Annotated in this window: 105 protein-coding genes, 2 tRNA genes and 1 pseudogene (1 of these 108 only partly in view); 56 read left to right on the top strand and 52 right to left on the bottom strand. The window is 65.2% G+C overall.

Features of this window, described 5'->3' with window-relative positions:
- The first annotated feature begins 199 nt into the window (after positions 1-199).
- Both ACVIYL_RS09095 and fsrB read left to right on the top strand, forming a co-directional pair.
- The gene (locus tag ACVIYL_RS09095; RefSeq protein ID WP_456778328.1) at positions 200-2,362 is read left to right on the top strand and encodes a TonB-dependent siderophore receptor; all 2,163 of its coding nucleotides are present in this window, start codon (positions 200-202) and stop codon (positions 2,360-2,362) included.
- Positions 2,363-2,389: 27 nt separating this feature from the next.
- Entirely contained in the window at positions 2,390-3,679 is a 1,290-nt protein-coding gene (gene fsrB / locus ACVIYL_RS09090) for a siderophore utilization protein FsrB (RefSeq protein WP_456778327.1), read from the top strand.
- A 95-nt stretch (positions 3,680-3,774) separates the two neighbouring features.
- Here the strand turns inward: fsrB and ACVIYL_RS09085 are convergent, their stop codons facing one another.
- The 4 genes from ACVIYL_RS09085 to rsmI form a co-directional block, all read right to left on the bottom strand.
- Positions 3,775-4,746: an MBL fold metallo-hydrolase gene (locus ACVIYL_RS09085; protein WP_310880938.1), complete on the bottom strand. Its 972-nt coding sequence runs from the start codon at positions 4,744-4,746 to the stop codon at positions 3,775-3,777.
- 187 nt (positions 4,747-4,933) lie between these two features.
- Positions 4,934-5,881 carry a glutathione synthase gene (gene gshB, locus ACVIYL_RS09080; protein WP_456778326.1) on the bottom strand — a complete coding sequence of 316 codons (948 nt, stop codon included), beginning with the start codon at positions 5,879-5,881 and terminating at the stop codon, positions 4,934-4,936.
- A gap of 30 nt (positions 5,882-5,911) precedes the next feature.
- Entirely contained in the window at positions 5,912-6,295 is a 384-nt protein-coding gene (locus ACVIYL_RS09075) for a YraN family protein (RefSeq protein ID WP_028335783.1), read from the bottom strand.
- Positions 6,282-7,235 carry a 16S rRNA (cytidine(1402)-2'-O)-methyltransferase gene (gene rsmI, locus ACVIYL_RS09070; protein ID WP_456778325.1) on the bottom strand — a complete coding sequence of 318 codons (954 nt, stop codon included), beginning with the start codon at positions 7,233-7,235 and terminating at the stop codon, positions 6,282-6,284. Before rsmI ends, ACVIYL_RS09075 begins: the two co-directional genes overlap by 14 nt.
- A 220-nt stretch (positions 7,236-7,455) precedes the next feature.
- On the opposite strand from rsmI, the gene ACVIYL_RS09065 reads away from it, so the two are divergent.
- The gene (locus ACVIYL_RS09065; protein WP_456778324.1) at positions 7,456-8,661 is read left to right on the top strand and encodes a penicillin-binding protein activator; all 1,206 of its coding nucleotides are present in this window, start codon (positions 7,456-7,458) and stop codon (positions 8,659-8,661) included.
- A gap of 91 nt (positions 8,662-8,752) precedes the next feature.
- On the opposite strand, the gene hemW is transcribed toward ACVIYL_RS09065, so the two are convergent.
- Genes hemW through rph form a run of 3 tightly spaced genes read right to left on the bottom strand, consistent with a single transcriptional unit; the run spans position 8,753 to position 11,257 of the window.
- Entirely contained in the window at positions 8,753-9,910 is a 1,158-nt protein-coding gene (gene hemW / locus ACVIYL_RS09060; protein ID WP_304497961.1) for a radical SAM family heme chaperone HemW, read from the bottom strand.
- Entirely contained in the window at positions 9,897-10,532 is a 636-nt protein-coding gene (rdgB, locus tag ACVIYL_RS09055; protein ID WP_456778323.1) for an RdgB/HAM1 family non-canonical purine NTP pyrophosphatase, read from the bottom strand. Before rdgB ends, hemW begins: the two co-directional genes overlap by 14 nt.
- An 11-nt stretch (positions 10,533-10,543) precedes the next feature.
- Positions 10,544-11,257, bottom strand: coding sequence for a ribonuclease PH (rph, locus tag ACVIYL_RS09050; RefSeq protein ID WP_016841497.1), 714 nt, complete (start codon positions 11,255-11,257; stop codon positions 10,544-10,546).
- A 170-nt stretch (positions 11,258-11,427) separates the two neighbouring features.
- Here rph and hrcA point away from each other — a divergent pair, with 170 nt between their 5' ends.
- Positions 11,428-12,516: a heat-inducible transcriptional repressor HrcA gene (gene hrcA / locus ACVIYL_RS09045; protein ID WP_021078184.1), complete on the top strand. Its 1,089-nt coding sequence runs from the start codon at positions 11,428-11,430 to the stop codon at positions 12,514-12,516.
- Positions 12,517-12,681: 165 nt separating this feature from the next.
- Positions 12,682-13,287, top strand: a complete 606-nt coding sequence (grpE, locus tag ACVIYL_RS09040) for a nucleotide exchange factor GrpE (RefSeq protein WP_456778322.1) — start codon at positions 12,682-12,684, stop codon at positions 13,285-13,287.
- A gap of 49 nt (positions 13,288-13,336) precedes the next feature.
- Here grpE and ACVIYL_RS09035 read toward each other — a convergent pair whose 3' ends face one another.
- The 4 genes from ACVIYL_RS09035 to ACVIYL_RS09020 form a co-directional block, all read right to left on the bottom strand.
- A complete protein-coding gene (locus tag ACVIYL_RS09035; RefSeq protein WP_028341762.1) occupies positions 13,337-13,762 on the bottom strand; it encodes a VOC family protein in 426 nt (141 codons plus the stop codon).
- A gap of 68 nt (positions 13,763-13,830) precedes the next feature.
- On the bottom strand, positions 13,831-14,685 hold the full coding sequence (locus ACVIYL_RS09030) for a helix-turn-helix domain-containing protein (protein WP_456778321.1): 855 nt from the start codon (positions 14,683-14,685) through the stop codon (positions 13,831-13,833).
- 22 nt (positions 14,686-14,707) lie between these two features.
- Complete coding sequence (pncA, locus tag ACVIYL_RS09025) at positions 14,708-15,418, bottom strand: bifunctional nicotinamidase/pyrazinamidase (protein WP_456778320.1); 711 nt, start codon at positions 15,416-15,418, stop codon at positions 14,708-14,710.
- 84 nt (positions 15,419-15,502) lie between these two features.
- A complete protein-coding gene (locus ACVIYL_RS09020) occupies positions 15,503-16,438 on the bottom strand; it encodes a hypothetical protein (protein ID WP_028341759.1) in 936 nt (311 codons plus the stop codon).
- A 566-nt stretch (positions 16,439-17,004) separates the two neighbouring features.
- Between ACVIYL_RS09020 and dnaK the strand changes: the two genes are divergently transcribed.
- The 8 genes from dnaK (at position 17,005) to ACVIYL_RS08980 (ending at position 24,112) form a co-directional block, all read left to right on the top strand.
- Positions 17,005-18,906: a molecular chaperone DnaK gene (gene dnaK, locus ACVIYL_RS09015; protein ID WP_026192053.1), complete on the top strand. Its 1,902-nt coding sequence runs from the start codon at positions 17,005-17,007 to the stop codon at positions 18,904-18,906.
- A gap of 158 nt (positions 18,907-19,064) precedes the next feature.
- Positions 19,065-20,192, top strand: coding sequence for a molecular chaperone DnaJ (dnaJ, locus tag ACVIYL_RS09010; RefSeq protein WP_057020359.1), 1,128 nt, complete (start codon positions 19,065-19,067; stop codon positions 20,190-20,192).
- A 99-nt stretch (positions 20,193-20,291) separates the two neighbouring features.
- On the top strand, positions 20,292-20,894 hold the full coding sequence (locus ACVIYL_RS09005) for a class I SAM-dependent methyltransferase (protein WP_092081154.1): 603 nt from the start codon (positions 20,292-20,294) through the stop codon (positions 20,892-20,894).
- Positions 20,895-20,942: 48 nt separating this feature from the next.
- A complete protein-coding gene (locus tag ACVIYL_RS09000; RefSeq protein WP_456778319.1) occupies positions 20,943-21,521 on the top strand; it encodes an NADPH-dependent FMN reductase in 579 nt (192 codons plus the stop codon).
- 6 nt (positions 21,522-21,527) lie between these two features.
- Positions 21,528-22,238, top strand: coding sequence for an orotidine-5'-phosphate decarboxylase (gene pyrF / locus ACVIYL_RS08995; RefSeq protein ID WP_283066226.1), 711 nt, complete (start codon positions 21,528-21,530; stop codon positions 22,236-22,238).
- A 22-nt stretch (positions 22,239-22,260) separates the two neighbouring features.
- Positions 22,261-22,557: a DUF1330 domain-containing protein gene (locus ACVIYL_RS08990; protein WP_057020363.1), complete on the top strand. Its 297-nt coding sequence runs from the start codon at positions 22,261-22,263 to the stop codon at positions 22,555-22,557.
- 71 nt (positions 22,558-22,628) lie between these two features.
- A complete protein-coding gene (gene dapB, locus ACVIYL_RS08985; RefSeq protein ID WP_456778318.1) occupies positions 22,629-23,441 on the top strand; it encodes a 4-hydroxy-tetrahydrodipicolinate reductase in 813 nt (270 codons plus the stop codon).
- A gap of 47 nt (positions 23,442-23,488) precedes the next feature.
- A complete protein-coding gene (locus ACVIYL_RS08980; RefSeq protein WP_028341753.1) occupies positions 23,489-24,112 on the top strand; it encodes a 2,3-bisphosphoglycerate-dependent phosphoglycerate mutase in 624 nt (207 codons plus the stop codon).
- A 124-nt stretch (positions 24,113-24,236) separates the two neighbouring features.
- Here the strand turns inward: ACVIYL_RS08980 and ACVIYL_RS08975 are convergent, their stop codons facing one another.
- The gene (locus tag ACVIYL_RS08975; protein ID WP_456781799.1) at positions 24,237-25,133 is read right to left on the bottom strand and encodes a methylated-DNA--[protein]-cysteine S-methyltransferase; all 897 of its coding nucleotides are present in this window, start codon (positions 25,131-25,133) and stop codon (positions 24,237-24,239) included.
- Between the two features lie 277 nt (positions 25,134-25,410).
- Positions 25,411-25,971 carry a DUF2244 domain-containing protein gene (locus tag ACVIYL_RS08970; protein WP_456778317.1) on the bottom strand — a complete coding sequence of 187 codons (561 nt, stop codon included), beginning with the start codon at positions 25,969-25,971 and terminating at the stop codon, positions 25,411-25,413.
- 22 nt (positions 25,972-25,993) lie between these two features.
- Between ACVIYL_RS08970 and nth the strand changes: the two genes are divergently transcribed.
- The 6 genes from nth to ACVIYL_RS08940 all read left to right on the top strand — a co-directional run bounded on the left by nth (position 25,994) and on the right by ACVIYL_RS08940 (position 32,911).
- On the top strand, positions 25,994-26,779 hold the full coding sequence (nth, locus tag ACVIYL_RS08965; protein ID WP_456778316.1) for an endonuclease III: 786 nt from the start codon (positions 25,994-25,996) through the stop codon (positions 26,777-26,779).
- A gap of 107 nt (positions 26,780-26,886) precedes the next feature.
- Positions 26,887-28,032 carry an HlyD family secretion protein gene (locus tag ACVIYL_RS08960; protein WP_456778315.1) on the top strand — a complete coding sequence of 382 codons (1,146 nt, stop codon included), beginning with the start codon at positions 26,887-26,889 and terminating at the stop codon, positions 28,030-28,032.
- The gene (locus ACVIYL_RS08955; RefSeq protein ID WP_456778314.1) at positions 28,019-29,647 is read left to right on the top strand and encodes an MFS transporter; all 1,629 of its coding nucleotides are present in this window, start codon (positions 28,019-28,021) and stop codon (positions 29,645-29,647) included. The genes ACVIYL_RS08960 and ACVIYL_RS08955 overlap by 14 nt, the downstream gene beginning before the upstream one ends.
- Before the next feature lie 140 nt (positions 29,648-29,787).
- Positions 29,788-30,840 carry a type III polyketide synthase gene (locus ACVIYL_RS08950; protein WP_253609840.1) on the top strand — a complete coding sequence of 351 codons (1,053 nt, stop codon included), beginning with the start codon at positions 29,788-29,790 and terminating at the stop codon, positions 30,838-30,840.
- Positions 30,837-31,349, top strand: coding sequence for an isoprenylcysteine carboxyl methyltransferase family protein (locus tag ACVIYL_RS08945; RefSeq protein WP_456778313.1), 513 nt, complete (start codon positions 30,837-30,839; stop codon positions 31,347-31,349). Before ACVIYL_RS08950 ends, ACVIYL_RS08945 begins: the two co-directional genes overlap by 4 nt.
- Positions 31,346-32,911 carry a DHA2 family efflux MFS transporter permease subunit gene (locus ACVIYL_RS08940; RefSeq protein ID WP_456778312.1) on the top strand — a complete coding sequence of 522 codons (1,566 nt, stop codon included), beginning with the start codon at positions 31,346-31,348 and terminating at the stop codon, positions 32,909-32,911. Before ACVIYL_RS08945 ends, ACVIYL_RS08940 begins: the two co-directional genes overlap by 4 nt.
- Here ACVIYL_RS08940 and ACVIYL_RS08935 read toward each other — a convergent pair.
- The 4 genes from ACVIYL_RS08935 to ACVIYL_RS08920 all read right to left on the bottom strand — a co-directional run bounded on the left by ACVIYL_RS08935 (position 32,908) and on the right by ACVIYL_RS08920 (position 37,449).
- Positions 32,908-33,660, bottom strand: coding sequence for a sulfate transporter family protein (locus ACVIYL_RS08935; protein ID WP_456778311.1), 753 nt, complete (start codon positions 33,658-33,660; stop codon positions 32,908-32,910). The two genes, ACVIYL_RS08940 and ACVIYL_RS08935, sit on opposite strands and share 4 nt — an antisense overlap.
- A 104-nt stretch (positions 33,661-33,764) precedes the next feature.
- On the bottom strand, positions 33,765-35,177 hold the full coding sequence (locus ACVIYL_RS08930; protein WP_456778310.1) for an MFS transporter: 1,413 nt from the start codon (positions 35,175-35,177) through the stop codon (positions 33,765-33,767).
- 156 nt (positions 35,178-35,333) lie between these two features.
- Positions 35,334-36,401: a DDE-type integrase/transposase/recombinase gene (locus ACVIYL_RS08925; protein WP_456778309.1), complete on the bottom strand. Its 1,068-nt coding sequence runs from the start codon at positions 36,399-36,401 to the stop codon at positions 35,334-35,336.
- A gap of 124 nt (positions 36,402-36,525) precedes the next feature.
- Positions 36,526-37,449: a LysR family transcriptional regulator gene (locus ACVIYL_RS08920; protein WP_456778308.1), complete on the bottom strand. Its 924-nt coding sequence runs from the start codon at positions 37,447-37,449 to the stop codon at positions 36,526-36,528.
- A 169-nt stretch (positions 37,450-37,618) separates the two neighbouring features.
- On the opposite strand from ACVIYL_RS08920, the gene ACVIYL_RS08915 reads away from it, so the two are divergent.
- Together ACVIYL_RS08915 and ACVIYL_RS08910 are read left to right on the top strand one after the other, a co-directional pair.
- Positions 37,619-38,788 (top strand): CaiB/BaiF CoA transferase family protein, encoded by a 1,170-nt coding sequence (locus ACVIYL_RS08915; protein WP_456778307.1) that lies wholly within the window; start codon positions 37,619-37,621, stop codon positions 38,786-38,788.
- 7 nt (positions 38,789-38,795) lie between these two features.
- Positions 38,796-39,743, top strand: coding sequence for a hydroxymethylglutaryl-CoA lyase (locus tag ACVIYL_RS08910; RefSeq protein ID WP_456778306.1), 948 nt, complete (start codon positions 38,796-38,798; stop codon positions 39,741-39,743).
- A 110-nt stretch (positions 39,744-39,853) separates the two neighbouring features.
- Here ACVIYL_RS08910 and nikR read toward each other — a convergent pair whose 3' ends face one another.
- A complete protein-coding gene (gene nikR, locus ACVIYL_RS08905) occupies positions 39,854-40,291 on the bottom strand; it encodes a nickel-responsive transcriptional regulator NikR (RefSeq protein ID WP_456778305.1) in 438 nt (145 codons plus the stop codon).
- Positions 40,292-40,438: 147 nt separating this feature from the next.
- Between nikR and ACVIYL_RS08900 the strand changes: the two genes are divergently transcribed.
- Positions 40,439-42,643 carry a TonB-dependent receptor gene (locus tag ACVIYL_RS08900; protein WP_456778304.1) on the top strand — a complete coding sequence of 735 codons (2,205 nt, stop codon included), beginning with the start codon at positions 40,439-40,441 and terminating at the stop codon, positions 42,641-42,643.
- 3 nt (positions 42,644-42,646) lie between these two features.
- On the opposite strand, the gene ACVIYL_RS08895 is transcribed toward ACVIYL_RS08900, so the two are convergent.
- On the bottom strand, positions 42,647-43,528 hold the full coding sequence (locus tag ACVIYL_RS08895) for a YiiX/YebB-like N1pC/P60 family cysteine hydrolase (protein WP_057020373.1): 882 nt from the start codon (positions 43,526-43,528) through the stop codon (positions 42,647-42,649).
- 199 nt (positions 43,529-43,727) lie between these two features.
- Here ACVIYL_RS08895 and ACVIYL_RS08890 point away from each other — a divergent pair, with 199 nt between their 5' ends.
- Positions 43,728-45,137, top strand: a complete 1,410-nt coding sequence (locus ACVIYL_RS08890; RefSeq protein WP_456778303.1) for a flavin monoamine oxidase family protein — start codon at positions 43,728-43,730, stop codon at positions 45,135-45,137.
- Positions 45,138-45,405: 268 nt separating this feature from the next.
- Here ACVIYL_RS08890 and ACVIYL_RS08885 read toward each other — a convergent pair whose 3' ends face one another.
- The 4 genes and pseudogenes from ACVIYL_RS08885 to pheS all read right to left on the bottom strand — a co-directional run bounded on the left by ACVIYL_RS08885 (position 45,406) and on the right by pheS (position 50,955).
- On the bottom strand, positions 45,406-46,350 hold the full coding sequence (locus tag ACVIYL_RS08885; RefSeq protein WP_431016075.1) for an MBL fold metallo-hydrolase: 945 nt from the start codon (positions 46,348-46,350) through the stop codon (positions 45,406-45,408).
- A 35-nt stretch (positions 46,351-46,385) separates the two neighbouring features.
- Positions 46,386-47,163, bottom strand: a pseudogene (locus tag ACVIYL_RS08880) (sulfite exporter TauE/SafE family protein).
- Positions 47,164-47,378: 215 nt separating this feature from the next.
- On the bottom strand, positions 47,379-49,787 hold the full coding sequence (gene pheT / locus ACVIYL_RS08875) for a phenylalanine--tRNA ligase subunit beta (RefSeq protein ID WP_456778302.1): 2,409 nt from the start codon (positions 49,785-49,787) through the stop codon (positions 47,379-47,381).
- An 85-nt stretch (positions 49,788-49,872) separates the two neighbouring features.
- Positions 49,873-50,955, bottom strand: a complete 1,083-nt coding sequence (gene pheS / locus ACVIYL_RS08870; RefSeq protein ID WP_225161500.1) for a phenylalanine--tRNA ligase subunit alpha — start codon at positions 50,953-50,955, stop codon at positions 49,873-49,875.
- Between the two features lie 207 nt (positions 50,956-51,162).
- Between pheS and ACVIYL_RS08865 the strand changes: the two genes are divergently transcribed.
- Positions 51,163-51,573 (top strand): hypothetical protein, encoded by a 411-nt coding sequence (locus tag ACVIYL_RS08865; RefSeq protein WP_456778301.1) that lies wholly within the window; start codon positions 51,163-51,165, stop codon positions 51,571-51,573.
- 15 nt (positions 51,574-51,588) lie between these two features.
- Here the strand turns inward: ACVIYL_RS08865 and rplT are convergent, their stop codons facing one another.
- The 3 genes from rplT to infC form a co-directional block, all read right to left on the bottom strand.
- The gene (gene rplT, locus ACVIYL_RS08860; protein ID WP_018269297.1) at positions 51,589-51,948 is read right to left on the bottom strand and encodes a 50S ribosomal protein L20; all 360 of its coding nucleotides are present in this window, start codon (positions 51,946-51,948) and stop codon (positions 51,589-51,591) included.
- Positions 51,949-52,022: 74 nt separating this feature from the next.
- Positions 52,023-52,223: a 50S ribosomal protein L35 gene (gene rpmI / locus ACVIYL_RS08855; RefSeq protein WP_008539890.1), complete on the bottom strand. Its 201-nt coding sequence runs from the start codon at positions 52,221-52,223 to the stop codon at positions 52,023-52,025.
- A 378-nt stretch (positions 52,224-52,601) separates the two neighbouring features.
- A complete protein-coding gene (gene infC / locus ACVIYL_RS08850) occupies positions 52,602-53,141 on the bottom strand; it encodes a translation initiation factor IF-3 (RefSeq protein ID WP_026192043.1) in 540 nt (179 codons plus the stop codon).
- A gap of 229 nt (positions 53,142-53,370) precedes the next feature.
- On the opposite strand from infC, the gene ACVIYL_RS08845 reads away from it, so the two are divergent.
- Both ACVIYL_RS08845 and ACVIYL_RS08840 read left to right on the top strand, forming a co-directional pair.
- Positions 53,371-54,171: an alpha/beta hydrolase gene (locus tag ACVIYL_RS08845; RefSeq protein WP_456778300.1), complete on the top strand. Its 801-nt coding sequence runs from the start codon at positions 53,371-53,373 to the stop codon at positions 54,169-54,171.
- 154 nt (positions 54,172-54,325) lie between these two features.
- A complete protein-coding gene (locus tag ACVIYL_RS08840; protein WP_456778299.1) occupies positions 54,326-54,793 on the top strand; it encodes a nuclear transport factor 2 family protein in 468 nt (155 codons plus the stop codon).
- A 106-nt stretch (positions 54,794-54,899) separates the two neighbouring features.
- Here ACVIYL_RS08840 and ACVIYL_RS08835 read toward each other — a convergent pair whose 3' ends face one another.
- The 3 genes from ACVIYL_RS08835 to ACVIYL_RS08825 are packed head-to-tail and all read right to left on the bottom strand — an operon-like array spanning position 54,900 to position 57,563.
- Positions 54,900-55,697, bottom strand: a complete 798-nt coding sequence (locus ACVIYL_RS08835; protein WP_456778298.1) for an acyl-CoA thioesterase domain-containing protein — start codon at positions 55,695-55,697, stop codon at positions 54,900-54,902.
- A gap of 34 nt (positions 55,698-55,731) precedes the next feature.
- Positions 55,732-56,922: a tRNA epoxyqueuosine(34) reductase QueG gene (gene queG, locus ACVIYL_RS08830; RefSeq protein ID WP_456778297.1), complete on the bottom strand. Its 1,191-nt coding sequence runs from the start codon at positions 56,920-56,922 to the stop codon at positions 55,732-55,734.
- Positions 56,871-57,563, bottom strand: coding sequence for a glutathione S-transferase family protein (locus tag ACVIYL_RS08825; protein WP_016839974.1), 693 nt, complete (start codon positions 57,561-57,563; stop codon positions 56,871-56,873). Before ACVIYL_RS08825 ends, queG begins: the two co-directional genes overlap by 52 nt.
- 263 nt (positions 57,564-57,826) lie before the next feature.
- On the opposite strand from ACVIYL_RS08825, the gene ACVIYL_RS08820 reads away from it, so the two are divergent.
- The gene (locus ACVIYL_RS08820) at positions 57,827-58,633 is read left to right on the top strand and encodes an undecaprenyl-diphosphate phosphatase (protein WP_028341730.1); all 807 of its coding nucleotides are present in this window, start codon (positions 57,827-57,829) and stop codon (positions 58,631-58,633) included.
- A 299-nt stretch (positions 58,634-58,932) separates the two neighbouring features.
- Here the strand turns inward: ACVIYL_RS08820 and ACVIYL_RS08815 are convergent, their stop codons facing one another.
- Complete coding sequence (locus ACVIYL_RS08815) at positions 58,933-59,901, bottom strand: complex I NDUFA9 subunit family protein (protein ID WP_456778296.1); 969 nt, start codon at positions 59,899-59,901, stop codon at positions 58,933-58,935.
- Positions 59,902-60,047: 146 nt separating this feature from the next.
- Between ACVIYL_RS08815 and ACVIYL_RS08810 the strand changes: the two genes are divergently transcribed.
- A tRNA-Leu gene (locus ACVIYL_RS08810) sits at positions 60,048-60,134 on the top strand.
- Between the two features lie 451 nt (positions 60,135-60,585).
- Here the strand turns inward: ACVIYL_RS08810 and ACVIYL_RS08805 are convergent.
- The 3 genes from ACVIYL_RS08805 to styA form a co-directional block, all read right to left on the bottom strand.
- Complete coding sequence (locus ACVIYL_RS08805; protein WP_456778295.1) at positions 60,586-60,810, bottom strand: hypothetical protein; 225 nt, start codon at positions 60,808-60,810, stop codon at positions 60,586-60,588.
- Between the two features lie 47 nt (positions 60,811-60,857).
- Positions 60,858-61,385, bottom strand: coding sequence for a flavin reductase family protein (locus ACVIYL_RS08800; protein ID WP_456778294.1), 528 nt, complete (start codon positions 61,383-61,385; stop codon positions 60,858-60,860).
- 129 nt (positions 61,386-61,514) lie between these two features.
- Entirely contained in the window at positions 61,515-62,765 is a 1,251-nt protein-coding gene (styA, locus tag ACVIYL_RS08795; RefSeq protein ID WP_456778293.1) for a styrene monooxygenase subunit StyA, read from the bottom strand.
- Positions 62,766-62,858: 93 nt separating this feature from the next.
- Here styA and ACVIYL_RS08790 point away from each other — a divergent pair, with 93 nt between their 5' ends.
- Positions 62,859-63,755 (top strand): LysR family transcriptional regulator, encoded by an 897-nt coding sequence (locus ACVIYL_RS08790; RefSeq protein ID WP_456778292.1) that lies wholly within the window; start codon positions 62,859-62,861, stop codon positions 63,753-63,755.
- Positions 63,756-63,815: 60 nt separating this feature from the next.
- Here ACVIYL_RS08790 and ACVIYL_RS08785 read toward each other — a convergent pair whose 3' ends face one another.
- Positions 63,816-65,081: an MFS transporter gene (locus ACVIYL_RS08785; protein WP_253625216.1), complete on the bottom strand. Its 1,266-nt coding sequence runs from the start codon at positions 65,079-65,081 to the stop codon at positions 63,816-63,818.
- A gap of 451 nt (positions 65,082-65,532) precedes the next feature.
- On the opposite strand from ACVIYL_RS08785, the gene ACVIYL_RS08780 reads away from it, so the two are divergent.
- From ACVIYL_RS08780 to ACVIYL_RS08735, 10 genes are all read left to right on the top strand, one after another.
- A complete protein-coding gene (locus ACVIYL_RS08780; RefSeq protein ID WP_456778291.1) occupies positions 65,533-68,316 on the top strand; it encodes an autotransporter family protein in 2,784 nt (927 codons plus the stop codon).
- 232 nt (positions 68,317-68,548) lie between these two features.
- A complete protein-coding gene (locus ACVIYL_RS08775; RefSeq protein WP_092081105.1) occupies positions 68,549-69,163 on the top strand; it encodes a ribonuclease D in 615 nt (204 codons plus the stop codon).
- 154 nt (positions 69,164-69,317) lie between these two features.
- Positions 69,318-70,043, top strand: coding sequence for an LPS export ABC transporter periplasmic protein LptC (gene lptC, locus ACVIYL_RS08770; protein ID WP_456778290.1), 726 nt, complete (start codon positions 69,318-69,320; stop codon positions 70,041-70,043).
- 5 nt (positions 70,044-70,048) lie between these two features.
- Positions 70,049-70,774, top strand: coding sequence for an LptA/OstA family protein (locus ACVIYL_RS08765; RefSeq protein ID WP_456778289.1), 726 nt, complete (start codon positions 70,049-70,051; stop codon positions 70,772-70,774).
- Between the two features lie 341 nt (positions 70,775-71,115).
- A complete protein-coding gene (gene lptB / locus ACVIYL_RS08760) occupies positions 71,116-72,093 on the top strand; it encodes an LPS export ABC transporter ATP-binding protein (protein WP_456778288.1) in 978 nt (325 codons plus the stop codon).
- 90 nt (positions 72,094-72,183) lie between these two features.
- Positions 72,184-73,839, top strand: a complete 1,656-nt coding sequence (gene rpoN, locus ACVIYL_RS08755) for an RNA polymerase factor sigma-54 (RefSeq protein ID WP_456778287.1) — start codon at positions 72,184-72,186, stop codon at positions 73,837-73,839.
- Positions 73,840-74,024: 185 nt separating this feature from the next.
- A complete protein-coding gene (hpf, locus tag ACVIYL_RS08750; RefSeq protein ID WP_028337939.1) occupies positions 74,025-74,624 on the top strand; it encodes a ribosome hibernation-promoting factor, HPF/YfiA family in 600 nt (199 codons plus the stop codon).
- Between the two features lie 231 nt (positions 74,625-74,855).
- Positions 74,856-75,317 carry a PTS IIA-like nitrogen regulatory protein PtsN gene (gene ptsN, locus ACVIYL_RS08745; RefSeq protein ID WP_016843543.1) on the top strand — a complete coding sequence of 154 codons (462 nt, stop codon included), beginning with the start codon at positions 74,856-74,858 and terminating at the stop codon, positions 75,315-75,317.
- A gap of 55 nt (positions 75,318-75,372) precedes the next feature.
- Entirely contained in the window at positions 75,373-75,669 is a 297-nt protein-coding gene (locus tag ACVIYL_RS08740) for a nucleotidyltransferase family protein (protein ID WP_057020394.1), read from the top strand.
- Entirely contained in the window at positions 75,670-76,014 is a 345-nt protein-coding gene (locus ACVIYL_RS08735; protein WP_456778286.1) for a HepT-like ribonuclease domain-containing protein, read from the top strand.
- A 109-nt stretch (positions 76,015-76,123) separates the two neighbouring features.
- Here the strand turns inward: ACVIYL_RS08735 and ACVIYL_RS08730 are convergent, their stop codons facing one another.
- Complete coding sequence (locus ACVIYL_RS08730) at positions 76,124-76,729, bottom strand: TetR/AcrR family transcriptional regulator (RefSeq protein ID WP_026192040.1); 606 nt, start codon at positions 76,727-76,729, stop codon at positions 76,124-76,126.
- A 365-nt stretch (positions 76,730-77,094) separates the two neighbouring features.
- Here ACVIYL_RS08730 and ACVIYL_RS08725 point away from each other — a divergent pair, with 365 nt between their 5' ends.
- From ACVIYL_RS08725 to ACVIYL_RS08710, 4 genes are all read left to right on the top strand, one after another.
- Positions 77,095-77,898 (top strand): SDR family NAD(P)-dependent oxidoreductase, encoded by an 804-nt coding sequence (locus tag ACVIYL_RS08725; RefSeq protein WP_456778285.1) that lies wholly within the window; start codon positions 77,095-77,097, stop codon positions 77,896-77,898.
- A 36-nt stretch (positions 77,899-77,934) separates the two neighbouring features.
- Positions 77,935-79,065 (top strand): DUF5938 domain-containing protein, encoded by a 1,131-nt coding sequence (locus tag ACVIYL_RS08720; protein WP_456778284.1) that lies wholly within the window; start codon positions 77,935-77,937, stop codon positions 79,063-79,065.
- A gap of 124 nt (positions 79,066-79,189) precedes the next feature.
- On the top strand, positions 79,190-80,722 hold the full coding sequence (locus ACVIYL_RS08715; RefSeq protein ID WP_310880910.1) for an AMP-binding protein: 1,533 nt from the start codon (positions 79,190-79,192) through the stop codon (positions 80,720-80,722).
- Positions 80,723-80,828: 106 nt separating this feature from the next.
- Positions 80,829-81,176: a DUF6665 family protein gene (locus tag ACVIYL_RS08710; protein WP_456778283.1), complete on the top strand. Its 348-nt coding sequence runs from the start codon at positions 80,829-80,831 to the stop codon at positions 81,174-81,176.
- 72 nt (positions 81,177-81,248) lie between these two features.
- Here the strand turns inward: ACVIYL_RS08710 and ACVIYL_RS08705 are convergent, their stop codons facing one another.
- The 8 genes from ACVIYL_RS08705 to ACVIYL_RS08670 form a co-directional block, all read right to left on the bottom strand.
- The gene (locus ACVIYL_RS08705; RefSeq protein WP_016843536.1) at positions 81,249-81,518 is read right to left on the bottom strand and encodes a BQ00720 family protein; all 270 of its coding nucleotides are present in this window, start codon (positions 81,516-81,518) and stop codon (positions 81,249-81,251) included.
- 50 nt (positions 81,519-81,568) lie between these two features.
- Entirely contained in the window at positions 81,569-81,994 is a 426-nt protein-coding gene (locus ACVIYL_RS08700; RefSeq protein ID WP_021082592.1) for an Hsp20 family protein, read from the bottom strand.
- Between the two features lie 170 nt (positions 81,995-82,164).
- Positions 82,165-83,247, bottom strand: coding sequence for a sn-glycerol-3-phosphate import ATP-binding protein UgpC (locus ACVIYL_RS08695; RefSeq protein WP_456778282.1), 1,083 nt, complete (start codon positions 83,245-83,247; stop codon positions 82,165-82,167).
- Positions 83,247-84,095 carry a sn-glycerol-3-phosphate ABC transporter permease UgpE gene (gene ugpE, locus ACVIYL_RS08690; protein WP_456778281.1) on the bottom strand — a complete coding sequence of 283 codons (849 nt, stop codon included), beginning with the start codon at positions 84,093-84,095 and terminating at the stop codon, positions 83,247-83,249. Before ugpE ends, ACVIYL_RS08695 begins: the two co-directional genes overlap by 1 nt.
- Entirely contained in the window at positions 84,095-84,976 is an 882-nt protein-coding gene (gene ugpA, locus ACVIYL_RS08685) for a sn-glycerol-3-phosphate ABC transporter permease UgpA (protein ID WP_310880908.1), read from the bottom strand. The genes ugpE and ugpA overlap by 1 nt, the downstream gene beginning before the upstream one ends.
- A gap of 157 nt (positions 84,977-85,133) precedes the next feature.
- Complete coding sequence (ugpB, locus tag ACVIYL_RS08680) at positions 85,134-86,450, bottom strand: sn-glycerol-3-phosphate ABC transporter substrate-binding protein UgpB (protein WP_253605799.1); 1,317 nt, start codon at positions 86,448-86,450, stop codon at positions 85,134-85,136.
- Between the two features lie 290 nt (positions 86,451-86,740).
- Positions 86,741-87,946: a CaiB/BaiF CoA transferase family protein gene (locus ACVIYL_RS08675; RefSeq protein WP_456778280.1), complete on the bottom strand. Its 1,206-nt coding sequence runs from the start codon at positions 87,944-87,946 to the stop codon at positions 86,741-86,743.
- A 189-nt stretch (positions 87,947-88,135) separates the two neighbouring features.
- Positions 88,136-88,561, bottom strand: coding sequence for an organic hydroperoxide resistance protein (locus ACVIYL_RS08670; protein ID WP_026192038.1), 426 nt, complete (start codon positions 88,559-88,561; stop codon positions 88,136-88,138).
- Positions 88,562-88,729: 168 nt separating this feature from the next.
- Here ACVIYL_RS08670 and ACVIYL_RS08665 point away from each other — a divergent pair, with 168 nt between their 5' ends.
- On the top strand, positions 88,730-89,191 hold the full coding sequence (locus ACVIYL_RS08665) for a MarR family winged helix-turn-helix transcriptional regulator (RefSeq protein ID WP_456778279.1): 462 nt from the start codon (positions 88,730-88,732) through the stop codon (positions 89,189-89,191).
- A gap of 15 nt (positions 89,192-89,206) precedes the next feature.
- Here ACVIYL_RS08665 and ACVIYL_RS08660 read toward each other — a convergent pair whose 3' ends face one another.
- The 3 genes from ACVIYL_RS08660 to ACVIYL_RS08650 form a co-directional block, all read right to left on the bottom strand.
- Complete coding sequence (locus ACVIYL_RS08660; protein WP_456778278.1) at positions 89,207-89,440, bottom strand: GIY-YIG nuclease family protein; 234 nt, start codon at positions 89,438-89,440, stop codon at positions 89,207-89,209.
- A 163-nt stretch (positions 89,441-89,603) separates the two neighbouring features.
- Positions 89,604-89,679: transfer RNA gene (locus ACVIYL_RS08655), tRNA-Ala, on the bottom strand.
- A gap of 95 nt (positions 89,680-89,774) precedes the next feature.
- A complete protein-coding gene (locus ACVIYL_RS08650) occupies positions 89,775-90,182 on the bottom strand; it encodes a TIGR02300 family protein (RefSeq protein WP_456778277.1) in 408 nt (135 codons plus the stop codon).
- A 146-nt stretch (positions 90,183-90,328) separates the two neighbouring features.
- Between ACVIYL_RS08650 and aroA the strand changes: the two genes are divergently transcribed.
- From aroA to ACVIYL_RS08590, 12 genes are all read left to right on the top strand, one after another.
- The gene (aroA, locus tag ACVIYL_RS08645) at positions 90,329-91,666 is read left to right on the top strand and encodes a 3-phosphoshikimate 1-carboxyvinyltransferase (RefSeq protein WP_456778276.1); all 1,338 of its coding nucleotides are present in this window, start codon (positions 90,329-90,331) and stop codon (positions 91,664-91,666) included.
- On the top strand, positions 91,663-92,292 hold the full coding sequence (cmk, locus tag ACVIYL_RS08640; RefSeq protein WP_057020410.1) for a (d)CMP kinase: 630 nt from the start codon (positions 91,663-91,665) through the stop codon (positions 92,290-92,292). Before aroA ends, cmk begins: the two co-directional genes overlap by 4 nt.
- A 393-nt stretch (positions 92,293-92,685) precedes the next feature.
- Complete coding sequence (gene rpsA, locus ACVIYL_RS08635) at positions 92,686-94,395, top strand: 30S ribosomal protein S1 (RefSeq protein WP_028337539.1); 1,710 nt, start codon at positions 92,686-92,688, stop codon at positions 94,393-94,395.
- 466 nt (positions 94,396-94,861) lie between these two features.
- Positions 94,862-95,839 (top strand): signal peptide peptidase SppA, encoded by a 978-nt coding sequence (sppA, locus tag ACVIYL_RS08630; protein ID WP_456778275.1) that lies wholly within the window; start codon positions 94,862-94,864, stop codon positions 95,837-95,839.
- Positions 95,840-96,013: 174 nt separating this feature from the next.
- On the top strand, positions 96,014-96,343 hold the full coding sequence (locus tag ACVIYL_RS08625; protein ID WP_016847379.1) for an integration host factor subunit beta: 330 nt from the start codon (positions 96,014-96,016) through the stop codon (positions 96,341-96,343).
- Between the two features lie 71 nt (positions 96,344-96,414).
- Positions 96,415-96,801 (top strand): LapA family protein, encoded by a 387-nt coding sequence (locus ACVIYL_RS08620; protein ID WP_456778274.1) that lies wholly within the window; start codon positions 96,415-96,417, stop codon positions 96,799-96,801.
- Between the two features lie 75 nt (positions 96,802-96,876).
- Entirely contained in the window at positions 96,877-97,536 is a 660-nt protein-coding gene (locus ACVIYL_RS08615) for a phosphoribosylanthranilate isomerase (RefSeq protein ID WP_456778273.1), read from the top strand.
- Positions 97,533-98,750, top strand: a complete 1,218-nt coding sequence (gene trpB / locus ACVIYL_RS08610) for a tryptophan synthase subunit beta (RefSeq protein ID WP_456778272.1) — start codon at positions 97,533-97,535, stop codon at positions 98,748-98,750. Before ACVIYL_RS08615 ends, trpB begins: the two co-directional genes overlap by 4 nt.
- Positions 98,747-99,583, top strand: a complete 837-nt coding sequence (gene trpA, locus ACVIYL_RS08605; protein ID WP_253605802.1) for a tryptophan synthase subunit alpha — start codon at positions 98,747-98,749, stop codon at positions 99,581-99,583. The genes trpB and trpA overlap by 4 nt, the downstream gene beginning before the upstream one ends.
- Before the next feature lie 104 nt (positions 99,584-99,687).
- Positions 99,688-100,629 (top strand): acetyl-CoA carboxylase, carboxyltransferase subunit beta, encoded by a 942-nt coding sequence (accD, locus tag ACVIYL_RS08600; RefSeq protein ID WP_456778271.1) that lies wholly within the window; start codon positions 99,688-99,690, stop codon positions 100,627-100,629.
- 95 nt (positions 100,630-100,724) lie between these two features.
- A complete protein-coding gene (locus ACVIYL_RS08595; protein WP_456781798.1) occupies positions 100,725-101,969 on the top strand; it encodes a bifunctional folylpolyglutamate synthase/dihydrofolate synthase in 1,245 nt (414 codons plus the stop codon).
- A 114-nt stretch (positions 101,970-102,083) separates the two neighbouring features.
- Positions 102,084-102,824 carry a metallophosphoesterase family protein gene (locus ACVIYL_RS08590; protein WP_456778270.1) on the top strand — a complete coding sequence of 247 codons (741 nt, stop codon included), beginning with the start codon at positions 102,084-102,086 and terminating at the stop codon, positions 102,822-102,824.
- A 5-nt stretch (positions 102,825-102,829) separates the two neighbouring features.
- Here ACVIYL_RS08590 and ACVIYL_RS08585 read toward each other — a convergent pair whose 3' ends face one another.
- The 6 genes from ACVIYL_RS08585 to ACVIYL_RS08560 all read right to left on the bottom strand — a co-directional run.
- Positions 102,830-103,288: a DUF2231 domain-containing protein gene (locus tag ACVIYL_RS08585; protein WP_456778269.1), complete on the bottom strand. Its 459-nt coding sequence runs from the start codon at positions 103,286-103,288 to the stop codon at positions 102,830-102,832.
- An 83-nt stretch (positions 103,289-103,371) separates the two neighbouring features.
- Entirely contained in the window at positions 103,372-104,436 is a 1,065-nt protein-coding gene (locus ACVIYL_RS08580) for an ATP-dependent DNA ligase (protein WP_456778268.1), read from the bottom strand.
- 96 nt (positions 104,437-104,532) lie between these two features.
- The gene (gene trxA / locus ACVIYL_RS08575) at positions 104,533-104,853 is read right to left on the bottom strand and encodes a thioredoxin (protein WP_016847387.1); all 321 of its coding nucleotides are present in this window, start codon (positions 104,851-104,853) and stop codon (positions 104,533-104,535) included.
- A gap of 116 nt (positions 104,854-104,969) precedes the next feature.
- Positions 104,970-108,446: a double-strand break repair helicase AddA gene (addA, locus tag ACVIYL_RS08570; protein WP_456778267.1), complete on the bottom strand. Its 3,477-nt coding sequence runs from the start codon at positions 108,444-108,446 to the stop codon at positions 104,970-104,972.
- A complete protein-coding gene (gene addB / locus ACVIYL_RS08565) occupies positions 108,440-111,574 on the bottom strand; it encodes a double-strand break repair protein AddB (RefSeq protein WP_456778266.1) in 3,135 nt (1,044 codons plus the stop codon). Before addB ends, addA begins: the two co-directional genes overlap by 7 nt.
- Positions 111,575-111,654: 80 nt before the next feature.
- On the bottom strand, positions 111,655-112,347 hold the 3' portion of the coding sequence (locus tag ACVIYL_RS08560) for a LysR family transcriptional regulator (protein WP_456778265.1). The gene runs 264 nt beyond the window's last position; only the last 693 of its 957 coding nucleotides appear in the window; its start codon lies beyond the right edge, outside the window — the gene reads right to left on this strand; the stop codon is at positions 111,655-111,657.

Raw genomic sequence — 112,347 nt, 5'->3', positions numbered from 1 at the left:
CTCGCGAGCCCCGCGCTGTAGAGCCGGATCACAAATCCATCCAGGCTGATATCAGGGGCGCCTTCGCGTGATCGATCGACTTGCTTCGCATTCCACCCGTCAACATCCAGCGCTGCGAACGATCGGTCTGTGTACCGCCGCCGTCCTTGCCGCAGGAGTCACGACCGAACGCGCCGACGCGCAATCGGAACTGCCGCCGGTGAGCGTGGACGCGCCTCAGCAGCGCGCGATCACTGCGAATGCAAAACCGGTTCGTCGTCCGGTGGCCGCACGCGCGAGCCGCGCCAACCGCGTGGCTCGATCCCAGCAGGCGACGCCGCAAGCGGCGGCACGATCCGGTGCCGGCGCCGGCGAGCGAGCCGGCGGTCCGGTGGTCGGGTTCGTTGCCACGCGTTCGGGCACGGCGACCAAGACCGACACGCCGCTGATCGAAATCCCGCAATCGATCTCGGTCGTCACCACGGACCAGATCAGGAACCAGGGTGCGGAATCGGTGGGCGCGGCATTGCGCTACACCGCAGGGGTCAGCGGCGACGTGAATGGCGGCTCGGACACCCGCTTCGGCGGCCTGCAGATCCGCGGCTTCGACATGACGATGCCGGGCCTCTATCTCGACGGCCTGCGGCTGCCGAGCAGCAATTATGTGCACTTCCTCGGGCTCGATCCGTACGGAGCCGAGCGCCTCGAGGTCCTGAAAGGGCCATCCTCGGCGATGTTCGGCGGCAGCGGCACCGGCGGCATCCTCAACTATGTCAGCAAGCTGCCGACTGCACGCGAGTTCGGGGAAGTGTCGCTGTCGGGCGGCAGCTTCAACCGCTATCAGGGCGAGTTCGATATCGGCGGCCGCGCCAACAAGGAAGGAACGGTGCTGTGGCGCCTGACCGGCGTCGCGCGCGATGGCGAGACCCAGGTCGACTACACCAAGGACAATCGCGTCTTCATCGCGCCCGCCGTCACCGTGAAGCCGAATGAGGACACCACGATCACCTTCCTCGCGAACTACCAGAAGGAACGCACCGGCTGGGGCCTGCAATTCCTGCCGCCGTCCGGCACCGTCTGGGCCAACAATGGCCGCTACATTCCGAACACCCGCTTCGTCGGCGAGCCCGGCTTCAACCAGTTCGACACCGAGCAATCCTCGGTCGGCTACATGCTGTCGCACGACTTCAACGAGGCGCTGACGTTCCGCCAGAACCTGCGCTATTCGTGGATGCACAACGAGCAGAAGAGTTTCTACGGCACCGGCTATGCATCGGCGGCCGACGAGGCCGCGGGCCTGCTGTCGCGCGGCGGCGCCGGCGGCAGCTCGACGATCGATTCCTTCGCGGTCGACAACCAGCTGCAGGGCAAGTTCGTCACCGGCCTGCTGAGCCACACGACGCTGTTCGGCGTCGATTACCGCAACACCTCGTTCCGCGACATGGCCTCGAGCTACAGCACCGGCAAGCTCAACGTCTTCGCGCCGGTCTATACCAACAGCTGGACCAACAACGGACCGTATGACGACACCGGCATCAAGCAGTCGCAGGCCGGCCTCTATCTGCAGGACCAGATCAGGCTCGGCCGGCTGTCGTTCCTGCTTGGCGGGCGGCAGGATTTCGTCACTACCGACCTCGACAACAATCTCGCGAAAACGTCGACCTCGACCGACGCCTCGGCATTCACCGGCCGCGCCGCCGTGATGTACAATTTCGACAATGGCGTCGCGCCCTATTTCAGCTATTCGGAATCATTCCTGCCGGTGCTCAGCATTAACGCCGCCGGCGAGCTGCTGAAGCCGGAGTCCGGCGTGCAGTACGAAGTCGGCGTCAAGTACCAGCCGGTCGGCATCAATGCACTGATCACGCTGGCCGCCTTCGACCTGACCCGGTCCAACGTCGTCACCTACGCCCCGCCGTTCTATTTCGCCGAGCAGACCGGCGAAGTCAGGTCGCGCGGCGTCGAGCTCGAAGGCACCGCGACGCTGGTCGAGGGCGTCAACATCCGCGGCGGCTACGCCTATGTCGACGCGGTCGTCACCAAGGATCCCGTCAATGTCGGCAAGGCGCCGACCACGGTGCCGCTCAACCGCTTCTCGCTGTGGGGCGATTACACCATTCAGGGCGGTCCGCTCGCCGGGGTCCAGTTCGGGGCCGGCGTCCGCTATGTCGGATCGACGTTCGGCGACGACGCCAACACCTTCAAGGTGCCGGCGTCGACGGTCGTCGATGCGCTCGTCGCCTATACCAGGGACAATTATCGACTTTCGCTCAACGTCACCAACCTCGCCGACACGCGCTACGTGGCAGCCTGCTACGGCAACACCAGCTGCTTCTACGCGGAGGGCCGCAAGGCGATCGCGAAGCTGACCTATCGCTGGTGATCACCCAAACAACCTGCTGAAATCCCCATGAGACCAATCTTCGGACGACTGCATCGCTGGGCGGGTCTTCTCACCGCGGCCTTCCTGTTCTTCTCGGGCATCACCGGCGCGATCATCTCGTGGGACCACGAGATCGACGATTTGCTCAACAGGAAGCTGTTCGAGGTGACGAGCTCCGGACCCGCGATCCCGTCGGTCGAGCTCGCCCGGCTGATCGAGCAGCGCGATCATCGCGCCCGCGTCGTCCACATGTTCATGACGGCGGAGAAAGGCGAGTCACTGTGGTTCTTCGTGCTGCCGCGGATCGATCCGGCGACCGGCAAGCGCTACACGCTCGACTACAACCAGGTCTTCCTGGATCCCAACACCGGCGCCGAGCTCGGACGCCGCTATTGGGGCGCGGTCTGGCCGGTGACCCGCGAAAACTTCGTCTCGTTCCTCTACAAGCTGCACTACACGATGCATATCCCCGAATTCTGGGGTAGCGATCGCTGGGGCATGCGCTTCCTCGGCATCATTGCCGTCATCTGGACGATCGATTGTTTCGTCGGCTTCTACCTGACCCTGCCGTCGCGGCGGCGCGCAAGGGCGGAGCGGGCGTCGGCGATATCAGGCCCGCGCGGCAAGAGCTTCTGGACCCGCTGGGCACCGGCCTGGAAGATCAAGACCTCAGGCAGCGCCTATCGGATCAATTTCGACATTCATCGCGCCTTCAGCCTGTGGACCTGGGCCTTGCTGTTCGTGATCGCATTCACGGCATTCTCGCTGAACCTCTATTTCGAGGTGTTCTCGCCGTTGATGAAGACCGTGTCCAACTACACGCCGACACCTTACGAGCAGCGACCATACCGTCATCTCGACGATCCGATCGAGCCAAGGATGACCTATGCGGAGATCGCCACGCGGGCCGCGGCCGACGGCAAGGCGCGCGGCTGGACCACGCCGATCGGTTCGATCAATTATGGTCCGGCCCACGGCGTCTATGCGGTCGCATTCTTCGAGCCGGGCGACGAACATGGCGCGGCGGGCGTCGGGCCGGCGCAGCTTTACTACGACAGCGAGGACGGCCGTCCGCTTGGCGAGCGGCTGCCATGGGTCGGCACCGCAGCCGACGTGTTCGTGCAGATGCAGTTTCCGTTGCATTCCGGCCGGATCGCCGGCCTGCCCGGGCGCATCCTGATCTCGCTGATGGGATTGGTGGTCGCGGCGCTGTCAGTGACGGGCGTCGTGATCTGGTGGCGCAAACGTCGGGCGCGGATTGGCGCGCGAGGTATGATGCGCGCACACCCCGAGAGCCGCCTTGCGCCGGCGGAATAGGCCGGGCGCCCCGTGGGCTCCTTGCACCGGGCGGCAAATGCATTCGGGAGCGGCGGCGGCCGCTCCCGAGGCAGTCCGTCTTCGCAATCAGTCCGTTACAGGTTCATCTGCATCGGCTCTGGATAGTAGTGGAAGCCTTCGCCGACCTTGGCGACGTGGCCGTAGCCCGGCCAGGCGAAGTGATAGGACATCACGGCCGTCTTGTTCGCGGCCAGCATCTCCAGCAGCTTGACCCGCGACGCCGCCGCCTGCTTCGGATCGGTGTCGTAGGAGAATTCCATCCGCGGACGCTCCAGCAGCAGCACCGCGTGATGCGAGAGGTCACCGAGGAAGGCGAAGGATTTGCCGCCCGAGCTCACCATGAAGATGGTGTGGCCCACGGTGTGGCCGGGCGCTGCGATTGCCGTCACGCCGGGCAGGAATTCCTGGCCGTCCTTGAAGAACACGATGCGGTCGCGCACCGGCAGCAGGTTCTTGCGGGCATGCACGATGAAGTCCTTCAACGGACTGCCCATCTTGCCTTCGTCGGTCCAGAATTCGAGATCGCTCTGGGCGATGTAGTACTGCGCATTCGGAAACAGCGGCTTGTCGTCGGTGCCGACAATGCCGCCGATATGATCGATGTGCGCGTGCGACAGCACGACGGCGTCGATGTCCTCCGGCTTGATGCCGGCTTCCTTCATGCTCTTCTGCTGCCGGCCGGTGGTCGGACCGAAGGCCTTCGAGGTGCCCATGCCGGTATCGAACAGGATCAGCTTGTCGCCGGTATTGACGATCGGCGAATTCTGCTCGAGCACGACATTGTCGGGCGAGAGGAAGTTGTCGGAGAGCATCTTCTTCACCTCCTCCTTCGGCACACCGGTGAAAGTGCCGGAGGGATCGCCGAGCGGAAGCGGCCCGTCGGATACGACGGTCACTTCGGCTTCGCCGAGCATGAAGCGGTGCCAGTAGGGTGTCTGCGTGCCGAGCTTCGGCGCGCGTGCCTGTGCGGTGCCCCCGAGCAGGGTGCTGGCGCCGAGACCGGCACCGAGCGCGAGCAAGGATCGTCGTGAGACATTGAGCGTCATAACGTCTTCCTCCAGAATTTTTATAAGATTTTCGCGTTGTTGCCCGCGCGTTGACCCGCCGCTTGACCTGACGCAGGCGAGAGGATGCTGCCCTCGCCTGCGCAAGCTGGCAAGAAGAATAAGGAGAACGCATGCGTGATCGAACGCTGGCTAAATTTCAGCCAGCTGTGCGGCGCACAAGGGAGGATTATTTCGCGGCGCGCTTCTTCTCGATGGCATCCCAGATCATCGCCGCGACGTCGGGGCCATTGAGCCGCTGGATTGCGCGGATGCCGGTCGGCGAGGTGACGTTGATCTCGGTGAGGTTGCCGTCGATCACGTCGATGCCGACAAACAGCAGGCCGCGTTCGCGCAGCGCAGGTCCGAGCGTGGCGCAGATTTCGCGCTCGCGATCGGAGAGCTCGGTCGCCGTGGCCGCGCCGCCACGGACCATGTTGGAGCGCAGATCGTCCGCCGCCGGCACGCGGTTGACGGCGCCGGCGAACTCGCCGTCGACCAGGATGATGCGCTTGTCGCCGTGCTTCACCTCGGGGAGGAAGCGCTGGATCACCCAGGGCTCCTTGAACGTGACGGAGAACATGTCGAACAGCGAGCCGAAGTTCATATCCTGCGGCATTACGCGGAAGACGGCGGCGCCGCCATGGCCGTGCAACGGCTTCATGACGACGGCGCCATGCTGGTCGCGGAATGCGTTGATCTCGTCGAGATCGCGCGAGATCAGGGTCGGCGGCATCAGCTGCGGGAAATTCATCACGAACAGCTTTTCCGGCGCGTTGCGCACGCTGGCCGGGTCGTTGACGACCAAGGTCTTCGGATGGATGCGCTCGAGGAAATGGGTCGAGGTGATGTAGGCGAGGTCGAACGGCGGATCTTGCCGCAGCAGCACGACGTCGAAGCCGTTGAGCGGCTCGCGCTTCGGCTCGCCCAGCGTGAAGTGATTGCCGACCTCGTCGCGCACGGTGAGAGGCTGCACCGGCGCCACCAGCTCCTCGCCGCGCAGCGACAGCTTGTCGGGCGTGTAGTAGGAAATGCCGTGGCCGCGCTTTTGCGCCTCGAGCAGCAGCGCAAAGGTCGAATCGCCGCGAATATTGATGCGCGCGATGGGATCCATCTGGACGGCGATCTTCAATTTCATAGGCATGTTCCGCGAGGTCTGAGGATAACGTTAAGGGCTTGCATCGAATGCCGCTAACAAATGGCGCGGCAGGCTCTTCGGCGCAATCAGCACGGCGTCGAATCTGAGCTCGAATTCGGCATGTTCGGGATGCGCCATCAGCCAGGCCTGGGCGGCATTGATGATGCGCAGCTGCTGCCGCGGCGTCACCGCATAGGCGGCGTCGTCGAGGCTGGCCCGGGCCTTGACCTCGACGAAGGCCAGCAGATTGCGCCGGCGCACCACCAGGTCGATCTCGCCAAAGGGGGTGCGGAAGCGTCGTGCCAGGATGCGATAGCCCTTGGCGATCAGAAGCGCTGCGGCGCGGCTCTCCGCCGAGATGCCGGTCCGGAACGCCGCGACGCGCTCGGGCGAGGCGCTGTCAGTCTTCGCCATTGCCGTCCCCGATGGTCTTCGCAAGCTCGAGGGCACGGGCATAGACCTCGCGGCGCGGCCGGCCCGACAGTTCGACCGCATGGGCGACCGCATCCTTGACGCTGCCGCGGCCGAGTTGCGCCCGCAGCAGATCGTCGAGCGTATCCTGGTCCATCACCCCGGCATCATCGGCCGGCGGTCCGATGACCAGCACGAACTCGCCGCGTGTTTCCAGCGCGTCCGCGCCTGCCGCCAGCGCGGCGACCGGCGCGCGCGTGATCTCCTCGTGCAGCTTGGTCAGCTCGCGGCAGATCGCGGCATCGCGGCCGGCCATGATCGTGGCGAGATCGCGCAGCGTGTCCTGTACGCGATTGCCCGATTCGAACATCACGAGCGTCGAATCGACCCTCGCCAGCTCGTTGAGCCGGGCGCGGCGCGCGTGCTCCTTGGCGGGCAAAAATCCCTCGAAGAAAAACCGGTCGGTCGGCAATGCCGCGACCGACAGCGCCGTCAGCACCGATGATGGCCCCGGCACCGCGATGACGGCATGCCCGGCGGCGCAGACGTCGCGCACCAGCTTGAAGCCGGGATCGGAGATCAGTGGCGTGCCGGCGTCGGAAACCAGCGCGATCGCGGCGCCCTGCGCCAGCCGCTCTAGGATTTTTGGACGGGCCTGGGCCGCGTTGTGCTCGTGGTAGAGCGCAAGCTCCGCGGCGATCGCATAACGCTCGGTCAGCCGCCGGGTAATCCTCGTGTCCTCGCAGGCGATGACGTCGACACCGGCCAGCGTTTCCAGCGCGCGCAGGGTGATGTCGGCGAGATTTCCGATCGGGGTCGCGACCAGATGGAGCCCGGGTGCTGCCCTTGGCGCGGCCAATTGCTGGCCGCCGATCGAAAATGTTCTGGCCGCAGCGCCTGTCGTGGCATCCGAACTGTGGAGGGAACTGGCTTTTGCGCGCATAATGCCAATCTAGAGGGATGGCGGCGCTTGCGCCACATCCGCAAACGGCGGTGACGGAACGCTGGCTGACGGGGGAAATGGAGGCCGCGGCAAGGGCGCCGCGGGGCCATAATCCTTTTGTTTTAGTTAACTATTCGCCGAGAATATGCCTGAATCCACCCGCCTCATCAGAGCTGGATGGAGTCCTGGCTGATCACGGTCGGCCAAGAGAAGAGAGACGATGGAAGGCCCGCATCACCGCAAATCCCCGCCGTCGGGCGCCACCCGGCGGACCGCGCTCGGCCTCATCGTGGGCGCGCCGCTGCTGACGGCCTGCTCCGGCATCCAGCAGAGCTTGAGCCAATTTTCCAGCAGCAACCCGGAAGCTGGTCCTGCCGGGCCGCAGCAGCAGCCGCAGGCGGTCGGCACCGGGCAGGTCAAGATCGGGCTGATCCTGCCGCTGTCGGCGTCCGGCAATGCCGGGCTTGCCGCCCAGTCGATGCGGAACGCGGCCGAAATGGCGCTGGCAGAGTTTCAGAACCCGAACATCCAGCTCCTGATCAAGGACGATGGCGGCAGCCCGCAGGGCGCATCGCAGGGTGCCCAGCAGGCACTGTCCGAAGGCGCCGAGATCATTCTGGGACCGCTGTTCGCAGGCTCGGTGCCCGCCGTCGCGCAACTGACGCGGCCGCGCGGAACCTCGGTGATCGCGTTCTCCACCGATTCGAGTGTGGCCGGGCGCGGCGTCTATCTGCTGAGCTTCCTGCCGGAGTCCGACATCAATCGCATCGTCGACTACTCGGCGGGGATCGGAAAGCGCTCGTTCGCCGCGATGGTGCCGGACAACGCCTACGGCAACGTGGTCGAGGCCGCCTTCAAGCAGGCGGTCGGCCGCAAGAACGGCCGCGTCGTCGCATTCGAGAAATATGGCGCCGATCGCGCGACGCCGGCGCGAACTGTGGCGCAGGCGCTCGGCCAGGCCGATGCGCTGCTGATCGCCGACGATGGTGATTCGGTGGTCGCGACCGCCGATGCCTTGACCGCAGCCGGCGCCAATCTGCGCAACATCCAGCTGCTCGGCACCGGGCTGTGGGACAATCCGCGGGTGTTCGCGAGCCCCGCCTTGCAGGGCGGCCTCTACGCCGCGCCCGATCCGTCCGGCTTCCGCAGCTTCGCCGGCCGCTACCGCACCAAATATGGCGGCGAGCCGGTGCGCACCGCGACGCTTGCCTATGATGCGGTGGCGCTGATGGCGGCGCTCGCGCGCACGCAAGGGGCGCAACGCTTTGCGCCGGAGACGTTGACCAATCCGTCCGGCTTTGCCGGTATCGACGGTCTGTTCCGCTTCCGCTCCGACGGCACCAATGAACGCGGCCTTGCGGTCATGAAGGTGGCCTCAGGCGGCAGCACGCCGGTCGCAGGCTCGCCGAAGAGTTTTGGCGCTTGATTTTCGTCGGGCGGTCAAGCTGCCTCGTCGAGCGCCGGCACCCGCCAGCTCCTTTGCATGGGGTTGTTTTCGATATTTTGGCAGCGTGCACCTAGGCGGCGAGATCCGCAACGACCGCGTCGAGCACCGGGAATCCCGACTTGGTCACGCGGAGCCGTCCGTCGGCGTCGACGGCGATCGCGCCTTCCTCGCGCAGCATCGCGATCCGGTGCGGGTCGAGCTGGCGGCCGGAGAGCTTCGCATAGCGCTTGGGATCGATGCCCTCGGCGAGCCGCAGCCCCATCAGCAGAAACTCGTCGGCGCGTTCTTCGCTGTTGAGGCTGTCATCGCTGACGACGCCGTGACCGCGCTCCTCGACGTTCAACAGCCACGCCTCGGGGCGCCGCTCGGTTGCGGTCGCGTGCCTGACGCCATCGATGTCGAGCCTTCCATGTGCGCCGGGGCCGATGCCGGCATATTCCTCACCGCGCCAGTAGACGAGATTGTGCTTGCACTCCGCGCCGGCGCGGGCGTGATTGGAGATCTCATAGGCCGGCAATCCCTCGCGGGCGCAGACCTCCTGCGTCACGTCGTAGAGCGCGCGCGCGGTCGCCTCATCCGGCGTCTGCAATTTGCCGGCGGCATGCAGCCCGAAGAACGGCGTGCCTTCCTCGATCGTGAGCTGGTACAGCGACAGATGCTCGGCCGCTTCCGAGATCGCCTGCTTCAGTTCATCGGCCCACATCCGCGGCGTCTGGTCGGGGCGGGCATAGATCAGATCGAACGAGTAACGGTCGAACGCAGAGCGCGCGATCGCGACCGCGTCGAGCGCCTCGCGCGCGGTGTGCAGGCGGCCCAATGCCTTCAGCGAGGCGTCATCGAGCGCCTGCACGCCGAGCGAGACGCGGTTGACGCCGGCTGCGCGATAGCCGCGAAAGCGCGTCGCCTCGACGCTGGTCGGATTGGCCTCGAGCGTGACCTCGACGTCGCGCGAGACCTGCCAGTGCTTGCCGATCGCATCAAGCACGGCACCGACGGTCTGCGGCTGCATCAACGACGGCGTGCCGCCGCCGAGGAAGATCGACGACACCTGCCGCCCCGGCACGCGCGCGGCTGTCGTCTCGATCTCGCGGGCGAACGCGCGCACGAAACGCTCCTCGTCGACCGGCGCATGCCGCACGTGGCTGTTGAAATCACAATACGGGCATTTCGACAGGCAGAACGGCCAGTGCACGTAGACGCCGAAGGCTTCTCGGTCAGCGTGGCTCAAGGCAGATCTCCGCGAGCTTCACGAAGGCGCGGGCGCGATGCGACAGGCCGAGCCCGAGCGGCGGCAGGCCGTGCTTCTCGATGCTGGTCATCTCGCCGAAGGTCCGCGTGTAGCCGTCGGGCAGGAAGGCCGGATCGTAGCCGAAGCCGGCAGTGCCACGCGGCGGCCAGACCAGGGTCCCATCGACGCGCGCCTCGACCTCCTCGAGATGATCGTCGGGCCAGGCCACGCACAACGCCGACACGAAGTGTGCCTTGCGCCGGTCCGGTGCGGTGGCGCCGCGCTCCTGCAGCAGCCGCTCGATCCGCGTCATCGCCGCCATGAAATCCTTGCCCTCGCCGGCCCAGCGCGCCGAGTAGATCCCGGGCGCGCCGTCGAGCGCGTCGACCACGAGGCCGGAATCGTCGGCGAAGGCTGGCAGTCCGGCCGCCTTCGCTGCCGCGATCGCCTTGATCGCCGCGTTGGCGCGAAAATTGTCGCCGGTCTCCTCGGGCTCGGCGAGGTCGAGCTCGCCGGCCGACACCACCTCCACGCCATGCGGCGCCAGCAGTTCCCGCATCTCGGCAAGCTTGCCGGGATTATGGGTGGCGATGACGAGCCTTCCGGTGATTCGGCGGTGCATGACCAATCTGACTACGCCACCGCGATCTTTTGCAAGTCGACCAGACGCGCGACACCTTTGCGCGCCAGCGCCATCAGCGCCAGGAATTCACCTTCCGAGAACGGCGTCTTCTCGGCGGTGCCCTGCACCTCGATGATCCGGCCGTCCCCGGTCATGACGAAATTGGCGTCGGTGTCGGCTTCGGAATCCTCGGCATAGTCGAGATCGAGCACCGGCGTGCCCTGGTAGATGCCACAGGAGATCGCCGCCACATTGTCGCGCAACACATTGGTCTTCAGCATGTTGCGGGTCTTCATCCAGTTGATGCAGTCGGCCAGCGCCACCCAGGCACCGGTGATCGAGGCGGTGCGGGTGCCGCCGTCGGCCTGGATGACGTCGCAATCGACCGTGATCTGGCGCTCGCCGAGTGCCTCGAGATCGACGGCTGCGCGCAGCGAGCGGCCGATCAGCCGCTGAATCTCGACCGTCCGGCCGCCCTGCTTGCCGGCCGAGGCCTCGCGGCGGGTGCGTTCCAGGGTGGCACGCGGCAGCATGCCGTATTCGGCGGTGACCCAGCCGCGGCCCTGGCCCTTCAGCCACGGCGGCAACCGCTCTTCCAGCGTGGCGGTCACCAGCACATGGGTGTCGCCGAACTTCACCATGCAGGAACCCTCGGCATATTTGACGACGCCGCGTTCCAGCGACACGGGACGCAGTTCATCGGGTGCACGGCGGCTTGGCCGCATGAAATCCTCCAGAAATCCGAGAAAATTGGCTGGCCGTGCTTGTAGGAGCGGGAAGGGGCAGCGGCAAGGGTTTTCGGCCCCGGCAGGGTCCGGTACGAGGGGACCGAATGCATGCTTGTCATCGGCCTCCCGGATCGACAAATTATGCAGTAATTGTGAGGGACTAGAGTGTGACTCACCACGATCCGATTGGCCTGATCGCGCCGCATGCCGGGCTCGCCCAGCTCAACGAGCGTTCGCGCGACATTTTTCGTCAAATCGTCGAAAGCTATCTCGCGACCGGCGAGCCGGTCGGTTCGCGCAACATCTCGCGCCTGATCGCATTACCGCTGTCGCCGGCCTCGGTCCGCAATGTGATGTCGGATCTCGAGCAGCTCGGCCTGATCTATGCGCCGCATACCTCCGCCGGCCGGTTACCGACCGAACTCGGGCTGCGCTTCTTCGTCGATGCGCTGATGCAGGTCGGCGACCTCACCGAGGCCGAGCGTCAGTCGATCCAGACCCAGCTCGCTGCCGTCGGCCGCGCGCAATCCGTCGAGGCCGCGCTTGGCGAAGCCTTGACGCGGCTGTCGGGGCTGACCCGTGCCGCGGCGGTGGTGCTGACGCAAAAGTCGAATGCGCGGCTGAAGCACATCGAGTTCGTGCGGCTGGAGCCGGAGAAGGCGCTGGTCGTGCTGGTCGGCGAAGACGGCCAGGTCGAAAACCGCGTCCTGGCGCTGCCGCCGGGTGTTCCATCCTCGGCCCTGACCGAAGCGACCAACTTCCTCAATGCGCGGATCCGTGGCCGCACGCTGGCCGAAGCGCGGCTCGAGCTCGAGACGGCATTGACGCAAAACCGCGCCGAGCTCGATCAGCTCACGCAAAAGGTGGTCGCGGCGGGCATCGCGAGCTGGTCCGGCGGCGAGAGCGAGGACCGCCAGCTGATCGTGCGCGGTCACGCCAATCTGCTCGAGGATCTGCATGCGCTCGACGATCTCGAGCGCATCAAATCGCTGTTCGACGATCTCGAAACCAAGCGCGGCGTGATCGATCTGCTCGGCCGCGCCGAACGCGGCGAGGGCGTGCGGATCTTCATCGGCTCGGAGAACAAGCTGTTCTCGCTGTCGGGTTCCTCGACCATCATCGCGCCCTACGGCGACGCCCAGGGGCGGATCGTGGGCGTCCTCGGCGTGATCGGACCGACGCGGCTGAACTATGCGCGGGTGATCCCGACCGTCGATTATGCCGCGCGCATCGTCAGCAAGATGCTGGGCGGCTGACCGGAGGGCGATTTCGCTTTCATTTGACGGGTTTTCTTCACCCAAGCCGGAGATCCCAGTTCCCGAGACCGGTATGTTGCGCTTGATTTTCGCCGCCCAAAGCACGATATCCCGGCAAGCAATCCCCAAGATTTGAACCGACGCGAGTTTTCGAGAAGGCAAGCCATGACCGATCCGAACCGGGCCAATGACAACACCGAGAATTCGGCGCCGACGGGTGAGCCCGTGGTCTCGAAACCCTACATCATGCCTGACGAGCCCGAGGCCGGATCGGCGGAGGCGCTGACCAAGGAACTCGCCGAGGCGCGCGACCGGACGCTGCGCACGCTGGCCGAGATGGAGAATCTCCGCCAGCGCACCCGCCGCGAGGTCGCCGACGCCAAGGCCTACGGCATCACCGGCTTTGCCCGCGACGTGCTCGATATCGCCGACAACCTGCAGCGCGCGCTCGATGCGGTGCCAGCCGAGACCAAGGAAGCCGCCGATCCCGGCCTGAAGGCGCTGATCGAAGGCGTCGAGCTGACCGAACGTTCGCTGCTCAACGCGCTGGAGAAGAACGGCGTCAAGAAGTTCGACCCGATCGGCGAGAAGTTCGATCCGAACTTCCAGCAGGCGATGTTCGAGGTGCCTGATCCGTCGGTGCCGTCGGGCACCGTGGTGCAGGTCGTGCAGGCCGGTTACATGATCGGCGAGCGCATCCTGCGCCCGGCACTGGTCGGCGTCTCCAAGGGCGGCGCCAAGGCCGCCCCGACCGCCGACATCACCGCCTGATCCATCCCGATCCCGGCTGCGCGTTTGTGAGCTCGCGGATTGCGCGGGCTCACGGTCGCGGCTTCTCGTGTGCCTTCGGCCAATAGGTGCCGAAGCTCCAGAGATTTCCTTCCGGATCGCGGCAGGCGAAGTCGCGGCTGCCATAGTCGGTATCGCGCAGTTCCATCTCGATCTTGGCGCCGGCAGCCTTGACCTTCGCGTGCAGCGCGTCGGGATCGTCGACCGCGATATAGATCGAGTCGGTGCGGCGGTTGTCGAGGTCGCCGACCAGCCTGCCATATGCGTCGTCGCGGCTCTGGCCCAGCATCAGCATCGAGGAACCATAGGCGAGCTCGGCGTGATGGATCACGCCGCCATCGCGGTAGACGACGTGTTCGGTGAACCCAAGCACCGTCGTGAGCCAATTGGTCATCGCCTCGGCGTCCTTGCAGCGCAGGGTCGGGTAGATGCGGGGCGGTTCGATGTCGTGCGTCATGGTCGCTCACCTCCTTGGCTGACGGCGCCATCCTGCACGAGGCAACGCGGCGTCGGCTTGAAGGTTTGTTACCAGTCCGCCAGCCCATCGCCGGCGTGAACCAGCCGGCGGTCGGTCAGCGCCCGGCGGCGCGCCCAGGCGGTTGGCGGTTCGCCTGCGAATTCGACGAACTCGCGGGCGAGATGGGCCTGGTCGGCATAGCCGCTTTCCGCCGCGATCCCCGCCCAGCCAAGCGCTGCGCCGCTTTGCGCCAGCCGGCTCGCCCGGTGAAACCGCATCATGCGCGCCAGCGATTTGGGGGCGAGGCCGAGTTCGGACCGAAACCGGCCAGCCAGATGCTTGCGGCTCCAGCCGATCTCGTCGGCCAATGCCGTGATGCTGATAGCGCCGGCCGAACGCGCCAGTTTTCGATAGGCGAACGTGACTTCGGGAGACGGCATGTGGCCGGCGCGGCGCAGCACGAACGCCTCGATCAGGTCGAAGCGGCGCTGCCAGCAGGTCACGGCGCCGAGTTGCTCGCGCAGACGACGGCCGTCATGGCCGAGCACATCGTCGATATCGACCATGCGCCCGACCAGGTCGGTCACGGCGCCGCCGAAGAAGCCGTAGGCGCCGAGCGGGGTGAAATCGACCTGCACGCAGGCAGCGTGGCCGTCGGACTCGATGTAGACAGGCCCGGCATGCAGGCCGGCGGCGAAGCTGAGCTGACGGTCGGCCGCACCGGGCTCGCGCGACAGCGCGATCAGGAACGGCGAGCCGAAACTGATGATCAGCGGGACGATCACCGGCGCGGTCTGCCGCTGCGCGAACCGGCCCGTTGCGGTCTCGCGATAACCGGTGATCCGGACGATCAGGCCAGCCATGCGCGGCGACGGCAGGCGCTGCGCGAGATCGAATGCATGAGGTGACGCAGGCTCGGCCATGCGAATCTCGCGAGGCTGCGTCTTACGCGATATCCGAGGACTGGATGCGCTTGACGCCGGCCTTGGCCATGTCGTCCCAGGCCTTGGCGAGCGATCCCTGGGTGTCGATGCCGCGGCACGCATCTTCCACCACATAGGTCTCGAAGCCGGCCTTGCGCGCATCGAGCGCGGTCCATGCCACGCAGAAATCGGTGGCGAGCCCGGCCACGAAAACCCGCTCGACGTTTCGCGCCTTCAGATAGGCGGCGAGCCCGGTGGTGGTCTTGCCGTCGGCCTCGGTGAAGGCGGAGTAGCTGTCGACGTCCTTGTGAAAACCCTTGCGGATGATCAGCTCGGCCTGCGGGATCGCGAGTTCCTTCGACAGCGAGGCGCTGTCGGTACCCTGGACGCAGTGGTCGGGCCACAGCACCTGCTTGCCATAGGCAAGGTCGACGATCTCGAACGGCTTCTTGCCGGAATGGGTCGAGGCAAAGGAGATGTGTCCGGGCGTATGCCAGTCCTGCGTCATCACCACATTGGCAAAGCTCTTGGCGATCTTGTTGATCACCGGCACCACCTGCTCGCCGTCCTTCACGGCGAGGCTGCCGCCGGGCAGGAAGCAGTTCTGGACGTCGATCACGAGCAGCGCGGAGCCGTCGTCGGGCTTGATCGCAGCCGCCCAGAGGTGTTTTGGAACCAGCGCCGCGAGCGCCAGCGTACCGAGCCCTGCAACGACCTGTCGTCGACCCAACATCGCGCCCCTCATCGCTCTGATAACCGTGCGAGGAGGCTAGTTCCGTTCGTGGAGCTGCGAAAGTCCGATTTTTCGGCGGGCCTGTCAGCCGCGCGGCTGGATGCCGTCGCGCACCGCGCGGAAGCGCGGGAAGGCCTTCTCCCAATCGGTGCGCGGGGAGCTGCCGATGATGCGCATCGATGTCTGCGCGCCGAACCGCAGCCACTGCACGATGGTCACCGGGGTATTGTCCTTGCCGCTGACGGCGTCGATGCGCGTCTCGAAGCCGGGCTGGCCGTCGATCCGGATCGGTTCGGACATCGTGATCCGCCCGTCGCGCACGCCGGGGATCGTGGTGGCGATCTGCTGGGCGAAGCGGCCGCGATCATCCGGTGTGGCCGGGGCCGAGCCGATGATGCCAAGCAGCATGAAGGGCTTGGTCTCAAGGCCCTTGTCGTCGCCGTCGGCCATCAGCAGCGCCGCGCCCGGCGCTAGCATGCGGACATTCTTGAAGCTGCTGAGCTCGGTGACCTTGAACGGCATCATGCCGAGCTGCTCGTCGACCGGCACCTCGTTGCGGATCTGGGCGGTGGCGAACATCTGCCGCACGGCGTCGTCGGTGTAGATCTTGCTCGCGTTCTCCGGCACCTGCACCGCGACATAGCCGGAGAAGGTCGGTCCCGGCAGGATCATGGAATAGCGCCGCACATTGGTGGTGCCGTCACGCGCGCTCTCCACGGTGTAATAGGCGAGGCCCGCCGGCGTCTCGAGGCTCTCCGGCTTGATGTTTCCGCTACCGGCCGGGTTGGCCTTGAAGGCGCTCACGACCTCGTTGTAGGCGTCCGCGGGCAGATCGGCGATCAAGACCTTCACGCCCTGGTCCTCGGTCTCGAAGCCGATGAACGACTTGGCGCGGTTGAGGCCCACCAGCGGCTTCATCCCGACATGCGCGCCCGGCGGAAACACCACGTCGGCGGCAAAGCCACGACAGGTGGCGGCAAGCAGCAAGGCAACCGCAACGAGAAGTCGAAAAGGCGTCATGGGGGATCTACCGGTTTTGCTTGGTGGCCGCGCAACGGGGCCGGTGCAGGGCTGGATGGCCTCTTTCAGTCGGACCGCTTTTAGCGGTTTTGATGACCCTGCAACAGGCCGCCAAAGCCGCGCTCCGGGCCTGCAGGCCCGATTCCATGGGCTTTTCGTCCCGATTGGCTGGCACTTTCCAGTTTCCCGACGTTTCCGACGATCGGCCACCAGCGGCCAAACAGCGCGCCCTCGGCCTGCGCCCGCTTCCGCATACGACGTTTGTGAGTGTTCACTCAACAGCGCGGACGTCTCGTGGCGGATGTTCGCGGTCGACGGCGTGCCGCATCATTGCCGATTTGTTAACTTGGATCGGGCTTGAACCGGCGCTGCAGCCGGGCTGACACAATCTTTCAAACGTCAGTCTTTTCAGGCCTCAACGTTGCGTCCAGTCCTTGCGGGCAGGACCCTCTCTCCTATATCAGGCTCACCGTCGCAATATCGCGAGTATGTGAACGTCTGGGGGTTCGGTACGGAGCGCCGTCAGGGCCCAACCAACCTGCCGTAGCAAAGAGGATATCAAAACCATGGGTAAGGTCATTGGGATCGACCTCGGCACCACGAATTCGTGCGTCGCCGTAATGGATGGCAAGAACGCCAAGGTGATCGAGAATGCCGAGGGCATGCGAACGACGCCGTCGATCGTTGCTTTCACTGACGATGGCGAGCGCCTCGTCGGCCAGCCGGCGAAGCGCCAGGCGGTGACCAATCCCGAGCGTACGTTCTTTGCGGTGAAGCGCCTCATTGGCCGCCGCTATGACGACCCGATGGTCGAGAAGGACAAGAAGCTCGTTCCCTACAAGATCGTCAAGGCATCGAACGGCGACGCCTGGGTCGAAGCCGATGGCAAGACCTATTCGCCCTCGCAGGTCTCGGCCTTCATTCTGCAGAAGATGAAGGAGACCGCTGAGGCGCATCTCGGCCAGAAGGTCGAGCAGGCCGTCATCACGGTTCCCGCCTATTTCAACGACGCGCAGCGTCAGGCCACCAAGGACGCCGGCAAGATCGCCGGCCTCGAAGTGCTGCGCATCATCAACGAGCCGACGGCTGCCGCGCTCGCCTACGGTCTCGACAAGTCGAAGTCCGGCACGATCGCCGTGTACGACCTCGGCGGCGGCACCTTCGACGTCTCGATCCTCGAGATCGGCGACGGCGTGTTCGAGGTGAAGTCGACCAACGGCGACACCTTCCTCGGCGGTGAAGATTTCGACATGCGCCTGGTCGGCTATCTCGCCGACGAATTCCAGAAGGAGCAGGGCATCAACCTGCGCAACGACAAGCTCGCCCTGCAGCGCCTGAAGGAAGCTGCGGAGAAGGCCAAGATCGAGCTGTCGTCGACCACGCAGACCGAAATCAACCTGCCGTTCATCACGGCTGACCAGACCGGTCCGAAGCATCTGACGATGAAGCTGACCCGCGCCAAGTTCGAGGCGCTGGTGGCCGATCTCGTCGAGAAGACCATCGAGCCATGCCGCAAGGCGCTGAAGGATGCCGGCCTGACCGCCGGCGAGATCGGCGAAGTGGTGCTGGTCGGCGGCATGACCCGCATGCCGAAGATCCAGGAAGTCGTGAAGCAGTTCTTCGGCAAGGAGCCGCACAAGGGCGTCAATCCCGACGAGGTCGTCGCGATCGGCGCTGCGATCCAGGCCGGCGTGCTGCAGGGCGATGTCAAGGACGTGCTGCTGCTCGACGTGACCCCGCTGTCGCTGGGCATCGAGACGCTGGGCGGCGTGTTCACCCGCATCATCGACCGCAACACCACGATCCCGACCAAGAAGAGCCAGGTGTTCTCGACCGCCGAAGACAATCAGGGCGCCGTCACCATCCGGGTCTTCCAGGGCGAGCGTGAAATGGCGGCCGACAACAAGATGCTCGGCCAGTTCGACCTGATGGGTATTCCGCCGGCTCCGCGCGGCATGCCGCAGATCGAGGTGACCTTCGACATCGACGCCAACGGCATCGTCAACGTCTCGGCCAAGGACAAGGCGACCGGCAAGGAACAGCAGATCCGGATCCAGGCATCCGGCGGTCTGTCCGAGGCCGACATCGACAAGATGGTCAAGGACGCCGAGGTCAATGCCGCCGAGGACAAGAAGCGCCGCGAGGCTGTCGACGCCAAGAACCATGCCGACGGCCTGGTTCACTCGACCGAGAAGGCTCTGGCCGAACACGGTTCGAAGATCGCCGACACCGAGCGCCGCGCGATCGAAGACGCGGTCAGCGACCTCAAGGAAGCGCTGAAGGGCGACGACGCCGAGGCGATCAAGGCCAAGACCAACACGCTGGCGCAGGCTTCGATGAAGCTCGGCGAGGCCATGTACAAGCAGCAGGCCGAGGCCGATGCGGCCAAGGACGCTGCTAAGGATGACGTGGTCGACGCGGAGTTCACCGAGGTCGACGACGACAAGAACAGCAAGAAGTCTGCTTAAGCGGATTTGCGATCATGACCCTCACACCAATGAGCACGCGCCGCGTCTCGGAGGAGTGGGGGTCATTTTTCTTTAAGGCGATCGCTGCATCTTCCAGACAGGCGCAATCCTTTACGCAATCTTTGGCGATCGCGATGAACTTCGGACGGAATTGAAGGATGTCCACCAAGCGCTGCTACTACGAGACCCTCGAGGTTGAGCGGAACGCGGACGAGACTAAGCTGAAATCGGCTTTCCGCAAGCTCGCGATGAAATGGCATCCGGACAAGAATCCGGGCGACGCCACCAGCGAAGTCCGGTTCAAGGAAATCAACGAAGCCTATGAGGTGCTGAAGGACGGCGACAAGCGCGCCGCCTATGACCGCTTCGGCCATGCCGCTTTCGAGCAGGGCATGGGCGGTGGCGGCCCCGGCTTCGGCGCCGGCTTCGCCTCATCCTTCTCCGACATTTTCGAAGACCTGTTCGGCATGGCCGGGCAGCGCCGCGGCGGCGGCCGCGAGCGCGGCGCCGACCTGCGCTACAACATGGAGATCACGCTTGAGGAGGCCTTCCAGGGCAAGACCGCGCAGATCGAGATCCCGGTCTCGGTCACCTGCGAATCCTGCTCGGGCACCGGCGCCAAGGCCGGTACCAAGCCGAAGACCTGCTCGCATTGCGGCGGCGCCGGCCGTATCCGGCAGGCCCAGGGCTTCTTCACGCTGGAGCGGACCTGTCCCGGCTGTCAGGGCCGCGGCCAGATGATCGAGGATGCCTGCACCTCCTGCGCCGGTTCCGGCCGGGTGACGCGCGAGCGCACGCTGTCGGTCAACATTCCCCCGGGCGTCGAGGACGGCACCCGCATTCGTCTCGCCGGCGAAGGCGAGGCCGGTGTTCGCGGCGGACCGCCCGGCGACCTCTACATCTTCCTGTCGCTGACCACGCACCAGTTCTTCCAGCGCGACGGCGCCGACCTGCACTGCCGCGTGCCGATCTCGATGGTGACCGCAGCGCTCGGCGGCGAATTCGAGGTGCCGACCATCGACAAGGGCAAGACCAAGGTGAAGGTGCCGGCCGGCACCCAGTCCAGCCGGCGATTCCGCATCGCATCAAAGGGTATGCCGGTGCTCCGCTCGCGCCAGACCGGCGACATGTATGTCCAGGTCGTGGTCGAAACACCGCAGAATCTGACCAAGAAGCAGCAAGAACTGCTGATGGAGTTCGAAAAGCTGTCGTCCGGCGCAACCCAGCCGGAAGCAGCGGGTTTCTTCTCTAAGGTCAAGGACTTCTTTGGCAATCGCTCCGTCTAGCCGCAGTCGTTATGCTTGACCGTAACGACTTCGACCTATACGTCTTTGTGACTGTTTTCTGACAACCGCTCGATTGTGCGGTCCCCGCCTGGTAGCGACATGCCTTTGCAATCGTCCGTGCGTGCGTCGAAGAAGCCCCTCCGTCTCGACGACGAGGTTCGATTTCTCCGTTCATGGATGGAGAAGCCGCTGCATATGGGCGCGGTGATGCCGTCCGGACGGCTGCTCGCCCGCACCATGGCGCAATATGTCGATCCCGACGCCGAGGGGCCGGTCGTCGAACTTGGGCCCGGCACCGGGGCGATCACCAACGCGCTGATCGAGCACGGCGTCGACCAGAAGCGTCTCGTCCTGGTCGAATACAATCCCGGCTTCTGCGCCTTGCTGCGCGAACGCTATCCGCAGGCCAAGGTGGTCCAGGGCGACGCCTACAGGCTCCGCGACACGCTGTGGGATGTCATGAAATCTCCCGCCTCGGCCGTGGTCTCCGGCCTGCCGCTCGTCACCAAGCCGATGCTGACCCGCCTGAGGCTCGTCCGTGACGCTTTCCTGGCGCTCGCACCCGGCGCGCCGTTCATTCAGTTCACCTATTCGGTGGTGCCTCCGATCCCGAAGTCGCTGCCGGGCGTGTCCACAGAGGCCTCCGAGCGGATCTGGATGAACCTTCCGCCCGCGCGGGTCTGGGTGTATCGCAAGGGCTGACCACCCGGCGCCGTCGCGCCGGGCGTGCGCCTTACCTGCGATTTCAAAATGTCTGCGCTGAAAATCCTCGTGATCCCCGGATCGCTTCGGTCAGGCTCGCTCAATGCGAAGCTGGCTGCCGTGCTGGCGCACGAACTGGCGCAATCCGGCGCCGACGTCACCCGCATCTCGCTCGGCGATTTTCCGCTGCCGATCTATGACGGCGACCTGCAGGCGAAATCCGGCGTGCCGCAGCATGCCGTGAATCTGAAGCGGATGATCGGCGTCCATCATGGCGTGCTGATCGTGACGCCGGAATACAATTCCTCGGTGCCGGCGCTGGTGAAGAACACGATCGACTGGGTGAGCCGCGTGCAGGATCCGCATGAGGTGCGAGGTCAGGTGTTCCACGGCCGCGCGTTCGCGATTTCAGCCGCATCCGGCAACCGGCTCGGCGGCACCCGCGCGCTGGCTGCGCTTCGCCTGATCCTGACGGCGTGCCACGCCACCGTGATCCCGAACCAGCTCGCGCTGTCATTTGCCGAGCAGGCCTATGACGATATGGATCATCTGAAGCACCAGGCCGACATCGACGCGATGCAGGCGCTGGTGCGGCAGCTGATCGACCATTCCCAACGCATGATGTGAGGTGACATGCAGCCAGCCAGGATCGCTCCAAGAGACCGGTTGATCGTGGCGCTCGATCTGCCGTCCGTCGCCAGCGCCGAGGCGATGATCGACAGGCTAGGCGATGCCGTCACCTTCTACAAGATCGGCTATCAGCTCGGTTATGCCGGCGGCCTCATCCTGGCGAAGCAGCTTGCAGGCAGCGGCAAGAAGGTCTTCCTCGATCTGAAGCTGCACGACATCGGCAACACCGTCGCGCGCGGGGTCGAAAGCGTCGCCGGGCTTGGCGCGACCTTCCTCACCGTGCATGCCTACCCGCAGACCATGAAGGCGGCGGTCGAGGCACGCGCCGGCTCCGGCCTGAAGATCCTCGCGGTGACGGTGCTGACCTCCTACGACGACGCCGACCTGCATGCGGCGGGCTATCGCCTCAACGTCTCCGATCTCGTCGAAGCGCGCGCCAAACAGGCGCAGGCGCTTGGCGTTGACGGCCTCGTCAGCTCGCCCGAGGAGGCCGCCGCCTTGCGCAAGATCGTCGGCGACCAGATGAACCTGGTGACCCCTGGCATCCGCCCCGCAGGCTCGGCGACCGGCGACCAGAAGCGCATCATGACCCCGGCTCGCGCCATTGCCGCCGGCGCCGACTATCTCGTGGTCGGACGTCCGGTGATGGAAGCCGCCGACCCGAAGGCATCAGCCGAAGCCATTCACGCCGAAATCGCCCAGGCGCTCGCCTGAACCAACAAGAGGGAGAACAGAGATGGCGAAGGGATACTGGATTGGACGCGTCGACGTTCACAATGAGGAAGGCTACAAGCCCTACATGGCGGCCAACCCCGCCATCTTCCAGAAATTCGGCGGCAAGTTCATCGTTCGCGGTGGCAAGTTCACCGGCGTGGAGGGCCAGAGCCGCTCCCGCAATGTCGTGATCGAATTCCCCGATTACGCGACCGCGCTCGCTTGCTACCAATCGCCGGAATACCAAGCCAACATCAAGGTGCGGCAACCGCATTCGATCGCCGACCTCATCATCATCGAGGGGCACGACAGCCCATAGTCCGCACATCGGGTAGCCGGTTCGGTTGCCGGAACAGCCTTGGCTCGCTATATCGCGTGGAGAGGTGAGCCATGGCTGACATGCGTTTGATCGTTGCGGGAGCCGGCGGCCGGATGGGCCGCACGCTGACCCGGGTGATTTCCGAAACCCCGGGGGCGGTGCTGGTCGGCGCGCTGGAAGCGCCGGGCTCGGAACTGCTCGACAAGGACGCCGGCGTGCTCGCCGGCCTCCCCGCCAATGACGTCAAGCTGTCGGCCGATCTGTGGTCGATGTCGGCCGGCGCCGACGGCATCTTGGATTTCACCGTGCCGGCCGCGACCATCGCCAACGTCGCGATCGCGGCCGAGCGCGGCCTCGTTCACGTCATCGGCACCACCGGGATGTCGCCGTCCGACGATGCGGTGATCCGCAGCGTGACCAATCGCGCCATCGTGGTGAAGTCAGGCAATATGAGCCTCGGCGTCAATCTGCTCGCCGCGCTGGTCAAGCGCGTCGCGCAATCGCTCGACCAGAGCTTCGATATCGAAATTCTCGAGATGCACCACAAGTCCAAGATCGATGCGCCGTCGGGCACCGCCTTGATGCTCGGCGAAGCCGCGGCCGCGGGACGCAAGATCGCGCTCGATCAGCATTCGGCGCGCGGCCGCGATGGTCTCACCGGCGCGCGGCGCGCGGGCGATATCGGCTTTGCCTCGTTGCGCGGCGGCACCGCGGCCGGCGATCACAGCGTGATCTTTGCCGGCCCCTCCGAGCGCATCACGCTCTCGCACCATGCAGAGGATCGCGCGCTGTTCGCGCAGGGCGCGCTGAAGGCAGCGCTGTGGGCGCATGGCAAGAAGCCAGGCATGTATTCGATGGCCGACGTCCTCGGGTTGAGCGACTGACATCGCTCGACGGAATGAAATCCAGCTAAGCGAAAACGGAATCTGAAATGAGTGATCGTCTCCTTGTGCTCGTTCGTCACGGTCAGAGCGACTGGAATCTGAAGAACCTGTTCACCGGGTGGAAGGACCCTGATCTCACCGAGCAGGGCGTCAACGAAGCGAACGAGGCCGGCCGCAAGCTGAAGGCGCAGGGCCTGTCGTTTGATGTCGCGTTCACCTCCGATCTTACTCGTGCGCAGCACACGCTGAAGCTGATGCTGGAGCAGATCGGCCAGACCGGCTTGCCGACCACGAAGAACCTTGCGCTCAACGAGCGCGATTACGGTGATCTCTCCGGCCTCAACAAGGACGACGCCCGCAAGAAGTGGGGCGAGGATCAGGTTCTGATCTGGCGCCGTTCCTACGACGTGCCGCCGCCCGGCGGTGAAAGCCTGAAGGATACGCTGGCGCGCACGCTGCCTTACTACGTGCAGGAGATCCTGCCCGGCGTGCTGCGCGGCCAGCGCACGCTGATCGCCGCCCACGGCAATTCGCTGCGCGCGCTGATCATGGTGCTGGAGAAGCTGACGCCGGAGCAGATCCTCAAGCGCGAACTCGCCACCGGCGCGCCGGTGGTCTATCGGCTCAATGCCGATTCCACCGTTGCGTCCAAGGTCGATCTCGCGGGGTAGAGGTTTGATGTTGTCATTCCGGGGCGATGCGCAGCATCGAACCCGGAATCTCGAGATTCCCCGATGCGCAATTGCGCATCTGTGGTCTGGTCCTTCGGACCATCCCGGAATGACGAGATAGAGGTTAGTGCAATCCCACCTGGCCGGCTTCCCAGCCCAGCATCGCCTGCTTGCGGGTGATGCCCCAGTGATAGCCGGTCAGCGCGCCGCTTTTGCCGAGTGCGCGATGGCAGGGCACCACGAACGACACCGGGTTGCGGCCGACCGCGGCGCCGACCGCGCGCGAGGCTTTCGGGCTGTTGATCTTGCAGGCGATGTCGGAATAGCTGACCGCGCGGCCCATCGGGACCTTGAGCAGCGTCTCCCACACCCGCACCTCGAAGTCGGTGCCGATCAAGACGACGCGCAGCGGCTGGTCCGCCCGCCACATCCTTGTATCGAACACGCGCTGCGCCAGCGCGGTGGTGCCGTCGGTGTCCTCGACATAGGTCGCGTTCGGCCAGCGCCGCTTCATGTCGGCGAATGCGGTCTGCTCGTCGCCGTGATCGGCGAAGGCAAGCCCCGCAAGCCCGCGATCCGTCGCGATCACGATCGCGGTGCCGAACGGCGAGGGATGGAAGCCGTAGCGCAGCGTCATGCCGCCGGCGCCGGTCTTCCATTCGCCCGGCGACATCGCCTCATGCGTGACGAACAGGTCGTGCAGCCGTCCCGGCCCTGACAGGCCGGAGTCGAGTGCCGCATCGAGCACGCTGGCGGAATCGCGCAGCAGGTTCTTGGCGTGGTCCAGGGTCAGCGCCTGCATGAAAGCCTTCGGCGTCAGCCCGGCCCAGCGGCGGAACAGATGGTGCAATTCATCCGGGGTGACGGCGGCGGCATCGGCCATCGCTTCGATGGTCGGCTGCGTGCGCCAATGCTCCGAGATGAACGCGATGGCGCGCCGAACCGAGTCATAGTCGCGCAGCGCGGCGCTCTGGAGGCCCGGCTTGGCCAGGCGCTGGTCGTGTATGGCGAGTGTCATCATGGTGTCTGATTTAGGAGCCATGGCGCCTCCAAACCACCCGATTTCTGACAAGCATGATCCGGAAAAGTGGGGACCGGTTTTCCGACGAGATCATGCTCAAAAGTAAGCTCGACTAGTGTCCTTATCGAATCCGAAGTTCGCATCATTTGCCGCACCTTCGGAGCGAACTTCGGATTCGATAAGGACACTAGCAAACCTTTGATTCTAGTGTGCTTTATGAATGCGAAGTTCGTGAAAGTGGTCGCCGCGAAATCGCACGAACTTCGCATTCAGCACACTAGTGGATGGGGTTGTAAGTCGGTCCGCGTTTCGCGGCGTTGAGCGCCGCCGTCAAGGCCTTGGAGAAGCTGGCCTTTTCGTCCGGGCCGAGGAAGCTGCCGACGCTGACCCGGCGGCCCCGGGAGACCAGATAAAGCCGCTCGATGCCGAACTCCTCATGCGAGATCTGCTCGAACCGCACCCAGAGCGGATTGAGCACCCATTCCGCCACATGGCCGCGATGGCTGATCCTGCGCACCCTCAGTTCCGACGCCGTGACGGTGATCTCCTCGCTCGCCTTGGCGGTGCGGAAATTGACCTTGAACGCCCAATAGATCACCAGCGCGTCGAGGCCGAAAAAGCCGAAGATCGGCCAGGCGCCGAGCCACCAGAACACCGCGCCGGCAATGAAGCTGACCACGGTGACGAACGACATCAGCACGATAAAGCCGGTGCGATTCAGCGAGCGGTGCGGAGTCAGCAATGCCGAGAACAGTTTGGGCTCGGCCTCAGCGGCATCATCCGCGAGGTCATCGGCCCTGAGGTCTTCGCCCGGATCAAAGTCGTTGCCTGCGGTCATGGCGTATCAGTATATCCGGTTCATGGCCAAAATCATCCGCTCTCAACGCGCCAGCACATCAAGCGTTCGATCTGCTCCGAAGAAGAAGCCTGCGAAAGCGGCAAGGCTGCTGCCCAAACGCGAGGCAAAGAAGGCGGCCAAGACGGCCGCCAAGCGAACGGTAAAGCCGAAGCCATGGACATCGGAGGAGGTCTACGAGGCTTTCGACCGGTTCCGCCAAGCCAATCCCGAACCCAAGGGCGAACTCGAGCACCTCAATCCCTACACGCTGCTCGTTGCGGTGGTGCTGTCGGCGCAGGCGACCGACGCCGGCGTCAACAAGGCGACGCGAGCGCTGTTCGCGGTCGCCGACACGCCTGAGAAGATGCTTGAGCTCGGCGAGGACAGGGTGCGCGACTACATCAAGACCATCGGGCTCTATCGCAACAAGGCGAAGAACGTCATCGCGCTCTCGCAGAAGCTGATCGCCGAATTCGGCGGCGAGGTGCCGCGCACGCGCGCTGAAATCGAATCGTTGCCCGGCGCCGGGCGCAAGACCGCGAATGTCGTGCTCAACATGGCATTCGGCGAGCACACGATGGCGGTCGACACCCATGTGTTTCGGGTCGGCAACCGCACCGGCCTCGCGCCCGGCAAGACCCCGCTCGAGGTCGAGCTGGGATTGGAAAAGGTGATCCCGACCGAGTTCATGCTGCACGCCCATCACTGGCTGATCCTGCATGGCCGCTACACCTGCCTCGCCCGCGGTCCACGTTGCGACGTATGTCTGATCAATGATCTCTGCCGGTGGCCGGAAAAGACCGTCTGAGGCAATGATCGTCGTCATGTGCTATCAGGGCGTTTTCGAGCGAAGTGGATGCCGGTCCGCGTGATAGGTTCGTCGGCTGTTCCGGTGCGTGATTGAGGGAGTGCGGTGTGGCAGAGCAGGTTGAAGATCGTCCGTCACCCGCCAGCCAGACCGCGCCTGCTGCGGCACCTGCCAAGCCGCAACCTTCGGCAAGCGGCTTCTGGAGCCGTTTCGCGATTCCGCTGTTTGCCGTGCTCGTCGCGCTGGTGTTCGTCGCGGTGGCGACCAGCCGCTGGGATGCCTGGGTCGGCAGCGCCACGATCCAGACCACCAATGATGCCTATGTGCGCGCCGAATTGACCCAGCTCTCCAGCCGCGTGTCCGGCGAGGTGCTCACCGTCGCCGTCTCCGATTTCCAGCGCGTCAAGGCCGGCGATCTCTTGGTGCAGATCGATCCGGCCGATTATCAGGCGCAGGTGGCGCAGGCCGAGGCCGGCGTGGTCGGTGCGCAGGCCGTGCTCGACAACCTCAACAACCAGGTCGAGCTGCAATATGCGACCATCGCGCAGGCCGAAGCCGCGCGGCTGTCCGCGGAGGCGCAGCAGACCCTGGCACGCCAGGAGGAAGAGCGTCAGCAGTCGCTGTCGCAAACCGACGCCGGCACGCGGCAGCGGCTCGAGCAGGCGACCGCATCCTACGCCAAGGCGGAGGCCGACGTGCGCGCCAGCCGCGCTGTGATCGCGGCACAGCGCCATCAACTCGAGGTCCTGCAAGGTACCAAGAAGCAGCGTGCCGCCGACCTCGACGCCGCCAAGGCGCTGCTGGCATCGGCCAAGCTCAAGCTTGGCTACACCAAGATCGTCGCGCCGTTCGACGGCGTCACCGGCGAGCGCCAGGTGCAGCCGGGCGACTACGTCAACATCGGCGCCAATCTGATCAATGTCGTGCCGCTGCCGAACGTCTATGTGATCGCCAACTACAAGGAGACCCAGCTGACCAACGTCAAGCCGGGCCAACCGGTCGAGGTCACCGTGGATACGTTCGCCGGCCAGAAGCTGCGCGGCGTCGTCGAGCGCATCGCACCGGCGAGCGGATCGCAATTCGCTCTGCTGCCGCCCGATAACGCCACCGGCAATTTCACCAAGGTGGTGCAGCGCATTCCGGTGCGGATCCAGTTCGACAAGGGCCAGCCCTTGCTCGAGCGCCTGCTGCCGGGCATGTCGGTCGTCACGCGGATCGACACCGGCGAGGCGGTCGCCAATGGCGGAAAGTGACGACCGCGACCGTGGTCCGGTCTCGCGCGGCGACGTCGCGCGCTATCCGCTGTTCGCGGTCGTCGCCGTGCTGCTCGGCGCGTTCCTGGCGAATTTCGACAGCCGACTGACCTCGGTCGGCCTGCCCGATCTGCGCGGCGCGTTCTCGCTCAGCTTCGACGAGGGCGCCTGGCTCTCGACGGCTGCCATCGGCTCGCAGATCTTCGTCGCGCCTGCGGTGGCCTGGCTTGCCACCGTGTTCGGCCTGCGCCGGGTGCTCGGCATTCCGAGCCTGGTCTATGCCGTGGTCTCGCTGACTATTCCGTTCGTGCGCGACTACACGACGCTGATCGCGCTCAGCATCGCCCACGGCATGCTGCTCGGCACCTTCGTGCCGTCGACGCTGATGATCATCCTGCGCAATTTGCCGATCCGATGGTGGCTGCCGGCGATCGCGATGTACTCGATCCGCGTCGGCTTCGCGCTCGACTCGTCAAGCTCGCTGGTCGGTTTCTATGTCGAGCACCTCGGCTGGCAGTGGCTGTACTGGCAGGGCGTGGTGATCGCGCCGCTGATGGGGCTGATGGTGTATCTCGGCACTCCGAAAGAACCCGTCAATCGCGACCTGCTGCACCATGCCGATTGGGGCGGCATGCTGCTGCTCGGCGCCGGGGTGTCGATGGTCTATGCCGGGCTCGATCAGGGCAACCGGTTGGACTGGCTGTCGTCGGGCACAGTGATGGCGCTCTTGATCGGCGGCGGGCTGCTGATCGTCGCCTTCATGATCAACGAAATGATCGCGCGCCGGCCCTGGGCGCATTTCAACGTGCTGTTCTCGCGCAATATCGGGCTCTCGCTGGTCGTCATCCTGCTGTACACGCTGACCAGCCTGTCGAATTCGTCGCTGGTGCCGAACTTCCTCGGCACCGTCGGCGCGCTGCGGCCGGAGCAGTCGGGCGTGCTGCTGTTCACCTACGGTGCGCTGCCGATGTTCGTGCTGGTGCCGATCTCGATCCTGCTGCTGCGCCACCTCGATCCGCGCATCGTCGTGGTGCTCGGCTTCTCGGCGTTCGCGGCCGCCAATCTCTGGGGCACGCAGCTGAGCCATGTCTGGGCGCGCGAGGATTTCGTCGGCATCGTCCTGCTCACGTCGATCGGGCAGGCGTTCACGCTGCTGCCGATCATCATCATGGCGCTGTCGAATTCCGATCCGTCGCGGGCGACGGCGTTCGCGGCCTATATCCAGATCATGCGCCTTGGCGGCGCCGAGATCGGCGTCGCGCTGATGGGGACCTGGCTGCGGGTCCGCGAGCAGATCCATTCGAACTATCTCGGACAGCACGTCCAGAATGGCGATATCGACGTCGCGAACCTGCTCAAGCGGCTGGCGGGTGAATTTTCCGGCCACGGCATTGGGACGGCGACCGGGCGCGCCGTCGGCACGCTGGCGGCGCTGGTGCAGCGCGAGGCCAACACGCTCGCCTATATCGACGGCTTCTGGCTGTGCTTCTGGCTCGCGATCCTGGCGCTGGTCCTGGTCGCCTTCATCACGCGCGCGCCGCAGGGCCCGTTGTCGCCGGCGCCGCTCGGCTTGGTGAAGAGCGTGATGCGCAGGCTGGGCGCCACCGCTTCCTGATTTGCGAAGAGGCGGCGCGGATATCGCCGCCGGGTCAATTTATAGTGAATGCGGCCCCCGCGCTATGTCGCAGGCGTGTTGAAATATTTTGCTCATCGCGCGGTTCCAAGAGCGGGGGAAATGGAGCCACGATGATCGAGATAAAGCAGACGGCCGCGCTTGTTTCCCTGGCGACGGCGGTTCCACCGCATCTATTCCATCAGGGACAGGTCCTGCAGGCCGCGCGCAATCTCCTCGCCGACCGCTATGCCGAATTCGAGACGCTCTCCAGTCTGTTCGCCAACACCGGCATCCAGCATCGCTACGGCGTCAAGCCGATTGAATGGTATCTCGAACGGCGCGGCTGGCCGGAGCGAACGCTGGCGTTCCTCGAGGGCGCGGAGACGCTGTACGTCGACGTGGCCCGCAAGGCGATTGCGCGCGCCGACCTGACCGGCCGGGACATCGATATCGTGGTCACGGTGTGCTCGACGGGGATAGCCACGCCGACGCTGGAGGCGCGCGTCGCCGGCAAGCTCGGTCTGCGGACGGATGTGTCGCGCGTGCCGGTGTTCGGCCTCGGCTGCGCGGGCGGCGTGTCCGGCCTGTCGATCGCGGCGCGGCTGGCCGAAGCGCGGCCGGGAGCGAACGTGCTGCTGGTTGCGCTCGAGCTCTGCACGCTCGCGGTCCGGCACGACGAGCTCACCAAGGCAAATATCGTTGCGGCCAGCCTGTTCGGCGATGGCGCGGCCGCGATCGTGCTGCGTGCCGGGGACGGTGGTGCGACTCGGATCGAGGCGACGGGCGAAAAGCTGTGGCCGGATACGCTCGACATCATGGGCTGGACGGTCGATCCCGAAGGATTCGGCGTGGTCTTTCAGCGAACCATTCCGGATTTCGTCCGCGACCATGTTGGACCAGCCGTCGCCGAAATCCTGGCGCGGATGCAGCTGACCGCCGATGACATCGACCGCTTCCTCTGCCATCCCGGCGGCGCCAAGGTCATCGCCGCGCTGGAGCGGGCACTCGCGCTCGATCAGGGCACGCTCGATCACGAACGCGACGTCATCGCGGCTTGCGGCAACATGTCAGGCCCGACGGTTCTCTTTGTTCTCGAACGAGCCTGCGCCAAGGGATTGCCGCCGCGCTCGCTGCTCACGGCGCTCGGGCCGGGCTTCACGCTCAGCTGCGTTGCGCTCAGGCACGCGGCGTGAGCTTCGCGTCGGTCATCCTCGCGCTGGTCACGCTGCAGCGTCTCGGCGAGCTCGTGCTGTCACGTCGCAACACGGAGCGGCTTCTCGCACGGGGCGCGGTCGAGGTCGGCGCCAATCACTACCCGCTCATTGTCCTGGTTCACGCCGGCTGGCTGACCGCGCTGTGGATCTGGGGCCGCGACCGGGACGTCAATCTGGCCGCGCTGGCGGGTTTTCTGCTGCTGCAAGGCTTGCGGGTGTGGATCCTCGCCGCGCTCGGGCCGCGATGGACCACGCGAATCGTCGTGCTGCCGGGCGCGCCACTGGTCGCATCCGGGCCCTACCGATATTTCCCGCATCCAAACTACGCCGTCGTGGTTGGTGAAATCGCGCTGCTACCCCTCGCGCTGCACCTGCCGCGATTGGCGCTGATCTTCACCCTCCTCAATCTCGCGGTGCTTGCGGTCCGGATTCGGATCGAGAACCGCGCGCTCACCGTTTCCGAATGGCCACGCACAAGCACGCCATGAGCAAGGCGGATCACCGAACCGACGGCCCATCGGCTGCGACCTGGGTCGGCTTCCTCCTGATGTGCTTCGGCATGTTCATGGCGATTCTCGACATCCAGGTCGTCGCAACCTCGTTGCCGACGATCCAGCGCGCGCTTGCGATCTCGCCGGCGGCGATGAGCTGGATCCAGACCGCCTATCTGATCGCGGAAGTGATCGCGATCCCACTGACCGGCCTCTTCACGCAAGCGCTGTCGTTGCGATGGCTGTTCGCGCTTGCGGTGAGCCTGTTCACCGTCGCGTCGGTCGGCTGCGCCCTCAGCGGCGGTTTTGTGGCGCTGCTGGCGTTTCGGGTGCTGCAGGGATTTTCCGGCGGCGTGCTGATTCCCGCGGTGTTCTCCGCCGTGTTCACGCTGTTTCCGGCGCGGCTTCATCCGGTGGCCACCACGATCGGCGGCGTCGTCGCGGTGCTGGCCCCGACCGTCGGACCCGTCGTCGGCGGCTGGATCACGCAGACCTGGTCGTGGCCATGGCTGTTCCTGATCAATCTGGTTCCGGGAACGGTGGCAGCCGCGGTCACGCCGTTGCTGCTTCCGAGGGAAGGCGTGCAGCTTCGGGCGTTCTCCAGACTGGATAAATGGTCGCTTGTCCTGCTCGCGGCGACGCTCGCAAGCTTCATGATCGGTCTGAAGGAAGCGCCGCAACGCGGTTGGGCCTCGATGCCTTGCCTCGGCCTGCTGATCGGAAGCATTGCGGGGTTGGCGCTGCTGATCCGGCGCACGCTCCGCGCGGCCTATCCGATCGCGCAATTGACGCTCTTCAAGCGGCGTCCGTTCGCGATCGGTTGCGCACTGAGCTTTTGCCTCGGCATTGGCCTGTATGGATCGACCTATCTGATGCCGGTATTCCTCGGTTTCGTCCGCCGCCATGACGCCTTCGAGATCGGCACGATCATGCTGGTCACGGGGGTTGCGCAGCTCGCCGCCGCGCCGCTCGCGGCGATCCTGGAGAGCCGCGTCGGCGCGCGGCGGTTGACCGGCGCGGGCTTCGCCTTGTTCGCGCTCGGCCTCGGCTGGAGCGCCATTCAGCCGCGCACGGCGGATTTTGCCGAGATGTTCTGGCCGCAGGTCGTGCGCGGCGTCGCGATCATGTTCTGCCTGCTGCCGCCGACGCGCATTGCGTTGGGCGCCCTGCCGGAGGCGGACATTGCCGACGCCAGCGGATTGTTCAATTTGATGCGCAATCTGGGCGGCGCGATCGGGATCGCCCTGATCGATACCATCCTCTATGGGCGAAGCCCGATCCATGGCGAGGATTTCCGCGTACGCCTGCTGGCGGGGGATGTCACCGCGGCGCAGGCGATCGGGCTCGATCCGAAGTTGCTGATCGACCGCCCGCCGGGTCTGCCGGACGACGCCACGGTGGCGTTCATCCGGCCGTTGGTCGAACGGGCGTCGCTCGCACTCACCGTGAACGAAGCATGGGCGATGCTCGCCTGCGTGGCGATCGTCGGACTGCTGCTTGTGCCCTTCGCAAGCGATCGGGTACCGGCATCGCTGCCCGGCCTTCCGGATAACACCTAGACCGAGGACACGTTGGTTCGCCGCGCCGGCTCGAGCAGCTCGCGCCGCGGGCCCGACAGCCGCTTGTACATGTGCACCATGAAGGCCATGCCGAACAGCGGCGTCGCCAGGTTGACGATCGGGATCGAGACGAAGGCGGCGATGAACAGGCCCGCGGTAAAGACTGTCGCCGCGTTCTCCTTGCGCATCGCCTTGGCGTCATCAGGCGAGAGGAACCGCATCGCCGCAAGCTCGAAATATTCGCGGCCGAGCAGCCAGGCGGTCGCGAGGAAGAAGATGATGAAGCCCGCGCCCGCGAACAGCACGAACGGCAGCGCGACCAGATAGACCAGGATCGTCAGCAGCGCGGTCTTGACGCCCTCGATCGTCGCGAGCGTGACCGGCAGCGCCACCCCGGGATGATCGGCCGGATAATGCTCGCGCTCGACATGGTCGGCGACGTCGTCGACAAACAGGCTCGCCACCAGCGAGGTGATCGCGGGCATCAGGAAGATGCCGCCGAGCACGACGCCAAGGCCCGCCGAGATCGAGACGATCCAGGACAGCACGTGCAGCGTGGAATGGAAATTGGGGCCGAGCATGCCTTCGGCCCAGACTTCGCCATAGTCGGCAAACCAGCTGAGCAGCCGCTGCAATCCGATTGCCAGCACGGTGATCAGCACCAGCGCAAGCCCGATCGAGCGCCACAGGATCGAGCGCATCGGCGGCGACAGGATTTGCGAAAGCGCCTTGACGGCGGCGGCTAACATGACTGGGTTACCTCTGCACAAATGACCCGCGAGAGGTAGACACCCAATATGCCTTCGGCAAGTGCCGTTTGTGCCGCGGTGCGAGCGTTTTCGAGCGAAATGCTCTAGGCGTCGAGCGGCCTGCCGCGGACGTTCGGTCCCCAGACACCGATGGCAATGATCACGATGACCATCGCCGCGGTGATCAGGCCGAACACGCCGCCGACGCCGGCCTCCTTCAGCATGAACGCCACGATGAAGCCGGAGAAGGTCGCGCTGAGCCGGCTCATCGAATAGACGAGGCCCGCGGCGCGCGCCCGGATCGCGGTCGGGAACACCTCGGTCTGGTAGGCGTGATAGGCGTAGGACAGCGTCATGTTGGCCCCCGTCACCAGCACGCCGCTGGCGATCAGCAGCACCGGCTCGGTGAGCTGCGAGAAGGCGAGACCGAACACCGAGATCGCGGCGGCCGCGCCGCAGATGATCCATTTGCGCTCGAAGCGGTCGGCGAAGGTTGCGGCCAAGAGCGGCGCGAGCGGATAGGCGAAGGCGATGATGAAGGAATATTGCAGGCTCTTGGTGACGTTGATGCCCTTCTGCACCAAGAGCGCCGGAACCCAGTTGGAGAAGCCGTAGACGCCGAATGCCTGGCAGAGATTGAAGATCATGAACAGCACGACGAGCGAGGCGTAGGGCGGCCTGAACAGGTCGGCATAGCCGGTCTCGACCGGCGCACGTGCCGGCACCATCGCCGCCGTGGCGGCGGGGCGCGGCGCAGGCGTCGGCGATGCGGCCTCGAGCGTCCGCATGATCTGCTCGGCCTCGGCAGCGCGGCCATGGCGGGCCAGCCAGAGTGGGCTTTCCGGAACGTAGAGCCGCAACACCCAGATGATCATGCTGGCGGCGGCGCCGATCAGCACCACCCAGCGCCAGCCGTCGATGCCGTGAGGCGAGAGCGGCACCAGCCACCACGCAAGTGCTGCGACGATCGGCACCGCCGACAGCATCACCGCCTGGTTGATCGCAAACGCCCGGCCGCGCATCCAGCTCGGCACCAGCTCGGTGATGTAGGCGTCGATGGTGATGACCTCGATGCCGATCCCGATCCCGGCGATGAAACGCCACAGCAGCAGGCCGCCGGGTGTGGTCTGGTACGCCATGATCACCGATGCGGCGCTGTAGAACAGCAGCGACCAGGTGAAGACCGCCTTGCGCCCGAAACGATCGGCGAGGAAGCCGAGGCAGAACGTGCCGATGAACAGGCCGGCGAAGGTCGCCGCGACGAAGGCGCCGATCCCGGAGAAGCCGAAGAACGCCTGCGTCGTCGTGGTCATCAATCCGCTGCGGGCAAGGCCCGGCGCGATATAGCCAGTGAAGAACAGGTCGTAGATTTCGAAGCAGCCGCCGAGCGAGAGTAGAATCACCAGCCGCCAGACGTAGCCGGACGTGGGCAGCGCCTCGAGCCGTCGCGAAATCTGGTCGGGTCCGCTTGTCGTGGTGGCGAGATCGGCGACCGAGCCGAGTTCGACGGCGCTCATGATGGTCCTCCCCGAATGGTGCAACGGCCGCCCTTCTTGCGAAGGCGTGCCGGTCGCGCATGTTTGGCAGCCGGGAGCCAGAAATCCAGACGAACATATCGAAGGAATCGTTCGATATTTTCGAACTCAGGGGGGAGGGTTGCTTTGATTCACCTTTCAAACGGCTTGTTCAACTGTCGTCCCTGCGAAAGCAGGAACCCATACTCCGCGGCGGGTGTCGTGAAAGGGACTCGTCGTCCCACTGGTGCGCAATTTTGCGGTTCGGTGGTTATGGGTCCCTGCTTTCGTGTTCGGTCCCGTGTGATTGGCGAGGGCCTGGATTGGCGCCAGGTAGCCGAGGCATTTGAGGCGGGTCCGATTGTAGTCGTGGACGAACTTGGCGATGAAGGCGTCGCGGTCGGCGTGGTTGACAAAGGTACGGCGCGCGCTGCCCCGTTTGTGTTCGCGGCCGATGGCTTCAGCGATGCGCCGGTTGAAGCGTTCGACGAGGCCGTTGGTTTGCGGGTGGTAGGGCTTGGTCAGGCGATGCTCGATTGCGCGCTGCTTGCAGAGCCGATCAAAGGGGTGGTCGCCGGAAGGCTTCCCGACCGGTTTGTTCTTCTTGTCGACGGCGAAGCGGTCGGTGAACTCGGCTCCGTTGTCGGTCAGGATGGTGTGAACACCGTGCGGAAAGTCGGCCAGGAAGCGTTCGAGGAAGCCGGTCGCGGTCGTTCCGTCTCGCCTGGAATGGATCTCGACGAAGAGGTATCGGGTGGCGCGATCGATCGCGACAAAGGCATAACTGGTGCGGCGTTGCAGCGCGGGCAGATACTTCACGACGATATGAATGAAGCCGATGTTGGCGCTTTCGAAGACGCCGGCCCTGGGCTTGTCAGGCTTGGCAAGCCGGCTGATGCCGTTGCGCTGCAGGCAGCGGTGGATCGCGCTGCGGGACAGCTTGGCATTGATGCACCGCTGCATCACCTCGACGATATCGTCCAGCGGCAGCTGCAGCGATGTCCGCAGCTCACACACTGCCCGTTCCTCAAGGGCGGACAGGCTGGTCGTGAGGTGCTTCGGCCGATGCGAGCGGTCCTCGACCGTGCTGCGACCGCGCCAGCGATAGATTGTGGTCTCGCTGACCCCCAGCTCGGCCGCCAATTGGGCGACCGACTTCCGGCTGCGCTGGATGTAGGCACGCGTCTTCGGTGTCGTCGTGGCGTTCGCATGCAGGCTCAGTTCCATGACACGAGGCGCTCCCTAACAAAGGCCACGCCTCGTTCTACACCGATTCCATCCAACCAATCAGCAGGGACCAAACACTTTCGCAGGGACGACACTGAACCTGTGCAACCACTGGGTCATACATTCAGATCAGCAGCGTCGCCTCCCAGGCGCCGCGGCCCACCTGGTCTGCGATCAGGGCGCGGATCAGGCGGCACATCTCCTCCATGACGTAGGTCATCGGGCGATTGCGCAAGCGGCAAAGATAGAGCGTGCGGGTCAGTTTTGGTTCGATGACTTCGCGCGCGACCAGCAATCGTGCCTTCAACGGCTCGCTGACGAAATGCGTCGTCGCGATCGTGCAGCCAAAACCCGCGGTCAGCGCGCCGATCATGCCGCTGGTCGAGTTGAGATGCATGATCGCATTGGCCTCGAGCCGCTTCAGCAGCACGGGATCATCCAGCAGCGCGCGCGCCGATAGTCCGTACCGCAGAAGGATCAGCGGCAGCCGCGTCACCTCCTCGAAGGGAATTGGCGTCTTCTTGCCGATCAGCTTCTCGGTGCCGACGCAGAACATCTGTTCCTCCAGCACCGGCTCGGCGACCAAGTCCTTTTCCGACGGCGGATTGTAGACCAGCGCGAGGTCGACCTCGGAGCTCAGCAGATGCAGCAGCGTCGCGCCGGAGAGACTCTCGGTCAGCGACAGCTTCAGGTTCGGATATTTCGTCAGCACGGTGCGCATCAGCGGCACGCCGATCGCCTTCATTCCGGAATTGGCCATGCCGATCGAGATGTCGCCGGCGATCACGCTGGCGCCTTCCTTGATCTCGCGCTCGGCCGCCGCCATCGCGCGCAGGATGATGCGGGCATGTTCATAGAGCCGCTCGCCCGCCGCGGTCGGTTCCATGCCGCGCGGCTTGCGCTCGAACAGCGGCGTCGCGAATTCCGCCTCGAGATTGGCGATGTGGTGGCTGAGCGCGGATTGCGCGACGTTGGCCTGATCCGCCGCCCGCGACAGGTTGCGCTGCTCGTAAACCGCGATGAAATAGCGAAGCTGGCGCGAATCCATGAGGGTTCAGCGTTCTAGAACCACGAATACTCTATTCGACAGATTATATTTTTCAGATAGCGTGCGGAAGCCTAACCTGCGCCGATCACAAAGCGTTTTCGAGCGAAGCGGTACCGGTTCGCGTGAAGAAACGCGTCAGAACAAGAGCGCAACGAGCACGGAGAAACCGATGACCGGGAACGGACTGCCGCTGGAAGGCGTGAGGGTCGTCGAGATGACCCACATGGTGATGGGGCCGACCTGCGGCATGATCCTGGCGCAACTCGGCGCCGAGGTGATCAAGGTCGAACCGCCCGCCGGCGACAAGACCCGTTCGCTCGGCGGCATGGGAGTCTCGTTCTTTCCGTTGTTCAACCGCGGCAAGCGCAGCGTGGTGCTCGACTTCGCCAAGCCCGAGGACCGTGACACGATGCACCGGCTGCTTGCCAGCGCCGACGTGTTCCTGGAGAATTTTCGCGACGGCCAGCTCGACAAGCAGGGGCTCGGCGCCGAGGAGCTTCGCCAAAAATATCCGCAGCTGATCATCGCCGGCCACAAGGGCTTTCTGTCCGGTCCCTATGATCATCGGCCGGCGCTCGACGAGGTCGTGCAGATGATGTCGGGGCTCGCCGCGATGACCGGCACGCGCGACAAGCCGCAGCGCGTCGGCTCCTCCGCCAACGACATCATGGGCGGCATGTTCGGGGTGATCTCGATCCTCGCCGCGCTCTATCAGAAACGCGGCGGCGACAGGAGCGGCGCTGACATCCGCATCGGCCTGTTCGAGAACTGCCTGTTCCTGGTCGCCCAGCACATGGTCGAGTACGAGATGACCGGACGCAAGCCGCGCTCGATGCCGGAACGCGAGCATGCCTGGCCGATCTACGACATCTTCGATACCGCCGGCGGCGATCGCATCTTCATCGGCGTCGTCACCGAAGGTCATTGGCAGAGCTTCTGCCGCGAGTTCGGCCTCACGGAATTCGCCGACGATCCGACGCTGCGCTCGACCACGGACCGCATCATGGCGCGCGACCGGATCATTCCGCGCGTTGCCGCGGTGGTCAAGGATTGGAACGTGGCGGATCTCTCGGCGAGGCTCGACGCGCTTAACATCTGCTTCTCGCCGATCAACCGGCCGGAGGATCTGCTCGGGGATCCGCATGTGCTGCGTCCCGGCGGGCTGGTCAACAACGTGAACGCCGACGGCAAGCCGTTCCGCGTCCCCGCGCTGCCGCTCGAATGGAACGGCCGCAATATCGGCGAAGGTCTGAAGGTGCCGGTGCTCGGCGCCGATACCGAAGCGGTGCGCGCCGAGCTCGCACAACAGAAGATTTCATCAACCGGAAACGCTGCGTGAGGCTGACATGACCCGTGTCCGCGATATCTATCCCACCGACAAGGTGAGCCTGCGCGAGGTCGGCCTGCGCGACGGGCTGCAGCTCGTGAAGACGTTCCCGTCGACCGCGGCGAAAGAGCGCTGGGTGCGCGATGAATACGCCGCCGGCGTACGCCATTTCGAGGTCGGCTCGTTCCTGCCGGCCAAGACCTTCCCGCAATTCGTCGATGTCCGCGACGTGGTCGCCTCCATCGCCGCGCTGCCCGGGGCGCACGGCGTCGCGCTGGCGCTGAACGAGCGCGGCGTCAACGAGGCGCTGGCCACCGGCGTTGCCGAGATCGCCTCGGTGGTATCGGCGACCGAGGAGCACAGCCAGGCCAACGCCAACCGCTCGCGCGAATCCGCGATCGAGAACATCAAGCGGCTTTGCGAGCTGCGCGATGCCAGCGCGCACAAGCCCCTGGTCAATGCCGCGATCTCGATGGCACTGGGCTGCTCGATCGTCGGTCCCGTCGATCCGAACGAGGTGCTGCGCCTCACCGAGAAGCTCTACGAGGTCGGCGTCGACATGGTCGCGATTGCGGACACGGTGGGTTATGCCGGGCCGAAGCAGGTCGGCGAGCTGACGCGGGGCGCGGTGAAGATCGCGGGATCGAAGCCGGTCTGCGTGCATCTGCACGACACCCGCGGCATGGGCATCGCGAATGCTTCCGCCGCGCTCGATGAGGGCGCCCGCGTGCTCGACGGCTCGCTCGGCGGCCTCGGCGGCTGCCCGTTCGCGCCGGGCGCCACCGGCAATGTCGTGTTCGAGGACCTCGTCTTTCTCTGCGAGAGCAAGGGATTTCCGACCGGCATCGATCTCGATCGCCTGGTCGAGGTGCGCGCGATCCTGAAATCGGAGATGCCGAACGAGGCGCTCTATGGCGGTCTCGCCCGCGCCGGCCTGCCGCGCGGCACCAAGGCGAGGGCGGCGTAGCGTATTCATTGCGTAGCCCGGATGGAGCGAAGCGAAATCCGGGGCCTCGCCCGCAGACGGAGCTTCCCGGATTTCGCTGCGCTCCATCCGGGCTACGAGACGACACGCTCTCAATCGTGCCCGTGCCCCCGCTTGCGCGGCTTCTTGTCCGGAGCGGTCGGGATCATCACGACGCGACCGTAACGCACACCGCGCTCGGCGATGATGTGATCGGCGAGATGCCGGACCTCGCTGCTGGCGCCCTTCAGCGCCGTCACCTCCATGCAGCTGTCGTCGTCGAGATGCACATGCAGCGTCGCCAGCGACAGGTCGTGATGGCCGTGGAAATTCTGCACCAGCCGCTTTGACAGGTCGCGCGCGGCGTGATCGTAGACATAGACCAGCGCCGCGACGCATTGCCCTGACGGCGTGTTCTCCGCGCTCTGCTGCAAGCCGGCGCGTGCGAGATCGCGGATGATCTCGGAGCGGTTTTGATAGCCGCGCGCATCGGCGGCGGCGTCGATCTCCGCGAGCAGGTCATCCTCGATGGTGATGGTGATGCGTTGCATGGATTATCCGTGGTGGCTCGATTGCCTGGCGGTATGACATTTTTCTTGTGACGTCATACTGAGCTTGCTAGCGTCGCTTTGCCGAGGTTGGTTGGACTGGTGCGGTCGTCGCGTGACTGTAACAGGTATCATGCGGGGGCATGGGCGTTGCGTCGTACTGCATGGCGGATATTTCCCGCCGCCGCGTCCATTGCAGCATTTGCGCCGGCCGCCGAAGCGCAGGCGGTCGCTACCGTGCCCGGCCAGTTGCCGCCGGTGACGGTAACGTTGCCGGACCAGGCGCCACCCAGGCACGCCAGACCGTCCCGGCGTCCGCGCCATGTCGCCAGCGGCGGCCGCAAGCCTGCCGCGCTCCAACCAAGCCAACCCACCGCTGCGAGCGACGGAATCACCGGCGGCTCGGCGACCGTGTCCGCGTCCGATCTGCAACCGACCGCCGCCAGCGCGCGGCAGATCAGCGGCGACGAGGTGAATGCGCGGCCGATCTCGCGCGTCGGCGAAGTTCTGGAGGTGGTGCCGGGTCTGATCGTCACTCAGCATTCCGGCGAGGGCAAAGCCAATCAATATTTTCTGCGCGGCTTCAATCTCGATCACGGCACTGACCTCGCCATCACCATCGACGGCATGCCGGTCAACATGCCGACCCACGGTCACGGCCAGGGCTATGCCGACATCAATTTCCTGATCCCGGAGCTGATCCGGTCGATGGACGTCCGCAAGGGTCCATACTACGCGGACAACGGCGACTTCGCTTCCGCCGGCGCGGTCGATATCAATTATCTGAACGGACTGCCGAAGAGCATCGCCGAGCTGACGGTTGGCAGCTTCGGCTATCAGCGCGCGATGGCAGCCAGCTCGGCCAAGGCCGGCGATGGCACGCTGCTCGCAGCCTTCGAGGCCAACAAATACAATGGCCCGTGGGACGTGCCCGACGACATTCGCAAGCTCAACGGCGTACTGCGCTATAGCCAGGGTACCGCGACCGACGGCTTCTCGCTGACCGCGATGGCCTATTCCAACGGCTGGAATTCGACCGACCAGGTCGCGCAACGTGCGATCGACCAGGGCCTGATCGGCCGTTATGGCACGCTCGATCCGACCGATGGCGGCACCGCCAGCCGCTTCAACCTGTCCGGCAATTGGGCGCAGTCCAGCGACTACGGGCAGAGCAAGCTCAACGCCTATGTGATCCGCTCCTCGCTGCAGCTTGACAACAACTTCACCTATTTCCTCGACGACCCCGTCAACGGCGACCAGTTCAGCCAGACCGACAGGCGCACCGTCTATGGCCTCGACGCCAGCCATGCTTTCGACCTTCGCTTCGCCGGCATCGATACGCAGACCCGGGTCGGCGTGCAGACCCGCTACGACGACATCAATGTCGGCCTGTTCAAGACCGCGCAGCGCGAGATCCTGTCCACCGTGCGCAACGACCAGGTGCAGGAGGGCAGCGTCGCGCTGTGGGCCGATACCACCGCGCGCTGGACCGACTGGCTGCGCACCACGGTCGGCATCCGCGAGGATTATTTCGCCGGCCATGTGCTGAGCGACACGCCGCAGAATTCCGGCAACGCCCGGGCGGCGATGACGAGCCCGAAGGCCGGCATCGTGCTCGGCCCCTGGTCCAGGACCGAGTTCTACGGCAATGCCGGCTTCGGCCTGCATTCCAATGACATCAGGGGTGCGACCATCACCGTCGATCCCAACGACAAGATCACGCCGCTCGAGCGCGTGCCGCTGCTGGTGCGCTCGAAGGGCGCCGAGCTCGGCATCCGCACCAGGGCGATCGACGGCCTCACTTCGTCGCTCGCGGTGTTCGTGCTCGACTTCGATTCCGAGCTGCTGTTCGTCGGCGATGCCGGCACCACCGAGCCCAGCCGGCCGAGCCGGCGCGTCGGTGTCGAGTGGACCAACCAGTACAAGCTCCTGCCGTGGATGAGTTTTGATTTCGATCTCGCCTATACCCGCGCCCGCTTCATGGATGACGATCCGGCCGGCAATTTCATTCCGGGTGCGCCGGCGTGGGTCGCCAGCGGCGGCGTCACCTTCGGCCGCGAGACCGGCTGGTTCGGCAGCCTGCGCGCCCGCTATTTCGGCCCGCGCCCGCTGATCGAGGATGACGGCGTGCGCTCGCTGTCGTCATTCATCGTCAACGCCCGCGCCGGCTACAAATTCGACAACGGGATGCGGCTGCAGCTCGACGTCCTCAATCTCTTCAACGCGCAAACCAACCAGATCGAATACTATTATCTGTCGCGGCTGCCGGGCGAACCGATCGATGGCGTCGCCGACCGCCACGTTCATCCTGCCGAGCCGCTTGCCGTTCGGCTGACGCTTGCGGCAACATTCTGATCGTCACACCGGCGCGCGACCTTCCGCGGTCATTTCCGCAGCCGGAAGCGCCGTCTCTTCGTCAGTCGCTTCAGGAACAAGCGGCGGCGACTTACGTTCTGGAAACACACCGAATTCGCCCGCCACCTCCTGGAGCGGCTTCTGCTTGTCGGCCCAGTGCAGGGCCGTGTAGTCGAAACCGTGCACGATGGTGGGTTTGACGACTTCGAAATAGGGCGAGATGTCGAAGTCGCGCGGCATGTAGAGCGAGGAATCGCGGATATGCAGGATCTCGCGGCGCGCCTTGCGGCTGGCGGCGCGCGTGATCTTGGGCAGGATCGGATAGCGCACGGCGTCGAACGCCTGCGCGATCAGCGCCGAGCAGATGATCTTGGTCGGATCGCCGGAGCCGAACGCGATCATGCGGCGGCGCCAGCGCTGCGGGATCGGCAGCGGAAACAGATAGCGCGCGAGATCGACGATGTTCTTGGTGTCGTAGCCGAAGCCGATGCGGTTGATGGCGTAGCGGCACACCGTGGTGCGGTCCTCGAACGACAGGCCGACCGGACGGCAGAGGCGGGTGTGGTAAGCGAGATATTTCGACAGCGGCGCGGAGGTCACGCCTTCGCCGATATTGGCCTCGATCAGCACATGCTGTTCGCCGTCAGGCTCGAACGCGCCGTCGATCGGTCCGACAAACAGCGCGGCGTGCGACCAGGTCGACTGCGTGAGGTATTTGATGATGCCGGAAATCCGGTTGTTGCCTTCGACCAGCAGCACGTCGCCGGGCTGCATGATGCTCCGCAGATGGTCCGGGTCGCTCGGCGTGAACGGCTCGTAACCGGGCACTTCCTTCTGCAGGTACCCCGCGATCCATTTACCGACGGTATCGAGCATTACGCCCATGGATTCCCCCCAGCGGTTCTATGACCGCTTGTGTTTCACTTAATCATGGTCGCAAGCTGTTGCAATTTAGTTCATGCCATCGGCGGATCAATCATGATTGATTTACCGTGATGGTTGCTGCGGTCGGTGAGATGCGGCACAGTTCGCGAAGCGTTCCCGTTCTCCGCAAGTCCCCGGAAACCATGCCAGAAGCTATGTCATGACCGTGACCCGCCGCGATTTCCTGTCGGCGTCCGCAGCCTTCGCGTTGGTGCCTGCGCTGGGCGGCCGGGTGCTTGCTGCGCCGCCGCCGCGCGAGGCCGACATCGTCGTGATCGGCGCGGGTGCCGCAGGCATTGCCGCGGCGCGACGGATCGCGGCCGCCAACCGCAAGGTGATCGTGGTGGAGGCGGCGGGCCAGGTCGGCGGCCGCTGCCAGACCGATGCGTCGACATTCGGCGTGCCGTTCGACCGCGGCGCGCGCTGGATGCACAATCCCGAGACCAATCCGATGATCCGGCTGGCCCGCTCCGCGGGCCTCGACATCGTCACGGCGCCTGCGGGGCAGAAGATTCGCATTGGCCGGCGCTACGCCCGTCCCGGCGAGACCGAGGAGTTTCTGGCGGCGCTGGTGCGCGCCAATCGCGCGATCGACGACGCTGCGCGCAAGGCCGATATTGCCTGCGCCGCAGCGATGCCGAAGGACCTCGGCGATTGGGCCGGCACCGCGGAATTCCTGCTCGGGCCCAGTTTCTGCGGCAAGGATCTGAAGGATCTTTCCGCCGTCGACAAGGTGCGCGGGCAGGATCGCAACACCGCGATCGCCTGCCGGCAGGGGCTCGGCGCGCTGATCGCAAAGCTCGGTGAGGGACTGCCGCTGGCGCTGTCGACGCCGGCGCAGCGTATCCTGTGGAGCAATCGCGACGTCATGGTCGAGACGCCCTCCGGCAAGATCACCGCGCGTGCCGCCATCGTCACGGTGTCGAGCAACGTGCTTGCGAGCGGCAATATCAAATTCGCGCCGGAGCTTCCGAAGCGCGCGCTCGATGCCGCCGCCAAGCTCAGCCTCGGCAGCTACGATCGCATCGCGCTGCAGATCCCCGGCAATCCGCTCGGGCTGTCGCGCGATGACGTCATCATCGAGCAGAGCAATTCGACCAAGACGGCGCTGCTCTACGGCAATATCGCAGGCTCTTCGCTGTGCACGATCGACGTCGCAGGCTCGTTCGGCCGCGACCTGTCGGCGCAAGGCGAGCAGGCGATGTCGGCTTTCGCGGTGGAATGGCTGACCAAGCTCTATGGCAGCGAGGTCGGCGCCGCCGTCAAGAAGACCAGCGCGACGCGCTGGGATGCACAGCCCTTCACTATGGGCGCGATGTCGGCTGCTGCACCCGGCGCACAATTCTCGCGCCGAATCCTGGCCGAGCCGATCGGCGCCATGTATCTCGCGGGCGAGGCCACCCATGAGGCGCTGTGGGGCACCATCGACGGCGCCTGGGACAGCGGCGAGCGCGCCGCCGACGCCGCGCTGCGCAGGATCGGCGGGGCGAAGGAAGCGACACCGGCGCCCGCAGCGCCCGCCGCAAAACACAAGCGCCGCACGTCGCCTCGCTCCGGGGCGATGAATTGACGGTCGGGTGAGGTGACGGTTGAGCGCGGCCGGCCTTACCGTGGTGTGTGCGGTGATTGGTGGCGAGTGCTGCCGCACAACAGATGTCGTCCCTGCGAAAGCAGGGACCCATACGCCGCAGCAGATGTTGTGATCGGGACTCGTCGTTCCACTATCGTTCAGCAATAACCATTCGTGGTTATGGCTCCCTGAGTTCGCAGGGACGACACCGAGGATGTTGCGCAGCAGGTGGTCATGAATCCGCATTCTCGCGACATGATTTGTCTTTTCACACCGGCAGCTTCAGCTCCATCAGATCCTTGGCCACCACGATGCGGCCGGAATAGTTCTTCTTCACGTCCCTCGTCCAGTCATCGTCGGTGACCTGCCGATCGTCGCCGGGGACGAAGTGGCTCAGCACCAGCGTCTTCACGCCGGCGGCGGCTGCGATGCGGCCGACGTCCTCGGTCGAGGTGTGGCTGTCGAGCAGATGCTTCTTCAGCGTGGCGCCGTTCTTGGTCGTGGCAACCAGGCGATCGACCGCGGGGACGTAGAGACATTCGTGCACCAGCACGTCGACGCCCTTGGCAAATTCGGCGAGCTTCGGGTTGTAGGCGGTGTCGCTGGAGAACACGATGGTGCCGTCCGGGGTCTCGAACTTGTAGGCGAAGTTATCCGTAATCGGCGGGTGCGGCGTGCGGAACGCGGTCACGGTGACATCCGATGTCTTCAGCACCACGCCATCGTCGCTGATGTCTTTCGCGATCAGCAGCTTGCGCGGGTCCGGGCGGCCTTCGTCCTCGATCCGGGTCTCGACGTCGAACTTGTTCAGCTCCCAATATTCTTTGGTCATCGCCTCGATGCCCTTGGGGCCGAACGAATGGATCGGCGTCGAGAGGCCGGCCGCCCAGGCGTTGTAGAACAGATTGCCGTATTCCAGATTGTGATCGGAATGATGATGGCTGATGAAGATGTACTTGACCTGCGGGATCGGCACGCCCGCGCGCACGAGCTGGCGGCTGACGCCCATGCCGCAATCGATCACGAACGGGGTATCGTTGACGACGACGAGATTGGCGGGGTTCGAAGCGCCGTTGCCGACGCGCGGCCCGCCCTTGGTGCCGAGGAACACGATGCGGGTCCGCGCCTTGTCGGTTTGCGCGCGCACGTGAGGCGCCGCGAGCACGGCGGCGCTGCCGAGCGCCAGTTTCAATGCGTTGCGGCGATCGATCATCGGTGTCTCCCTGGTCTCTTTTGAATGCTGCGACCCTAGCCGCCGCGCAGGATGCCATCAAGCGCCGGCAGGCCGACGATGACGGCAGCCGCGATCAGCGCGTAGCAGATCGCGCGAAACACCTTTTCGCTCGCCTTGCCGAACAGCGCGGCGCCGAACCAGACGCCGATGCCGTAGATCGGGCCGACGATCAGCGAGAACTTGACCGATTCGATCGTGATCAAGCCGGTGAACCAGTAGCTGACCAGCGAGAAGAAGTCCGAGGCGCCGAAGAACAGCACGATATTGGCGCGCGAGATCACCGACGAGATCGGGCGGCCCAGCCAGTAGGCGACGATCGGCGGGCCGCCGGTTTGCGCGGAGGCCGCTGCAGAAGCCGGAGAGGCCGCCGACGCCGACGGAGAGGGCGACGTGCTCCTTGCCGTGATAGCGCCAGCCCGACAGCAGCAGTGCGAGCAGCGCCGCGACGAAGCAGGAGATGATCCAGCGCGTCGTGACAGGCTCGAGCACGGTCAGGAAATAGGTGCCGATGGGAACGCCGACCAGCGCGCCGGCGACCATGACCGCGGTCGCCTTGCGGTCGGCATGGGTCCACGCGTTCGGCAGCAGCGGCGTGGCGGCGATGAAGTCGATGATGAGCAGCAGCGCCGCCACCAGCCGCGGCGCCGCGACGCTGCTCGCGAGCGGCATGAAGATCAGCGCCGAGCCGAAGCCCGAGAAGCCGCGCGCCGTGCCCGACACGAAGGCGATCGCGCAGATCGCGAGCGCGATGCTGGTCGAGATGTCGGAGGGGATCAGGCTGAAGGAGGTCATGAAAGGATAACGAGATTCGACTAGCTGGCTGGCAACTCAAAGCGCCCCTACTCAGACCCGTCATCCCCGCGCAAAGGCTTCGCCTTTGTCGCTGGAGGTGCGAGCAGAGCGAGCCTCGAAGGATGCACGGCCACAGGCGGGGCCGTCGACCCTTCGAGACGGCCGCTACGCGGCCTCCTCAGGGTGACGGTGCAATAGACCGCCTGTGGTTCACATCACCCGCGCAGCGTGCCGCCGGTCTTCTTGGTCACATCGGCGACGACCTTGGCGGCGACCGCGTCGATCTCCTGGTCGGTCATGGTCTTCTCGCGCGGCTGGATCGTCACCGCGATCGCGATCGACTTCTTGTCGGGGTCGATGCCCTTGCCTTCGTAGACGTCGAACACGGTCACATCAGTGATCAGCTTCTTGTCGACATTCTGCGCCGCGCGGACGATGTCGCCCGCCTTGACGCTGCGATCGACGATGAAGGCGAAGTCGCGCGACACCGGCTGGAATGCCGAGAGCTCCAGCACCGGCTTCGCGCGCGTCGCCCGCTGCTTGCCTTGCGGGATGCGCTCGAGGATCACCTCGAACACGATCATCGGGCCGTCGGCGCCGAGCGCCTCGGCCGCACGCGGATGCAGCTCGCCGAAAGTGCCGAGCACGTTCTGCGGGCCGATCTGGATGGTGCCGGAGCGTCCCGGATGCAGCCAGGCCGGACCGCCGGGGACGATCTGCAGCGCCTGCATCGGCGCGCCGGCGGCCGCCAGCACGGCGAAGGCGTCGGCCTTGGCATCCATCGCATCCGCCACAGCCGAGCCGGCCCAGTGTCGCCCGATCCCCTTCGACGAGGCGAAGCCATGGCGCACGCCGGAGGCGGCGACCAGCTGGTCCTCCGGGCGGTCGCCGCGGAACACCTGGCCGACCTCGAACAGCGCCACATCAGGATAGCCGCGGTTGATGTTGGCCTGAACCGCCGCGACGAGGCCGGGCAGCAGGCTTGGCCGCATGTCGGAGAGATCGGCCGCGATCGGGTTGGCGAGCACGAGCTCGCTCTGGCCGCCGCCGAACAGTTTTGCCGCGTCATTGGTGATGAACGACCAGGTCACGGCTTCCACCATGCCGCGCACGCCGAGCGCGCGCTTGGCGCGGCGGGTGCGCAGCTGCATCGGCGTCAGCACCGGCTTGCGCGGCTCCTCGCCGCGCTCGAACGGCGTCATCGGCACCTTGTCGACGCCGACGATGCGCACGATCTCCTCGACGATGTCGGCCTTGCCGTGCACGTCGGTGCGCCAGGACGGGATCGCGATCTTCACCACGGGGCCGTTGCCGGCCAACATGAAGCCGAGCCGGGTGAGGATCAGCTTCACCTCGACCAGCGGCACCTCGATGCCGGCAAGGCGCTTCACTTCACTGAGCGGGAAATCGATGACGCGATCCTCGCCGAACTGCTTGCCGACCACGACGTTCTCGGACGGCGTGCCGCCGCACAGCGCCAGCACCAGTTTGGTCGCGAGCTCGAGCCCGGGCACCATGAAGGCCGGATCGACGCCGCGCTCGAAGCGATAGCGCGCGTCTGAATTGATGCCGAGCTTGCGGCCGGTCTGCGCGATGTTGATCTCGTTCCAGAGCGCCGATTCGATCAGCACGTCGGTGGTGTTGTCGTCGCAGCCCGAGGCTTCGCCGCCCATGATGCCGGCGAGCGATTCGACGCCGTGCTCGTCGGCGATCACGCAGATGTTGCTGTCGAGCGTATAGGTGCGGCCGTCGAGCGCGAGCAGCGTCTCGCCGTCCTTGGCGCGGCGGACGGTGAGGTTGCCCTGCACCTTCCTGGCGTCGAACACGTGCAGCGGGCGGGCGCGGTCGTAGGTCATGAAGTTGGTGATGTCGACCAGCGCGTTGATCGGGCGCAGCCCGATCGAGGTCAGCCGCTTCTGCAGCCATTCCGGCGACGGGCCGTTCTTCACGCCGCGCACCAGCCGCAGCGCGAAGCCCGGACACAGCGTGGCGTCTTCCACCTTCACCGCGACCGGGCAGGGGAATTCGCCCTTGACCGGCTTGATGCCGGGATCCCTGAACTTGCCCATGTCGGCGGCGGACAGATCGCGCGCGATGCCGTGCACGCCGGTGCAGTCCTGCCGGTTCGGCGTCAAATTGATCTCGATGGTGGGATCGCCGAGCCCGGCCCAGTCGGCATAGCCCTTGCCGAGCGGCGCGTCCGCCGGCAGCTCCATGATGCCGTCGTGATCCTCGGAGATCTGCAGCTCGGCCGCAGAGCACAGCATGCCGCGGCTCTCGACGCCTCTGATAGTGCCGACGCCGAGCGTGATGTTCTTGCCGGGGATGTAGGTGCCGGGCGGCGAGAACACGCTGATCAGCCCGGCACGCGCATTCGGCGCGCCGCAGACCACCTGCACCGGCGCACCACCGTCGCCGGTGTCGACCATGCAGACACGCAGCCGGTCGGCATTCGGATGCTGCTCGGCCGAGATCACACGCGCGATGGTGAACGGCGCCAGCGCCTTCGCCTTGTCCTCGATGTTCTCGACCTCGAGCCCGATCATGGTGAGCTTGTCAGCGAGCTTGTCGAGCGGCTCGTCGGTCTCGAGATGTTCCTTCAGCCAGGAGAGGGTGAACTTCATGACGATGACTTCTCCAGTCCCCTCTCCCGCTTGCGGGGGAGGGTTAGGGTGGCGGCTTTCTTCACGATGGGACCGAAGGCAAGATTCACGAACTCAAGCCCCCCGCGATCGACGGGATGTCGAGCGGCTTGAAGCCGTAGTGGCTGAGCCAGCGCACGTCGCTGTCGAACAATTGGCGCAGGTCGGCGATGCCGTATTTCAGCATCGCGATGCGGTCGATGCCCATGCCCCAGGCAAAACCCTGGTAGACGTCGGGATCGAGGCCGCAGGCGCGCAGCACGTTGGGGTGCACCATGCCGCAGCCGAGAATCTCCAGCCAGTCCTCGCCCTCGCCGAAGCGGATCTCGCCCTTGTCGCGGCGGCACTGGATGTCGACCTCGAGCGACGGCTCGGTGAACGGGAAGAACGACGGCCGGAACCGCATGTTGATGTGGTCGACCTCGAAGAACGCCTTGCAGAACTCGTGCAGGATCCATTTGAGGTGGCCGAGATGCGAACCCTTGTCGATCACGAGGCCCTCGACCTGATGGAATTGCGGCGTGTGCGTCGCGTCGGAATCGATGCGATAGGTGCGGCCCGGGCAGATCACGCGGATCGGCGGCTGCTGGGTCAGCATGGTGCGCACCTGCACCGGCGAGGTGTGGGTCCGCAGCAGCATGCGCGAGCCGTCCTCCTTCGGGTTGAAGAAGAAGGTGTCGTGCATCTCGCGCGCCGGATGGCCTTCGGGGAAGTTCAGCTTGGTGAAGTTGTAGTCGTCGGTTTCGATGTCGGGACCTTCGGCGACCGCAAAGCCCATGTCGGCGAAGATCGTGGTGAGCTCGTCCCAGACCTGGCTCAGCGGATGGATGCGGCCGGTCTCCGCCGGCGCCTCGCGCAGCGGCAGCGTGACGTCGATGGTCTCGGCGGCGAGGCGCGCATCGAGCGCGGCCGCTTTCAGCACGTCGCGCCTGGCCGCGAGCGCCTGCGTCACCGCATCCTTGGCGAGGTTGATCTTGGCGCCTTCGGTCTTGCGCTCGTCCGGCGACATCTTGCCGAGGGTGGCGAGCAAGGCCGAGATCGAGCCCTTCTTGCCGAGCGCCGAGACGCGGACCGCCTCGAGGGCGGCCTCGTCAGCGGCTGAGGCGATCTGGTCGAGGATGGATTGTTCGAGCGTTGCGAGGTCGGACACGGTCAATTCCTGCGCTTGAGCGGAGCATGATCCGGTGGGAAGAACCGCTGCCCGAACCGGTACCATGCGCCAAAATTCGGCTGGGTTGTCGCCGCCCGAAGGCGGTAACGTCAAGCAAAAAGCCGGTCATTTCGGGCCGATGGCCGGCAGCATTGAACCCCGCGCGGAGGCCGGGCTACCCAAGGGGAGTTCAAGGAGGCCCACGCGATGTTGCTGCGATCTTGCCTGGCCGTGCCGGCGGTGCTGTTGATGCTCACCACGGCGCATGCCGCGACCGAGGAATGTCCCGCCAAATCGACCCAGATGGACGACATCATCGCGGAGCTTCAGAAGGCGCCGAGCTGCAACCGCGCGATGAAGATCTTCGAGGCGTGCGAATACGGCGCCAGCGGAGACGTCCAGTTCGGCGCCGTGGTCGAGAAGAGGTGCGAGGGGGACTTCCTGTCCGGCCTCGGAACGTCGCAGAAGAAGGCCTATGCCGGCCAGCTCAAGCGCTGCGACCACAAATACGACAACGAAAGCGGCACCATGTACCGCTCGTTCACGGCGTTCTGCCGGGCGATCGTCGCCCAGCGCTATTCGCAGAAGGCGCTGAAGGCGGGCCCCAAATCGCGTTAGGGCCGCCCGCTAGGATCAGGCGGCCAGCGCGGCCTTGGCCTTCTCGGCGATCGCCTGGAACGCAACCGGCTCGTGGATCGCGAGATCCGACAGCACCTTGCGGTCGACGACGACGCCCGACTTGGAGAGGCCGTTGATAAACACGCTGTAGGTCATGCCGAACGGACGGACCGCGGCGTTGATGCGCTGGATCCAGAGCGCGCGGAAGGTGCGCTTCTTGCGCTTGCGGTCGCGGAAGGCGTACTGGCCGGCCTTTTCGACGGCCTGCTTGGCGACGCGGATGGTGTTCTTGCGGCGGCCGTAATAGCCCTTGGCGGCCTTGTAGACTTTCTTGTGCTTGGCGTGAGCGGTCACACCGCGTTTGACGCGAGACATGACGGAAATCCTTGATCTGGAAGAGGTGACGGGGCGCCGCGCAGTCGCGGCGAGGGTTCAAGCGATCGGTGCGATCAGGCGTTCGGCAAGAAGTACTTCTTGACGTTGTCGCCGTCGGTCTTGAACAGCACGCGGGTGCCGCGGAGCTGACGGATCTGCTTCTTCGTCCGCTTGATCATGCCGTGGCGCTTGCCGCGCTGGGCGTGCATGACTTTGCCAGTGGCGGTCACCTTGAAGCGCTTTTTAGCGCCCGACTTGGTCTTCAACTTGGGCATTTGGCTCTCCTGTCGCACAGCACGAAAATCGCCCCGAGAGGCGTCCGGCCGGCTAAAATGCTCGTTAGAGCGTTGAAAGTGCTAAGGTTTTTTCCGAATTGAAAGAACCTGCACCAGACGTCGCCACGGCAGCCCTTGATCAGCCGGGCGGCGAAGGCCCGGCTTATGACAGAGGATCGGCGGTTTTGCAACGTTTCAGGCGGGAAATCGGGGCCGGAACCCGGTAGCCCGGATGGAGCGCAGCGCAATCCGGGGCAGGTCGCGCCGCGGATGAACCGGCCCCCGGATTGCGCTGCGCTCTATCCGGGCTACGGAAACGAAACAGCCCGCCAGATCGCCTGACGGGCCATTTCATTTCAACAAAGCGACAAATTCGAACTAGCGCGGCGCCAGCACCATCACGACCTGGCGGCCCTCGAACTTCGCGTCCTGCTCGACCTTGGCGAATTCGGCGACGTCGGCCTTCACCTTGTCCAGCAGCTTGGTGCCGATCTCCTGGTGCGCCATCTCACGACCGCGGTAGCGCAAGGTGATCTTGACCTTGTCGCCTTCCTCGAAGAAGCGCTGCATCGCGCGCATCTTCACGTCATAGTCGTGATCGTCGATCATCGGGCGGAGCTTGATCTCCTTGATCTCGACGACCTTCTGCTTCTTGCGAGCTTCGGCAGCCTTCTTCTGCGCGGAATACTTGTACTTCCCGTAGTCCATGATCTTGCAGACGGGAGGGCTGGTATTCGGCGAAATCTCGACGAGATCCATGCCGGCTTCCATGGCCATCTTGATGGCCACCATGGTTTCGACGGTGCCCTGATTGACACCCTCCGCATCGATCAGCTGGATCTGTGCGTTGCGAATCTCGTCATTGGTGCGCGGCCCTTCTTTGGCGACTGTGGGCGGGGCTCTATTGGGACGGCGAATGGGTAACTCTCCAAAGTTGTGAAAGGGAAGGCGGATATTTTGAAGCAAGATGCTGCAACGGGCAAGCGAACTCGCTTCTTTAAGCGGCAAAACCGCCAATTGCGAGGCATTTTGGCCACGCCCGGCACATATAGCGGGCGCGTCTGCTCCGCAAGGCAGGGGTCGCAGCCGTTGACCGGTGCCGCGCGACAATTGAAAAGCAGATGTCTGACACGCGAGTGACCGAACCATGAGCCAAACCGCCGCATCGGAACAGGAACCTGCCTTCATCGAGGTCGGCGAGGGCAGCGAGGCGCGCCGGATCGCGGTGCGGGCCCGTGCCGGCAGCAATCCCGGGCTGTTCTGGCTCGGCGGCTTCAAGTCCGACATGGCCGGCACCAAGGCGCTCGCGCTCGATGCGTGGGCGGCCGAGCACGGCCGCGGCTGCGTCAGGTTCGACTATTCCGGCCATGGCGAATCCGGCGGCGAGTTCGCCGACGGCACCATCGGCCGCTGGCTCGAGGAGAGCGTGGCCGTGTTCTCGCAGTTCTGCAGTGGGCCGCAGGTCGTGATCGGGTCCTCGATGGGCGGCTGGATGGCGCTGCTGCTTGCGCGCGAGATCGCCAAACGGGCCAATGCTGGCGGCGGCAGCGCTTCGCTCGCCGGCCTCGTGCTGATCGCGCCGGCGCCCGACTTCACCGAGGAGCTGATGTGGAAGGCCTTCTCGCCGGAGGTCCGCGCCGAGATCGAGGCCAAGGGCATGTGGCTGCGTCCGTCCGAATATGGCGACGGCACGCCCTATCCGATCACCCGCAACCTGATCGAGGAGGGCCGCAACCACCTGCTGCTCGGAAGCAAGATCGACGTCGGCTGCCCGGTGCGCATCCTGCAGGGCGCGCAGGATCCCGACGTGCCGTGGAAGCACGCCTTCGCGCTGGTGCACCGCCTGCCGGCCGAGGACGTCGTGCTCACCATGATCCAGGACGGCGACCATCGCTTGTCGCGTCCGCAGGACATCGCCCGCATCATCGCCGCGGTGGCGGAAATCTAGCCACGCCGCCCGCCCTTCGAGACGGCCGCTTCGCGGCCTCCTCCAGCGACAACGGCTTCGCCGTTGCGCGGGGGTGACGGCTACGGAGAAAGACGTCATCCTGAGGTGCGAGCGAAGCGAGCCTCGAAGGATGGCCGCACGCGAGGGAGAAGCCATGGACACGACAACGATGCTGCGCGCGTTCTGCGACGCGGTCGAGCAGCGCAACGGCAAGGCCTTTGCGAGCCTTTTCACCGAGGACGGCGTCTATCACGATGTGTTCTACGGTGCCTTCAAGGGCCACGGCAAAATCGCCGAGATGATCGACGACTCGTTCTACCGGACCGCGACCGATTTCCGCTGGGTGATGCACGATCCCGTCAGCGACGGTGCAACGCTCTACGCGCGCTACACGTTCAGCTACCGCTCGACCTTGCCGGAAGCCAAGGGCGCGCGTGCGATGTTCGAGGGTGTCGCGATCATGCGGCTGCGCGACGGCAAGATCACGGAGTACCACGAGGTCGCCAACACCGCGCCGGCTTTCGTCGACTTGAACTTCGCGCCGGAGCGCATCGCCAAGATCGTCGGCAAGCAGGGCGCGGAGCTGAAAGCGCGGCCGGAGATGCAGCGGCATCTGGCGTGAGGACTCTCCGTCGTCATTGCGAGGAGCGAAGCGACGAAGCAATCCACGCCTCGGCAAGCCGAGACATGGATTGCTTCGCTTCGCTCGCAATGACGACGGTGACAGCCTACGGCGGCGGCGGATTGGTCATCGGCTTGCGCTGGGCGAGCGCCGCCACCGTGGAGGTGCCGATCGGGCCCTGCTCGTCATAGAGCCAGCATTCGCCGATCGCGATGCCGTCCGTGGCGTGATGGTTGACGACCTCGAAGCCGATCCAGTTGGTCACCGGCAAGCGGTGCAGATAGATCGTGACGTCGCTGTTGATGTAGCCGAGCCCCTGGTCGCCGGCATTGGCGAAGGGGCTGGCGAAATCCGCGCCGGTCGCGACATGGACGAACGGTGTCATCTTCACGCCCGCGACGAGCTCGCGCACCTCGCTCATCCAGAGCCGTCGCTCGCCGAGCGAGCCCATATGGCCGACGATCGGCCGCGTCTCCCATTTGCCGTTCATGCCGAGCCTCGGATCGGTCGGCTTTGGAATCTCCGCCGGCGCCGGCACCCGCCAGTTCGGCGGCGACCACACATTGCCGGGCGCATTTTCCGTCCTGCGCAACAACTGGCAAGAGGCGCGCGCCATGCTGGTGCCGCCGGAGACAAACTCGGCCTCGATCATCTTGATGCGCATGCCGTCGCGCACGAGCTTGGTCGTCACCTCGATCGGCGTCGTGATGTTGGGCAGCCGGAACATGTCGACCGTCAGCCGGGCGGGGACGAAATCGTCGGAGCCGTGGCGCTCCTCGATGACGAAGGCGAGGAGGCCGATCACGACGCGGCCGTGCAGGGATTCCGGACTCCACGGTCCGTTCGCAACGGCCGTCGGCATGAAGCCGTCGCCGTGCCTGGTGAAGAAGGGCTGGTTTGTCATGGCGTGCGACCATGACGGGAATGGCGCGATGAAATCAAGAGGCGGTGGCCGCGCGCCACTCCTGGTGCACGGTGACGTCGGGCTCGCCGCCGGCGCGCGATGCCAGCGCCGCGAATGCTTCGCGGGCGATCAGCTGCGACAGCGCCCACACCGCGGCGCCGCGCACCAGCGGGCTCGCGTCGTCGAGCAAACGCCGCGCTTCAGCGGCAAGGCTTGCGTCACCGGAGTTGCCGATCGCGATCAGCACATTGCGGATGAAGCGGTCGCGGCCGATGCGCTTGACCGGCGACTTCGTGAACAGCGCGCGGAATGCGGCATCATCGAGCCGTGCGAGATCAGCGAGCGCGGGCGCCCGCAACGTATCGCGCGCGGCGAGCTTCTGCTCGCGCCCCGCTTGCGCGAACTTGTTCCACGGACATACCGCGAGGCAATCGTCGCAGCCATAGATGCGGTTGCCGATGCTCTTGCGGAATTCGTGTGGGATCGGGCCCTTGTTCTCGATCGTCAGATACGAGATGCAGCGCCGCGCATCGAGCTTGTAGGGCGCGGGGAACGCCGCGGTCGGGCAGATGTCCTGGCAGGCGCGGCAGCTGCCGCAATGATCGGCCTCGGCATCATCGCGCGGCAGCTCGGTCGCCGAATAGATCGCCCCGAGAAACAGCCACGAGCCGAATTCGCGCGACACGAGGTTGGTGTGCTTGCCCTGCCAGCCGATGCCGGCGGCCTGGGCGAGCGGCTTCTCCATCACGGCCGCGGTGTCGACGAACACCTTCACCTCATCGCCGGTGATAGCGGCGAGCCAGCGCGCCAGAACCTTCAGCCGCTTCTTGATCACGTCGTGATAGTCGTCGCCCTGCGCATAGACCGAGATCGCGCCACGCGACCGGCGCGCGAGGATGTCGAGCGGGTCGTCGTGGGGCCCGTAATTGACGCCGAGCATGATGATCGAGCGCACGCCGCCCCACAGCGCGCGCGGATCGGCGCGCCGCTCCGGATTGGCCGCGAGCCAGTCCATGTCGCCATGGCCGCCGGAGCCGAGGAATTCGAGGAAATATTTTCCGGCCTCGCTGGTCGCGTCAGGCGCGGTGAAGCCGACGGCGTCGAAGCCGAGCGCATGCGCCTCGCGCTGAAGCGCTGCCTTGAGATCGGAAGGGGAGAGCCTGACCGCCGGGTTCAGAAGTCGAGGTCCACATAGGTGCGCGACGCCGGCACCCCCGCCAGCCATTCGCTGAGCAGCGGGCGGAACGACGGGCGGGACTTCACCCGCGCGTACCACGACTTTGCCGCGTCGTCCTCGCTCCATGGCACGTCGCCCAGATAGTCGATCGCCGAGAGATGCGCCGCGGCGGCGAGATCCGCGTAGGTCAGGCGGTCGCCGGCGAGATAGTTCCGCGTCTTCGCCAGCCAGCCGATATAGCTCAGATGATAGCGCACATTGACCTTGGCGGCGCGCATGATGTCGGGCGCCGGCGGGCCGCCGCCATTATCCTCGCTCATGAACCGCTTGTAGATCCGCTCGGTCACCAGCGGGTTGGAGGCTTCCTCGAAGAATTTCTCGTTGAACCACGCCATCAGCCGGCGCACCTCGACGCGCTCGGCCGTCGACGTCGGCAACAGCCGCCGGTCGCCGGCATCGAGGCCGTGCGCCTCGTCGACATATTCGGCGATCACGGGCGCACCCGGAATCGGCGGAAAGCCTTCGGCGATCAGCACCGGTGTGGTGGCCGCCGGATTGAGCGCCAGGAACGCCTCGCGCCGTTCCCACACCCGTTCCTCCACAAGGCGCAAATCGAGCCCATACTCGCCGAGCACGAGCCGAATGAAGCGCGAATGCGGACAGAACGGATGGTGATACAGCGTGTACATGAAGCCCTTGGTAGTTTCGCGGCGCTTAAGAAATCATCAACCTGTGCGGTCTGGACCTGTGCTTCGGCCAGACCAGTTCCGGTCGTCTCTATGTCGCGTCAGCACGCAAACCGGTAGCCATCCCCGCAGATGGTGCGGGTCACAAAAACGCTATAGCTCAGCAAATCGGCCGGGTAACCTATTGTTTGACGATTTTTTGCGATTGCGGCCAATGTGCGAATAAGCGAGAAGAATCCCGTTTTCCACACAGGGCAGGCCACAACATGATGACGGATATGCTGCGGGCGGTGATTCTCGGCATCATCGAGGGCGTCACGGAGTTCCTGCCGGTCTCCTCGACAGGCCACCTGCTGCTTGCGGAGCGCTTCTTCAATCTGGGCGAAGGCAATTTCTGGAAGAGCTTTGCGATCCTGATTCAGCTCGGCGCGATCCTCGCGATCCTCGCGCTCTACTTCGTCAAATTGTGGCGCGTGGCGCTCGGCATGTTCACCAATCCCGACGACCGCCGCTTCGTGATCGGCGTGCTGGTGGCGTTCCTGCCCGCCGTCGTGATCGGCCTGATCGCCGGCAAATACATCAAGGAGTTCCTGTTCAATCCGTGGGTGGTCTGCTTCACGCTGATCGTCGGCGGCGCCGTGCTGCTGTGGGTCGATCAGCTCGATCTCAAAGTGTACGAGGACGATGCGACCCGCTTCCCGCTACTGATGTATTTCTGGATCGGCGTCGCGCAGTGCCTGGCGATGATTCCCGGCGTGTCGCGCTCGGGGGCCAGCATCGTGGCGGCGATGCTGCTCGGTGCCGACAAGCGCTCGGCGGCGGAGTTCTCGTTCTTCCTCGCGATCCCGACCATGGTCGGCGCGTTCGCCTATGATTTCTACAAGAACCGGGCCGACTTCACCTCCGACAATCTCAGCGTCATCGCGGTCGGCTTCGTGGTGTCGTTCATCACGGCGATGATCGTGGTGCGGGCCTTCCTCAACTTCGTCACCCGACGCGGCTTCACCTTCTTCGCCTGGTGGCGCGTGATCGTCGGCACGCTCGGCCTGATCGCGCTGGCGATGGGACGGTAAGGGGCGACGGACACCATCCCATCACCGTCACCCTGAGGAGGCCGCAAAGCGGCCGTCTCGAAGGGCGACGGCCCTGATCCCGGCCGTTCATCCTTCGAGGCTCGCCCAGCGGCGCAATTGCGCCGCAAGGCTCGCACCTCCAGCGACAAAGGCAAAGCCTTTGCGCGGGGATGACGGGGAAGGGCTTGGTAGCGTGGGAAAAGCGTAGTGGTGCCGTGCCGGCTCGCGCGGAGCCTGTCATCGGGCGCGCGTTCGCGCGACCCGTTGGCTTGGCCGGGACGACAGGTGGAGAGAGCTGCCTACGCGCTCTTCTTCTGGAACTGACCCGTCGCGCGGAAGCGCCAGAGATATTGCGGGGCGATCGCTTCCATCGAATCCGGCGAGATGCCGAGGCCTGCGAAGGTCAGGCCGGCGGCCTTGGCGGCGTCGGACACCACATTGTCCGAACGCAGCATCTCGACCTGGTCCGGCGTCAGCGTGAACGGCCCCGGCGCGAACTGCAGGAAGTACGACTGGAACTTGGCGAGGCCGAACGGCAGCGGCGCCAGCATGCGATCGCGCTGGGTGATCTTGAGGATGATCTGCATCACCTCGCGCATGGTCAGCACTTCCGGCCCGCCGAGCTCGTAAGCTGCGCCCTGCTTCGCCTTGCCGTCCACGGCATGGACCACTGCGTCCGCGACGTCGCCGACATAGGCCGGCTGCACCGTGTTGACCCCGCCGCCGACCAGCGGCAGCACCGGTGACATCCGTGCCAGCGCCGCAAAGCGATTGGTGAACTGATCCTCGGGCCCGAACAGCAGCGACGGCCGCATGATGGTGGCCGACGGCAAGCCCGCCAGCACCGCCGCCTCGCCGTCCGCCTTGGCGCGGAAATAGCTCGAGGGCGAATCCGCGTCGGCCCCGATCGCCGAGACATGGACCATCCGCCCGCCGGCGGCGGCCGTCGCCTTGGCGATGGTCTCGGCGCCCTTCACCTGCACGGCATCGAAGCTCTGCCCGCCGCCCTCGGCCAGGATGCCGACCAGGTTGATGGCGATATGCGAATCACGCATCGCCGCCTCGACCGAGGCCGGGTAGCGCACATTGGCCTGGACGGCATGGATCTGCCCGACCCGGCCGAGCGGCTGCAGATGGCCGGCCAGCTCGGGCCGCCGCACCGCGACTCGGACGCGGTAATCGCGCTTGCAGAGCGCTCGGACCACGTTTCGCCCCAGAAAACCCGATCCGCCGAAGACCGTGACCAGCGTGTCCAGGTTCGATGCCATGGGGTGATTCCTGTGGGATTCGAGAGCGATTGACGTAGGTTAACCGTCTGGCGATACGCCATCGGCCTTATCCTGTACAGGGTATTTGAATTTCCAATCGCTAATTTGACAAGCGCGCAACCGATCCTTACTAAGCCGCTCCACATGCCCAGGTGGCGGAATTGGTAGACGCGCTGGCTTCAGGTGCCAGTGGCTTAACGGCCGTGAAGGTTCGAGTCCTTTCCTGGGCACCACCCCCTTATTAAGCGATTGAAATCGCTCGCGTTCGGTGTGCCATGTGCCATCCGTGAGCCTTACGTCGAAGCCTTCCAGCATGATTCTGGCTCGAAGGGCGCTTGCATAGAACATTAAGGCGCACGATCGCGCCATAACGGATGGCGAATGCGGGACATGGAGTCCCGCCGCCGTCCACGCGATGCATGCTCGAGCGGCAGCCAGACATCCGAGCGATTTTGGAGAAAAATGCGCCTCTGGTGTAGGCTTCGCCGGTGGTCGATTTGAATATATTTCAAGGAGATAGATCATCATGATGATGAGGCAGATCGTCGTATGGGCCGCGGTTCTGATGACAGGCGGCGTTACCGCCGCTTCAGATGCGCTTGCGCAAGGCGTTGGTGCGCAAGTTCCGCGACCGACGATCCAGGGGGGCGCTTTGAATCAGAACATCAGGCCGCCCAACAATACTTATTTTGACAGCCGTCCCTCGACGGCTCCGCAGACGATGAATCCGAACAGCGCGGGTTTCTCCACTAGCGGCCCCCATACAGGGCCCAGGTACATCGGAAACGTCAAATGATGCAGCAGGGCCGCCTCGGGCGGCCCTTTCGCATTGGGCATGTCGTCCGGCCGCGCGGCGAGCTGGCGCTCGCGATCGTTCTCCCGTGTGGCCACCGCTCCAGTGCGCCGCAAATTTCGGGTTCTCCAGGTGTCGTCGCGCGAAGGCTTCGCGCTTCGCCTTAGATCGCCCATCCGTCGGCGGGATAGGCGATTGTGTCCGCGGGCATGATCGCCGCACCGAGCCCGTTGCAGAATCGGCTGGAATAAAAGGCGAGCGGGGAACCGTCTCGCTGCCGGCACCAGCGGACCTCGCCAATGAACAGCGTGTGGTCGGCGACGTCAATTGACCGGACCACGTCGCAAGCGAACTGGGCGATCGCTTGCGACAGGACGGGAAACTCTTCCCGATTGACCAGCGATGGCGAGCCTTCGGTCCGCGGCCCGCCGGAGAAGTGCGCGCAGAGTGCGAGATCTTCCGCGTGAAGGACATTCACGGCGTAACGCTTCGAATCCATGATCGCCTGCCAGGTCCGCCCTCGCATCACCGAGACCAGCCCGGTCAGCGGTTTGGTGGAGACGGTCGTGAAGCTGTTGGCCGTCATGCCGACCGGAGTGCCGTCGCGTTCGATGCTTGCCACGACTGTCACGCCTGTGGGGAATCGCGCAGCGGCCGCCCGGAAGCTCGCCGGATCGGGATGCGGGTTCATCGATAGCGCTCCATGGCGAAACGGCAAGAGGTCGCGCCTTTCGGCGTGTGGTTCGAGAGATGGTTTGTCGGCACGCAGCCGCTGCCTGGTGCAAGTGGACCGTACGGCAGGCTCGCGATCATTGTTGCGTCAGGCGGCGAGCGGCGCGCGCCTGTCGATCCAGGCGTGGATGCGCTTGTCGGTCGCGACACGATCCCACTGACGCTCCGGGTAGTTGAAATTATCGGTGAACTCGTCGCACAGTTCTCGGTCCTGCGCCATGGTGAGGATCAGCCGACCCATCGCCTCGGACGGCGGCCGCAGCATCAGATTCGTCCAGCGCGCAGCCGCGAACACGCGATTTTCGCGGGCGCGATCCACCTGCTCAACGAAGCGTGCGTCGAAGGCCACCGTTTCCACGATCGCCTTGCCGAGTTCGAAGGCGGCGTAGGAGGCGATGTTGGCACCTTGGCCCATCAGCGGATCGACCACTGAATGTACGTCGCCCAGCGCGACGGCGAATTTCTCGCCATCGAAGGCGACCGACGATTGCCGCACGGTCGGCACCACCGCGCCTTGCAGCAGGTCGAGCGGCTGGGCAAGCCCGAAGCGATGGGTGTCGATCCGGTTGTAGGTGTGCGGATGATGCTTTTCCAGCTTGTCGAGAATTGTCTGGCGGAAGGCTGCGGGGTCCGCGTCGTAGCTCAGCGAGACCAGATCGGCCATGTCGCCGCCGGGAATGTTCTCCATCAGGAGCGCTGTCTTCATGCCGTTGAATGACAGCGTCGGAATGACGATCATCTCGCCATGTCCGGGCGACACCGAGAGCGTGACACCGCGCGGGTCGTCACCGTCCGGGCTGCCGTGATCGACGCCGTCATAGAGGCCCACGCAGAGCAGGCGCTGTGGCTGGCTGTAGGGGGACAACTCCGGCCGATGGGCGAACATTCGCCCGAGCGCACCTTTGCCGGTCGACACGACGAGAAGGTCAAAGCGCGAAACCAGAGCCGGGATGTCGTCGTCCTGGATGCTGGCATATTCGATGCTGCCGCCGCGATCCTCGAAATCCTTCATCAGCGCGGGCAGGTACATGCGGTAATCCACTGCCCGGCTCGGCTTCTTGAACGCGCCGCGAAACCGCAGCCCGTTGCCTGGGAAATTAAAGAAATGGTCGTGGTGGTGGTAGATCGTGGCGCCGTCATCCCAATGGTTCACGCCTAGCTCGTTCTCACGCGCGATGGTGACGCTGTGATGGGCGACCGTGTTCATCAGCCGCGCCGAGGCGTACTGCTCCGGAGTGCGGTCGGTCAGCACCGTCGCCTGGATCCCATGCCGTTGGAGATAATGAGCCAGATGCAGGCCCCCGATTCCGGCGCCGACGATCCCGATCGATTTGTTCATTGTTGATCCTCCCTGGTTACCGAGAGGCTAGACCGGATCGACTGTGTCCATGTAGGGAATGATAAGAATATTACAAATTCCTGGGAGGAATGCATGGATCGGATCGATGCGCTGCAAACCTTCATTCGCGTGATGGAGGCCGGCAGCTTCAGCCAGGCCGCGAGCGATCTGGGCCTCGGACAGCCGGCCATCAGCAAGCGCGTGGCGCTGTTGGAGGCGGAGTTCGGCTGCCGGCTGTTCGTCCGCACCACGCGCAAGGTTCGTCCGACGCCGGAGGCCGATCGCGTGCTCAAGCTCGCCAAGGATATCGTCGCGCTGTTGGAAAGTGCCAGCACGCCGGCACAGAGCCGGGTTTGCAGTCCGTCGGGGACCTTGCGGATCACTGTGCCGACCTCGTTCGGTCGCTATTTTTTCCGCGGCATTTTCGCAGAGTATCTTCGCCGCTATCCCGACGTGCGGCTCGATGCGAGCTTCACCGAGCAGTTCGTAGACCTGGTGGAGACCGGGACGGAGCTGGCAATTCGGATCGGAATGCTGAACTCCAGCTCGCTGGTGGCGCGGCGCGTCGGCACCATCAAGCGCCTCCTGGTGGCGGCCCCTTCACTGCTCGCACGGCATCAAGCCCCGCTCCTCCCCGACCATCTGCGCCGTACGCCGAGCGTAACGTATTCACGCTTGTCGCCGCGGAATCAGTGGACGTTCGAAGCCGAGACCGGCCGCCATGTGGTCGAGATCGCGCCGTCGATGACCTGCGACGACGCCGACGTGATGACGCTCGCGACGGTTGAGGGGCTCGGCGTCGCGGTGCTGCCAAGCTGGTGCGCCGTCGAACACATCGCCGCAGGCCGGCTTATTCATCTGCTGCCGGATTATGCGGTACCATCGCTACCGATGCATCTCGTCTATCCCGACCCGCATTGGATGTCGCACCGCGCGAGACTATTCCGCGATCTGATCATTGAGCGTGCCGACATGTTTGCGATTGGCTGAACACGTCGGCCGATATTGGGAATTTGAGAACGCTGGCGATCGCCGTCGCAGCCCTTGCCGTCACACGATCCGTCGGCCCGCGCGTCGCGCGATCGGCCGCTGCACGAAATACATCGCGATCATCGAAATGATGGTCGTTGCGACGACGATGTAGCCCAGCCGGTCGAAATGCAGCAGCGAACCGTCGGGATTTTCCGCGATGATCGCCGCCGCAAAGACCGAGCCCAGCCCGCCCGACAGCTGCTGCACCGAGGCCGAGATCGCGCTGAACGATCCGCGCTGGCTGGCGTCGGGAATCGCCGACATCAGGGCCTGGGACGGGATCATGCGCGAGAAGATGCCGATGAACATCAGCACATTGACCAGGATCGCGGTCAGCAGCGAGACGTGGCCAAGGTTGGTGTAGATCAGCACCATGATGACGGACACCACGCAGCCGAACACGAAGGTCGGATATTTGCCGAACGCATCGCTGGCGCGGCCGACCAGCGGCCCGATGATGATGCTGAACAGGCCCGAGACGAGATAAATCGTCGGCAGGTGGACGATGTCGATGCCGAGATTATGCACCGTGAAGGCGCTGCCGAACGGCATCAGCATGAAGCCGCCGGTCGCGAGCAGCGTGGTCACCAGGAAAGCCAGCGTGTAGCGCGGCTGCCCCACGGTTGCGATCAGATGGCGGAACGGATTGCTGTCGTGCTGCAATTTGAGATGGGCATCGACCGGGTGCATCGCGATCGCAATCGCCGCGATCGCGGCAATCGACAGGCCGACGATGGCCACGAAGCAGATGTGCCAGTTCCAGTGATTGGCCAGGAACAGGCCGGCCGGGACGCCGAGCACCTGGCTCGCGGCGAACGCCGTCTGCAGGATGCCCATGGCGCGGCCGCGCTGTTGCAGCGGGAACAGGTCGGTGACGATGGCAAGCACGACGGAGCCGATCACCCCGCCGAACACGCCGGTGACGATGCGGCCGAGCAGCAGCACGTGAAAATTCTGCGCCAGCGCGCAGAGCACGGTGCCGAGCATGAAGCCGACATAGAAGAACAGCAGCAGCCGCTTGCGGTCGAAGCGATCGGCAAAGCCGGCGGCGAGGACGCCGGAAATCCCGGCCGCGAACGCGTAGGCCGAGACCGCGACGCCGAATTGCCCGGCCGTGATGTTCAGCGACGGCATCAGGATGGCGCCGAGGGGCGACATGATGATGAAGTCGAGGATCAGCGTGAATTGCGTGAAGGCAAGCAGCGCGATCAGGAACGATTGGTACCGCGAGAAGCCGCGCTCCTGCTGGTCGTCGATCGGCGCGGCGATGGTCTGGTCGGACATAAGGCTCATTTCATTGGGAAGGCGGGTTCGGGCTGGCAACAGATAGGGTCGGCGCGGCCCGATTTCATGGGGCGCGCGGGCAACAGTTCCCTCGAAATTGAACGCGTCGGCAATGACTTGGCCCCCGACTTGGCCGCGTGCCCACGTCGAACTTGGCGAGAAAATGGGGACAGCGGCGCAACCGAGACGCCATGGCGATTTTGTTTCCGGTTGTGTCGGTCGATAACCGCAACGGGTGAATGCTGTACTTCACAACCTTGAAAGCGTACGCACGTCAAGGATGTGAATCATGCGGACGCATCTCATGGTTCCGTCTGTGGCGACCGCGCAACAGGTCGCTGCAAATCGTTTCAAGTTTGAATGGAGCGATCGGATGAGCTGAGAGCGGGGCGGGGGTAGCAGATGGCGCGAGGCCGGGGGCTCGGTTTCGCGCCGACGTTGGAGTAAGGGCATGGTTTCCTCGCGGCTCGCGGCGATCCTGTCGTGCACGGCTCTAAGTGGCGGTTGCCTGTTGTCCACATCGCCGGCGTTTGCCGCCTGCGACAGTCTCGCGCCGGCGAGCGGGCAGACGGTAACCTGCTCGACCGCAGCGCCGAATCCCTCGCCGGCCGGCGTGCAGGCCGCTGCCGGCAGCTCGAACGTCACCGTGAACGTGCTGCAGGGCGCCGGCATCACGCCCGGCGCCGGAGCGACCGCGATCGGGCTTGTCTCCGGCAGTGCCGCCACCAATAACGGCACGCTGACCATCAGCGGCGGTGGCACCGGCATCTTCGGCAGCGGCGACGGCAACGTCTTCACCAACGGCGCGTCGGGCGTGATCACGACCTCGGGCGCCGGCAGCAATGCGATCGCCGCCAGCAGCAACGGCAACACGCTGATCAATAACGGTGCGATCACGACGCAGAACGGCACCTCGCGCGGCCTTGCCATCACCGGTCTCACGCAGCACAACAACAACACGCTGATCAATACCGGGACGATCACCACCCAGGGCCCGCAATCGCACGGCCTTTATGTGCAGACCGGCGACAGCAACACCTTCACCAATAGCGGCACCATCACCACGGCCGGCGCAGGCGCCCGTGCGATCTTCTCCGCCGGCCAGTTTGCGACCATCACCAATACCGGCACGCTGCTCACGACCGGTGGGGACGCGGGCGGCACCGCCAACAACACCGTGTTCATGCAGGGCAATGCGGGCGTGTTGCGCAACAGCGGCACGATCGAGGCGCGCGGCGTCAATGCCGACGGCGTGTTCTCCAACACCGCCGGATCGTCGTTCACCGCCCGCATCGAGAACCTCGCCGGCGGCAAGATCATCAGCCAGGCGGGACCCGCGATCCGCACGCTCAACGGCGCCACCACCATCGTCAATGCCGGCCTGATCGCCGGCAACAGCGGTACGGCGCTCGCGGGCGGCGGCGGTGCGGTGAATTTGATCCTGCAAACCGGATCGCAGATCGTCGGGCTTGCCGATGGCGGCGGCGGCAACAACCAGGTGCGGCTGCAAGGCAGCGGCACGGCCAACAATGCGTTCGCGCGATTCCAGACGTTGACGACGGAGGGCAATGACTGGACCTGGGCCGGCACCGGCACCTTCGCCAACACCTTCGTCAACAGCGGCTCGCTGACGCTGCAGACGTCGCTGACCGGCAATGTGTCGATCGCGGCCGGCACCAGCCTGCTGGCGGGCAACGGCGCCAATCCGTCGATCACGCCGTTTCCGGGCGGCCCGCCGATCACCGTCACCAATGCCGGCGTCATCAACCTGACCAATGGCGGCGCTACCGCGGCGAACAGCCTGACCATTGCCGGCAACTATGTCGGCAATGGCGGCGGGCTCTATCTGCGCACCGTGCTCGGCGGCGATGGCTCGCCGTCGGATCGGCTCGTCATCTCCGGCGGCAATGCGTCGGGCTCGACCGCGGTGACCGTCACCAATGCCGGCGGCGCGGGCGCATTGACCACCGCCGACGGCATCATGGTGGTGCAGGCCGTCAACGGCGGCACCACAGCTGCGGGCGCATTCGGCCTCTCCAACGCCGTCGTCGCGGGCGCGCACGAATATCTCTTGTTCCGCGGCGGCGTCTCCGCCAGCAGCGCCGACAACTGGTATCTGCGCTCGACATTGTTGCCCGGCACGGCGTCGCCTGCGCCGCCGGCTGCGCCCGCACCGGCGCCGCCCTCATCGCCCAACGTGGTGCCGCCGCCTCCGGGGCTGCCTGCGGAGGATCTGTCGTCGCTGACGCCGCCGCCGGCGGGCGCCGCGCCGGTCCAGCTCTATCGTGAAGAGGTGTCGGTCTATTCGGCGCTGCCGCAGGTGGCGCAAAAGCTCGGGCTGGCGACGCTCGGCACCTTCCATCAGCGCCAGGGCGATCAGGCCTTGCTGACCAGCGGCGGCGAACAGCCGGCGGCGTGGGCGCGTGCCTACGGCTCGCACAGCTCGCAGAGCTGGGCCGGCACGGTCAGCCCCGCCTTCGACGGCACCATGGCCGGCGTGCAGGTCGGCGTCGACATCCTGCGCTTCCAGTCCGCGCCCGAGCATCATGATCGCGCCGGCTTCTTCTATGCGTATGGCTGGGCCAGCGGCAACATCAGCGGCTTCGCGCTCGGCCTGAACGACGTCCGCACCGGCACGCTCTCGATCGACAGCCAGAACATCGGCGGCTACTGGACCCATGTCGGCCCGTCGGGCTGGTATGTCGACGCCGTGCTGATGGGCAGTTTCTACGGCGCAAGCCCGCAGTCGGATCGTCAGGTCGGCGCACGGGTGTCGGGCACCGGCGTCGCTGCATCGCTGGAAGCCGGCGCGCCGATCCCGCTGAACAGTTTTCTCGCGATCGAGCCGCAGGTGCAGCTGATATGGCTGCGCCAGTCGTTCGACAGCTTCAACGACATGTTTTCGAGCGTCGCGCTCGGCAGTGCCGATACGCTGACCGGGCGGCTCGGCGTGCGCATTCCCTCAACCTTCGTCGTCGGCACGGCCGAACTGCGTCCCTATCTCGAGGCCAATCTCTGGCACACGGCCGCGAATGACCGCAGCATCGCGTTCGCGACGACGGACCTGATCGGCGTGCAAAGCCGCGGCACCGCTGTCGAGATCGGTGCCGGCATCTCCGCGCAGCTCAATCGCACGATCAGCGCCTATGCGAGCGCCGGCTACACGACCTCGGTGGACAGCCTCCATCGCGAGGACATCACTGGCCGCTTCGGCCTCCGTGTCAGCTGGCAATGACGGCGCGCCCTCGTGGGGGCGCGCGGCGGGGACAGCAACCCATTGTCTCCGCTGCACAATGGCGGTACACCCTGAACTATCTGTGCCGGAACAATTAAGGATTCCCGCTGCTCGTGTCCGGCCCTGACGGGCCCCGATACCAATGCGCGATCCGAAGACTGGCGCATGCTCGCCTGTTGGCGGATTGGACGGTAGTTTATTCCGACAGCGATTCGACGAGGTTTTTGACAGCATGACCATCCGCCTGCATCGCGGCGACCTGCCCGATCTGTCCCGCTACACCGACTCGGTGGCGATCGACACCGAGACCATGGGGCTGCATCCGCACCGTGACCGGCTCTGCGTGGTGCAGATGTCGAACGGCGACGGCACCGCCGACGTGATCCAGATTCCGAAGGGCCACGCCGATTCGCCGAACCTGAAGGCGCTGCTCGCCAATCCCAAGATCACCAAGATCTTCCATTTCGCACGGTTCGACGTCGCGGTGCTCTACAACACGTTCGGCGTGATGCCGACGCCGGTCTATTGCACCAAGATCGCCTCGCGGCTGTCGCGCACCTACACCGATCGCCACGGCCTGAAGGATCTGGTGCGCGAGGTGCTGAACGTCGAATTGTCGAAGCAGCAGCAGTCGAGCGACTGGGGCGCGCAAAGCCTCAGCGAGGCCCAGCTCGCCTACGCCGCCTCCGACGTGCTGCATCTGCATGCGCTGCGCGAAAAGTTGAATGTCATGCTCGCGCGCGAGGGACGGACCGATCTCGCCCAGGCCTGCTTCGATTTCCTTCCCGCCCGCGCCCGGCTCGATCTCGACGGCTGGGAGGCCGAGGACATTTTCGCCCATTCATGATGAGCGCCGAATTCGTCGCAGCCGGGGCAGTTCCGCCCCGTTTCGGCCAAACTGTTCACGCGTGGTCCGGTGCGGGGGCGCGAGGTGAGGTCCGGGCTGCATATTTGGGCGGCTCCGGCTAGAATAGGGGCAGTTTCGCGCCTCTGGAGCTCAGGTGAATTCGGTTCAGAATCCAGCCTATGTCACGGGCCTCGAGGCGCGCTTTGCCGCCGCCGCGCGGCACAGCCGCATGGTGCGGATCCTGCGCGTCGCGGTTCCCGCGATGGTCGGGCTGGCGATGGCCGTGATCATCTACATCGCGCTCTTCAATCCGTTCCACGACCTGATCCCCAAGCTGCCGCTCGAGATGGATAACCTCGTCGTGTCCGGCACCAAGATCACGATGGAAGCGCCGCATATCGCCGGCTTCTCCAACGACGGACGGCCCTACGAAATGTGGGCCAAGGCGGCGATCCAGGATGTCACCGATCCCGACCATGTCGAGCTGAAGACGATCCGTGCCAAGGTGGCGCAACAGGATCAGTCGACGGTGACGATGAATGCGCGCACCGGCTTCTTCGACAACAAGAAGCAGCTGCTCGACTTGCGCCAGGACATCTTCCTGCAGTCGTCCACCGGCTATGAGGCGAGGCTGACGCAGGCCTTCGTCGACATCAACAAGGGCAACGTGTCGTCGGACGAGCATGTCGACGTCAAGCTGCTCGACGGCACGCTGACCGCCGACAGGCTCCGGATCTACAACAGCGGCGAGCTGGTGCGGTTCGAAGGCAATGTCGTGATGAATCTCGACAAGCTTGGCGACAACAATGCTGCCCCGCCTGCCGAGCCCGCTCCACCGCCGCCGCCGCCGAAGCCGCGCAAATCCGCCAACACGAAATGATTTTGATGATGAGACGTTTTCCGCACGGCATGGCAATTGCGGCGTTCCTGCTCGCGCTTTTCTCCGCGAGTGCCGCGTTCGCGCAGGGCTCGATGAGCGGCGTGCCCAACGCCATGCAGGGCTTCTCGCAGAACCGCGACCAGCCGATCCAGATCGAGGCTGCTTCGCTCGAAATGCGCGACAAGAAAAAGGAGGCGACCTTCGCCGGCAATGTGAAGGTCGTGCAGGGCGACACCACCATGACGTCGAAGACGCTGGTCGTGTTCTACGAGGACAAATCGACCCAGGCGCCGGCGCCCGCCCCGGCCGGCACCAAAGGGGCAGCAGCCGCCAAGGGCGCCGCGCCGATGCAGACGGCAACCCCGGGCCCCGGCGGCGCCTCCTCGATCAAGCGGCTGGAGGCGAAGGGTAACGTCGTCGTGACCCAGAAGGACCAGGTCGTCACCGGCGAGACCGCGATCTTCGACACCAAGACCAATTTGATCACGATGCTTGGCGGCGGCGGCAGCCAGGTGGTGCTGACCCAGTGCCAGAATGTGCTGCGCGGCGACCGCCTTTTGGTCGACATGACCACCGGCGTCTCGCGCGTCGAAGCCGACAACGGCAAGGTGCAGGGCCTGTTCATCCAGTCGCCGGGCGGACAGAGCGGCAAGTGCGGCGCGCCGGCCGCCCCCGGCTCAGCCCCGGCCCCGTCGCCGATGCAGCTGCTTCCGGGCGGCAAGTCCAAGTAAGCTTCACGTAAGGTCAAGCAGAATCAATCAGTTAGATAATATTCTGCGGCCGCGTGGTTGAAGCCGGCGGGGCGAGACTGTATCTACTGCAGCGGCCCGGCCGAACAATGCGCCTCGAGGGGAATATGTTGGCCGGGACAGGGGCATCCATTCATTCAAGGCGCGGGTGGTCGCGCTTTGCCGTGTTGTTCGAGCATGATCTCCGCGCAAACGCGTCCGCTTTTGTCGCGCGGGAAGGCCGGTATTCAGATTTCCGGCTCATGCTTGCGGCGTCGCACGCGAATTGATCGATGCGCAGGCGAGGTCGCGGGATCACCGTGAAAGGCTGAAGCGAAGCGGGGATGGTGGATTTTCTCGGCATGTTCCGGCGGCGCTCTGCGAAACGCAGTACCGGATTTGCGCGCTCGCATGACGACATCACGGCGCTCGACGACCAGTTCGGCGAGATGCTGACGTCTCCGGTGAGTGATGCGCCGATGGCGCGCGCCGCGTCGGCTCCCGGCGTCGAGCTGCCGCGATCCCAGCCGGCAGCAGCGCTGGCGCGGGCGAGGCCGGCCAGGAACAGCGCTCCCGCCGCGCCGCAGCTGATCAAGCGGCCGGGTTATCTGGCTGTGCATAGCGTGGAAAAGAGTTTTGGCAGCCGCCAAGTCGTGCGCGGCGTCAGCATCTATGTGCGCCGTGGCGAAGCGGTCGGCCTGCTCGGGCCCAACGGCGCCGGCAAGACCACCGTGTTCTACATGATCACCGGGCTGATCAAGGCCGATCGCGGCGCGATCGAGCTCGATGGCCACGACGTCACCAAGCTGCCGATGTATCAGCGCGCGCGCCTTGGCATCGGCTATCTGCCGCAGGAAGCCTCGATCTTCCGCGGCCTGTCGGTCGAGCAGAACATCCGCGCGGTGCTCGAGGTGGTCGAGCCCTCGAAGAAGAAGCGTGAGCACGAGCTGGATTCGCTGCTCGACGAGTTCAACATCACGCGGCTGCGCAAGAGCCCGTCGATTGCGTTGTCCGGCGGCGAGCGCCGCCGCGTCGAGATTGCGCGCGCGCTGGCGACGCGCCCCAATTACATGCTGCTCGACGAGCCGTTCGCCGGCATCGACCCGATCGCGGTCGGCGACATCCAGGACCTCGTCCGCCATCTCACCAACCGCGGCATTGGCGTGCTCATCACCGACCACAATGTCCGCGAGACGCTCGGGCTGACCGACCGCGCCTATATCGTCTATGCCGGTGAAATCTTGACTGAGGGAAGCCCGGAGGAGATCGTTAATGATCCCGATGTACGTCGGCTTTACCTTGGCGAGGAATTCCGCCTCTAGCGCTATTTTCCAATCCGTCAAGCCGTGTACAAGGGCTTCGGACTAATATAAGCAAGAATCGAGCCAACTTTTAGGATCGTTCTTGCCTCCATGGCGCTGACCCAAAGACTAGAGTTCCGCCAGTCGCAGTCGCTGGTGATGACGCCGCAGCTGATGCAGGCGATCAAGCTGCTGCAACTGTCGAACCTGGATCTGTCGGCCTTTGTCGAGGAAGAGCTGGAGCGCAATCCGCTGCTGGAGCGGGCCGCCGACGGACCGGAGCCGCAGGTAGCCGGCGAGCCGGCCATGGAGCGGCCGGACTACGGCGATTCCGACGGTTCCAGCAGCTATGGGGACGATGGCGACGCCTCCGACATGGCCGCAGGCCCAGGCGGAGAGGCCGGCTTCGAGCCCGGCCAGGAGGAATGGCTGAACCGCGACCTCGGCAGCCGCGCCGAGATCGAGCAGACGCTCGATACCCGCCTCGACAACGTGTTTTCCGAGGAGCCGGCGGAGGCGGCGGCGCGCGCCGCACAGGATGCGCCGCCATCGGTCTACACCGAATGGGGCGGCGGCGCCTCCAGCGACGACGAGTACAATCTCGAAGCTTTCGTGGCCGCCGAGCTGACGCTTGCCGACCACCTCGCCGAACAGCTCGCGGTGGCGTTCTCGGCGCCGGCGCAGCGCATGATCGGGCAGTATCTGATCGACCTGGTCGACGACGCCGGCTACCTGCCGGCCGATCTCGGCCAGGCCGCCGAGCGGCTCGGTGCGTCGCAGCAAGCGGTCGACGAGGTCGTCGCCGTGCTGCAGAAGTTCGATCCGCCGGGCGTATGCGCGCGAAACCTGAGCGAATGCCTCGCGATCCAGCTGCGCGAGCTCGATCGCTACGATCCGGCGATGCAGGCACTGGTCGAGCATCTCGACCTGCTCGCCAAGCGCGACATCGCGGCCTTGCGAAAGCTCTGCGGCGTCGACGACGAAGACATCACCGACATGATCGCCGAGATCCGCCGGCTCGACCCGAAGCCCGGACTGAAGTTCGGCACCGCGCGAACGCAAACCATGGTGCCCGACGTCTATGTGCGTCCGGGTCCCGACGGCGGCTGGCATGTCGAGCTCAACAGCGACACTCTGCCGCGCGTTCTGGTCAACCAGACCTATTACGCTGAGCTATCGAAGACGATCCGCAAGGACGGTGACAAGTCGTACTTCACCGATTGCCTGCAGAACGCGACCTGGCTGGTCCGCGCGCTCGATCAGCGCGCCCGCACCATCCTGAAGGTCGCGACCGAAATCGTCCGCCAGCAGGATGGCTTCTTCACTTATGGCGTCGCGCATTTGCGGCCGCTCAATCTGAAGGCGGTCGCGGACGCGATCCAGATGCATGAATCGACGGTGTCGCGCGTCACCGCCAACAAATACATGGCGACCAATCGCGGCAGTTTTGAATTGAAGTATTTTTTCACCGCCTCGATCGCGTCGGCCGACGGCGGCGAGGCGCATTCGGCCGAAGCGGTGCGTCATCACATCAAGCAATTGATCGACGGCGAGGCCCCGTCGGCGATCCTGTCCGACGACACGATCGTGGAACGTTTGCGCGCCTCGGGCATTGATATCGCCCGCCGTACCGTCGCGAAGTATCGCGAGGCGATGCGGATACCATCCTCGGTGCAGCGCCGCCGTGACAAACAGAGCATGCTCGGTAATGCCCTTTCGGCTCCTGCCTCCTCGTCCGACCGGTCGCGCGATACAGCCTCCGTTTAGGTTACTTCTTGAGCGTGACCCCGTTCGGGTACGGACCGGGCCATGCGCTCGTTGCGTTCGCGCCAAATCGGGATAGTCTCAATCTTTCCAGGTCGAGCGTCGTCCAGAAAGGGAGGTAACCGGAAGCCCAGCAAGCATCATGCTCCTGCAAGAGTGATCGAGGCATCCAGCAATTGAGGCATCAAATGACCCTTCGAATCTCGGGAAAGAGCATCAGCATCGGCGAGGCGCTTCGCGCGCGCGTCAGCGAGCGCACCGACGAGGTCCTGCGAAAGTATTTTGATGGCAACTATTCGGGTCACATCACGCTGAGCAAGGATGGCTTCGGCTTCCGAACCGATTGCGCGCTGCATCTGGATTCCGGCATCACGCTGGAAGCCGAATCCAACGCCACCGACGCCTATGCCAGCGCGGACGCGGCGCTCTTGATGATCGAGAAGCGCCTGCGCCGCTACAAGAGCCGGCTCAAGGATCGCTCCGCCCGCAAGACCTATGCCGCGACTGCCGCGCTTGCCGAATTGAACGGCGTCGGGCTCGACGCGCCGAGCTACGTCATCGAGGCGCCCGAGAACGAGGACGAGGTCACCGAATACAGCCCGGTGATCATTGCCGAGGCAACCACCGCGCTGAAGCGGCTGTCGGTCAGCGAAGCCGTGATGGAGCTCGATCTGACCGGCGCCTCCTGCCTGGTGTTCCAGCATGGCGGCAGCGGTCGGTTGAACATCATTTACCGCCGTACGGACGGCAATGTCGGCTGGGTCGATCCGCCGGCAGTGAGCCCTTGAGGATAGTTGGCAGATGGCATTGACGTCCGAAGCCGGCCCTGCTTATGGTCCGCCGCCTCCAGGAACAAGGGAGGCGGAACAGGGTTCGCAGGTGTTGGCACCGCCGATACGTTGGAGTAGAAGCCCTGCCAACCGGACCCGGGCTAAGCCCGCATCCCACCTCATCTTCTTGACGCCGCCGCTGTAAAGCCTATTTCGCAACCTGACGGTCATTCACCTCGGAACGTCCCAATGCCGATTACCGATTTGGTCGCACCCGAGGCGATTCTCCCGGCTTTGAAAGTCATCAGCAAGAAGCAGGCGCTGCAGGAACTCGCCGCGCGTGCCTCCGCTCTGACCGGGCAGAATGAGCGCGCCATCTTCGAGGTGCTGCTGCAGCGCGAGAAGCTCGGCACCACGGCGGTCGGCTATGGCGTCGCCATTCCGCACGGCAAGCTGCCCAAGCTGGAGAAGCTGTTCGGCTTCTTCGCCCGCCTCGAGCGCCCGATCGATTTCGAGGCGATGGACGGCCAGCCGGTCGACCTGATCTTCCTGCTGCTCGCACCGGAAGGCGCCGGCGCCGACCATCTCAAGGCGCTGGCGCGGATCGCCCGCCTGCTGCGCGACCAGGACGTCGCCAAGAAGCTGCGTGCCTCACGCGACGCCCAGGCGATCTACTCGGTGCTCGCACTGCCGCCGGCGAGCGCGGCGTAAGGCCGCCTGCCGTACGATTTTGCGGGCGCTTGGCGGCCCGTGGTATAGTTCGTTCATGACGCGAACCGAAGCCCTCAGGAAGCTCCGTGACCAGGCCGATGCCATCAAGGCACTCGGGGCGACTTCGCTGTATCTATTTGGTTCGACTGCGCGCGACGAGGCTCGTGCAGGGAGTGATATTGATCTTTTCGTGGACTACGATCCTCGCAGCCGGTTCAATGCTCTCGACCTGGTCGCGACCAAGCGACTGCTCGAAGAGAGTCTCGGCGTCGAAGTCGATCTCACCACACGCAAAGGACTTCATCCACTGATTCGAGAGCGGATCGAGGCGGAGGCAACGCGGGTTTTCTGAATGATCGTGCGCTCCCCCTTGCTTCGTATCCACGACATGCTCGAAAGCATCCGTGGCATCGAAAAGGCGTTGGCAGGAAAATCCATCCGCGACTACGAGCGCTCGTGGCTGCTGCGCTCCGCAATTGAACGCGGAATCGAAGTCATTTCGGAAGCGAGCCGCCACCTCGGCAGCGAGTTAAAGGCTCAGCACGAGAATGTCCGCTGGAAAGACATCGCAGGCATAGGCAACATCTTGCGGCATGATTACCAGCGCGTTGACGCCACGATCATCTGGAAAGCGGTCAAGGATGATCTACCACCGCTGAAGGCCGCGCTGTTGGCGCTCAACGCTTCATTGGAGTAGTCCGTAGCCCGGATGGAGCGAAGCGCAATCCGGGGCTGCTCTAACTGCGGATAGTTCAGTCCCGGATTACGCTGCGCTCCATCCGGGCTACGGAGCGTTCGCAAGTCTCTCAGCAGATCGTCGGCAGCAGACGGCGGACTTCGTCGAGCAGATCGGGGATAGCCTTCTCGTCATTGGCGAGATGCCGGAGCAGCGCGCTCTGGAACAGGCCGTCGAACAGCGCGTACAGCGCCGCCGGTGACGATGCCGGCCGCTTGTTGCCGAGCTCGGCGTAGCGCGTGGCGATGCGCCAGATCATCGCTTCCAGACTCTTGTCGATCTCGAGCACGTCCTTGCGGAACGCCGGCTCGAACATCGCCTGCGAGCGCAGATCGTACCAGAGCCGATGCATGCGCGCTTCGTTTTCGAGCGTGGCCGCGAGCTTGGCGAGAAAACCTTCGGTCAATTCGTCGCGGCTGCGTGCTGTCGTCACCACCTCGTCATAGCGCGTCACGCATTTCGCCTTGTAGTGGCGGACGCAGCAGCAGATCAAATCGAGCTTGTCGCTGAAGTAGTAGTGAAACACGCCGTGCGTGAATGCGGAGTTTTGCGCGATCTCGCGCAGGCTGGTGCGCGCGAAGCCGAGCTCGCCAAGCGTCTCCAGCGCGGCCTCCGCGAGCTCGACGCGCCGCGCGTTGAACTTCTCGTCGCGCAGCGCCTCGGCCGCTACAGCCACCCGTTGGGCCGCTCCTGTCGCTTGCCGCGCCATTCCGTGCCTTCCCTCTGCTTCTTCCCTCGAGCAACTATACCGCGGCGACCGCGGCGCGCTCCATCTCTTCACAATCATCCTCTTTGACAGTTGTCAAATTCAGACTTGACAAGTGTCAAGTTCCTGGACGAGGGTTGGCGAAATAATTTGGACAACCGTCAAGACGGCTGACCAATCGACGAACCAGGAGGAAATGCACCGCCGAGGCGCGCCAACGCTGCGCCCTGCCGACGCCGGCCGCGATCACCATTGCGCTCCAAATGCGCAGGCCCCGGCCCGCGCTGCCTCTGTCAGCACCACCATCAATCGGCAAGCAAAGGGAGGACTACGTCATGAGTGGGAAGAGCCTTGAAGGCAGGAAAGCCCTGGTCACCGGCGGCGCCCGGGGGATTGGCGCGGCGATCGCGCAGGCATTGGCGCGGTCCGGCGCCGCGGTGATGATCGGTGACATTCTGGATGACGCCGGCAAGGCCAGCGCCGCCGAGATCGCCAAGGCCGGGGTCAAGACCGGCTTCGTCAAGCTCGACGTCACCGACGATGGGCAATGGGAGCGGGCCGCCGCAGCGACGGTCGAAACTCTCGGCGGCTTCGACATCCTGATCAACAATGCCGGCATCGAGATCACCTCGCTGGTCGCCGACATCAAGGCCGAGGACGCGCGCCGCATGTGCGACGTCAACATCGTCGGCACCGTGCTCGGCATGAAGCACGCCTTCCGCGCGATGCGGCCGGGCGGCGACGCGGGCAACGGCGGCGCGGTCGTCAATATCGCTTCGGTCGCGGCGACGATCGCCTTCCCGAGCATCGCGGTCTATTCCGGCACCAAATCCGCGATCGACCGCATGACGCGGGTCGGCGCGATGGAAGCCGGCAAGCTCGGCTATGGCGTGCGCGTCAACTGCATCTATCCAGGCCTGATCCCGACTGACATGGGCCTGCAGCTCGCCAACGACATCGTGAAGATCGGTCTCGCGCCCGACGTCAACGCCGCCGTCGGTTCGGTGGTGGAGCAGACGCCGCTCGGCAAGCTCGCGGAGGTCTCCGACATCGCCGACGCCGCCGTGTTCCTGTGCTCGAACGATGCGCGATTCATCACCGGCATCGGCCTGCCGGTCGATGGCGGCATGGGCATGTAGCAACAAAGCCGACAACAAGCATTTCGGAGGATCGCAATGAGCGAGAAGAAGCCCGTCATCGTCTATGGCGCTTCCGGCTACACCGGCCGGCTGGTCTGCGAATATCTGCGCGAGTACAACATCCCCTTCATCGCCGCCGGCCGCAGCGCCGAGAAGCTCAACGCCGCGATGAAGTCGAACGTGGCCGGCATCGAGACCGCCGACTACGAGGTGGTGTCGGTGCCGCACACCGTGGCCGCGCTGACCGAATTGTTCAAGGGCGCCTCCGTGGTGCTCAACACCGTGGGCCCCTTCGCCAAGTTCGGCGGCGAGGTGGTACAGGCCTGCCTGGCTGCCAAGTGCCACTATACGGATACGACCGGCGAGCAGGACTGGCTGATCACGCTCGAACATGAGTTTGGCACGAGGTTCGCCAATGCCGGCCTGCTGCTGGCGCCGGGCATCGCGCAGATGTACACCACCGGCGAGATCGCCGCGCAGCTGTGCCTGGAAACGCCCGGCCTCGACACGCTCGATATCGCCGTGTTCTGGGGCGGCAGCCCGACCATCGCCTCGACGCAGACCATCCTGGTCAACGCCGCGATGGCCAAGGCCTACTATCTGGAGCAGAACAAGTACGTCGAGCATCAGCCCGATGCCGGCCTCTACAACCTCGCCATCCCCGGCCAGCACGAGCTGGCGCTGGCGCTGCCGTGGGGCGGCACCTCGCACCCGGTGTGGTTCAAGCAAGATCCGCGCGTGGCCAACGTCAAGGTGCTGGGCGGCGTGTTCAATCGCGCGCTGATGCTGGGCGTGCCGCAGATCGTCGCCGCCGCGCTGGAGGCGACCAAGGACATGAAGCCCGACGACCGCTACGCCGCGCTGGCGCAGACCGCTGCTGGCGTGATGAACACCATGCCGCCGCGCGAGAACCCACGCGTCAACAAGTCGCTGGATTCGGTGTATGCCTCCGGCCCGCTGGGGCGCGCGCACTGCGTCATCTACGGCAACAGCAACTACAAGCAGACCGGCATGTTGCAGGCCTATGCTGCCGCGCATCTGCTGCAGCAGCCGCCCAAGCGCGTAGGCTTCGCCTCCGGCTGTCAGGCGTTCGGCCATCGCGAGCTGCTCGGGCAGTTGCGCAGTTTCGGCCTGGTCGGCAAGCCGGTCCTGACCGTGCATGATTGAGCTTGAGTCCCGATCGGATCGGGGCTCGACACTCCCTTCCCTGAAGCGTTTTCGTTTTGCTCGAAAACGCACCTTCCGCGGGTGACGCAGTAGCGCGTCACCCGCCTCTTGCGCGAGACCGGCCATGCGCTTCATCGATTATCTCGATAAGGGTGCCTCGCTCGGCGCTGACGCGCCATGCCTCACGATGGACGGCCGCGATCTCAGCTATGGCGAGGTGCAGCGGCTGAGCTATCGCATCGCGCGCGGGCTCGACCGGTCGGGCATCGCTCCCGGCGAGAAGGTCGCGATCCTGTCCGGCAACGATCCGCTCGCCTTCGCCTGCGTGTTCGGCATCTCGCGCGCGGCTGCCGTGTGGTGTCCGATCAATCCGCGCAACGAGGCGCCTGAGAACAAGTTCATCCTCGATCAGTTCGATTGCAGCCTGCTGCTGTTTCATTCGAGCTTTGCGCCGATGGTCGAAGTTGTCCGGCAGGACCTGCCCAAGCTGCGCGCGCTGGTCTGTCTCGACGCCGAGCTGCCGTTCGCGCCGTCGTTCGACCGCTGGCTCGACGGGCTCGCCGACGATGTCCATCAGCGCGCCACGATCGACGATCTCGCGATGATCCCGGGCACCGGCGGCACCACCGGCAAGCCGAAGGGCGTGATGCTGTCGGGACGCAACATCGAGGCGATGACCGCGCTGACCCTGATGGGCTATCCGTTCAAGGGCCGTCCGATTTATCTCGCGCTGGCGCCGCTGACGCATGCCGCCGGCGTGCTCTGTTTCCCGATCATGACGCTGGGCGGCCGCGTCGTGATCATGCACCACCCTGACATCGGCGAGTTCCTGGCGCTGATCGAGCGCTACCGCGTCACCCACACCTTCCTGCCGCCGACCGTGATCTACATGCTGCTCGATCATCCCGGGCTCGATGCGGCCGATCGCAGCTCGCTGCAATGTTTCTGGTACGGCGCGGCACCGATCTCGGCGACGCGGCTCGCCGAAGCCCTGCGGCGGATCGGTCCGATGGCGCAGCTGTTCGGCCAGACCGAGGCGCCGATGATGATCTCGATGATGCCGCCCGCCGATCACTACAATCCGGACGGCACCATCGCGATGGAGCGACTCTCGTCGGCCGGGCGGATCGGCCCGCTGGTGCAGGCCGGCATCATGGATGGCGACGGCAAGCTGTTGCCGGCGGGATCGCGCGGCGAGATCGTGGTGCGCGGTTCGCTTGTCATGGAAGGCTACTACAGGAACCCTGAGGCCACGCGCGAGGCTTCGGCGCATGGCTGGCACCACACCGGCGATATCGGCTACATCGACGGCGACGGCTATCTCTATATCGTCGATCGCGCCAAGGACATGATCATCACCGGCGGCTTCAACGTGTATTCGATCGAGGTCGAGAACGCGTTGCGCACCCACGAGGCGGTGCAGGATTGCGCCGTCATCGGATTGCCCGACGACAAATGGGGCGAGCGGATCGTCGCCGTGGTGCAGCCGCGCGCCGGTCACACCGTCGATGCGTCCGCGCTGGCCGCCTTCGTCAAGCAGCAGATCGGCAGCATCAAGACGCCGAAGCAGATCGAGGTCTGGGACGATCTTCCGCGTTCCAAGGTCGGCAAGGTGCTGAAGCCGGACATCCGCAAGCGGCTCGAGCCGCGGTTCTGATCCGCTTCGCGCGAAAGTGCCTTGTCCTGAACATGTATTGACAACCAGCCGATGACGCCGGAAGACGGACGCGCGCAACATTGCGCGTGCGAACCAGGGATGACTGATGTCCCGCGATTTTCGCCTTGATCGCGTTCCCGTCGACGTTCTCGCTTACGAGCTCGCCGAAGAGAGGGCGAGTGCGCTCGGGCGCATGGGTCGCGCGCTGGAACAGGCGCTCGCCAAATTGCGCGAGTTCGATGCCGCCCATCCGCGCGATGAAGCGCCTGCGTCCACACAGCAGGCACGGCGCCTCCTGGTGCGGGAGGCCGGCCATGCGCTCTGGATGTTCGTGGTGCAGCGGGAGGCGTGCGGGCTGCGCAACAACCGCATGCTGATGCGCGACTACAACGTGCCGGGCGAGGTGCAGCTCAGCATGGGCCCGCTGCTCGCCACGTCGACCACATCGCCATAAAAAATGCGCGGGCCGCCTCGGTGTCGAGGCATGCCCGCGCATTGAATTCACGGATGCTAGTTCAACCTTGCGTTAGTGGACGCTGACGGCCTGCAGCTCGTTGCTCCACGCATTCGCGACCGCGGCTTCGCGGCTGTCGGTCAGCATGATCGGCGTGCCGTCGGCGGCGTGCAGTGCGAACAGTTTAAGGCCCGGCGCGATCTTCGGCGCTTGCGGAAAGAGATCCGGCACGTCCTCGGAGCGGACCTGCTTCACGTAGGCGATATGACCTTCGCCCAGATGGGCCAGCGCTTCCGGCGTGACGCTCTCGGATTCGATGGTGGTGGTACTCAGTTCACTCATGGTCTCGACTCCTCAGTCAGATAAGCGGTCGAGTCCGCTCGTTGTTTCTATTATTCGTGCTCATTGATAGCGATTGTCTTAATGACCCGTTCAGGTTCCGGCCTGGCCAGATCAATCGACAACAACCCGTTCTTCAGATCCGCGCCCAGCACCTGCATCCCCTCCGCCAGCACGAAGGTGCGCTGGAAGTGGCGCGCGGCGATGCCGCGATGGATGTATTGCCGAGCCTTGTCGTCCTGCTGGCGGCCGCGGATGACGAGCTGATTTTCCTCAATAGTTACATCGAGTTGGTCGCGGGTGAAGCCCGCCACCGCCAACGTGATGCGCAGCCGTTCAGGCTGTCCGTTGGTACGGTCGCACCGCTCGATGTTATACGGAGGATAGCCGTCGGCGCCCTTCACGACGCGGTCGAGCGCACGCTCAATCTCGTCGAATCCCAGAAGGAACGGACTGGACAACGATGGAACACGAGACATTACAAAGTCCTCTCGAAGCGACTTTGAGGGGCCCTTGCGGCGCCCCATGCAACCGGCGGGCCGTCTGGCCTCCGGTCAGTGAGGGATATGGGGGCGATCTGGATAGCGTTCAAGCAGCCCCGAAACCAGCCTAAACGCCCGCAACATGGGGGTAAATTCTTCCCGATCGGTTACTCCCCGACGCGCTTCCGGCCGTCGGCGGTAAAAAGATGCAGCTTGTCGCGGGGGGTGACGGCCCGGATCCGCTCGCCGATGGCGGGACCCGAGACGCCGGGAACCCGGACAATCACCTCGCCCGGCGGCAGCTCGCCCGGATTGGCGGCAACGCCCTGCTCCTCGCGCTGGCGGCTGCCATAGACGAAGGTCTCGGCGCCGACATGCTCGATCGCCTCGACCGTAAGGCCAAGCGCGATGCCGCCGGATCCGGTCTCGCTCGAGATCACGAAATCCTCCGGCCGGATCCCGACAATGCCGGCGCCGTCTGCGCCCGTGATCTGGGACTTCAGCTCGTCCGCACGCAGCGGCATCAGGTTCATCGGCGGCGCGCCGATGAAGGAGGCGACGAAGGTGGTCGCCGGCTTCTGGTAGATGTCCAGCGGATTACCGATCTGCTCGACCTGGCCGCCGTTCATGACGACGAGGATGTCGGCGAGCGTCATCGCCTCGAGCTGGTCGTGGGTGACGTAGATCGATGTGGTGTTGAGCCGGCGCTGCAGCTTGCGGATCTCGACCCGCATCGCGATGCGCAGCTTGGCGTCGAGGTTCGACAGCGGCTCGTCGAACAGGAACACTTTCGGCTGGCGCACGATGGCGCGGCCCATCGCGACGCGCTGGCGCTGGCCGCCGGAAAGCTGGCGCGGCTTGCGCTCCAGCATCGGCGACAGCTCGAGCACGCGCGCGGCTTCCTCGACGCGGGTCTTGATCTCGGCCTCGGCCATGCCGCGGTTGCGCAGGCCGTAGGCCATGTTGTTGTAGACGCTCATATGCGGATAGAGCGCGTAGTTCTGGAACACCATCGCGATGTCGCGATCGGCGGGCTCGACCTGGTTGACGACGCGGCCGCCGATGTCGATCTCGCCGCCGGTGATGGTCTCGAGCCCCGCGACCATGCGGAGCAGCGTGGACTTGCCGCAGCCGGATGGGCCGACCAGCACGCAGAACTGGCCGTCGCCGACGTCGACATCGACGCCCTTGATGGCCTCGAAGCCGCCGGGATAGGTCTTGCGGACGCTGCGCAGCGTGACGTTGGCCATTACTTTTCCGTCTCCACCAATCCGCGCACGAACAGTTTCTGCATCACGACGACGACGAACACCGGCGGCAGCATCGCGAGCAACGCGGTCGCCATCACGATCGGCCATTCGGTCAGCGCGTCCGTCGTCGTGATCATCTTGCGGATGCCGACCTGGATGGTCTGCATGTCGTCGCGCGTCGTGATCAGAAGCGGCCAGAGGTACTGATTCCAGCCGAGGATGAAGAGGATCACGAACAGCGCGGCCATGTTGGTGCGCGACAGCGGCAGCAGCGTATCCCAGAAGAAGCGGAACGGGCCTGCGCCGTCGATGCGGGAAGCCTCCAGCAATTCATCCGGCACGGTCATGAAGAACTGGCGGAACAGCAGCGTCGCGGTCGCCGACGCAATCAGCGGAAGCGACAGGCCGGCATAGCTGTCGAGCAGATGCAGATCGGCGACGATCTTGTAGGTCGGATAGATGCGCACCTCGACCGGCAGCATCAAGGTGATGAAGATGATCCAGAAGATCGCCATCCGGAACGGAAACCGGAAATACACGATCGCGTAGGCCGAGATGATCGAGATCGCGATTTTGCCGACCGCGATCAAGAGCGCCATGATCAGCGAGTTCAGCATCATGTGGAGCACCGGCTCGCGGGTCGAGCCGCTCGTGCCGACAAACAGCGTCTGGTAGTAGGTCTGGAGGAAATGGCCGCCGGGCAGCAGCGACATCTGGCCGTTGGCGATCACGGCGTTGTCCTGGGTCGAGGCGACCAGCGCGAGATAGACCGGGAAGGCGACGATCGCGATCCCGATCCACAGGATGGCGTGAGCCAGATAGCGCTGGAAGCCTTCCTCCTCGACCATCAGTAGGTCACCTTGCGTTCGACGAAGCGGAACTGGATCGCCGTCAGCATGACGACGATGACCATCAGGATGACCGACTGCGCCGCCGACGAGCCGAGATTGCCGCCGAGCAGGCCGTCCGTATAGACCTTGTAAACCAGCGTCTCGGTCGCCTTGCCGGGACCGCCGCGGGTCATGGTGTCGATGATGCCGAAAGTGTCGAAGAAGGCGTAGACGATGTTGATGACCAAGAGGAAGAAGATGGTCGGCGACAGCAGCGGGAAGATCACGGTCCAGAACCGCCGCATCGGCCGGGCGCCGTCGATCGCGGCGGCCTCGATCACGCTTTTCGGGATGCTCTGCAGCCCGGCGAGGAAGAACAGGAAATTGTAGGAGATCTGCTTCCAGGCCGCGGCGAGGATGATCAGGGCCGCCGCCTGGTCGCCGTCGAGCAGCGGATTCCAGTCGATGCCCATGGCGCGCAGATAGCGCGACAGCACGCCGAGCGAGGGGTGCAGCATGAACACCCAGAGTACGCCGACCACCGGCGGGGCCACCGCATAGGGCCAGATCAGCAGCGTGCGATACAGCGTCGAGCCGCGCAGCGGCCTGTCAGCCATCACCGCGAGCAGCAGCGCGAAGGACAGCGATGAGACCGCGATCGCGAACGAGAACACGAAGGTTCGGACGATCGCCTCGAAATAGGCCGGCTCCTTGAACAGCTCGAGATAGTTCTCGAACCAGACGAAGCTGGTGGAGAGACCGAAGGCGTCCTGCAGCAGGAAGGACTGGATCACCGCCTGTACGGCCGGCCAGTAGAAAAAGATCAGGACGATCGCGAGTTGCGGGGCAACCAGCGCGTAAGGCAACAGCTTTGATTGGAAAATCGCTTGCTTTTGCATGGGCTCGGAAGAAGGGCAGGCCGCGGATGCGGCCCGCCGGTTGATCGCCCTAAAGCGCGATGAGATGAGGTTGGATCGTCATCGCGCCTTAGCTTGTCGTCTGGGCATGGTGGAAAACCGCTTCGCGCTTGTCCGGTTCATGCCCGAAGGCATCATGTCAGCGGACGGCGGTCTTTTCAAACTGCCGCAGCATCTGGTTGCCGCGCTCGACGGCGGCGTCCAGCGCCTGCTTGGCGGTCTTCTTGCCGGCCAGCGCCTGCTCGATCTCCTCCGACCACATGTCGCGCAGCTGCACCATGTTGCCGAGGCGCAGACCGCGGGAATTCGCGGTCGGCTCCTTGTTGGTGAGCTCGAGCAGCGGGGTCTCGAGATAGGGCTGGTCCTTGTAGAAGCCTTCTTCCTTGGCCTTGGCATAGGCGGCCTTGGTGATCGGCAGATAGCCCGAGGCCTTGTGGATCCAGATTTGGCGGTCGGTGTCCGAGAGGAAGGTCAGGAACTTGGCCACGCCCTTGTATTCCTCGGCCGACTTGCCGCCCATCACCCAGAGCGAGGCGCCGCCGATGATCGAGTTCTGCGGCGCGCCCTTGGCGTCGGGATAATACGGCATCGGCGCCGCGGTGAAGTTGAACTTGGCCTGCGCCTTGACGTTGCCGAAGAACGCCGACGAGGTCAGGTAGATCGGGCATTCGCCCGAGGTGAAGCGGCCTTCGCCGGTGTTGGTGCGGCCGGCATAGTCGTAGGTCTTGTCCTTCTGCAGCTCGACGAGGTTCTCGAGATGCTTGACCTGCAGCGGGCCGTTGAATTCGAGCACGGTGTCGAAGCCGTCGAGGCCGTTGGCCTTGCTGGCGAGCGGCACATTGTGCCAGGCCGAGAGCTGTTCGAGATTGACCCAGGTGACCCACGAGCCGGAGAAGCCGCAGGTGTTATAGCCGGCTGCCTTCAGCTTCTTGGCGTCGTCGAACACTTGCGGCCAGGTCTTCGGAATCTCCGCGATGTTGGCCTTCTTCAGCGCATCGAGATTGATCCACATCACCGTCGACGACGAGTTGAAGGGGAACGACAGCATCTCGCCCTTGGAGGTCGAGTAGTAGCCGGTGATCGCGGGCAGATAGACGCCCGGATCGAACTTCTCGCCGGCGTCGGCCATCAGCTTGTAGACCGGTTTGACGGCGCCGGTGGCGGCCATCATCGTTGCGGTGCCGACCTCGAACACCTGCATGATATGCGGCGCGTTGCCGGCGCGGAACGCGGCGATGCCGGCGTTCATGGTGTCGGCATAGCCGCCCTTGTAGGTCGGGATCACCTTGTAGTCGGATTGCGAGGCGTTGAAGTCGTTGGCCAGCTTGACGATGACGTCGTTGTTGGCGCCGGTCATCGCGTGCCACCACTGGATCTCGGTCACCGCGAACGCGGGCGACGCGAATGCAAGCGCGGCAGCGGCTGCCGCGGCAGCGCCTAGTCGTCGAAAGAACATCAAAACCCCTCCCAATTGGAACGTCGTCTTTCGTTGCGCGCGTTATCAGCGCCGGATGACGTTCAAATGACCGTATAAACGAAAGTCATGGTAGGGGGGAAGCCGAAGCGAAGGGAAGCGGTAAAAAAGGCGAAGACCGCAGCCGCATCCGTGCGGTGCAACGCCGGCCGCGACGTTGCACCGCAGTGCTGATGCGTCGGCCGATTCGAGACGGGCCGACGCTCCAGCTTTGTCCTGACGCGAACCGGTGCCCATCCCGCATCACGTGCGGGACAGGCTCGAAAACGCCTTTAGCGCTTGCGCTGGGGACCGCAGACCACGCCCTTTTCAACCAGGCCGTTGATCTCGTCCTTCGAGTAGCCGAACTCGCCGAGCACTTCCGCGGCGTGCTGGCTGAACTTCGGCGGCGTGCGGCGCAGGTTCGGCTTGGTGCGTTCGAGGCGGAGCGGCGAGGCGACGCCCTTGTACCAATCCTTCTCGATGACGTCGCCGCGATGAATGGTGTGCGGGTTGGTCAGCGCCTGGTCGATCTTCTGCACCGGGCCGGCCGGCAGGCCGGCGGCGAGCAGCCGGTTGCACAGCGGCTCGGCCTCGTGCTGGCTGAACACCGCGGCCAGCTCGACGCGGAGCGCATCGCGGTTGGCGATGCGGTCCTTGTTGCGGGCAAAGCGCGGGTCGGTGCCGAGCTCGGGCTTGCCGATCTCCTTGGCGAGCTTGCGGAAGGTTCCGTCATTGCCGACGCCGATGAAGATGTTGTCGGTCTTGGTCGGGAAGATCGCGTACGGCACGAGGTTGGGATGCTCGTTGCCGGTGAGCGACGGCGGCTTGCCGTGCATGAAGTAGTTCGCGGTGTGCGGGTGCATGATCGCGAGCCCGGTCTCGTACAGCGTCGTCTCGATGAACTGGCCGAGCCCCGAGCGCTGCCGCTCCGACAGCGCCATCAGGATGCCGATCGTGGCGTAGAGCCCGGTGGTGATGTCGACCAGCGGCACGCCGATCCGCATCGGGCCGCTCTCCGGCGAGCCGGTCGCCGCGATCATGCCGGTCATCGCCTGGATGATCGCGTCATAGCCGGGATTGCCGCCGCGCGGGCCGTCGGCGCCGAAGCCGGAGATCCGGCAATGCACGAGGCGCGGAAATTTCGCGCGCAGCACGTCGTTGCCGATGCCCCATTTGTCGAGCGTGCCCGGCTTGAAATTCTCGATCAGCACGTCGGCGGTCTCGAGCATCTTCATCAGCACCGCGCGTCCGCACTCGGAAGCGAGGTCGAGGCCGATCGAGCGCTTGTTGCGGTTGATGCCGACGAAATAGGCCGCGTCTTCTTCGTGGAAGGGAGGACCCCAGTCTCGCACCTCGTCGCCGGCGGGCGGCTCGACCTTGATCACGTCGGCGCCGTGGTCGGCGAGAATCTGGGTGCAATACGGACCGCCGAGCACGCGCGTCAGATCGATCACGCGCAGGCCGGTCATCGCGCCCGTAGCCGCTGGGGTATTCATGGAAGCAACCTTCGCTCAGTTGGGATCAGATAACGAGGGTCCCAGAGCTAACGGTCTTCAGCCGGGGCAGCAATGCTTCCGTCGGCGCAGGCCCATGCAGCAGGCGGCGCATGCGTTCGCCAAGCGAACGCGCCGCTGAAAGAGCAATGGTCCGCCACGTGTTGCGGCGGACCATTGCGTGATGTGGAATTAGACGACGCTCAGCTTGACGTCGACATTGCCGCGGGTCGCGTTGGAATAGGGGCACACCTGGTGGGCCTTCTCGACCAGCGCTTCGGCATCGTTGCGCGCAAGGCCAGGCAGCGACACCGCGAGCTCGACGGCGAGGCCAAAGCCGCCTTCCGAGCGCGGGCCGATGCCGACCGTCGAGGTCACCGAGGCGTCGGCGGGAACCTTGGGGCCGCCCTGCGAGGCCACGAACTTCATCGCGCCGATGAAGCAGGCGGCATAGCCGGCCGCGAACAGCTGCTCCGGATTGTTGCCGGCACCGCCGCCGCCACCGAGCTCCTTCGGGGTCGTGAGCTTGACGTCGAGTGCGCCGTCGAGCGTCGCCGCATGGCCGTCGCGGCCGCCGGTTGCCTTGGCGCTGGTCTTGTAGAGCACGTTCACAGACATCGTGGTCTCCCTTGGTGGGTTGGGCTTGAATTCGATGACGCATGTATTGCACGCAAATAGATTGCGCACAATATAAAATATGCGGTCTCACATTTAATTGTTCGCAATTGAATCCGCGGTCCCGTGAGCCCAGAATGACCCGGAAACGAGATGGATTCGATGGGAATCATGGCCAGGAAACCGACGGCCGCGGATCAGGCGCTGCGGCTCGACAATCAAATCTGCTTTGCGGTCTATTCGACCGCGCACGCCTTCAACCGCGTCTACAAGCCGCTGCTCGACCGGCTCGGGCTGACCTATCCGCAGTATCTCGTGATGCTGGCGCTGTGGGAGCGCGACGACGTCGCGGTGAAGGACCTCGGCGAGCGCCTGTTCCTGGATTCCGGCACGCTGACGCCGCTCTTGAAGCGGCTGGAGGCGGCGGAGTTGATCAAACGGACCCGCAGCACCGCGGACGAGCGGGTGGTGCTGATCGCGCTGACGCCGCGGGGCCACGCGCTGCGCGAAAAGGCCAAGGCCGTGCCGCAGTCGATCCTCGCGGCCTCGGACTGCACCGTCGGCGAACTGATGGCGATGAAGGACGAGATCGTCGCGCTGCGCGACCGGCTGAATGCGGTGCTGGGGGAGTAGGGGCGGTCGGGGCGGTTAGAGGCGCTTCTTGGCGAAGGCGCGGCCGGATGCGGACTTCAGATATTTTTCAAAAGCGACGGCCTGCTTCTCGTCGCTGAAAGCGACGTAGGTCTTGAGCCGCCACGGTCCAAATTTGGATGTATGGGGCACTTCCCCGGCATTGTGCCTAGCCAGTCTGGCCCGCAGATCGGTAATCCCGACATAGAAGTGAAGGCAATCAAGGCTCTCGAGAATGTAAACGTATTTCATCTGTTCCCCCCAACACACGGCTGATGGGGTGGATGCTAACGCATTCGGATTTCGGAGAGAGCCCGGCTCCGCCCTTCGGGCTACGCCGCGGCAGCCTTCGCTCACTTCGCTACGACGGACTATCCGGGCTTGCCGAGCCGAAGCTCGCGAAGCGAGCGAAGGCTGGTGGAGCCAGGCGGGATCGAACCGCCGACCTCTTGCATGCCATGCAAGCGCTCTCCCAGCTGAGCTATGGCCCCTTATCCAGTTGGGATGATCCTGGGGGATCGATCCCGGCCCGCGCGGCCTGGACGACTCGCGCGGCAGCACCGTTGATCATAGATCGGCGCCGATCTCAAGTCTCTTCGTCGCCTCCGACGTCACCAATGATGTCGGTCACGTCCTCATCGCCCTCTTCCTCGTCGGCGATGAAGGTCGAATCGTCGTCGTCATCGTCGTCGATGGTCTCATCGACCTCGATATCGTCCTCGGATTCGGGAACCTGGGCCTTGACCTTCCCGGTGTTCTCCTCGGCATCGGCCTCCTCGAGCGAGACCATCTCCTCGGCCTCGGCGGGCTCCGGCATGTCGGCTGCGGTCGCAGGCGAACTGACGGTGGCGCCACGGCCCCGCGGCGGGGCGATCGGCGTGATCGGCACGACTTCGCCGGTATAGGGCGAGATCACCGGATTCTTGTTGAGGTCGTAGAACTTCTTGCCCGTGGTCGGGCAAATGCGCTTGGTTCCGAGCTCGGACTTGGCCACGTGGTAATCCCAGAATTTTCCTGAAAAACGGAGCTTCACTTGGCTAGTTGAGGAGCCGCTGTCAATAGCGGTCTGCGCGCATTTGACGGGCGCGTGACGCGGTGTTGCCTATGTGATACCTGCCGCGACGCGAGAGGACACAAGTCTTGGCCCATTCTGACACCCCGACCTCGCTGGAATCGCGCGCGTGCGGCCCCCTGGCCGGCACGGTCCGCGTTCCCGGCGACAAATCGATTTCCCACCGCGCCCTGATCCTGGGGGCGCTTTCGGTCGGCGAAACCCGCATTTCCGGCCTCCTGGAGGGCGAGGACGTCCTCAATACCGCCAAATCCATGCGCGCGCTGGGCGCCAAAGTGGAGCGGACGGCGCCGTTTACCTGGTCGGTGTCCGGCGTCGGGGTCGGCGGCTTCGCCCAGCCTGCCGCGCCGCTCGATTTCGGCAACTCCGGCACCGGCTGCCGGCTGGTGATGGGCGCGGTGGCCGGTTGCCCGATCGCCGCCATTTTCGACGGCGACGCCTCGCTGCGCTCGCGGCCGATGCGCCGCATCCTCGACCCGCTGGAGCTGATGGGCGCCCGAACCAGCGACATAAGGGAGGGCGGCCGGCTGCCGCTCACCCTGCACGGCGCCCGCTATCCGGTGCCGATCGTCTACAAGACGCCGGTCGCCTCGGCCCAGATCAAGTCCGCGGTGCTGCTGGCGGGGCTGTCTGCCCCCGGCATCACCACCGTGATCGAGCAGGAGGCGAGCCGCGACCACACCGAGCTGATGCTGAAGCATTTCGGCGCCGAGATCTCCTCGGAGAAGGAGGGCTGCCACGGCAGGCGAATCTCGCTGCGCGGCGAGCCCGAGCTGCACGGCGCCAGCGTCGTGGTGCCCGCCGATCCGTCCTCCGCGTCATTCCCGATCGTGGCCGCGCTGATCGTCGCAGGTTCCGATGTCGTGTTCTCCGACGTGATGACCAATCCGCTGCGCACCGGCCTGTTCACCACGCTGCGCGAGATGGGCGCCTCGATCGAGGAGAGCGATGTGCGCGGCGATGCCGGCGAGCCGATGGCGCAGCTGCGCGTGCGCGCCTCGAAGCTGAAGGGCGTCGAGGTGCCGCCGGAGCGCGCGCCGTCGATGATCGACGAATATCTGGTGCTGGCGGTCGCGGCCGCCTTCGCCGAGGGCACCACGATCATGCGCGGCCTGCAGGAGCTGCGCGTCAAGGAATCCGACCGCCTTGAAGCAACCGCCGACATGCTGCGGGTCAACGGCGTCAAGGTCGAGGTGTCCGGCGACGATCTGATCGTCGAGGGCCGCGGCCATGTTCCAGGCGGCGGCCTCGTTGCCACCCATATGGATCATCGCATCGCGATGTCGGCGCTGGTGATGGGCTGCGCCTCCGATCGGCCGGTGAGAATCGACGATACCGCCTTCATCGCCACCAGTTTTCCGGATTTCATCCCGATGATGCGCGCGCTCGGAGCTGATTTCGCATGATCATCGCCATCGACGGACCTGCCGCCTCGGGCAAGGGCACGCTCGGCAAGCGGCTCGCCCACCACTACGGCTATCGTCATCTCGACACCGGCGTGATCTACCGTGCGGTGGCCTATGCGATGATTCAAGCTGGTGCCGAGCTCAGCAACGAGGTGCTGGCCGTGGCTGCGGCGCTCGAGCTCGACCCCGAAAAGTTCGGCAATCCGATCCTGAAGACCCAGAAGGTCGGCGATGCCGCCTCCGTGGTGTCGGCGATTCCGCAGGTTCGTGAGGTGCTGGTGAACTTCCAGCGCCAGTTCGCCGCCGATCCGCCCGGTGCGGTGCTGGACGGACGCGATATCGGCACCGTGATCTGCCCGGATGCCGACGTGAAGATCTTCGTGGTCGCCGACCCCCGCGTGCGGGCACGGCGGCGCACGCTGGAGGCGCGCGCCCGCGGCGAGGACGCCGACGAAGAGGCGGTGCTCGCCGACATCCTCAAGCGCGACGAGCGGGACAAGAACCGGGCGATTGCGCCTCTGCGGCCGGCTCCGGACGCCCACACGCTGGACAATTCAAATCTGGACATTGAGGCCGGCGTCCGCGCCGCCATCGCCATCGTCGAGGCGGCGCGCGCCAGGCGCTAGAATCGCGGGCCGCCGCGGTGCTTTCGGCCCGAAAACCCAGCAAAATTGGGCATTTCCTGCTTGCCGAAAGTCGCATGCAGGGCTATATCAGCGCCGTTCGGAGCAGCATCGACGATGTCGAGGCCGTGTCTGAGCGGGCCGGCGATGGGTTTGAACCAATCTCAAACGAAACCAACGCCGCATCTGGAGGAACGCCCGCTCCCAGGTCTTGCAGTCGATATTTTCGTTTCAGGCTCCGGATCAATCATACGTACCGAACGTGCAGTCTTGCTGCCGGCCCGCTGTTGCACCTCCTGCAATGAGCGGTCGTCAGGGTTTGCGGAACCCCGACACTTCACGCGCGGTGCGCCCATCAACCCGAACGGCCGGCGAGATCCCGCATCTGGAGAACAAATGGTTTCGAATTCTGCGTCTTCCTATACTCCCACCCGCGATGACTTCGCGGCGATGCTTGATGAGTCCTTTGCCGGCGGCAATTTGCAGGAAAGCTCGGTCATCAAGGGCAAGGTGGTTGCAATTGAGAAGGACATGGCCGTCATCGACGTCGGCCTGAAGACCGAAGGCCGCGTTGCGCTGCGCGAATTCGCCGGCCCCGGCCGTGAAAGCGATCTTAAGGTCGGTGACGAGGTCGAGGTGTTCCTCGACCGTATCGAGAATGCGCTCGGCGAAGCCGTGCTGTCGCGCGACAAGGCGCGCCGCGAGGAAAGCTGGGGCAAGCTCGAGAAGGCGTTCCAGAACAACGAAAAGGTCAACGGCGTCATCTTCAACCAGGTCAAGGGCGGCTTCACGGTCGACCTCGACGGTGCGGTGGCCTTCCTGCCGCGCTCGCAGGTCGACATTCGTCCGATCCGCGACGTTGCGCCGCTGATGAACAATTCGCAGCCGTTCCAGATCCTCAAGATGGACCGCCGCCGCGGCAACATCGTGGTGTCGCGCCGCACGGTTCTCGAAGAGACCCGCGCCGAGCAGCGCCAGGAGCTGGTGCAGAACCTCGAAGAGGGTCAGGTGATCGACGGCGTGGTCAAGAACATCACCGATTACGGTGCGTTCGTTGATCTCGGCGGCATCGACGGCCTGCTTCACGTGACCGATATCGCCTGGCGTCGCGTCAACCACCCGACCGAGGTGCTGACCATCGGCCAGACGGTGAAGGTCAAGATCATCAAGATCAACCACGAGACGCACCGCATCTCGCTCGGCATGAAGCAGCTCTTGGATGATCCGTGGCAGGGCATCGAAGGCAAGTACCCGCTGGGTGCCCGCTTCACCGGCCGCGTCACCAACATCACCGACTACGGCGCGTTCGTCGAGCTCGAGCCGGGCATCGAAGGTCTGATCCACGTCTCCGAGATGTCGTGGACCAAGAAGAACATGCACCCCGGCAAGATCGTTTCGACCTCGCAGGAAGTCGAAGTGCAGGTGCTGGAAGTGGATTCGGTCAAGCGCCGCATCTCGCTCGGTCTCAAGCAGACCATGCGCAATCCCTGGGAAGTCTTCGTCGAGAAGTTCCCGGTCGGTTCGGTGGTCGAGGGCGAGGTCAAGAACAAGACCGAGTTCGGTCTGTTCCTGGGTCTCGAGGGCGATGTCGACGGCATGGTCCACCTCTCCGACCTCGACTGGAAGCTTCCGGGCGAGCAGGTCATCGACAACTTCAAGAAGGGCGACATGGTCAAGGCCGTGGTGCTCGATGTCGATGTCGAGAAGGAGCGCATCTCGCTCGGCGTCAAGCAGCTCGAAGGCGATCCCTTCGCCGAGCCGGGCGACGTCAAGAAGGGCGCGGTCGTGACCTGCGAAGTGCTCGAAGTGAAGGAGAGCGGCATCGAGGTCCGGATTTCGGGCACCGAGTTCACCACCTTCATCAAGCGATCCGAACTGGCCCGCGACCGCAACGACCAGCGCGCCGAGCGCTTCGCCGTCGGCGAGAAGGTCGATGCCCGCGTCATCCAGTTCGACAAGAAGGCCCGCAAGGTGCAGGTCTCGATCAAGGCGCTGGAAGTTGCCGAAGAGAAGGAAGCCATCGCGCAGTACGGCTCCTCCGATTCGGGTGCGACGCTTGGCGACATCCTCGGCACCGCGCTGAAGAACCGCGGCACCGACAAGTAAGCGTTCGCGCGATTTGAGCGAACAATCGGGGCCCCGGCGCAAGCCGGGGCCCTTTGCTTTGGGGCATCCGTAGCCCGGATGAAGCGAAGCGAAATCCGGGACTTTCTATCCGTGCTGCTGAAGCCTCCCGGATTACGCTTCGCTTCATCCGGGCTACGGATTTGTCTTCCCCTTCCCCCTGAAAGGGGGAAGGACGGGATGGGGGTCAGCCACAGGCGATGCTGCTCATGGAGAGAGCTGATCCCCACCCGCTTTCCTCTGGCGAGCAAAGCGACCTCCCCTTTTCAAGGGGAGGTTAGGGCGCGGCCGGGATCAAGCGCACGTGCACCCGGGCTACGAGTGCCTCCGAATACCGGGCCTTGTTTTCTTCATATTGCGTCGCAATTGATGTATTTGGCTAAGCTGATAGTGACGCTGCGACTGCAAAACGCGCGGATTGCGCGCTGACCATTTCTGGAGAGATCGGATGTCGCTGGATTCAGACGTGATCGTCGATCGCCGCCGCATCAGGCGCAAACTGACGTTCTGGCGCGTCGCCGCCGCGGTCATTGCGATCGTGGCCATCGTCGGCGTGGGCGTGGTCGCCGCCGGCGGACGCGGCACCTTTTCGACATCGAACACGATCGCGCGGGTCAATATCGACGGACTGATCCGCAGCGACCAGGATCGCGTCGAGGCGCTGGAGCGGCTCGGCAAGTCGAGCTATGCGGCTGTTGTCGTGCACATCAATTCGCCCGGCGGCACCACCGCGGGCTCCGAGCAGCTTTACGACTCGCTGATGCAGCTGAAGGCGAAGAAGCCGCTTGTCGTCGTGGTGGAGGGATTGGCCGCCTCGGGCGGCTACATCACGGCGATCGCCTCCGATCATATCGTCGCCCAGCAGACCTCGCTGGTCGGCTCGATCGGCGTTCTGTTCCAGTATCCGAACGTTTCGGAATTGCTCAAGACTGTCGGCGTGAAGATGGAGGAGATCAAATCTTCCCCGCTGAAGGCGGCGCCCAACGGCTTCGAGCCGACCAGCCCGGAGGCCCGCGCCGCGATCGACGGTCTCGTCAAGGACTCCTATGCATGGTTCCGTGGATTGGTGAAGCAACGGCGCGGCATGGACGATGACCTGCTGGAGAAGGTCGCGGACGGTCGCGTCTTCACCGGCCGGCAGGCGGTCGATCTCAAGCTGGTCGATCAGCTGGGGGACGAGAAGACCGCGATCGCCTGGCTGGTTGCCGAGAAGAAGGTCAAAAGCGACCTGCCGGTGCGCAATTACAAGCTTAATCCGCGGTTCGGCGACCTGACCTTCCTGCGCACGGCGGCGTCCGTGACGCTCGATGCGTTCGGTCTTGGCGCGATCGCGCGGCGGATCGAGCAGGGCGGCGTGGCCGAGGCGGTCGACCGGTTCGGGCTTGACGGCATGCTGGCGCTGTGGAGCCCGGCTGGAACCAACTGATCGGCTGCCAGAGGCGTGCTCGTCAGGCTATTCCCGCTTTGCGGGAATCGCCGCATGCCCCAATTGGGCTATTTGTCACGTGATTTCACGACGCCCTAAATCGATTTAGCGTCTTGACAGTGCACGGCATTTTCACGGAAATGGGTTTCCGCAAGAGCCCGGATCCCACTTTCGATGATCAAATCCGAACTTGTTCAGCGTATCGCCGAGCACAACCCGCACCTCTATCAGCGGGATGTCGAGAACATTGTGAATGCGATTCTCGATGAAATCGTCGCAGCGCTGGCACGTGGCGACCGTGTCGAGTTGCGCGGTTTTGGCGCATTCTCGGTGAAGCACCGCCCGGCGCGCGCCGGCCGCAATCCACGGACCGGCGAGCATGTGCCGGTCGACCAGAAGAGCGTGCCGTTCTTCAAGACCGGCAAGGAAATGCGCGAGCGCCTCAACCGCGACGTGACCGAGGCGGGCGCCGCCAAGGTCGATGCGCCCAAGGCTGATGCTTAAGGCGCGACGTCAGGCGTTGCCGTGTTGCGGGCGATATGCCCGCATTTGCTCCATCGCTGCGAGAGATGGTCATGCGAAAGTTCTTCACGGCAGTGGTCGTCGTTCCGCTCGGTCTGATCTTCATCATTTTTGCAGTCGCTAACCGTCACTGGGTGACGGTGTCGTTTGATCCCTTCAATTCGGTGACCCCGACGGTTGCGGTCACGCTGCCGTTGTTCGTCGTCATCATCGCCTCCGCGATCCTGGGCGTGATCGCGGGCGGCATCGGAACCTGGTTCAAGCAAGGGCGCTGGCGCCGCGCGGCCCGGCAGCACGAGGCTGACGCCCGCCATGTCCGCGCCGAGCTCGCCGACCTCAAGGCCGCCGCCTCCCGGGACGACGCGCAGCGCCGTTCGGCCCCGGCGCAACTCGGCTTTTACGGGGCCGCCGAGCGAGACAAGCAGGGCGCGACGTTGTAGAACCCGCCCCACCGGACCAGGGTTCACCCCGGTTCCGGTCGCCCGACAACCCGTTTTGAGACCCGTTTCGAGACCATGCCCCTGCTCGTCAAAATCTGCGGCCTGTCCTCGCGCGAGACGCTCGACGTCGCGCTTGAAGGCGGTGCCGATATGGTGGGGTTCGTATTCTTTCCGCCGTCGCCGCGTCACATCAGCCTCGAGACCGCGCGCGAGCTTGGCAGCCGCGCCAAGGGCCGCGCCGTCAAGGTCGCCCTCACCGTCGATGCCGACGATGCGATCCTGGAAAACATCGTCGAGACGCTGCGGCCGGATATCCTGCAATTGCATGGCAAGGAGACCACGGCGCGGCTGCGCGACATCAAGGCGAAGTTCGGCCTGCCGCTGATGAAGGCGCTGCCGGTCGAGGCGTCGGCCGACCTTGCGCCGCTGCCGGGTTATGCCGGTGTCGCCGATCGCATCCTGTTCGATGCCCGCGCGCCGAAGGATGCCACGCGGCCGGGTGGCCTCGGCGCGCCCTTCGATTGGCACGTGCTGGAAAATCTCGATCTTGCGCTGCCCTACATGGTCTCCGGCGGGCTCAACGCCGACAACGTCACTGAAGCCGTCCGCGTCACGCGCGCCGGCGGCGTCGATGTCTCGTCGGGCGTCGAGCGCACGCCCGGTGTCAAGGATCCCGAATTGATCCGCGCCTTCATCCGCGCCGCGCGCGCAACCCAAGAACTGATGGTTCGATGAATCCAAATCTGCCCAATTCCTTCCGCAGCGGTCCCGACGAGCGCGGGCATTTCGGCATTTTCGGCGGACGCTTCGTTGCGGAAACGCTGATGCCGCTGATCCTCGATCTCGAAAAAGCCTATGCCGACGCCAAGGCCGATCCGGCGTTCCAGGCCGAGATGAATGTCTATTTGAAGGATTATGTCGGCCGGCCCTCGCCGCTCTATTTCGCCGAGCGGCTCACCGAGCATCTCGGCGGCGCCAAGATCTATCTGAAGCGCGAGGAGCTCAACCACACCGGTTCGCACAAGGTCAACAATGTGCTCGGCCAGATCATGGTCGCGCGCCGCATGGGCAAGAAGCGCATCATCGCCGAGACCGGCGCCGGCCAGCATGGCGTGGCGACGGCGACGCTGTGCGCGCGGTTCGGGCTCGAATGCGTGGTCTATATGGGCGCGGTCGACGTCGAGCGGCAGCAGCCGAACGTGATCCGCATGGAGATGCTGGGCACCAAGGTCGTCCCGGTGCAGTCGGGCGCGCGCACGCTGAAGGACGCGATGAACGACGCGCTGCGCGATTGGGTCACCAACGTGCACAACACCTTCTATTGCATCGGCACGGTGGCGGGTCCGCACCCCTATCCGATGATGGTGCGCGACTTCCAGTCGATCATCGGCCACGAGACACGCAAGCAGATGCAGGAGGCCGAGGGCCGCCTGCCGGATTCGCTGATCGCCTGCATCGGCGGCGGCTCCAATGCGATGGGCCTGTTCCATCCGTTCCTCGACGATCCCTTGATCGAGATTTTCGGCGTCGAGGCTGCCGGTCACGGACTGACGCAGCTGCATGCCGCTTCGCTCGCCGGCGGCCGTCCCGGCGTGCTGCATGGCAACCGCACCTATCTTTTGATGGACGCCGACGGCCAGATCGAGGAAGCGCATTCGATCTCGGCGGGCCTCGATTATCCCGGCATCGGCCCGGAGCACGCCTGGCTGCACGAGACCGGCCGCGTGAAGTATCTCTCGGCGACCGATGAGGAGGCGCTGGCCGCATTCCAGCTGCTGTCGCGGCTCGAGGGCATCATCCCCGCGCTGGAATCAGCGCACGCCATCGCGAAACTGTCCGAGCTCGCACCGCAGCGGCCGAAGGATCACCTGATGGTGGTCAACCTCTCGGGTCGCGGCGACAAGGACGTGCCGCAGGTCGGCGACATCTTGAAGGCGAGGAAGAAGTGACCACCCGTATCGACGCACGTTTCGCCGAGCTGAAGCAGCAGGGCCGCTCCGCTTTCGTCACCTTCGTGATGGCCGGCGATCCCGACGCCAAGACCTCGCTCGACATACTGAAAGCGCTGCCGAAGGCCGGCGCCGACGTTATCGAGATCGGCATGCCCTTCACCGACCCGATGGCCGATGGCCCCTCGATCCAGGCCGCCGGACTGCGCGCGCTCAAGGGCGGCATGACGCTGCGCAAGACGCTGGCGATGGTCCGCGACTTCCGCAAGGAGGACAACGCCACGCCGATCGTGCTGATGGGCTACTATAATCCGATCTACATCTACGGCGTCGACAGCTTCCTGGCCGACGCCAAGACCGCCGGCGTCGACGGCCTGATCATCGTCGACCTGCCGCCGGAGGAAGATACCGAGCTCTGCATCCCCGCGATGAAGGCCGGGCTGAACTTCATCCGGCTGGCGACGCCGACCACCGACGACAAGCGGCTGCCGGCGGTGCTCGCCAACACCTCGGGCTTTGTCTATTACGTCTCGATCACCGGCATCACCGGCGCCGCGACGGCCGATTCGAAGGTGGTCGCGGAGGCCGTGGCCCGCATCAAGCGGCACACCAAGCTGCCGGTCTGCGTCGGCTTCGGCATCCGCACCCCGGAGACGGCGCGCGCGATCGCCGAGAACGCCAACGGCGCGGTGGTCGGCACTGCGATCGTCGATGTGGTGCGTGCCAATCTCGATGCCGAGGGCCGTGCGACGCCGAAGACCGTGAGCGCGGTGGCCGACCTGGTTTCGGCGCTGGCGCAGGGGGTTCGGGGCGCCAAACAGGCCGCTGAATAAGCCACATTTTGCGGCAACAAGGCCGCCGATGGCGGCTTGCCGGGCTCGCCCGGCCCGCCATATATCCAGCTGGTGCGGAACCGATCCGCATTTCGGAGCGAACCATGAATTGGCTCACCAACGTCGTCCGGCCGAAGATCCGCAACATCCTGCGGCGCGAGACGCCGGAAAACCTCTGGATCAAGTGCCCGGATTCCGGGCAGCTCGTGTTCTACAAGGACGTCGAGGCCAACCAGTTCGTGATCCCCGGCTCGAACTACCACATGCGCATGGGCGCGGCGGCGCGCCTGAAGTCGATCTTCGACAATGAGACCTGGTTCGACGTTGCGCTGCCCGAGGTGACGGCGGATCCGCTGAAATTCCGCGACGAGCGCAAATATGTCGACCGGATCAAGGACGCCCGCACCAAGACCGGGCTGAACGACGCGATCAAGGTCGGCTACGGCAAGCTCGAGGGCGCCGGCGTCGTGGTCGCGGTGCAGGATTTCGATTTCATGGGCGGCTCGCTCGGCATGGCCGCCGGTGAAGCCATGGTGCGCGGGCTCGAGCTCGCGGTCGAGAAGAAGTCGCCCTTCATCGTGTTCGCCGCATCCGGCGGCGCGCGGATGCAGGAAGGCATCTTGTCGCTGATGCAGATGCCGCGCACCACCGTCGGCGTGCAGATGCTGCGCGAGGCGCGCCAGCCCTACATCGTGGTGCTGACCAATCCGACCACCGGCGGTGTCACCGCGTCCTATGCGATGCTCGGCGACATCCAGATCGCCGAGCCCGGTGCGCTGATAGGCTTTGCCGGCGCGCGCGTGATCGAGCAGACCATCCGCGAAAAGCTGCCGGACGGCTTTCAGCGCGCCGAATATCTGCGCGAGCACGGCATGGTCGACATGGTGGTGCACCGCCACGAGATGAAGGCCACGCTGGCGCGGCTGTGCCGCCTGCTGACCAAGGCGCCGGCGCTTGAATCCGCATCGAAGCCCAAGGCCGCGGTCACCGAGCCGGCCCAGATCGTCACGGCGCCTGAGACGGTGCCGGCCGCGCCGCACGCGTGACCGCAAGCGCCGCCTCACCGCAAGCCTCGTTCGAGGCGTTGATCGCGCGGATATCGGCGCTGCATCCCAAGCGCATCGATCTCAGCCTCGATCGCATGCGCGGCCTGATGGAGCGGCTCGATCATCCCGAGCGCAAGCTGCCACCGGTGATCCATGTCGCCGGTACCAACGGCAAGGGCTCGACCATCGCCTATCTGCGCGCAATCCTCGAGGCATCAGGCCTGCGCGTGCACGTCTTCACCTCGCCCTATCTGGTGCGGATCAACGAATGCTACCGACTGGGCGCCGTCGGCGGCGGCAAGCTGGTCGGTGACGATGAGTTGCGCGAGACGTTCGAGCACTGCGAGCGCATCAACGCCGGCAATCCCATCACCATCTTCGAGATGGAAACGGCGGTGGCGTTCTGCCTGTTCGCCAAGCATCCTGCCGATGTCGCATTGCTCGAGGTCGGGCTCGGCGGTCGGCTCGATTCGACCAATGTGGTCGAGGCGCCGCTCGCCTCGGTGATCGCGCCGGTCAGCATGGACCACATGGAATTCCTCGGCGACAATCTGACGGCGATCGCCGGCGAGAAGGCTGCGATCATCAAGCGCAAGGTGCCGGTGGTGTGTGCCGAGCAGGCGCCGGATGCGATGGCCGTGATCGAGACGCAGGCGAACCGCATGCGCGCGCCGCTGCATGCGGCCGGCCAGCAATGGCATGTCGGTGTCGAGCGCGGCCGGCTGGTCTATCAGGACGAGCGCGGCCTGCTGGATCTCGCCGCGCCAAAACTGTTCGGCCGGCACCAGTTCGACAATGCGGGCCTTGCGATCGCGACGCTGCGCGCGATCGACGCATTCAAGCTCAACATCGCGGCCTTTGAAGCCGGCATCGTCAATGCGGAATGGCCGGCGCGAATGCAGCGGCTGGTTTCCGGCACTCTCGTCGGACAGGGGCCGCAGGGCTCCGAGGTCTGGCTCGACGGCGGGCACAATGCCGAGGGCGGCCGCGTCGCGGCTGCGGCGCTCGGCGATCTTGAGGAGCGCGTGTCGCGGCCGCTGGTGGTGATCGTCGGGATGATGGCCAACAAGGATGCCAACGCATTCCTCGCCAATTTCGCCGGGCTGACCCGCCACATCATCGCGGTCCCGGTGCCCGGCCGCGACAACGGCATGGCGCCGGACAGGCTGGCGGACGCCGCGCGAGCGCTCGGCATGCGGGTCGAGATCGCTGATGGCGTCGCCGCCGCGCTGCAACGGCTTGCGGTGCTGGCCTATGAGGTGCCGCCGCGCATCCTGATCACGGGCTCGCTGTATCTGGCCGGTCCCGTGCTTGCGGCCAACGGCACGCCTCCTGCATGATGGTCGCGTTGTAGCCCGGATGGAGCGAAGCGAAATCCGGGGCCTTTCAATCCGTCACGGAAGCCCTCCCGGACTACGCTTCGCTGCATCCGGGCTACGGTAGGACAACATACCATGCGTTTTGCTGCGATCGCCGACATCCACGGCAACCATCTCGCGCTCGAAGCCGTGCTGTCGGACATCCGCGCGCGGGGCATTTCCGACATCGTTGACCTCGGCGACATGGTGAGCGGGCCGCTCGACGCCCGGCCCACCATCGATATGCTGATGGCGCTCGATGCGGTCCATCTGCTCGGCAATCACGACCGCTATCTGATCGATCGTCCGCACGAGAAAATGGGCTCCTGGGAGCGGCTGACCTATACCCAGCTCGAGCCGCGGCATCTCGACTGGCTGCGCACGCTGCCGGCGAATTCGATCTATCGCGACGAGGTTTTTCTCTGTCACGCAACGCCCCAGGATGACGAGACCTACTGGCTCGAAACGGTGCTGCCGGGCGGCGAAGTCTGCATGTCCTCGCTGGAAGCGATCGAGGCGAGAGCGGCCGGCGTGCCGCAATCGCTGATCCTCTGCGCACACACGCATACCGCGCGCGCCATGCGACTTCGCGACGGCCGGCTGATCGTCAATCCCGGCAGCGTCGGCTCGCCCGGCTATCGCGCCGGCAAGCCGCATCCGCATGTCGTCGAGGCCGGTTCGCCCGATGCGCGCTATGCGATCCTCGAACAGGTCGATGGTGGCTGGGACGTAACCTTCCGCCACATCCCCTACGACCACGCAGCAATGGCGGCGCTGGCGCGGCAGCACGGCCAGGCCGAACTCGCCTCGGCGCTGGCGACGGGATGGATTCGCTGACTTGCCTAATGGATGTGCACCTCATCCGAGACGCCGACATGCTCGCGATAGACCATCTCCCAGCCCTTCCAGCCGGTGAACAGCAGGATCAGGACCACGATGAGCGATAGCGCGAGACCGGTCGGCACGATGGCGGATGCGCCGTGCTCGAAGCGCGAATACCAGTTGTAGAGCGCGATCAGCACCGCGATGACATTGCCGCCGGCGTGCTGCCATGCATCGGAAAGATTGCGGACCTGATCGTCTCCGAGGAGATCGATCACGCCGGCGATGGCGGCGAGCGCGGCCATGATCAAGCCGATGCCAAGCAGCCAGAGCGAGGCGCTGGCCCAGAAGTCAGTGCCCGTCTTCCAGAAAGCGAGATCGGCAACGAAGGTCAAAACAAAGCATACGACTGGAAACGGAATAAGCATCGGATGGATAGGATGTCCCGCGACCTGCGCGGTTGATCTGGGGTTCGACATGGGTCCCTCCTGAGGGCCATTTGATCCCTCAACATGGACTGCCCGTCCGGGTTCCTATTCGCTGCACGGCAACGGCAGTGCCGTTATCCCCTCAACAGCTTCATCGGGTCGGCCGCCTTCTGCTTCAGTTGCTCGAACGAGCATTGCTTCGGCGCCTTGTCCGGACGCCAGCGCAGGATCGAGGTGCCGTGGCGGAAACGATCGCCACTGAAATGGTCGTAGCAGACCTCGATCACGAGCTTCGGCTTCAGCGGACACCATTGCGCCGAGCGCTCGGTCGACCACCGGCTCGGGTCGCCCGGCGCATTCCCGGTAAAGCCGGGCTTTGCAATCAACGGCTCGAGACGGTCGGTCAGCGCCAGCTTCTCCTGCTGCCTGATCGCGGAGGTGAAGCCGACATGATGCAACAAGCCGTCGTCGTCATAGAGGCCGAGCAGCAGCGAGCCGACCACTTGGCGACCGCCGGTCCTGTTGGTGGCGTAGCGAAAGCCGCCGACCACACAGTCGGCGCTCCTGAACCTTTTGATCTTCTGCATGCCGTCGCGATTGCCGGCCTGATAGGGCAGGTCCAGGCGCTTGGCGATTACGCCGTCGAAGCCGCCGCCGGATCGCGCCAGCCATTTCCTGGCAAGCGGGTAGCTCGTCGTCGCGGGAGATAGCCGAAAGCTGGAATTGGATTTCAGTTGCGACTTGGCGAACGCCTTGAGCTGCGGTCGTCGTTTGCTCAAGGGCTGGCCGGAAAGCTTCTTCATGGTTGGCGCGGCCAAGAGATCGAACGTCAGAAACAAGGCGGGCGTTTCCTGTGCGAGCCGCGTCACCCGGCTGGCGGCAGGATGGATGCGCTGCAGGAGATCGTCGAATGAGAATGTCCGGCCGTGCGGCACCACGATCTCGCCGTCGAGCACGAATGACGTTGCCTTCACGCTCAGCGCCGCGGCGACCAGCTCCGGGAAATAGCGGCCGAGATCTTCGCCGGATTTCGAGCGCAGGTCGACTTTGCGGCCTTCGCGTTTCAGCAGGCAGCGGAAGCCGTCCCACTTGGGTTCGTACTGCCACTCCTTCCCGCGCGGGATGGCATCGACCGAGCGCGCCTCCATCGCAACGAGCGGCGTGGACCTGGAAGCGGGCTTTTGACGCGGGGAGGGCAAGTGCCGGGACCTTCAAACGCAACACACACGGTCCCAACGCAAACGGCCGGCGAATCCGCCGGCCGTGCACGAATTTATTAATCAGAAGAAGCGGGATCAGACCGCAGCGGTGATCCACTGCTGCAGCTTGGCCTTCGGCGCGGCGCCGACCTGGCGGGACGCCATCTCGCCGCCCTTGAAGATCATCAGGGTCGGGATCGACATCACGCCATACTTCGATGCGGTCTTCGGGCTCTCGTCGACGTTGAGCTTCACGATCTTGACCTTGTCGCCCATCGCGCCGGAAATCTCATCGAGAGCGGGCGCGATCATGCGGCAGGGGCCGCACCACTCGGCCCAGAAGTCGACGACCACCGGCCCGGTCGCCTTGAGCACTTCGGCTTCGAAATCGGCGTCAGAAACCTTGCCAACGGCCATGTGAGTACCTCGTTCGGTTGAGACAAAAGGGCGCGGTTGGGAATCGCGCCCAGGAGCATGGGTCAAACCTATGAACGCCCCCTTGCCGGGTCAAGCTTGCTCACGCCGACATGAACTTATGCCAGGGCAGCGTCCAGCGCGGAGGCGGAAATCTCCATGATTTCAGTCGTTTCGGTCCAGAGCAGGGCGGCCCGCACGGGCAGCTGGGGATAAAGCCTGGCGAGCACCGCGCGGTACAGCGCGAGCTGCCGGACATAGCCCCGCGGCGCCTCGGCCATCGTCTTCGGCGGGGCATGGTTGGTCTTGAAATCGACGATCAGGACATGGTCCGGCGTCACCACCAGGCGGTCGATCTGGCCCGAGACCAGCGCCTTCGGCTGGCCCGACCGCTCCAGCCGCCCGACGATCGAGACTTCCGCGCGGCTGCCGGGCGCGAACACGGCGGCAAAGCGCGGATCGGCGATCAGGGCGAGCACCTGATCCGCGAGCGCGGCCTGCTCCTGTTCGCTCCAGCCGTCGGCATTGCGCGCGAGGAAGCCGAGCGCGGCGGCGCGCCGCCGCTCGAGGGCGACGTCGGGCAGCGATTGCAGCAGGCGATGCACCAGCGTGCCGCGTTGCAGGGCGCGGGCGCGCAGCAGCACCGATTCGCCGGTCCGGATCGGATGGCTGTCGCCGTCAGCCGGATCGGACGGACGCAGCATGCTCGCCGCCGATGCTTCCGGTGCGGTCGCAGCACGCAGCCAGGACGGCAACGTGATCGGCACCGCGGCCGCCGACGCAGTCGCGCCGGTGAGATCGGCGACGTCATCCGGCCGCGAATAGCGCATCACCTTGCCTCCTGGCGTCTCCAGCTCCTCGAGCTTGAGCCCGGAATTGGCGAGCCCCTTGGTGATCAGATCGTACCAGGACGATTTCCGCACCGTGTTCATGTTGCCGGGCATGCAGCCGCCGACGATCAGCCGGTCGGCGGCGCGGGTCATCGCGACATAGAGCAGGCGGCGATACTCGTCCTCGGTGTCGCCGAGCATCGCCTTGCGCGCCTCGGCGACGCCGGGCGGATCCTCGGCCTTCTTGCCGGCCCACACCACGACGCCGGGCGCGTTCGGCGCGGCATTGCCCTGCGGCAGATGGATCAGCCGCAGCCGCTGCGTGTCCGACGGCGAGGTCGTGGTGTCGACCAGGAACACCACCGATGCTTCGAGGCCCTTGGCGCCGTGTACGGTCATGACGCGGACCTCGTCGCGCGAAATCTCCATGTCGCGCTTCACCTCGGTGTCGGCGGCGCGCAGCCAGGCGACGAAGCCCTGCAGCGAGGCCGGCGCCTTGCGCTCATAGCTCAGCGCAAGCTCGAGGAATTCGTCGAGCGCGTCGTTGGCCTCGTGGCCGAGCCGGCGCAGGATGCGCGCCCGCCCGCCGTCGCCGCCGAGCAGCCAGGCGTAGAACGCGAACGGCGTCTCCTCGGTGAAGCGGCGCTCGCATTGTTCGAGACGGCGGAGCGCGGCCGAAAATCGCTCATCGGTCGGCGCCTGCGCGGCCAGTGCCTCGCGCAGCGAGCCGCGACGCTGATACGCCAGCTTGAACAAATCGTCGTCGTCGAGGCCGAACAGCGGGCTCTTCAGCGCCACCGCGAGCGCGAGATCGTCCTGCGGCAGCAGCAGCGCGTCGGCGAGGTTCATCAGGTCGATGATCGCGATGTGCTCGGTCAGTTTCAGCCGGTCGGCGCCGGCGACCGGGATGCCGGCGTGCTTCAGCGCCTGGATCACCGCATCGAAGGCGTTGCCGCGCCGCCGCACCAGGATCAGCATGTCGCCGTAGCTGAGTGGCCGCCGCCCGCCAGTGCTGCCGGTCATGGTGCCGCTGGCAACGAGGCGCTTGATCTCGGCCTGGATGCGCCGCGCCAGTTTCACCTCGGGGCTGGTCACCGAGACGCCGTCGAACGGCGCGCGCCAGCCTTCGATGTCCTGGCGATCGTCGGCAACGGCGAGATCCCACAGCTCGATCAGGCTGGGGCCGGCGTCAGTCATCGCATTGTGGATCGGGTAGCCGTTCTCGATCGCATGAATGCTGCGGAAGATCTCCTGCTCGCGGAACACATGGTCGACCGAATGCAGGATCACCGGCCCCGAGCGGAACGAATAGGTGAATGACACCGGGTCGAATTTCAGCCCGGCTTCCTCGAAACGCCGCTTCAGCTCGCGCCGGCGCAGGTCGAATTCGCGCGGCGCCGCGCCCTGGAACGAGAAGATCGACTGCTTCTCGTCGCCGACCGCGAACACGGTGCGCACCAGGCCGTCGCGCGCGCCGGCGCCGGAGGTGAATTCCGAGATGATGTGCGCGACGATGTCCCATTGCCGCGGGCTCGTATCCTGCGCCTCGTCGATCAGCACGTGATCGACGCCGCGGTCGAGCTTGTAATGCACCCAGCCCGACGAGACGCGGTCGAGCATCGCCAGCGTCTTGTCGATCAGATCGTCATAGTCGAGCAGGCCGCGTTCCAGCTTCTCGCGCCGGTAGTGCGCGGCGGCCGCGGTCGCGATGTGGATCAGCGCCTCGGTGCGGTCGCGCGCGACCACGGCGCGGCGGCGTTCGATCAAGGGACCGAGCCGATCGATCTCCGCCTCGAACCGATGGCCCGCGACCGCATTCTTCTTGATGAAACTGTTGGTGACGACAGACGCGCGGGGGGCGCGTTCATCGGTCAGGAAGACGCCGAGATATTCGTCGACCTGGGCTGCACCGGTGAAGGTCAGCGCGCTCCGCAGCCGTTCGGCCTGCTTCTGATCCGCCTTGCTGCTGGTATCGAGAAGCGTGGCCATCTCCTTCCAGCTCGACCGCGGCAGGTTCGGGCCGTCGACGATCTCGCGCTCGACCTCCTCGATGCGAATGTCAGAGGAGAAGCCGAGCGCGGCCGACATCTGCGCTGCGGCGGCCGCGGCGTTGCCGGCGGCATCGGTCCAGGCCATGAAATGGTCGCGGCTGAGGCAGGCCTCGCGGACCACCTCCTTGAAAGTGACGTCGGCGGCATTTGCCATCGCCGTCCGCAGCGCGCGGCCGATGGGACTGTCGGGAATCCGCGACGCCTCGAGGAACACCGCGAGATTGGCGCGCTCCATCATCTCGTTCTGGTCGCGATCGTCGAGCACGGCAAAGCGCGCCGGCACGTTGGCCTCGAACGGAAACTGCTGCAGCAGGCGGGTGCACAGCGCGTGGATGGTCTGCACCTTCAGGCCGCCGGGCGTCTCCAGCGCGCAGGCAAACAGTTTGCGCGCCTCGCGCCGCAGCGTGGCGGAAGGATGGGCAATGCCGGACTCGCGGATCGCGGCGTCGAGCCCGGCGTCGTCGAGCGTCACCCAATGGCCGAGCGTCGTGAACACGCGCTCGGCCATGTTGGCCGCCGCGGCCTTGGTGAAGGTGATGCAGAGGATCTTTTCCGGCGGCACGCCCGACAGCAGCAGACGGATGACGCGCTGGACCAGCACATGGGTCTTGCCCGAGCCGGCATTGGCCGACACGAAGGTCGACGCTTTCGGATCGGACGCACGCGCCTGCGCGTCGCGCACGGCGGGCGGGATGGGCCTGATAGCCTTCACCATTCCTCGATTCCCAGGCCGCCGGCAGCGGACCATTCCTTGATGCGTGCGAGGTCGTCATAGGCGCCGTAGCGGTTCGCCCACATCGAGAGATTCAGCGAGGTGTAGGCCTGCTGCTCGTCGTCGAAGGCGCGAATCAGGGCCTCGAGCTTGCGCCGCGCGCTGTCGGCGGCCTCGTCGGGCGGCTGCGGCGTGTCGCTGGTCTTGATCTTCAGCTCCAGCGAACGCTGCTCACCCGGCGGGTTGTTGCCGCTCAGCCTGACATAGACGAGGTCGCCGACCGAGGAGTCGGCCGGGATGTCGGCGAAGCCGCCCTCGCGCAGGATCGCGGCTTCCAGGGTGAGCTGCGGCGACAGGCCCATGCGCACCTGCTTGCCGGTCGGCGGCTGGCCGGTCTTGTAGTCGAGGATCGCAAAGCTGCCGTCGTCGCGCCGCTCGATGCGGTCGGCGCGCGCCGAGAGCGTGAAGGTCCTGGCATCGTCGAGCGGGATGCCGATCTCGCCGCGGATCTCGGCCCTGATCGCAGCAATATTGCCGCGCCGGGCCTGCTCCCATTCGGCAAACCATCCTGCGATGCGCTGGAAGCGCGGCCACCACAGCGCCCGCGCCTCGGGCCGCTCCATCAGCGGCGCAAAATATTTGGCCCCGATCTCGCGCAACGTGAGCAGGGTGTTGGCAGGCAGCGCGTCGGCATAGACCTGCGTGAACTCGCCGAGCGCCTCGTGGATCGCCGAGCCGCGATCGGCCGCCGACAACGGCATGTCGACGGGGTCGAGCGGATCGAGCCGCAGGATGTAGCGCGCATAGATCGTGTAGGGATCGCGCAGCCAGTCCTCGATCGCGGTGACAGACATCTTCAGCGGACGTGCCTCGCGCGGCGGCCGCGGCTCCGGCTGCGGGATCGGCTCGACCTTGTCGGGCCGGTCGAGCTCGGCGGCATATTGCACGTAAGTTTTGCCGGCCGATGTCGCGGCCTTCCAGCGCGCCTCGCCCGCGACCGCTTCGAGCCGGTGCAGGAAGCGCGAGGCGACCGCCGGCGCGCCGCCGACCTTTGCGGCGTGGGTGAGGATCACCTCGTGATGGCCGAGCAGCTGCGCAAAGTCGTGCGCGGAAAGCCCGATGCGGCGCTCGGGAAGATCGAGCCCGAGCTCATGCCGCATCGGCCGGCTCAGCCACGGATCGATCCGCGGCGCCGGCGGCCAGACGCCCTCGACCAGGCCGCCGAGGATGACGCGATCGGATTCGGTGAGACGGGCTTCGAGCTGGCCGAAGATGTTGAGCTGCGCGCGCGCCGATTCCGGTCGCCGCACCATGCGGTCGGCGAACGCGGTCTGGAACACCTCGGGATAATCGGCGAGCGGCGTCATCAGCCGACTCGGCTGCTGTTTGGCGAGCAGCTCGTCGAATGCGGACGCCAGCGACGCACCGGCGCGCTCCTCGAACACGACCGCAACGCCGTTCTGGTCTCCGGACAGCGCGATCAGCGCCTCGCGGTGGCGCGCGGCGAGCTCGGCGAAATCATGGGGTTTTGACGACGCCATGCCTTCGAGCGGCGCCAGCGCCGCCTGCAATCTGGCGATCAGGCCCTCGGCCTGGTTGAGCTCGTTGTCGCGCGGCTCCATGGCGTGCAGCGACGAGGTCTCGCCGCCGTGCAGTTTGACCAGCTCGGCGCGGAAGCGCGCGAAGTCGCGGGCGAGGCCGCCGGTCCCGGCTTGCGGCCGCGTGCCGCGGAGCAGCGCGATCTCCAGCACCTCGATCGCGCGCCGCAGCGCGCCGCGCGAACCGCCGAGCCGGAACAGCGGATGCTTGAGCAGCGCGAGCAGCGTCGGCGGCTCCAGCCCCTTGGCCGCCGCCTCCGCGGTCAGGCGGGCGAACACGCCGGCCGGCGTCTCGATCAGCGCATCGCCGCCGGAATCGTCGAACTCGAGCTTCCAGCGCGTCAGCGACGCCATCACGCGGCGCGCCAGCGCGCGATCCGGCGTCACCAGCGCGGCCGATTTGCCGAGATGCCGCGCCCCGCGCATCGCAACCGCGATCGCCAGCGCCTCCATTTCCGGATTGGGCGCCTCGACCACGGTGAGGTTGGTCATCCCGGCGGAAATCCGCGCCACGATCTCCGGCCGTTCCAGCCGATCGTGCCACTGCGCGGTCGCGGTCGAGGGACGCATCGTCTCCGACACCAGCACCTCGCGGCCGAGCGGCGCCGGCTCGGCAAGGCTCTCGACGTCGCGGCGCTTGATGCCGAAGCGGTCGAGCAAGGCGTGCATCGCGAATTGCGGATGGTTCGACGAGGGCGGCGTTACGAACCTGCCGTCGTCGCCGCGCTCGCCGCCGATCGTGTCCCAGGAGTCCTCGTCGAGATCGGTGTCGAGCCCGGGCAGCACCACGGCACCGTTCGGCAGCTTCGCCACCGCGTGCAGGAATTTCGCCGTCGCCGGCATCGAGCCGGTCGAACCGGCCGCGATCACCGGGCCCGCGTGGTGCGCGGTCAGCCGCGCCGCCTCCGCCTCGATCAGCAGATCGCGGCGCGCGGCGGGTTCGATCCGGCCGATCTCCTTGAGGTAGCTGGGCCAGGCGTCGCGCGCGATGCGCAGGAAGTCGAGCGAGTGCTGCCAGTATTTGTCGAGCTGGTCCGGCACCAGGCGGTCGAGCGCGCGCCAGTCGACGCGGCGCGTCACCATGTCGTCCATCAGCCGCGCCAGATCGCCGGCGAGTTGCAGCGTCGAGGCCGGCCCGCCGACCACCAGCGGCGCCGATACCGGCGTCTTCGCCCAGGCGGCGACCAGATGCGCCAGCGTCAGCCGGCGCTCGAGCTCGCCCAGCCTTGGCGGAATCTCCAGCGGCGCGGCGCCGCCGACGTCCTCGCTTTGGTCGGCGAAGGCGAGTTCGTCCTCATCGATGTCGCCAAGCGCGACGATGCGCGGCAGCACCGCGGCGTCCGACTCGAGCACATCGAGGAAGATTTCCCGCGCCAGCCGCCCGGCACGGCGGGTCGGCAGATACAGCGTGGCGTTGGCGAGCCTTGCCGGATCGCTCTGCGCCTCGAATCCCGCGACCAGCCGGCCATCGACCAGCGCCGAGATGACGGTCCGCAGGAACGGCGCAGAAACGGGAACACTGAAGACGCGCATGGGCTGCCTGATTCGAATCCGGCGCCAATATAGGGAGCGGCGACCGTCGTTAGCCACCCCTGTCGGAGAACCGTCACCGCTCAATATCGCAATCGGCCGGCGCAGCGATCGGCGGCATCCAGGAACCAGCGCAGCGCCGGATCCCGGGCGGCGCGGCTCGTATGGATCAGGTCGATCGCGAAGGCGGGGATGTCGATCGGCGGCGCGACGACGGCAATGTCGGCCAGATGCGTGAAGCGCCGGGCGATGCGCTCGGACATCGTGGCGATCAGATCGGTGCCGGCCACGGCGAACGGAACGGCCACCACATGCGCAAGCGTCACCGCCACCCGTCGCTTCAGTCCATGGCGCGCCAGCAGCGCGTCGATCACGCTCGGCAGGCCATCGCCGCCGGCCGCCGAGAACAGCGCGTGCGGCAAGGTCGCGTAATCTTCCAGACTGAGGCGCTCCGATCGGTTCGTGCGTGCATCGCGGGCGCAGACGAAGCGTTCCTCGAACAGCCGGTGCCGGACACAGCGCGGCGAGTCCGGCAGGTGCCCGCCGATCAGCGCATCGAGCTCGCCGCGCTCCAGCTTCGCCAGCGCCACCGTCGCATCGGTGAGCGGGCGCACGGCAAGGTCAATGCCGGGCGCTTCGACGCGCAGCAGCCGGGTCAGTTCCGGCACCACAACGAGATCGCCATAGTCGGTCGCGGCGATGGTGATGCGCCGTCGCGCGATCGCCGGATCGAAGCCCTGATCGGGCGCCAGCGCGCTCCGGATTTGCCGCAGCGC

This window comes from Bradyrhizobium sp. USDA 3315 (assembly GCF_054056795.1).
This window is presented reverse-complemented; position numbering and strand designations above follow the sequence as displayed.

Bases quoted from the DNA above. Each gene is read 5' to 3' on its own strand.
- fsrB (WP_456778327.1), top strand. From the start codon at position 2,390: ATGAGACCAATCTTCGGACGACTGCATCGCTGGGCGGGTCTTCTCACC.
- ACVIYL_RS09085 (WP_310880938.1), bottom strand. From the start codon at position 4,746: ATGACGCTCAATGTCTCACGACGATCCTTGCTCGCGCTCGGTGCCGGT.
- gshB (WP_456778326.1), bottom strand. From the start codon at position 5,881: ATGAAATTGAAGATCGCCGTCCAGATGGATCCCATCGCGCGCATCAAT.
- ACVIYL_RS09075 (WP_028335783.1), bottom strand. From the start codon at position 6,295: ATGGCGAAGACTGACAGCGCCTCGCCCGAGCGCGTCGCGGCGTTCCGG.
- rsmI (WP_456778325.1), bottom strand. From the start codon at position 7,235: ATGCGCGCAAAAGCCAGTTCCCTCCACAGTTCGGATGCCACGACAGGC.
- ACVIYL_RS09065 (WP_456778324.1), top strand. From the start codon at position 7,456: ATGGAAGGCCCGCATCACCGCAAATCCCCGCCGTCGGGCGCCACCCGG.
- rdgB (WP_456778323.1), bottom strand. From the start codon at position 10,532: ATGCACCGCCGAATCACCGGAAGGCTCGTCATCGCCACCCATAATCCC.
- rph (WP_016841497.1), bottom strand. From the start codon at position 11,257: ATGCGGCCAAGCCGCCGTGCACCCGATGAACTGCGTCCCGTGTCGCTG.
- grpE (WP_456778322.1), top strand. From the start codon at position 12,682: ATGACCGATCCGAACCGGGCCAATGACAACACCGAGAATTCGGCGCCG.
- ACVIYL_RS09035 (WP_028341762.1), bottom strand. From the start codon at position 13,762: ATGACGCACGACATCGAACCGCCCCGCATCTACCCGACCCTGCGCTGC.
- ACVIYL_RS09030 (WP_456778321.1), bottom strand. From the start codon at position 14,685: ATGGCCGAGCCTGCGTCACCTCATGCATTCGATCTCGCGCAGCGCCTG.
- pncA (WP_456778320.1), bottom strand. From the start codon at position 15,418: ATGTTGGGTCGACGACAGGTCGTTGCAGGGCTCGGTACGCTGGCGCTC.
- ACVIYL_RS09020 (WP_028341759.1), bottom strand. From the start codon at position 16,438: ATGACGCCTTTTCGACTTCTCGTTGCGGTTGCCTTGCTGCTTGCCGCC.
- dnaK (WP_026192053.1), top strand. From the start codon at position 17,005: ATGGGTAAGGTCATTGGGATCGACCTCGGCACCACGAATTCGTGCGTC.
- dnaJ (WP_057020359.1), top strand. From the start codon at position 19,065: ATGTCCACCAAGCGCTGCTACTACGAGACCCTCGAGGTTGAGCGGAAC.
- ACVIYL_RS09005 (WP_092081154.1), top strand. From the start codon at position 20,292: ATGCCTTTGCAATCGTCCGTGCGTGCGTCGAAGAAGCCCCTCCGTCTC.
- ACVIYL_RS09000 (WP_456778319.1), top strand. From the start codon at position 20,943: ATGTCTGCGCTGAAAATCCTCGTGATCCCCGGATCGCTTCGGTCAGGC.
- pyrF (WP_283066226.1), top strand. From the start codon at position 21,528: ATGCAGCCAGCCAGGATCGCTCCAAGAGACCGGTTGATCGTGGCGCTC.
- ACVIYL_RS08990 (WP_057020363.1), top strand. From the start codon at position 22,261: ATGGCGAAGGGATACTGGATTGGACGCGTCGACGTTCACAATGAGGAA.
- dapB (WP_456778318.1), top strand. From the start codon at position 22,629: ATGGCTGACATGCGTTTGATCGTTGCGGGAGCCGGCGGCCGGATGGGC.
- ACVIYL_RS08980 (WP_028341753.1), top strand. From the start codon at position 23,489: ATGAGTGATCGTCTCCTTGTGCTCGTTCGTCACGGTCAGAGCGACTGG.
- ACVIYL_RS08975 (WP_456781799.1), bottom strand. From the start codon at position 25,133: ATGATGACACTCGCCATACACGACCAGCGCCTGGCCAAGCCGGGCCTC.
- ACVIYL_RS08970 (WP_456778317.1), bottom strand. From the start codon at position 25,971: ATGACCGCAGGCAACGACTTTGATCCGGGCGAAGACCTCAGGGCCGAT.
- nth (WP_456778316.1), top strand. From the start codon at position 25,994: ATGGCCAAAATCATCCGCTCTCAACGCGCCAGCACATCAAGCGTTCGA.
- ACVIYL_RS08955 (WP_456778314.1), top strand. From the start codon at position 28,019: ATGGCGGAAAGTGACGACCGCGACCGTGGTCCGGTCTCGCGCGGCGAC.
- ACVIYL_RS08940 (WP_456778312.1), top strand. From the start codon at position 31,346: ATGAGCAAGGCGGATCACCGAACCGACGGCCCATCGGCTGCGACCTGG.
- ACVIYL_RS08935 (WP_456778311.1), bottom strand. From the start codon at position 33,660: ATGTTAGCCGCCGCCGTCAAGGCGCTTTCGCAAATCCTGTCGCCGCCG.
- ACVIYL_RS08930 (WP_456778310.1), bottom strand. From the start codon at position 35,177: ATGAGCGCCGTCGAACTCGGCTCGGTCGCCGATCTCGCCACCACGACA.
- ACVIYL_RS08925 (WP_456778309.1), bottom strand. From the start codon at position 36,401: ATGGAACTGAGCCTGCATGCGAACGCCACGACGACACCGAAGACGCGT.
- ACVIYL_RS08920 (WP_456778308.1), bottom strand. From the start codon at position 37,449: ATGGATTCGCGCCAGCTTCGCTATTTCATCGCGGTTTACGAGCAGCGC.
- ACVIYL_RS08915 (WP_456778307.1), top strand. From the start codon at position 37,619: ATGACCGGGAACGGACTGCCGCTGGAAGGCGTGAGGGTCGTCGAGATG.
- ACVIYL_RS08910 (WP_456778306.1), top strand. From the start codon at position 38,796: ATGACCCGTGTCCGCGATATCTATCCCACCGACAAGGTGAGCCTGCGC.
- nikR (WP_456778305.1), bottom strand. From the start codon at position 40,291: ATGCAACGCATCACCATCACCATCGAGGATGACCTGCTCGCGGAGATC.
- ACVIYL_RS08895 (WP_057020373.1), bottom strand. From the start codon at position 43,528: ATGGGCGTAATGCTCGATACCGTCGGTAAATGGATCGCGGGGTACCTG.
- ACVIYL_RS08890 (WP_456778303.1), top strand. From the start codon at position 43,728: ATGACCGTGACCCGCCGCGATTTCCTGTCGGCGTCCGCAGCCTTCGCG.
- ACVIYL_RS08885 (WP_431016075.1), bottom strand. From the start codon at position 46,350: ATGATCGATCGCCGCAACGCATTGAAACTGGCGCTCGGCAGCGCCGCC.
- pheT (WP_456778302.1), bottom strand. From the start codon at position 49,787: ATGAAGTTCACCCTCTCCTGGCTGAAGGAACATCTCGAGACCGACGAG.
- ACVIYL_RS08865 (WP_456778301.1), top strand. From the start codon at position 51,163: ATGTTGCTGCGATCTTGCCTGGCCGTGCCGGCGGTGCTGTTGATGCTC.
- rplT (WP_018269297.1), bottom strand. From the start codon at position 51,948: ATGTCTCGCGTCAAACGCGGTGTGACCGCTCACGCCAAGCACAAGAAA.
- rpmI (WP_008539890.1), bottom strand. From the start codon at position 52,223: ATGCCCAAGTTGAAGACCAAGTCGGGCGCTAAAAAGCGCTTCAAGGTG.
- ACVIYL_RS08845 (WP_456778300.1), top strand. From the start codon at position 53,371: ATGAGCCAAACCGCCGCATCGGAACAGGAACCTGCCTTCATCGAGGTC.
- ACVIYL_RS08840 (WP_456778299.1), top strand. From the start codon at position 54,326: ATGGACACGACAACGATGCTGCGCGCGTTCTGCGACGCGGTCGAGCAG.
- ACVIYL_RS08835 (WP_456778298.1), bottom strand. From the start codon at position 55,697: ATGACAAACCAGCCCTTCTTCACCAGGCACGGCGACGGCTTCATGCCG.
- queG (WP_456778297.1), bottom strand. From the start codon at position 56,922: ATGGCTGGCGGGGGTGCCGGCGTCGCGCACCTATGTGGACCTCGACTT.
- ACVIYL_RS08825 (WP_016839974.1), bottom strand. From the start codon at position 57,563: ATGTACACGCTGTATCACCATCCGTTCTGTCCGCATTCGCGCTTCATT.
- ACVIYL_RS08820 (WP_028341730.1), top strand. From the start codon at position 57,827: ATGATGACGGATATGCTGCGGGCGGTGATTCTCGGCATCATCGAGGGC.
- ACVIYL_RS08815 (WP_456778296.1), bottom strand. From the start codon at position 59,901: ATGGCATCGAACCTGGACACGCTGGTCACGGTCTTCGGCGGATCGGGT.
- ACVIYL_RS08800 (WP_456778294.1), bottom strand. From the start codon at position 61,385: ATGAACCCGCATCCCGATCCGGCGAGCTTCCGGGCGGCCGCTGCGCGA.
- styA (WP_456778293.1), bottom strand. From the start codon at position 62,765: ATGAACAAATCGATCGGGATCGTCGGCGCCGGAATCGGGGGCCTGCAT.
- ACVIYL_RS08790 (WP_456778292.1), top strand. From the start codon at position 62,859: ATGGATCGGATCGATGCGCTGCAAACCTTCATTCGCGTGATGGAGGCC.
- ACVIYL_RS08785 (WP_253625216.1), bottom strand. From the start codon at position 65,081: ATGTCCGACCAGACCATCGCCGCGCCGATCGACGACCAGCAGGAGCGC.
- ACVIYL_RS08780 (WP_456778291.1), top strand. From the start codon at position 65,533: ATGGTTTCCTCGCGGCTCGCGGCGATCCTGTCGTGCACGGCTCTAAGT.
- ACVIYL_RS08775 (WP_092081105.1), top strand. From the start codon at position 68,549: ATGACCATCCGCCTGCATCGCGGCGACCTGCCCGATCTGTCCCGCTAC.
- ACVIYL_RS08765 (WP_456778289.1), top strand. From the start codon at position 70,049: ATGATGAGACGTTTTCCGCACGGCATGGCAATTGCGGCGTTCCTGCTC.
- lptB (WP_456778288.1), top strand. From the start codon at position 71,116: ATGGTGGATTTTCTCGGCATGTTCCGGCGGCGCTCTGCGAAACGCAGT.
- rpoN (WP_456778287.1), top strand. From the start codon at position 72,184: ATGGCGCTGACCCAAAGACTAGAGTTCCGCCAGTCGCAGTCGCTGGTG.
- hpf (WP_028337939.1), top strand. From the start codon at position 74,025: ATGACCCTTCGAATCTCGGGAAAGAGCATCAGCATCGGCGAGGCGCTT.
- ptsN (WP_016843543.1), top strand. From the start codon at position 74,856: ATGCCGATTACCGATTTGGTCGCACCCGAGGCGATTCTCCCGGCTTTG.
- ACVIYL_RS08740 (WP_057020394.1), top strand. From the start codon at position 75,373: ATGACGCGAACCGAAGCCCTCAGGAAGCTCCGTGACCAGGCCGATGCC.
- ACVIYL_RS08735 (WP_456778286.1), top strand. From the start codon at position 75,670: ATGATCGTGCGCTCCCCCTTGCTTCGTATCCACGACATGCTCGAAAGC.
- ACVIYL_RS08725 (WP_456778285.1), top strand. From the start codon at position 77,095: ATGAGTGGGAAGAGCCTTGAAGGCAGGAAAGCCCTGGTCACCGGCGGC.
- ACVIYL_RS08720 (WP_456778284.1), top strand. From the start codon at position 77,935: ATGAGCGAGAAGAAGCCCGTCATCGTCTATGGCGCTTCCGGCTACACC.
- ACVIYL_RS08715 (WP_310880910.1), top strand. From the start codon at position 79,190: ATGCGCTTCATCGATTATCTCGATAAGGGTGCCTCGCTCGGCGCTGAC.
- ACVIYL_RS08710 (WP_456778283.1), top strand. From the start codon at position 80,829: ATGTCCCGCGATTTTCGCCTTGATCGCGTTCCCGTCGACGTTCTCGCT.
- ACVIYL_RS08705 (WP_016843536.1), bottom strand. From the start codon at position 81,518: ATGAGTGAACTGAGTACCACCACCATCGAATCCGAGAGCGTCACGCCG.
- ACVIYL_RS08700 (WP_021082592.1), bottom strand. From the start codon at position 81,994: ATGTCTCGTGTTCCATCGTTGTCCAGTCCGTTCCTTCTGGGATTCGAC.
- ACVIYL_RS08695 (WP_456778282.1), bottom strand. From the start codon at position 83,247: ATGGCCAACGTCACGCTGCGCAGCGTCCGCAAGACCTATCCCGGCGGC.
- ugpE (WP_456778281.1), bottom strand. From the start codon at position 84,095: ATGGTCGAGGAGGAAGGCTTCCAGCGCTATCTGGCTCACGCCATCCTG.
- ugpA (WP_310880908.1), bottom strand. From the start codon at position 84,976: ATGCAAAAGCAAGCGATTTTCCAATCAAAGCTGTTGCCTTACGCGCTG.
- ugpB (WP_253605799.1), bottom strand. From the start codon at position 86,450: ATGTTCTTTCGACGACTAGGCGCTGCCGCGGCAGCCGCTGCCGCGCTT.
- ACVIYL_RS08675 (WP_456778280.1), bottom strand. From the start codon at position 87,946: ATGAATACCCCAGCGGCTACGGGCGCGATGACCGGCCTGCGCGTGATC.
- ACVIYL_RS08670 (WP_026192038.1), bottom strand. From the start codon at position 88,561: ATGTCTGTGAACGTGCTCTACAAGACCAGCGCCAAGGCAACCGGCGGC.
- ACVIYL_RS08665 (WP_456778279.1), top strand. From the start codon at position 88,730: ATGGCCAGGAAACCGACGGCCGCGGATCAGGCGCTGCGGCTCGACAAT.
- ACVIYL_RS08660 (WP_456778278.1), bottom strand. From the start codon at position 89,440: ATGAAATACGTTTACATTCTCGAGAGCCTTGATTGCCTTCACTTCTAT.
- cmk (WP_057020410.1), top strand. From the start codon at position 91,663: ATGATCATCGCCATCGACGGACCTGCCGCCTCGGGCAAGGGCACGCTC.
- rpsA (WP_028337539.1), top strand. From the start codon at position 92,686: ATGGTTTCGAATTCTGCGTCTTCCTATACTCCCACCCGCGATGACTTC.
- sppA (WP_456778275.1), top strand. From the start codon at position 94,862: ATGTCGCTGGATTCAGACGTGATCGTCGATCGCCGCCGCATCAGGCGC.
- ACVIYL_RS08625 (WP_016847379.1), top strand. From the start codon at position 96,014: ATGATCAAATCCGAACTTGTTCAGCGTATCGCCGAGCACAACCCGCAC.
- ACVIYL_RS08620 (WP_456778274.1), top strand. From the start codon at position 96,415: ATGCGAAAGTTCTTCACGGCAGTGGTCGTCGTTCCGCTCGGTCTGATC.
- ACVIYL_RS08615 (WP_456778273.1), top strand. From the start codon at position 96,877: ATGCCCCTGCTCGTCAAAATCTGCGGCCTGTCCTCGCGCGAGACGCTC.
- trpB (WP_456778272.1), top strand. From the start codon at position 97,533: ATGAATCCAAATCTGCCCAATTCCTTCCGCAGCGGTCCCGACGAGCGC.
- accD (WP_456778271.1), top strand. From the start codon at position 99,688: ATGAATTGGCTCACCAACGTCGTCCGGCCGAAGATCCGCAACATCCTG.
- ACVIYL_RS08595 (WP_456781798.1), top strand. From the start codon at position 100,725: ATGCGCGGCCTGATGGAGCGGCTCGATCATCCCGAGCGCAAGCTGCCA.
- ACVIYL_RS08590 (WP_456778270.1), top strand. From the start codon at position 102,084: ATGCGTTTTGCTGCGATCGCCGACATCCACGGCAACCATCTCGCGCTC.
- ACVIYL_RS08585 (WP_456778269.1), bottom strand. From the start codon at position 103,288: ATGTCGAACCCCAGATCAACCGCGCAGGTCGCGGGACATCCTATCCAT.
- trxA (WP_016847387.1), bottom strand. From the start codon at position 104,853: ATGGCCGTTGGCAAGGTTTCTGACGCCGATTTCGAAGCCGAAGTGCTC.
- addA (WP_456778267.1), bottom strand. From the start codon at position 108,446: ATGGTGAAGGCTATCAGGCCCATCCCGCCCGCCGTGCGCGACGCGCAG.
- addB (WP_456778266.1), bottom strand. From the start codon at position 111,574: ATGCGCGTCTTCAGTGTTCCCGTTTCTGCGCCGTTCCTGCGGACCGTC.